Consider the following 84,943-nt stretch of genomic DNA (forward strand, 5'->3'; position numbering starts at 1 on the left):
CGCCGTAGTCGATCATCTCAATCACGCGCCGTTCGGCGATGCAGGCCGATCCCACTTCGCGGCTGGTGTTCGATACCGTGCCGGTGCCGATAATGGTGCCGGCCGACAGCCGGCGCGTGCGCGCCGCATGGGCGATCAAGTCGCCGAAGCCAAAGCTCATTTGGCCGCCATGCGGATGGCCGAAGTGCGCGCCATTCCATTCCACGTGCAGCTCAAGGTGTACACGGCCGTCGCGCCACGCATCGCCCAGTTCATCGGGCGTGACGGCGATAGGCGCGAAGCTGGTCGATGGCTTGGCTTGCAGGAAGCCGAAGCCGCTGCGCATTTCGCGCGGGCCCATCGCGCGCAGGCTCCAGTCGTTGAGCTGCACCAGCAGGCGCACTTGATTCAGTGCCTGCTGTGGCGTGCTGCCCATGGCGACGTGGTCGAGGATAACGCCAAATTCACCTTCGAAGTCGATGCCGTCGGCTTCACTTGGCAGCGGCACGTCGTCGTACGGGCCGAGGAAGTCGTCACTGGCGCCCTGGTACATCAACGGGATGCGTTCGAGGTCGGGAATTGGCGGCGTCTTGAAGGCTTGCTCCATCAAGTTGGCGTGATTGAGGAAGGCCGAACCATCGCACCACTGGGGGCTGCGCGGCAGTGGCGCGGTGCACAGGAAGGGATTGAACGGCTGGCCAGCGGTGACGCCGCTATTCAGCTTGTCGTACAGCTGGCGCAGTGGTTCTTCCACCTCGGCCCAGTGCTGGACCGCGTGGAGCAACGATGGTGCGATGCTGCTGGCGTCAACGCAGCGGGTCAGGTCGCGGCAGACGATCAGCAGGCGGCCGTCGAGGGTTTGGTCTTTCAGGGTAGCGAATTTCATGGTGTGCTTTCTATCCAGGTTATCAATTGCCGTCGCTGATGGTGGTGCCACCGTCAACCACCAGCGTCTGGCCGGTGATGAAGGCGCCAGCGGCGCTGGCCAGCATGACGGCCACGCCGGCGATTTCGTGCGGTTCGCCGGGACGGCGCAACGGTGTTTGCGCCATGCGGCGCGTCATGAAGGTTTGGTCGGCCAGCAGGCTGGCCGCCAACGGCGTCCGTATCAGACCGGGAGCGATGGCATTCACGCGGACATTGCGCGGCCCCCATTCAACGGCGAGGTTGCGTGCCAGCTGTGCCAGTGCAGCCTTGGACAGGCCATACAAGCCGATAGCCTTATTCCCGCGCAGGCCTGCGATGCTGGACATGAGGATTACGCTACCGCCGCCGCATTCGGCCATCGCCGGCATCAGCAAGGCGCTGAGGGTGGCGGCGCTGCGCAGGTTAATGTCCATGACGGTGTTCCACTGCTGCGGGCTGACTGCATCCAGCGGGCCGGCAGGGCCCTGAATGCCGGCGTTACAGACCAGGACATCGATCTGCCCGTGATGTTGCAGGGCGCTTGCAGCCAGCTGGCGGACGTCGTCCTGCTGCGACAGGTCGCAAGGCAGCGTGTCGGCGTGATGGCCGTGGGCGCGCAGCAGGCTTGCCAGCGCTTCGCAATCGGCGGCGTTGTGGTCGGACAGCAGCAGGGTGGCGCCATGGGCGGCCATGGCCTGCGCGATTGCGACGCCAAGGCCGCCGGTGGCGCCGGTCAGTAGTACCACACGGCCGCGCAGGTCGAACAAGGGCTGCATCATGCGCGCTGCTTCAATGCAGCGGCGACGGCCGGGTCGTAGGCGCCATCAATCAGTACGAACAGCATGCGGCATGGCGCGTTGGAGCGGTTGGCCCAGGCATGGTTGGTACCGCGTTGGACCACCACGCTGCCCGGTTTGAGCTGGACTTCCGAATCATCCAGCACCAGTGTCAGTTCACCTTCGATGACGATGCCGTAATCGATCGACTCGGTGCGGTGCATCAGCGGATGCGGCGAGTTGGCTTTGACGGTGGAGGCGGCGGCGTCGCCAATTTCGCTGAAGGCGTCCTGCATGCGGCTAGCGCCATGGGCCAGGTATTCTTCGGTGTCGGGCGGGATGTCGACAAAGCGAATGCGGGTGCCGTGCTTTGGCGGCGGCAGCACCAGCGGCCCGGTGCTCGGATCGGCTGCGTTGCTGACCACTGCCGGTGTGGCGGCGGTACTCCAAACTTCATGGAATACGGTGCCTGGAATCGCCGCCAGTTCGATCACGGTGGGCAGTGGGCCCTCGGCGGTGACGATGGCTTTGCCGTCGGCGTCATGGCCGGTGACGACGCGGTGGATGGAAGGGAAACTCATTGCAAACTCCTTAAGGTATATCGTTGGCCGGCGCGGGCGAAGCAGACCACGGCGATGGTGGCGATAATCATGGCGGCGGTGCCCAGCATGGCGTAGCCGGCGTGCTGCACCAGCGTGCCGCCTAGCACAGGCCCGATAGCAGCTCCCACCATCAGCATGGCCGGGGTGGCGCTCAGTGCGCGGCCGCCGGGATCCAGTTGCGCCACCAGGCCGAAGGCGAAGGTGTGGGTGAAGATCATGACGGCGGCGAAGACTGCGGCGGCGCCGGCATAGCTGGCGTAGGTGCTACCGTGGGAGATGGTCAGCGCGAGAAACGCCTGCGCCACCGGGCCGGCCAACACCACGTAGCGCGCTGGCCAGCGTTTTTCCAGCAGTGCTGCCAGCGGGGCGGGGAACAGGTTGACGATGCCAAGGGCGATCAGGACCCCGGTGACGGCACTGGCACTGTAGCCGCGATCCGCGCCGATGCGTTCCAGGAAGCTGAACATCATTGCCTGCACCAATCCCATGCAGCCGATGCCCAGCGCCGCGAACCACACCGCGCTGCTGATTGGCTGCGTGGCCGCAGCCCCGGCGCCGGCGCGTGGGTCAGCTGCGGCTTGTGGGCGTGCGCTGCGACGCGGGAACAGCAGGGCGCTGCTGACGGAAGCTGCCAGCATGATGATGGCCAACGCGATGAACAATGCCGGTCCGCCGTTGGCTGCGACGATCTCCGGCAGTGCGCCGAGGAAGATGATGGCAAACACGCCCAGCGCCATGCCGCACAGGGCGAACATGCGGTGTGGATTGGCGCTTTGGCCTACCGTGCCGTGCGTGACGCTCAAGGCGCTGCCCGCTGCCATGCCAGCCAGCAGATGCAGGCCGGCCATCGCCGCGTAGTCACTGGTGGCAGCCACGCCGCCAAACGCCAGCGCGGCCACCGCGAAACCTCCTGCGGCCACGGCCCGTGTTCGCAGTCGCTGGAAGCGCGGCGCGCAGAACAAGCTGCTGCCGACTGCGCCCATCAGGAACAGCGTCACCAGCGTGCCAGCCTGCTGTGGCGGCAGGCCATAGCGGGCGATCAGTGCACCCATCCATACCGGCAGTGCCACCAGGTCGACCATGCCGGCACAGTGGGCCACCATCAGCGCGATGCGTCCGCGCCAGTTCTCGCTACTGGAATCGTGATTGCGCATGACGTGCTCCCGGAATCAGATTGGCGCGGCCAGCGCGGCCAGGGTGTCGCGCATGATCTGCCCGTGTTCCGCCTTGTCGCCGCCGGTGATTTCGATCTCGCCAAGGCGGCCCGAGTTCTCCACCACCATGCGGCAGCGCTCCCAGCGCCGTGCGCCGAACTGCACCAGCGCCTGTTCCACATTGCTGGCATTTTCCAGTTCCTCGGCCAGTACCAGCGCATCCTCGATGCCGATGCAGGCACCGGACGCCAGGTGCGGGGTGGTGGCGTGTACCGTATCGCCGATCAGCACCACGCGGCCGCGATGCCACGGCTGCTGTACCAGCAGCGATTCCAGTGGACGGTAGACGATTTGCGCATGCTCGCTGATCTGCTCCCGGCACTGCTGCATCAGCGGCGCCGGGAAAGGCGCCAGCAGTGCGGACAGCATGGCAGGGAAGTCCTTCGGATCGATCATCACATTATCTTCGCGGTCCTCGGTGACGAACAAATACATCTCGTCCTTCGACACCGGATTGAGGCCGGTCTTGATCTTGGGGCCGAGCCACATGCTGGCGCGGTCCATTCCCGGCGTCCGTGGCAGCACTGCGCGCCATACGGCCTGGCCACAGTACTGTGGCTGCGGCGCATTCGGCATGATGGCGGCGCGGGTCTTGGAATACAAACCGTCCGCGCCGATCACCAAATCGTAGTTGACGGTGCTGCCGTCGGTGAAAGTCACTTCTACGCCGTCGCCATGCTGGCGCAGCGCGGTGAAGGTGCAGCCCAGCCGCACATTGGCGCCGCTGGCGATGGTGGCTTCAGACAGGATCTTGGCCAGCACCGGGCGCATGATGGCGCCACCGCCTGGCACGTCGGGACCGGCGATGCGCGGCGTCGGCAAGCTGGCGACCTTCGGGCCGTGCGGCAGGAAAATATCGACGCCGTCGTCGGCCGCGCCGCGCTCAAGGAATTGCGGCAGAATGCCCAGCGTTTTGAAAGCGCGCAGCGTGGCGCCGCCCAAGCTGATGCCTGCGCCGTACGAGCGCCAGCCCGGATCGATTTCAACCACATCGACGTCCAGCGCCTGTTTGCGCAACTGGATGGCGGCAGCCATGCCGGAAAAGCCGCCGCCGATGATGAGGATCTTTTTTACTGGTGAAGTCATGTTGGTCTCCTTGAATGATGTGTTATTTATACCGGCTTACCGGCGACCGCGAAGAACGCGGCCAGCGCTGCCTGTACGGCATGCGCCTGATTGTCTTGTGATTGTTCCGGCTGGCGCAGCAGCCGCTGCGTCGCATCGCCGAGCAGGCATGAGAGCAGGAAGTTAGTCAGTTGTTCCGGGCTGAGGCCAGGACGGAATTCGCCTTGCACTTGTGGGTGCGAGAACAGACCGGTGAGGCGGGCGCGTAGCGCACCGGGTCCGGCGTCGTAAAACACGCGGCCCAGTTGTGGATTCTGGACCGCTTCCGCAATCACCATGCGCTGGGTAGCGATGGCGCGCGGCGTATTCACCAGCGCCAGGTAGCGGGTGCAGAAGTCATCCAGCATCTCGGCCAGCGGACGCTTGCCCGGCAGCTGTTCGTCTAGCGTATCCATCATGCGGTCGCGTTCATGCGCGACCACGGCTTCGAACAAACCGAGCTTGCCGCCGAATTTGGCGTAGATGGTGCGCGCCGCTACCCGTGCCTCTGCCGCGATGGTGCGCAGGCTGACGTGGGCATAGCCCTGCGCCATGAACAGCTCTGCCGCCACCTGTATCAGGTCGCGCGTGCGCTGCTCCACGTCGTCCGCGCGCGGGCGGCCGCTGGTGCGCATCAGGTGAACTTCGCCGTCGCTGTTGATGGTGAGCGGCACTGGCGTCAGCGCCTGTCCGAGGCAGGGGCCTTGCACACATGTGCCGTCCTCCACCGCGAACAGGGCGCCGTGCGCGGCGCAGACAATGCGGCTGCCATCCGCGTTCAGGTAGGCATGCCGGCGCCACGCCATTGGGGTGTCGCCATAGTGCGGGCACTGGTCGCGGTAGCCGAACAGGCGGCCGCCTTGGCGCACCACGAACAGGCTATCCTGGCCGCTGTTGTCGGGATCAAAGCCGCGCGAATCGCCGTCGGGAAGTTCGGCCATGCGGCACAGATAGGTGGAAGCCGGCATCTCGCGTCCTTACTTCGGTGCGCCCGGTGGCGGGCCACCGGCCGGCGCCCACTTCTCGCGCGACTGGAACAGGAACAGCTGCGAAGCATCGGCGCTCATCGGTGCGGTGCGGGCATTCCAGTTGGCGTCGTGCAGGTCCATGTCGGCGTCGTATTCGACGTGGCAGCCCAGTGGGCTGTTGAAGTACCAGAACCAGTTGGAGCCGAATTTGTGGCGGCCCGGCCCCCAGAACGACTGGTAGCCTTTGTTGACAAAGCGGGTACCGGCCTGCATCAGTTCCGTCGGACCGCCAAGGTGGAAGGTGAAGTGCTCGCAGCCCTGCATGAAGGGCGGGGTCTGGATCATGAACATCGTGTGGTGGTCCAGCGTGCCGGCAGGCTGCAGGAACGGGCCGGCGCCGGCCAATCGGTCGGTACAGCGGAAGCCCAGGCGCTCGACGTAGAAGGCTTCTGCCTTGGCGCCATCCGGCACGAAGTAGACCACGTGCGACAAGGTGCGTGGCACGATCACCGCGTCTTCGCTGACCGCCACCGCGTTAGGCGCACGCTGCGCCGGTGCGCCGGGAGCATTGATGGTTTCGGCGGGCACGCTGATGGCGCGGCGCACCGTCACCTGGAAGCCCAGCACGAAGCCCATGTCGTCTGCAGCTTCGATCGAACCGTCCGGCAGGCGGCGCACTTCGCGGTCCTTGCCCAGTTCCTCGGCGATGGCGCTGAGGGTGGCGGCATCGGCCACGCCGTAAACGGTCTTGCGCAGCATGGTTTTGGTTGGCAGCGGCGCAGGCAGCGCAGCATCGTTCTGGTGGGCGATGATGATGGCGGTGCCGTCGAGTGCTTCGAAGCGGCCGCCGGCTGCGGTCACGCCGACCGGCGTCAGGCCGTAGTCGGTCAGGTATTGCGAGCAGGCGGCGACGTCGTCGACACCGAAGATCAGTGCATCTGGTCCAATGATGTTCATGTATTTTCCTTGTTGATTCACAGCGCGGTGCGGCCGCCCAGGGTTTCTGCTACCCAGTCGGCAATGTAGGCGCCGGCGTTGGCCGAGTTGTCGAAGCTGGAGTGCTGCACGCCGCCTTCGCGTTCGGTGAAGATTTTCAGCTCGCGTTGAGGGCTGTTGACCAGCTGGTCGTAGGTGCGCTGGGCCCAGTGCAGTGGAATCTGCGAATCCTTCTCGCCGTGCGTGACCAGGAACGGCACCTTGATTTTGTCGACCACGCCGTCGAGGTGCACGTTTTCGGCGATTTTCATGAAGTCGTCCATGTCCTTGGCGCCCCACACCCAGCGCACGTGCTCCCAGTAGTGCGGCACCGGGAAGCTGCCTTCTTTTTGCAGGCGCTTCTTCTGCACGTCGCGCCAGTCGTGATTCGCGCCCCACACCACGCCGCAGGCGAAGCGCGGTTCGAAGGCGACGGCGCGCGGGCAGTAGTAGCCGCCCAGCGACACGCCTTCCAGGCCGATGCGCTTGGCGTCGACGTCGTCGCGCTGTTCCAGCCAGTCGACCACTTTGCTGGCCCACAGTTCGCTGTTGTAGACGGCGGTGAGGCCTTGCAGGCGCAGGGCTTCGCCGGTACCCGGCTGGTCGATGATGAGCGAGGACACGCCGCGCTGCGCCAGCCAGCGTGGCAGGCCGACGCGGTATTTCATCTCCTTGGTCGAATCCAGGCCATTGACCTGCACCAGCAGCGGCGCGCGGCCAGTCACGCCTTCGGCGCGCACCAGCAGGCCGGAGATGTGGCTATCGCCGTAAGGGATTTCAATGCGCTCGCAGTTTTCGCCGGCCAGCTTGATGCCTTTGTTGAAGACTTCCTGGAAGCGCTGGTACAGCGCCATGCGGCCCTCCGAGCCGTGCGCTTGCAGGCGTTCTGCAGTCAGGTAGTAGGTGGCGGCGCGGCCGTATTTGTCGCCGGCCGAAATCAGGCGGCCCTTGGCTTCGTCTTCTGCGGCGAGTTCGCACAGCTTGTCGGCCATGCTTACCCAGGTTGCGCGGAAGGCTTTGGTGCCAGCGGCGTCGGGCTGCTTGGCCGCTTCTTGCAGCGGCGCGCACATCTCCTGGATCTCGCCCATTTTGGCGCCCATTTCGATGGCCAGGTTGACAGAGAGGTCCCAGACGTAGTTGGTAGGGAAGTAGCGAAACATGGATGCTCCTTGGTGGTTAATTGGTTTTCTTGAACAGGAAGTGGCCCAGCGCCGGTACCAGGATCAATGCGCCCAGCATGTTCCAGATGAACATGAAGGCCAGCAGCAGACCCATATCGGCCTGGAATTTGATCGGGCTGGCGACCCAGGTAATGACGCCGATGGCGAGCGTGACCCCGGTTAGCATCACGACCTTGCCGGTGAAGAGCAGGGCGCGATAGTAGGCGGCGGAGAGCGTGGCGCCAGCTCGCAGCTGCGCCAGCGTGATACTGAGGATGTACAGCGCGTAGTCCACACCGATGCCGACGCCGAGCGCGATCACCGGCAGTGTGGCGACCTTGACGCCCATGCCGAAGACCACCATCAGCGCTTCCGCCATAACTGAGGTCAGCATCAGCGGCAGCACGGCCACCACCACGGCGCGCCACGAGCGGAAGGTGACAAAGCACAGCAGGATCACTGCGCCATAGACCAGCAACAGCATGCTGCGCCACGCTTCGTGCACCACAATGTTGGTAGCGGCTTCGATGCCTGCGGTGCCGGCGGCTAGCAGGAATTGCGTGTCCTTGGTGTTGTTGGCTGCGGCGAAGGCTTCGATGTGGGTGGTCACGCGGGCCAGCGTATCGGCCTTGTGGTCGCGCAGATAGACGTAGACGGTGAGCAGGTTGCAGCTGTCGTTGTACAAGCCGCGCGGCGCGCCGGCGGTAACGGTGTTGAGCATGTCCTGGTTCGGCAGGAACTCATACCATTTAGGATTGCCTTCGTTGAGGCCAGCCAGCACGCGGCGATTCAGCAGCGACAGGCTGTTGGAGGTTTCCACGCCGTCGATCTGGCGTAGCTGCCATTCCAGTGCGTCGATCTTGTTCAGGGTGTCGTACTGAGAGCATTGGCCGTCCGGCGTCTTGACCATGATGGCCAGGACGTCGCTCGATGCGCCGTAAGCGGCGCTGAGCGCAGCCACATCGCGGTTGTAGCGGCTGTCGGCGCGCAGTTCCGGTGCGCCGGGATCAAGGTCGCCGATTTTCAACTGGGTGCTCAGGGCGTAAGCGCCTATCGCCAAAGCGATTGCGGCGGCAATCGCACCGGTGGCCCAGCGGCGTCCGGTGAAGCGGTCGAGGAAGGCCCAAGCTGCGTGGCGTTTTTTGCCCGCAGCGTCGGCGGCTTCCGCTTGCAAGCTGCGCGCAGCCGCTGCGGCGCTGACACCGGTGTAGCTGAGCATAATCGGCAGCAGAATCAGGTTGGTGAAGATCAGCATGGCCACGCCCAGCGAGGCGGCGATCGCCAGTTCGCGTATCACGGCGATGTCGATGGTGGACAGCACCGCGAAGCCGACGGCATCGGCCAGCAGTGCGGTCAGGCCGGCCAGGAATAGGCGGCGGAAGGTGAAGCGTGCAGCCACCAGTTTGTGCATGCCGCGTCCCACGTCCTGCATGATGCCGTTCATTTTCTGAGCACCGTGGCTCATGCCGATGGCGAAAACGAGGAACGGTACCAAGATGGAGTAAGGATCGAGTGCGTAGCCGAGCAGCGGCAGCACGCCGAGCTGCCACACCACGGCGATCAGCGAGGCCAATACCACAAGCGCGGTCGAACGCGTGCAGCGGGTGTACCAGTAGACCATTGCGGTGGCGATGGCGACGGCGATGGCAAAGAACAGCAGCACGGCGCGCACGCCTTCAATCAGGTCTCCTACCAGTTTGGCGAAGCCGGCGATGTGGATGCGAACACCTTGTTGTTCGTACTTGGCGCGTACGGCTTCGAGGCGCTGGGCGAACTGGCCGTAGTCGAGCAGTTGACCATTGCTGTCTTTAACCAGCAGCGGCACATAGATGGCGCTGGAGTTGCCGTTGAAGGCAACCAGCTGGCCAATTTCGCCGGAGCGGGCGATGTTGGCTTGGAGTTGCGCCAGGCTGGCGGCGCTGCCGTCGTAGCCATCCGGGATAACTGGGCCGCCTTCGAGGCCGTCCTCGGTGACGCCGACCCAGCGCGTGGCGGGCGTCCATAAGGACTTCATCTGGTTGCGTGCCACGCCGGGTATGAGGAAGACTTCTTCGCTCAGTTGGCGCAGGGTTTCAAGGTAGGCGGCGTCGTAGATGCTGCCTTTGGGATTATCGACCGCGATGCGGACGGCGTTGCCCAGTCCCGTCAACTCGTTCTGGTAGTGCAGGTAGTTGGCAATGTAGGGATGGTTGCTCGGGATGGTTTTTTCGAAGCTGGCGTTGATGGTCAGCTTGGTCGCTTGCCATCCGAGCAGGATGGTCAAGAGTGCGCAGGCAATGACGACCAGCAGGCGGTGGTTGAACAGCAGGCGTTCAATCAGGGAGCCGGAGTTGGTGTCGAAGGTTGACAGTTCGCCGGTGCTTACGTCGTGCAGGTTCATTGCTTGTCTCCTGCGGCCGGGAGGATGCCCTGGATGCTCAGTGCGAGCAGGCCGCCGTTGTTCAGGTCCAGTATTGCGTTCAGTGGCGGCATTGGCGCGGTGCTGATCGGGACCAGTGCTTGGTCGCGCAGAGCGAGCAGCATGCCGGCCTGGTTCGCCATGACGAGCGTGCCGTCGGCGCGGGTTGTTGACGCGGTGATGGTGACGGGAACTGGGCTGGCAATCTGTTGCCAGCTCTGGCCTGCGTCGGTGGAGCGCCATGCGTTGCCACGCAGGCCAGCCAGCAGCAGCGTTTTGCCATCGCTGATTTCGGCTGTGAAGAAGCTGCCTTGATATGGAACGCCAAGCACGCGGAAGCTGCGGCCAGCGTCAGTGGAGAACAGGGCGAGTCCGCGTTCGCCAGCGATCAAGATGGTGTCGCCGCTGGCGCGAACGGTATTCAGATGCAGGCCTTTGGGATTGCTGATGCGGCCCATCCACGAGGCCCAAGTGCGGCCGCCGTCTTCGCTGGCAAAGGCGAGGCCGTAGGCGCCGACTGCGAGAATGCGATTGTTTGGCAGGAGGCAGACATCCAGCAACGGCTTGTCCGCACCATCAGCGACCAGACGTTCAGCGTCGCGCAGTGCAGTGTCGCTGGCGGCGGCTTTGGCGGCTTGCACCGCCAGAGCGGCCAACTGCTGGCCGTCCAGTACCCGCTGCCAGTGTGCGCCTCCGTCGGCGGTGGTCAGCACCACGCCGGCATGGCCTACGGCGACGCCGTTGCGGGCGTCGGCGAAGCGCACGGCCGTCAGCGTGACGCTGACCGGCACGTCGGCTTGCTGCCAGTGCTTGCCATTGTCGTCGCTGAGCAGAATGATGCCGCGCTCACCGACCGTCACAATACGAGGGCCAGCATGCGCCGCGCCTAGCATCACCGACTGCGCCGCGTTGCGCGAAACCACGGCTGGCCGCAACTGCGCTGCAACAACGACGCCAGGCGCAAGGCTCTGCGCGTCGGCGGGCGAAAGCGCACCAGTGGCCGCAGCCGTCGCCGGGCCGGAAGTCGCCGCGTTGCCAACGGCGGGCAGCAGCGCGGCGGACAGCGTGGCGCACAGCAGGCTGCGGTGCAGCCCACGAGTTTTCATCGACTGCGACATCAACGTGCACCTTCCCCAGCCATTGCATCCGGAGTGAACACGCTGTCCTGATAGCGCGGTTTCAGCGGATATTGCGCGGCCTTGGCGTTATACAGGTTGCCGACAAAGCCAGTCCCCGAAATCAAATCCGCAAAACCGAACGCGCCAATCACAGTCCCCGGCAGATCCGGTGCGACGAAAGTCTGCGACCACAGCGTCTTCCACAACTGTCCATTGGCATCCCAGCGGTCACCCAGCACGCAGTTCCAGGTATCCTCATCGCAGTAGTAGCGGCTCTTAGGCGCCTGGTGACGCTGGCCCGAACGCAAACTCGCCTCCACCACCCAAACGCGGTGACGCTCCCAGCGCACATGATCCGGATTCAGATAAGCCTTGCCCAACACCTCCGCATCAGTCTTCGGTTGCAGCAGCTTGTTGCCGTTGTACGGAATCAGCATCTCCTGCTTGCCGACCAGCTTCCAGTCGAAACGGTCGGTACGCCCATTCCAGGTCTCGATTTCATCAAAACTCATCACGCCAGCCGTGGACGGCGTCGGCGTATCGCAGCATGGATTCGGCAGCTTGCGCACGCGGCGCTGGCCGGTCAGGTACACCCACGCCTGATCCTTGCTGGTGTCGATATTGGTACGCCCCACAATCGCCTCACCCGCGCGGATCGGCGGACCGGAATTAATCAGGCGCAGAAGCCAGAACTCATTCGACTTCGCAAACTGCTCCGGCGTGCCGTCCTGCAGGTAGTAAGGCATCTGCTGGTCGCCGGTGCCGGAGGTGGTCAGTACGGCCTTGCCATCCGCTGTCAACTGGTACTGATTGACCTGGAACTGCCACGACGTACCGCGCCAGCGCAGCATGTGATTCCACATCACCTCCGCGCCAGTCTTCGGCAGCGGGAATGGAATGCCGCCATATGCGCCAGCCGGAATATCGCCATTCAGCTTGGCGCGGGTGGCGTTCTTGAACGTGTTCTCATACACCCATGCTGGTGCGGCCGCAGTGCGGTGAGTCGGATACACATCGAGACGGAACTCTGGATATTTCTTCAGCAGCGCCTTGGTGCCGTCGGTCAGCAGCGCCGCATACTGGTCGGCGTTCTTGGCCGAGACCACATACAGCGGCTTCTCATCTTTGAACGGATCGCCACGACGGCCACCGGCCTTGTCGCCAGCGATGGCGGTGGTATAGCCGCCGGTCCAGGCAGGAATACTGCCATCTTTGTTACCGGCTTTCTCGCCACCCAGTGGCGTCAGTTCCGATTTCAGTTTCGCCGCTTCGTCAGCAGTGACGGCAGCGAAGGCAGGCAGTGCGGCCATCAGCGCGGCCAGTAAGGTAAAGCGTTTGTTCATGTCTTGTCTCCTCAGAAGGTGCGGCGCACGGTCAGTGCAACGTAGTCGCGGTCAGCTAGCGGATTGCCGCGTGTGTAGGTTGCGTGGCCACCTGTCAGCAGTGGACGGTAGTCGAGGAATGGCTCAGAGCCGCCCAGATATTTGTTGTAGTTGATGCTGAACTGCCAAACGCCTTGATAGACACCTTCCAGCCCCAGCGAGGCAGTACCGGTATGCTTGGCGCCCCAGGCCAGACCAGTAATCGACGAATAGCCGTCAACGATGTAGCGCAGGCCGACCGGCACATTGATGTCCAGTCCCGGCAGCACCTGGCGATAGGACGGCGAGTAAATCACTTGCAGCGCCGTGGCGTCACGCGTGCGCAGCTCGTCCAGCATGTGGTCCGGATCATTCTTGGACAGCGCGCGGTTCCACGCCAGTTCACCCACCAGTGTCGATTCGCGCGACAGGAAGTTGGGATCGAGATTGCTCAGCCACGAGAAGTTGACGTGCGCCGTGCGGCCGGTCGCATAGCGCGGCGTCGCCTGCACATTCGGATACACGATGTTTGCATTCGTCAGCGGCATGTTGTTGCGCACCGACGCTTCCACCGACAGATTAGTGCTGCCGATCGAATGGGTGGCGCTGACGCCAGCCGTGGTCACCGCATCCGGGAACACGTAGTACCAGCTGCCCGGCGCTGCGCTGGTCACATTCAGCTGCGAATACAGTACGCCGGATTTATCGTGATAGCGCGCCGCGTAGAAACCGAGGTCGGTGTCTTCCAACCGCCACTTGAGCTGCGCGCCGAACTGGCCGCTATTGGAGGCCTTGCGGTCGCCGCCTGGCAGCAGCACACTGGTGGTAATCACTTCCGGCAGTTGCGAGCCACCCCAGATGGCGTTGGCGTTACTGAAGTAGCTGCCGGCCGGCGCGATGCGGTCGGCCTCCCAGCGGAACTGATAGTACGCGCCCAGCATCACATCCTGGCTCAGTTGCAGTTGGCCGGAGAGCTGCGGCACGGGACGAATAATCTCCTTGAACTGCGCATTCGGCGACGATTGCAGCTTCCATACATCGATAGGACCTTGCGCGCGGGCGATGCCGTTATCGCCGAAGAACAGCGTTTCGCCATACACCAGCGCGTGCTGGCCGAGACGCGCCGTCAGCTTCTGGCCTTCGCCAATCTGCCAGCCGCCGAATACAAAGGCATCCAGCAGTTCAGCCTTGCGGCCGGCCAGTTTGCGCGTGGCGCTCGGGAAGGCGTTGTACGGCTGCTGGCCGTTGAGTGCATCGGTGGCGTCGGTGGAACCGTCGTAGGAGAAGTCATACCATGCGGCGCCGCTGACGCGCAGGCCGTAATCTTTGCGGAACACCGCATCGAACTCGCTCAGTAAGTCCACGCGCTTGGACACGATGCCCTTGTTGCGGAAGTTGTCGTTGCCGGCGTTGAAGTTCAGCGCTTGCGGGAATGCCGATGCGGCTACGCCAGGCACCAGCAGGCGCGTGCTGTTGACCAGCGATGCATCGGCGTCGTGCAGGCGATACAGGGTGCTGGCCTTGATGGTGTTATCGAAGCGCAGGCTCCAATCGGGATTGTCGAACTCCAGTTCCGTGGCCTGCGCGTAGCCTGCCGCCAGCATGGCGGCAGCCGCCCAGGTGAGGTGCAATACTCTCATTTGCGTCTCCATTAAATTTTTTGTAGTTGGAGATCGCAGTTTGCCGCCAGCGCTTATATGTGTAAAATTGATTGCATGCATTCGTAGTATCGATCCTGTCGATACATATAAAACAAAAGGAGACAGAATGCGCTTCAATAAGCTAGACCTCAATTTGCTGGTCGCGCTGGACGCCTTGTTCCGCCTGCGCAGCGTGAGCCGCGCAGCCGAACAGCTGCACATGAGCCAATCGGCGCTGAGCAGTTCCCTGGCGCGCCTGCGTGAATACTTCGACGACGAACTGCTGGTGCAGGTAGGCCGCCAGATGGAGCTGACGCCGCGCGCTGAACTGCTGCGAGAAGCGGTGCGCGATGTGCTGGTGCGGGTCGATACCACCATCACCGCCATGCCGAGTTTCGACGCCACGCAATCGGACCGTGAGTTCCGCATCTTCGTGTCCGACTTCACGATGGCGGTGCTGATGCCGCATTTCCTGGCGCTGGCGCAGGAGCAGGGCAGCACTGTGCGCTTCCACCTGATGCCGCAAACGCGCCAGCCGCAACGCACGCTGGAGCAGGGCGACGGCGACCTGCTGGTGGTGCCGCACGATTACTGCTCGCCCGATCATCCGGACGAAAAACTATTCGAGGAAGAGTTCTGCTGCGTGGTGTGGGACCAGAGCCGCATCGCCCGCAACGGGCTGACGATGGAGTCGTATGCGGAAGCCGGCCATGTGGTGATGCAACCACCGGGCATGGATCGCTCATTCGAACATCGCTTCATGCAGGAGACGGGCATTGCGCGCAAGGTGGAGGTCAACACCTACAGCTTCCTCGCGGCGGCCTATCTGGTGCTGGGCACGGAACGCATCGCCACCGTACACCGGCGACTTGCGCTGCAGGTGTCGCGCGGACTGCCGCTGAAAATCCTGCCGCTGCCGATGCCAATGACGCGCATGACCCAGTCCATGCAGTGGCACAAATACCGCACGCAGGACCCCGGCCTGCTGTGGCTACGCGGCTTGCTGAAACAGGCGGTGCAGCGGATGGATGCTGCTATCAACGCGGCCGATAGCATGCATCGATAAAAAGCATTGGTCGCAAACGGCAGCACACGCATAGCATGCGCGGATTCATACGAAGAAAGGAATCACCATGCCACGCCGTTTTGTTGACCTCTCGATTTATCTGGAAAACGAAGTCCTGTCCGACCCGCCTATCCTGGCGCCGAAGATCGAGTACCAGACCCACAAGGAGACGCTGGGTGAGTTCATGCACATGCTGCCCGGGACTACGGCCAACGACTTCCCGGACGGCGAAGCTGCCGCTGCCGAGTGGGTGCGCCTGACCACTCACAGCGGCACCCACCTGGACGCGCCGTATCACTTCCATTCGACCATGAACCGCAAACTGGGTGAGGCTGAGCGTTCGATCACCATCGATGAAGTGCCGCTTGAGTGGTGCTTCCAGCCTGGCGTGAAGCTGGACTTCCGCCATCTGCCGGACGGCCACGTGGTCAGCGCGGCGGAAGTGGAGGCGGAGTTGAAACGCATCGGCCACACCCTGAGTCCATTGGAAATCGTAGTGGTCAACACGCGTGCCGGTTCGCGCTACGGCCAGCCGGACTACGTCAACTGCGGCTGCGGCATGGGCTATGAAGCGACCATGTATCTGCTGGAGCGCGGCGTACGCCTGACTGGCACCGATGCGTGGAGCTGGGACGCGCCGTTCAGCTACACCGCAAAAAAAATCCAGGAAACCGGCGACGTTAGCCTTATCTGGGAAGGCCACAAGGCCGGCCGCGACATCGGCTACTGTCACCTCGAAAAAATGCACAACCTCGAAGCGCTGCCGCCAACCGGCTTCACCATCAGCTGCTTCCCACACAAGATCCGTGGCGCTTCCGCCGGCTGGACCCGCGCCGTCGCCATCTTCGAAGACGCCTGATCTATCGGTCCCGCCAATGGCGGGTATCCATCCTATCCATACCCTGGAAGTCCGATTTTCGTTGACTTCCTTTTTCAGGGTGAATAATATAATCAGAATTCGTATTCTGATTTATAACCACAACAAAGGGACACACCATGCGCTTCTCCGTCTTCCTCAATGCCCGCACCATGACTGCGGATGCCGACAAACAGCTGATCGTCGATCTGGAACAGCATGCGCTGTTGGCCGGTAAGCTGGGCTTTGACGCCATCTTCCTGCCGGACCACCACTTCAACGGTTACATGCCAGTGGCCAGCGACAGCTATATGTTCGCGTCCTACCTGGCGGCCAAGCTGCCGGACATGCACTTCGGTTTCTCGGTGACGTCGGTGCCGCTGCACCATCCGGTGCGTTTCGTTGAACGCATCAATATTCTGGATCACCTCACCAAGGGCAAGCTGCTGGTCGGTATCGGCTCGGGCACCACGCCGGAAGAGATGATCGGCTTTGGCGTGAACTACAAGGACGCGGGCCGCATCGCCGAAGAAAACCTGCAAGCTGCGGCGGCACTCTGGAACAAGAAGATCACCGACGAACCGATCGAGCTGCATGGCTTCCACCAAGGCCGCGTGTTGCAGCGCATTGCACCGTCGCCTTATGGCCAGAAGCAGGCGCGCTTGATGCCGGTGGCGATGAAAGAGAGCAGCGCGACGCGCGCGGCGGTGAATGGCTGGCCTGCCTTCATACCGGCCTTTACGCCGCCGCAGATTGGCGGCACCGATCCGCTGAGCCACGTGAAAAAATACTTCGGCAATTACCATACGCAGTTGCTGGCGGCTGGTCACTCGGACGAGGTGGTGACTGATGCGCTGTCGTGGACTACCCACAGCTACCAGTGTGTCCACCTGGCGGAGACCGACGAGCAGGCGCACAAGGAAGTGCTGGAAATTCTGGGCGCTTATCAGGAGGCGATTGACCGTGAGGCGGCCTTCAACGCCAAAGCGGAATCGGATGATGCCAACAAGAAGACTGACCGCACCGGCCACGCACTGACCGAGGATTGGATGGCGACGTGGTGCCTGTACGGCAGCCCGGAAACCGTCATCAAGAAGCTGCGTGCTTACCAGGAAGTTGGCATCGGCAATATCCTGTGCGGCACCACTACTGGTCCGCTGACCGAGAAGCGCCTGGCTTATGCCAATCAGACCTTGGAGCTGATGGCCAAGCGCGTGCTGCCTGCCTTTAAATAATCGCGAGATAAGCATGACACGAGAGTTAAGCACTGCGGAGATGGCGTTGTTGACCGCCGGCGCCACCATGTGGAGCACGGCGGCGATTCCCGATGCTGGCGTTCCGTCGCTGTCGATGGCGGATGGGCCGATGGGCGTTGCCGGGGCGAAGATCGATGAGCGTGATGTCTCCTTGCTGACGCCATCGCCAATGGCGCTGGGTGCTAGCTGGGACCCAGCGCTGGTGCAGCGCGTGGGCCGGCTGGTCGGCGGCGAGGCGATACGGCGCGGCGTGGACTTGATGCTGGCGCCGAACCTGAACATGGCACGCAGCCCGCTGGCTGGGCGGGCATTTGAATATTTTTCCGAAGACCCGCTATTGTGCGGGTCACTGGGCGCAGCGTGGATTCATGGCTGCCAGTCGGTGGGGACCGGAGCGATTGCCAAGCACTTGGTCTGCAATGACAGCGAGACAGAGCGCGACCGCATGAACGCGGTGGTCGATGAACGTACCTTGCGCGAGGTGTATCTGCTGCCGTTCGAGATGGCGGCGGAAGCTGGATGCGCGGGCATGCTCACGGCCTATAACAAAGTGAATGGCGACTGGTGCGCGGAGGCAGGGCCAGTCGTCCAGAAAGTCGTGAAAGATGAATGGCGCTTCCCGGGCATGTTCATGAGCGATTGGTTTGGCACGCATTCCACGGCAGGTTCGCTCAACGGCGGCCTCGATCTGGAGATGCCCGGCCCCGCGCGCCACCTCGGCGCCCGCAGCGCCGCCGCCGTCGCTGAAGGCCAGGTGGCACCGGAGCGCCTGCGCGACGCAGCCCACCGCGTAGCCACCGCCGCCCGCCGCTTCGGCCGTACCGGCGATGCGCAGCCGTTGGTTGCTGGCGCCGGCACCAACAAGGGACTGCCGCTGCCGGACGGCGAGGCGGCGGAACTGCTGATCGAGGCTGCGGCGGGTGGCTTCACGCTGGTGCGGAATGAGCGGGCGATGTTGCCGCTCGATCCGGCGCTCTCGCCGCGCATTGCGGTGATTGGGCCGAATGCGAGTGCGCCGTGCTTCCAGGGCGGCACCTTCGCCAAGATCGCGGTCAAGCCGGATGCGGTGCTGCCGATTGATGCGCTGCGTGCGCGGTTTGGCGACGCCATCGTGGCTTACGCGCCCGGCGTTGATCCGCAACCGAAGCTACCGCGCATGACCGCGCGTCCACGTCGTGATCTCGGCGACGGCTGCATCAAGGGCATGACGCTCGATTACTTCGATAACGCAGACCTCTCTGGCCAGCCGGTGTTAAGCGAAACGCGCGACACCAATTCGCTGACCTGGTTCTACGGCGTGCACGAAGCCGGCGCACTACAAGCCAACGCCGGCACGCGCGCCAGCGGCTGGTTCCGCGCCAGCGAAAGCGGCGAACATCAGTTCTACATCGGCGGCACCGGCGCCTTGCGCTTACTGGTCGACGGCAAAGAATACTTCCGCCGCGACGAGCAGCTCAAGCCGGGCGACGTCATGGGCCGTCTGAAAAGCGGCGATGCTGATTGCATCACCATCCCGCTGAAACAAGACATTGCAGTCGAAGTGGTAGTGGAACTGCGCTACACCGCCGCCCGCTGCCAAGGCCTGTGGTACGGCATCCGAGGTCCAGGCGGCGCGGAAGAAATGATGGTCGCCGCAGAACAAGCCGCACAGCAAGCTGACGCCGTGATCCTGATGGTCGGCGAAACCTCGGACGCCAGCGTCGAAAGCAAAGACCGCGCAGACACCTTGCTGCCACCCGAGCAGCTCGCGCTGATCGAACGCATTTGCGCGGTCAATCCGAATACCGTCATCGTCACCAACGTCGGCCACGCCTTCGACGTGCGCTGGGAGCAGCAGGCAAGGGCGGTGCTGCACTGCTGGTATCCCGGCCAGGAATTCGGCGCGGCATTGGCGCAGGTACTGGCCGGCGACCGCGAACCGGGCGGCCGCATGCCCGTCACCATTGCCCGCGAAGACCGCGACTATCCAGCCCTGTCGCTGCAACCGGATACCAATGGCGACCTGCATTACAGCGATGGCGTGCGCTTCGGCTATCGCGGCCTGGCCGCACGCGGCGTCTCGGCACGCCAACCATTCGGCGCAGGCTTTGGCTACACCAGTTTTGCGCTGAGTGACCCGCAAGTCCGCGCCACCGGCAACGGCGACTGGGAACTGACCGTCCAGCTGCGCAACACCGGCAGCCGCGCCGGCGCAGAAGTGGTGCAGGCGTATCGCGCCCAGCCCGAGCTCACGCTGGTCGGCTACACCAAAGCGTGGCTGGAGCCGGGCCAGCAACAGGAAGTCCGTATCGCCATCGCCGCGCGCCGCCTGCAAGTGTGGCAGGGCGCATGGACCGCACTGCAAGGAACCATCGACCTGCTGGTCGGCCGTTCCAGCGCAGAGCTGCCGCTGGCGGTGCAAATCAAGCAGTAGTCAATAAAGGAGACAGACATGAACCAATATTCCAATAACGCCCGCGCCAATGGACGCGCGCCTTTCATCGTCGGTATCGGCGGAACCACGCGCCCCGGCTCCAGCACCGAAAGCGCCTTGCGCGCCGCGCTGTGCCACGCCGAACAACTGGGCGCTGTAACCCAGTTGTTCGGCGGCGAAGCACTGGCCTCGCTGCCCGGCTACTCGCCCGAGGAAAAGGAACGTAGCGAAGGCCAGGCCGCGCTGGTGGAAGCCGTGCGCCGCGCGGACGCCGTCATCTTCGCTTCGCCCGGCTACCATGGCGGCGTCTCGGGCCTGGTGAAAAATGCCATCGACCTGCTGGAAGACCTGCGCGCGGACGATCGCGTCTACCTCGACGGCATGCCGGTCGGCTGCATCGTCACCGCCGCCGGCTGGCAGGGCTGCAACACCACGCTGGGCGCGATGCGCTCCATCGTGCACGCGCTGCGCGGCTGGCCAACGCCGCTCGGCGTCACGCTCAACACCGCTGGCGTCAAGCTGTTCGACGGCGACGGCCAGTGCCTGGACTCGCAAGTAAGCAGCAGCCTGCGCATGCTGGCGGAGCAGGTGGTGGGCGTGCGTAGTCCTTCTGCATCAAGCTGATAAAAAACTAGAATTCCAATTCTAATTTGTGTTATTCTCATTTGCACATGACGCCTGAACATAACAGGCGCGTGCGGACTACAAGAACATCGGAGACAAATGTGCTTAAGCAAACCGTGATCCAACAACGGTTGCGCGCCATGCTCGTTCGGCCGCAATCGACCCTCATCCTCGCCGGCCTCTGTGCCGCCACCGCCAACGCCGTCGCCCAGGAAGCTGGCGTCATTCCCGAAGTGATCGTCACCGCGCAGAAGACCGCGCAACCCGCATCGAAAACGCCGCTGGCCCTGTCGGTATTGGGCGGAGACGATTTGCGCCAGGCCGGCGCCACCAACGCGGTGGCCCTGACCGAGCTGGCGCCGAATGTGCAAATCTCGACCGACAACGGCAAGCTGCAAGTGGCGATCCGCGGTGTGGTGAGCCTGGACACCAGCGAGAAGGGCGACTCATCGACCGCCTTCAACGTCGACGGCGCCTACATCGGCCGCACTGAGGCGCAGCTGGGTGCCTTCCTCGATCTGGAACGGATCGAAGTGCTGCGTGGCCCGCAAGGTACGCTGTATGGCCGTAACGCCACTGCCGGCGCCATCAACCTGATTACCAACAAGCCGACCAACAAGCTGGAAGGCCGTGTTGATGTGGAACTGGGCGACTACAACGCGCGCCGGCTGGAAGGCGTGGTGAATATTCCGGTCAACAGCACGCTGGCGCTGCGCGCGGCTGCGGTGACGGTCAGCCATGACACTTATCAAAATCCGGGGCCGAACCAGGTCGGACTGGCAGACCAGGATGACAACGCCGGACGTCTGCACGCGCTGTTCACGTTCTCGCCGCAGACTTCATGGCTGCTGACGGCGGAACGCAGCAAGTCCGGCGGTAATGGCGCCAGTGTCGTACCGCTGACGAATTTCTTTACCGGCACGCCGATCGCGGGCGGGAACAACCTGGCCAATCCGCAGTATGTCGATCGCGGTGCAGAAGCCCAGCTGACAGCGGCCGCGCAATATGCCAACATCGGCTCGCACAAGGCCGACGTGGCGACCTCGCTGCGCTCCGAATTCAAGACCAGCCTTGGCGGCGTGGCCGATCTGACCTACCAGTTTGCCCGCTTGCGTGCGGAAGTCGATCAGCTGAATAACGGCACCTACTTCGGCTTCCCGATGTATAACTACGTCACCGGCGGCTCGACCCAGCGCACGCATGAAGTGCGCCTGAATTCCGCAGGCGATTCGGCCCTGAGCTGGGTGGCCGGCGTGTACCACTTCAACGAGGACATCTTCCGCGCATCGAGCTACAACACGGTGACGCCTGGACCGCTGATTGTGGTGCCGTTCGCGCCATCCATCGAGAGCCGTTCGAAAGCGGCGTTCGGGCAGCTGACCTACCGCTTCGACAAGAAGCTGCGCGTGACCTTCGGCGCCCGCACCACGCGCGACGAAAAATCTGGTCACGATGCGCTGAGCGGCAGCACCACCGGCCCTGGCTACACCGCGCACGTGGAAAGCTCCAAGTCCAACTTCCGCCTCGCTGCGGACTACGATGTGGCGCCGGCCATTATGGTGTACGGCAGCCTGTCCACCGGCTACAAGGCGGGCGGCTTCAATGACACCAGCGGCAAGGAATACCTGCCGGAGAATATCACCTCGGTGGAGGGCGGCATCAAGGGACGCTTCCTGAACAACAAACTGCGCCTGAGCGCCGCAATCTTCCACTACGATTACAAGGACATGCAGTTGACGTCCGTGGTCTGCACCGGCGCCGGCACGGCAGCCAATTGCGGCGCGCTGACCACCAATGCATCTAACGCCAAGATCAAGGGTGTGGAAGTGGAGGGCAGCTACGCTGTCACGGCAGATGACCGCATCAACTTCTCGGCGGCGACGTCGGATGGCAAGTTCCAGAAGTATCACCCCAACGATACCGCCGACTGGTCCGGCCAGCAGATCGACCGCGCACCGGCCTACAACGCAAGCCTGGGTTACACGCATACCTTCGCGCTGGATAGCGGCGCTACGATTGCGGCGCGCATCGGCACGCGTTTGAACGGCGCTTACTTCCTTAGCGATTCCTCGGCGGCCATCCGCTATCGCCAGCCGGTGTACCGCAAGAGCGATATTGGCGTGACTTACACCTCGCCGTCGCAGAGCTACTACGTGCAGCTGTTTGCACGCAACCTGGAAAACTCAGTCACTCTGGATAGCCTGCTGCCGGGCGGTTTCGGCATCGGCGCTCCGCGTACTTTCGGCCTGCGTGCAGGCACGCAGTTCTGACAGAAAGGTGAAGTATGAAGATCAGTAACATGGAATTTACCAAGACGGTAGGCTTCGCGTCCGGCGCTGCGCCAGTTGGCGTTTCGCGGCGCGACGTGCTGGCTGCATTGCTGGCAGGAGGTGCGTTGGCCGTTACGTGGAGTGCTCCCGCCGCAGCAGCGGCGTTGAAGAAAGCAGGCGCACCAGCCACGCTGCGTCCTGCCTTGAGTACCGATGAAATGGCGGTGCTGTCGGCCGCTGCGCAAGTCGTCGTCCCCACCACCGATACGCCGGGTGCGAAAGAGGCAGGCGTGCCGCAGTTTATCGGTGCGCTGTTCACCGGCTGGATGACCGACGACGAAGCAGCGCTGTTCCGCAAAGGCCTCTCCGGCCTCGATGACAGCGCGCGGCAGCTCTATCAGCGCGGCTTCGCTGCATGTACGGCGGAGCAGGGCGCGGAACTGCTGCAAGCCTTGCGCGTCGCCAGCCCATACGGCGGCCATACCTTCTCGCTGACCGACCGTATCCTCGATCCGAAAGCGCCGTTCTACCTGCGCCTGCGCGACTTGGTGGTGCTGGGCTACTTCACCTCCGAAGTGGGCAGCAACCAGGAACTGCGCTACATACCGGTGCCCGGCAAGTTCGAATCGAATGTGGACATCAAAACCTGGCCATACCAGGTCGTCATCTAAGGATCAAGCATGACAAAAACTACGCAATTTGACGCTATCGTGATCGGCTCGGGCATCACCGGCGGCTGGGCCGCCAAGGAGCTGACCGAAAAAGGCTTGAAGGTACTGATGCTGGAACGCGGCGCCAATCTCGAACACCAGAAAGGCTACATCCACGAATTCACGCCGCCATGGCAAGCGCCGAATCACGGCTTGCCGGAACGCGAGCTGTTCGCGCGCGAGTACGAAATCCAGAGCAAAATCGAACGCGGCGCCTTCAGCTGGGCCAACCGCCATTACTGGATTAACGACCGTGAAAATCCGTATGAGCAGATCAAGCCATTCCGCTGGCACCGAACCAATGTACTGGGCGGCCGTTCGCTGACCTGGGGCCGTCAGTCCTACCGCTGGGGCAACGACGACTTCCTCGCCAACGCCCGCGATGGTCATGGCAACGACTGGCCTATCCGTTACGCCGACCTGGAACCGTGGTACACCCACGTTGAAAAATTCATCGGCGTGAGCGGCCAGCCGGAAGGACTGGAGCATTTCCCGGACGGCCACTACCTGCCGGCGATGGAGATGACAGCGCTGGAATCGGCACTCAAGCAGCGCATCGAAGCCAAATGGACTGACCGCCGCGTCACCATCGGCCGCGTGGCCAACCTCACGGTGCCGCACAATGGCCGTGGCCAGTGCCAGAACCGTAATATCTGCAATCGTGGCTGCTCGTTCGGTGCGTATTTCAGCTCATTGAGTTCCACGCTGCCGGCGGCGCAGAAAACCGGCCGCCTCACCATTCGTACCGATAGCGTGGTGGAGGCCATCGACGTCGATCCGAAGACCAACAAGGCCAGCGGGGTGCGCGTAGTGGACGCCAAAACCGGCAAGCGCATGGCCTTCAAGGCGCGCGTAATCTTCCTGTGCGCTTCGACCTACGGCACGCTGCAAGTGCTGCTGCAATCGCGCAGTGCGGCGCACCCGAACGGTATCGGCAATCATAGCGATGTGCTGGGCCGCTATCTGATCGACCACCACGGCGTGGCCGCTTTCGGCGAGATCAAGGGCTTCGAGGACCGCAACTACAAGGGCCGCCGCGCCACCGGCATCCTGGTACCGCGCTTCCGTAACGTCGGCGGGCAGGATGCCGATGCGGACTTCACGCGTGGTTATGGCTTCCAGGGCGGCGCCATGCGCGATGACTGGACCAACACCGCCGCACTGACCGATGATTTCGGCGCTGGCATGAAGCACAATATCGCGCGACCCGGCAAGTGGGTGGCATTCCTTGGCGCGTTCGGGGAACAGCTGCCACAGGCACATAACCGCGTCACGCTCAGCGACAAGAAGCTTGGCAACTACGGCTTGCCGCAACTGAGCTTCGATGTGGCCTACGGCGAAAACGAGCGCAAGATGGCGGTCGATGCGGGCAAGCAGGCGGAGATGATGCTGAAGGCCGCCGGCGCGGAACGGGTGCAGCTGATTCCATCGCGGGCCTTGCCCGGCGTGTCGATCCACGAGATGGGCGGCGCGCGCATGGGCCACAATCCGGCGGAGTCGGTGCTGAATGCACACAACCAGGTGCACGGCGTGCCTAACTTGTTCGTCACTGATGGCGCGGCAATGGCCTCCAGTGGCACGGTCAATCCGTCGCTGACCTACATGGCGCTGACGGCGCGCGCGGTGGACTTTGCCGTGGCCGAGTTCAAAGCGGGTCGTCTATAATCCCATGTCACCATACAGCAAACAACCTATGCCAGCTATCACCGCTCATGCACGCGTGCCTAAACAGGGCCGCAGCCGTCAATCCTTCGAACGCATCATCGAAGGTACGATCGACTTGCTGCGCGAGCGTTCCTACGACCAGATTACGCTGGCGGAGATTTGTGAGCGGTCTGGCGTTTCGACAGGTTCGCTGTATGGCCGTGTGGCCGGCAAGGATGAATTGCTACGCGCAGTGCAGGTGCTGTTCCTGGAACGGATGGCCGGCCAGTTCAACACCGAAGCGGAACGCATCGCGCGTGAGGCGCACGGACTGGCGCAGGTGGTGCCGGCGGTGGTGGCCAGTCTCGGTAATATCTTGAAGGAGAACGCCAGCGTGCTGCGTTCCTTCATGCTGCGCAGTGCCAGCGATGAAGCTATTGAGGCAGCCGGCAAGAAGTCGTTTGTCGAAAACCACGGCAAGTTCATCGCCTTGCTGAAGGCCTGTGCCAAAGAGATCCGCCATCCGCAGCCGGACCGCGCGATTGATACATCAATGCTGCTGATTTATGCCACCCAGGCCCGCTTCCTCGGACTCGACTCCGTCGGCGGGCAGGGTGAAGCCAGTAAGTGGAACGAGTTGTTGCAAGACTTGAGTGACATGATGCTGGCATTCCTGTTGTTTACGCCTCCCAAGCGCTGACCAGGCGCGGGGCGCGGGTCCTCCGCGCTCCAGGTCACGCAAAAATCGATAACCAACATTCTGATTCCAGAAAGGGAAAGGCATGACTGCACCCGAAAATAAACTGCGCTGGGCCTACATGGACCATTGGCGCATCGACACGCCGCAAGGACAGCTGTCGCAATATACCTCCGTTAAACGCTTCGATGCTTTCCTCAAGCAGATCTCGGCCATCGGCTACGAGGCGATTGAGACGTTTGACTTCCACCTTGGCCCGCTGCGCGAGTTATTCGGCTCGCTGGAAAATGCGCGGGCCTTCATGCAGGAACGCGGCATCGACAAGGTGCTTAGCCTGTTCCATGCGGTGATGTACGACGAAAGGCAAAGCGCGCCGCATGTACGCTCGACGCATGACCACATCTTCAACTATGCGCAGCACATCATGCGTTCTAGCGCTGGTTTGGGCGTTGAGAACTTTATCGTCATGCCGGCCGGTTTGTACTACGACGTGGAGCCGGTCACCGACGATAAGTTGCGCGCCTGCGCGGAATTGTGGAACCGGGTCGGCAAGATGACGCTGGAATATGGCGTCAAGACTTGCTGCCACCATGAGTTCTTCTGCGGTATTCGCAGTGCGGAACAACTGCGCAAGTTCTATGAGTGGACCGATCCGCGCTACGTGTTCTTCTACTGCGATACGGCGCAGCATGTGATTGCGGGCGTTGATCCGGTCGACCTGTATCTGAAGCTGCAAGACCGCTGCGGCGGTTTCCATATGAAGGACACCAAGCACGTTGATTTGACCGGTGACTACCGCCGCAAGCCGGACGCCGAGGTAATGGCGCCAACCACGCCGCGCTGGTTCCACGAGATGGGTGTGCCCGGCGGCTTGGTGGACTTTCCGGCCATGATGCAAGCGATGAAGGAGTGCGGCTACCAGGGCTGGGTCGGCGTTGAGCATGACAAGGCAGACGTCGGCGGCGGCAACTACCCGCAAAGCACCGCGTTATCGGCCTGGTACATCCAGCACGTTCTGAAAAAAATCTACGCGTAAGGTGAAGACATGATGAAATGGGGATATGGCGTTAATCAATGGAAGGCTGGCTTCACCAGTTTCGCGCGGCTTGAAGAAATCGAGAGTGCGTTCAAGGTGACTGCGGCTTGCGGCTTTGATGCGGTGGAATTGAATGCGGGTAGCGGGCGCTGGGATCCGATCGGGCGGCCTGAAAATATCGCGATCAATTATGGCTCGGCGGCGCATTTCAAATTGAAGCTGAAGGAGTTGGGCATCAATCGCGTGGCCAGCACCTTCTTCGATCCGACGGTGATGAGTTTTGAAGAACTGCACTTTGGTTTGATGAGCACCCAGCCGGCAGACCATGAGCGCATTGTGGCGCAGGCGCGCATTCATGCCGAAATGCTGGCGGAGCTGGGCGGCGAGTTGCTGGTGGTGCGGCCGTTCCCGTCGTTCTGGAAGGAGGGCGCACTGAACGAAGAGCGCTTGCAGGCGGCGGCCGATTGCTGGAATGCGGTTGGCTTAATGGCGTCGTCGATGGGACTGAAGACGGCGTTGCATATCGATGCGCTGTCTGCGTTGCGCAGCGGCGATGAGCTGGAGCGCTTGCTGCAGCTGTGCTCCGCCGATGTGGGCCTGGCCATCGATACGGCGGAGCTGACTATCGCCGGGCATGATGTCGTGGCGCTGTACCGCCGCTTCCACGAGCGCGTGCTGCACTTCCACTTCAAAGATGCGCTGGCGGTGGATACGCTGGGAGAGTACAAACTGCCCAACGCGGAGCGCGCGCTGATTGCGGCTGGCGGCGAGCGGGAGATCCAGCGCTGGTTCGGCGAGATGGGCTCCGGGTTGGTGGACTTTCCAGCGCTGCTGGCGGCCATGCGTGAGCACCGTTACGCCGGCTGGATCATCGTCGAAAGCGACAAGGGCCCCGAGCCCATCGCCACCGGCATGATGCTCAATAGCTGGTACAGGCAGAACGTGCTGGAACGGCTGTCATGAATCCGCTGCCAACTTCCGCCGGTCCCGCTGCCGACGCGGACGTCGCGTCGGGCCAGCGCAGGGCTGGCGCAGCGCAGGGTATCGCGCTGATGGCGATTCTCGCCATGCCGACGCTGGCGCTGGCGGCGCTGGTTCCTAGCTTGCCGCAGCTGTTCCAGCAATTCTCCTCGGTGCCGAACTTCCAGTTGCTGGTGCCGATGATTATCACCGTGCCGTCGCTGTGCGTGGCGCTGTTCTCCGGCGTGATGGGCGCGATCGCGGATCGCTGGGGCCGGCGCAAGCTGCTGCTGGTGGCTTTGTTCGCGTTCGCGCTGCTTGGCCTCGCGCCGCTGATGTTCGACAGCCTGCTGCTGATCGTCGCCAGCCGCGTGGTGGTCGGGCTGGCGGAAGCGGCCATTCTTACCGTCGGCAATGCGCTGATGGGCGACTACTTCGAAGGCGAAGAACGGACCAAGTGGCTGGGCTACCAGAACATGTTCGCGCCGTTCATCGGTTCGGCCATCCTGCTGTCCGGCGGCTTCCTGGCTGGCGTGCATTGGCGCTATCCTTTCCTGCTGTACCTGAGCGGCTTTGCCGTTCTGCTGGTGGTGTGGCTGGTGTGCTGGGAACCGGGCCGACCAGCGCAGACGGCAGGCCGGCAGGTAGCCACCGCACCATTCCCGTGGCGTGTTTCGTTGCTGGTGTGCGGCGTGACTGTGCTGTTCTCGCTGGTGTTCTTCGTGCAGGCAGTGCAGCATGGGCGCATCTTTGGCGACATGGGTGTGGCATCGCCGGAGCGTATCAGCGTGCTGGCGACCGTGGCGAGCCTCGGCACCGTATTGGGCGGCTACCTGTTTAAGCGCTTCAGCAAACTGACCGTGCAGCAGTGGATGATGGCGATCCTGGCGCTCTACGGCACCAGCTACATCGGCATCGCATTGGCTCCCAGCCTTACCAGCGGACTGCCACTCGATGTACTAGGTCAGGTCGGAGGTGGACTCGTGGTACCGGTGCTGGTGACTTGGGCATTGCAACACTACGGCTTTGAACATCGAGGACGCGGCATGGGCTTGTGGGGCGGCGCGTTCTTCCTCGGCCAGTTCCTTAGCCCGCCGCTACTCACGCTGATCGGCAGTGCAGGCCTGAGCTTCCTCGGCAGCGTGGCTGTCATGGGCACGGCGTGCCTGGTTGTGTCCATTGTCATGGCACTCACTCATAAGAAAGAAAACGAATCATGAAAATCGCAGCATGTATTGAATGGATGTTTGCCGATGCTGGCGAAGACCTGCCTTCGCGCATCCGCGCCGCCAGTGCGGCTGGTGTAAAGGCCGTGGAGTTCCACCTGTGGCGCGAGAAACCGCTGGATGCCATCGAAGTGGCGTTGAAGGAAACCGGTTCGCAGCTGCTTAGCTTCTGCGTTGAGCCGCGTCGCAGCCTGGTTGACCCGGCCGATCACGAAGCCGTGCTGGCTGCCGTTGCGGATGCCATCCCGGTGGCGCAGCGCTTCAACAGCGCCATGATCCTGGCCTCCGGCTTTACCCGGCCGGAGGTGCCGGAGCAAGAGCAATTCGACGCTGCAGTCACTGTTCTCAAGCGCGCAGCTGAATTGGCGGGGCAAGCCGGCGTGGTGCTGTGGCTGGAGCCGGTCTATATGGTCATCAACGGCCAACGCATGTTCGTTGATACCGTCCGCCGAGGCCTGGATATTGTCGCGGCAGTAGACAGTCCTGCGCTGCGCCTCTTGGCCGACGCCTACCACTCTGCGCAAACGCAGGAAGACTTCGTCGCCGCCATCGGCTACCGCATGCCGCTGATCGGCCACGTGCAAGTGGCCGACACCAACGGCCGCCACGAACCCGGCACCGGCGATATCGACTGGACGAGCATCATGAAAGCGCTGCGACAGAAGGGCTATGAAGGCGCCATAGGTCTGGAATACTTCCCTACAGTGCCGGACAGCGCATCGCTGGCCATGTCGCGTGATGCGCTCGGGCTTTGACCGTCGTCGCTTCCTGGCGGCGGTAGCCTTCGGCGCGACGTATGCCGTTAGTCGCGGCGTATCGGCGCGCGGGCGCCTGCGCCAGGGACTGACGCCCCATTTGTTCAACCAGGATATCGATGATACCTGCCGCATGGCGCAGGCGCTGGGCATACAGGGCCTGGATTTCGTCAGCAATCCTGCCGACTGGCCGACGTTGAAGAAGTACGGCCTGGCCATGACCGTGCTGCGTGTCGACTACGGCGGTGGTATTTCGACGCTGGCCCGGGCGCCTGCGGGGCCGGCTGGCTGGAACGCCATCGGCACGCCGGACCTGGATGGCCAGTTCGAAGCCGCGCTGCGCGAGCGGATTGATGCCGCCGCAATCCACGGCATCCCCAACATCCTTGTGACCTGCGGTGTGCGTGGCAACCTCAGTTACGATGAAGGAAAGCGCAACGCGATCGGCTTTTTACAGCGGGTGCGCGCGCATGCTGAAGCCCGTGGCGTCACGCTGGTGATGGAGAACATCAATTCGGGCCACAGCGGCGGTCCACCGGCGCCACCGGGCAGCATGTTCGATCATCTGCCGTGGGGGCTGGATGTGGTTGTCCAAGTCAATTCGCCACGCGTGAAGTTGCTGGTCGATCTATATCATGCTCAGCTCATGGATGGCAACATCACCAATTTTTTGCGCCAAAATATCCAGTGGATAGGGCACTTTCATACGGGTGGAGTGCCTGGGCGGCATGAGATCGACGAGACCCAGGAACTGAATTACAGGCACGTCGCCAACGTCCTAGCAGATCTGGACTATCGTGGTTTCATCAGTCATGAGTGGACGCCATCAGCTGGCCAGGACAAGCTGGCCATGCTGCGGAAGAGTATCGCCATCATCGATGTTTGAGGCGCTTTTTATCCTCCATTCCTTATCGCCGGTTTTTATCCATGACTTTCGCCAGTTGGTGGGCGCAGACCAGGGCGACCAATATCAGCACGCCAAACAGTGGCAGCACCTTTAGGTAGGCTTGGGCATATTGCGAGACCTGGCTGTGGAAAAATACCAGCCCGGCCAGCGCCACCCCCAATGCTGCGGCGATCTGCTGTACCGCCGTCAGCAAGCCTGCTGCCACGCCAGCCTCCGACATCGGCACATCCTGCAAAGTGGCGTTGGATAGCTGCGGACCGCACAAGCCCATGCCCAGCCCCATGCCGAATTGCGCGGCCAGCAGCGGCCAGTATTGCAGCACACCGCCGTGTACCGACCATCCAGCCAAACAAAGGCTGATGGTGGTCACGCTCAATCCCACCATTATCACGCGCACGCCCAACAGCTTGAATAGCCTTGGCCCCATCATAGTGATGGCGGCCATTGCACCGAAGGCGATGGGCGCGCAAGCGTAAGCCATCTGCGATGCACTCAGGCCTATGCCCGTTTGTAGCACGAAGGTCATCACCAGCAGGTAGCCTGGCAGCAGCGGGTTGATGGTCAGTGTACACGCGAGACCCAGCGCAACCTTCTTCCGGGTGAACAGCGACAGCGGCACCAGGGCGTCGCTGCGCGCGGCCTGTCGCCACGCGAGATAGCGGACCGTGGCCCAGGCCAGCGGAATGCTGGCGGCCAGTGCGACGATCAGCGCCGGCGGCCATCCGCGCGCCGGGCCTTCGATCAATGGCGCCAGCAGCATGAAGAGCAGCAGCACCGACAATGCTGCGCCGGGAACGTCTACCTTTACTGCATTGACGCCGCGCCCCGGCGGCAGCAGGCGCAGGCCGGCGAACAGGCTGAATAGGCCGATCGGCAGGTTAATCAAGAAGGTCAGGCGCCAGCCAAGGCCGAACCAGTTGGCGTCGATCAGCAGACCGCCGACAATAGGGCCCAGCGCCGCCGAGAAGCCGCCGAGGAAGCCAAACACGGTGTACACCTTGTAGCGCTGCTCGGGCGGATACATGACCTGCACCAGCGCCATCACCTGCGGCACCATCAGCGCTGCGCTGGCGCCCTGCAGCACGCGCGCTATTTGCAGCGTGAGCGCATCCGGCGCCAGGCCGCATGCCATCGAGGTGATTGTGAACAGCGCAATCCCGAGCAGGAACATGCGGCGATAACCCTGGCTGTCGCCCAGTCGTCCACCGACGATGAGCAGTACCGCAAACGCCATGGCATAGCCAGCGATGATCCACTCCAGCGCCGCGCGGCCGGCGCCCAGCGTGGAGCCGATGGACGGTATGGCGACATTGACGATGGTGGTATCCAGTAAATCCATGACAAACGCCAGCGCGACGGCGACTAACGCCAACAGGCGGCGGCGTGGCGTAAATGAGGCTGCGGCAGCGTAAGCGCTGCCCTCCGCTCCGGGAACGGCTTGGTGCATATTTTTCCTTTAATTGAAATTAGACGCCGGCGGCGGTCTTGATGATTTTTTCGCGGATCCAGCTCAGGGCCGGATCGTTGCTGCGGTGCTTATGCCATTGCAGCATCTGCACCAGACGCGGTATGCGTGGCGGCGGTTCCCACACCTTGACTGGCAAGGTCTCCAACGCCCGCAGCGCAATCCGCCGATGCACGGTGGCGATGCGGTCGGTGCCGATCACCAGCGCGGGCAGGGCGCTCATGGTGGGCGCGGTTACTTCCACCCGGCGCTTGACGTCGAAGCTTTCCATGAACCAGCCGTCAAATGTGGGCAGCGACGACGTGCTGTGATTGGCGAACGTGGCGATGACATGGCCGCAAGCCAGATAGTCGTCAAACGTCAGCCGTTCGTGCACGCGCGTGTTGCCTTCCCAAGTGACGCACAGATAGTCCTCTTCAAATAGTGCTGCGGATGGGTGATCCTTGGCGGTGTACTGCGAGGGAATCACCAGGAAATCTGCTTCACCCTGTTCCAGCACTTCGCCGGGCCGGTCGGATTGGTCGCGCAGGTGGATGCGCAGGTTGGGCGCTTCGCGATACAGCTCCGCCAACAGCGGCGGGATCAGCACCGCCGTGGTGTAGTCGGAGACCAGCAGCGTGAACACGCGCGTCTCGGCGGCCGGATCGAACTGCGGCTGTGCGGCGATGGTCGTGCCAATCCGCATCAGCACTTCGCGCACCGGCTCCACCAGCTCCTTGGCACGTGGCGTCAGCAGCAGCTGGCGTCCCGATGGTATCAGTAGCTCGTCCTCGAAGTAGGCCCGCAAGCGGGAAAGGGCGCCGCTGGTGGCGGGCTGGCTCAGGTAAAGCTTTTCAGCCGCGCGGCTGATATTGCGTTCGGCCAGCAGCGCATTGAGCGCCACCAGCAAATTCAAATCGAGTTTGTTGAAACGCATGGCTGCTCCGCAAGCGTTATGCCGACTGGCGCACGATCAGTGCATGATCCAGCGTGCGCGATTCGGCCGTGCCGCCGGCCAGGCGCTTGAGCAGCAGTTCTGCTGCTGCTGCACCCAGTTCGCGCACCGGCTGCGCAATGGTGGTCAGCGCCGGTTCGAACACCTGCGCCACCGGGATATCGTCAAAACCCAGCACCGCTACATCTTCCGGCACGCGGCGACCGACGCGGCGGAAGGCCTTGATGGCGCCGATGGCCAGCGTGTCGGCCACCGCAAAGACGGCGGTCGGCGGATGCTCCATCGCCAGCAGCGTGCCGGCGGCTTCCATGCCGTGGATGTAATCGGTGCCGCGCGCTACCCGCACCAGTTGCGGCTCGATCGCAATGCCAGCTCGCTGCAGCGCGTATTCATAACCTTCGTGGCGTTGCCGCGCCCAGCGATAGTCTTCACTGGCGCTCAACAGTGCGATGCGTTTATGGCCGCGATTGAGCAGGTACTGGACTGCGTCGATGGCGGCCTGGCGATGGTCGATGCTGACGCTTGGTACATCGCTGTCTTCCACGAACTCCGAGCACGCCACCCACGGCAAATCGGGAATCTCCTGCAGCAGCGGCTTGAGATCGGCGAAGCGCGCCAGGCTGATAACGCCATCGGCCAGCCGGTTGTATAGCGAATCCAGCGCCGCGCTGTCGCGCGACAGCGTCTGCGAGGCTTCTGCAATCACCAGTCCATAGCCGTTGGTGCGCGTGACCGACTCCACGCCTTTGACGATTTCGGCGAAGTAGGGGTTGGCGAAGTCGGGTACCAGCACTAATAACAGGCGCGTTTCCCCGCGCATCAGGCTACGTGCCAGCGCGTTGGCGCGGTAGCCCAGCGCATCGACCGCGCTTTCCACACGCTCGCGCGTGTCGGCGTTGACCGCTTTGGTACCGTTCAGCACCCGCGACACGGTGGCGATGGACACGCCCGCGCGTTCGGCCACGGCGGAAATTGAGGCAGTGGTGGCGGGTTTGCTGCGAATTTTGGTGGTTTTAGATGGCATTGATGGAAAGTTGGGAAAAGTTTTTCCTAATATACCGTAAATAGTGTGCCGCCGAGGTATTCAAGATATGGATACGACATATCGATAAAAAGCCTTGTACAAGGAGATTTATCGGTGGAGCGCAAGCCGGGAAAGCGTTATCATTTTTCCGTGTACTGATTTTCCTGCGAGAGACAGGCAAACGACAATAAAAGAGACAAGTAATGCATAGTTCCGAATTTCCGGCACGCCGGAAGGCAGACTGGCGCCAGGGCTGGATTCTGGTATTTTCCGGCTTCTTGCCGGTGATGGCGATCATCGCGCTGGCACCAACCTTGCCCACGCTGCTGGCCCACTTCCACGATGTACCTAACGCCAAGCTGATGGTGCCGCTGTTAATTACTGCACCTAGCGCCTGTATCGCCTTGTTCGCGCCGGCCGCCGGCGTGATTGCCGACCGCTTCGGCCGTCGCCGACTGCTGTTATGGGCGATGGCGTTTTATGGTGGTGGTGGTTTGATGCCCTTCTTGATCGATAACTTCTGGGCCGTGGTGGCGGGGCGCGTGGTGATCGGCATCGGCGAGGCTGGCGTGCTGACCGTGGTGAACACCCTGCTGGCTGACTACTTCGAAGAGCAGGAGCGCCATCGCTGGCTGATGATACAGGGCGTGGTCGGCTCGGTGCTGGGTACTGTGACCATCGCCAGTTCCGGCTTCCTGGCTGCGCAGGGCTGGCAATATCCCTTCCTTGTCTATGCGGTGGCGATCCCGATCCTGCTGGCCAGCCTGGCCTTCCTGTTCGAGCCTGAGTCGCGCAGCAAGCGCAATGCCGCAGCGGGCAGCGCGCCGGCGCAGTCCACGCCATTTCCTTACATGGCTGCCCTGGTGGTGTGCGGCGTGACCGTAATCCTGTCGACCATCTATTACGTCCAGGTGATTAACTTCTCGCTGCTGCTGAAAGAGCTGGGCGTGGGTGATCCGAAATCGATAGGTCTGAGCATGGCCATCCCCAGCATCGGCGTACCTATCGGCGCGGTGCTGTTCAAATTCACCACGCGCTTTGGCTCCGGCACGCAAATTTTCCTGGTGTTCCTCGGCTACGCGATTGGCTTGGGCGGCATCGGCATGGCGCCGGACTACAAAGTGGCGCTGGCCTTCGCCTTCGTGCAGCAGCTGGCCAATGGCCTGATCGTGCCGGCTTTGATCGCCTGGGCGCAGAGCAAATTCTCGTTCGAACATCGCGGCCGCGGCATGGGCTGGTGGGCCAGCTCCTTCTTCGTGGCGCAGTTCCTGTCGCCGGCCGTGGTCAACCTGATGCGCGGCGCGGTCGGCAACCTGCAAGGCGCGTTTGTCGCCTTCGGTGTGATCGCCGCCGTCTGCGCGTTGCTGGCATGCCTGCTGCGCTGGCGTGCTCCCGCGTCGCCTTCCAGCGTCGCACTCTAATTACTCAACCTGAGGTTTAAAGCATGAATAAACAGCACAGCATCAAGCGCGGTGTCTCCCTGTACAGCTATCAGTACGAGACTTTCCTGCGCAAGATGACCCTAGACGACTGTATCGCCCACGCTGCCGGCCTTGGCGCGCGCGGTATCGAAGTGGTCAGCGAACAATCGTTCACCGGCTTCCCCAACGTGCCGCAGGCGCAGATCGACGGCTGGTTCGCGTCGCTCGAACGCCACGGTGCTTACGCCCAATGCCACGACATGTTCCTGGACGTGAAGCTGTACAAGGACCGCAAGCTGAATTTCGAGGAGATGGTGGCATCGCTCAAGCGCGACCTGCACTTCGCCAAGAAGCTCGGTTGCCGCAATGTGCGCGTCATCGTCAACACGCCGCCGGAAGTGGTGGTGGCCTGCGTGCCGCTGGCAGAACAGCTGGATGTGCGCATGGGGATCGAGGTCCACTCGCCATTTCACTTCGACCACCCGTGGATCCTGCGCTACACCGAACTGACGCGCGCCACCGGTTCCGATCACGTAGGCTACGTGCCGGATATGGGCATGTACACCAAAAACTATCCCCCCGTATTCCGCGACCGCTTCCTGCGCAACGGCGCTACGCCGAAGATCGTTGAATTCATCCTCGAAGCGCATGCTGCACGCGTGCTGGCCGACTACGTGCTGATGGACGTGCGCAAGATGGGCGGCAACGCGGTTGACCTGCAAATGGCCGAAACCCTGCGCCACAACATCTGGAGCAATCCGCGCCGCATGCTGGAGTTCATGCCATGGATCTTCAACATCCATGCCAAGTTTTACGAGATTGACGACAGCGGCAAGGAGCCAGCGATTCCGTACGAGGAAATCATTCCGGTGCTGATCGAAGGCGGCTACGACGGCCACCTGTCGAGCGAGTACGAAGGCCAGCGCCATATCGAAGACGCCTTTGAAGTGGATGGCGCCGAGCCGGTACGCCGCCAGCAAGAGATGTTCAAGCGCCTGTTGGGCGAAGTATAAAAGGAGCCATAGCATGTACGACAAACACATTATTTATCCAGGCAGCGTGGAAAACATCGAGGGCGGTTGGCGCCTGGGCGCACGCCTGCCTTACTATCGCGGCCAGATCCTGTCGGCAGTGGAAGACGTGGCGCTGACCTTGGACGGCGAAAAAGTACCGCGCGAGAACGTGCGCTTCACGGTGCGCGGCGTTACCCGCACGCTGGACGAAGTGGAAACCACCTATGACGAACGCTGGGAGTTCGGCGAAGTGGCCGAGATCTCAGTGCTGCAAGCGGGCGGCCTGCCGGCTGGCGAGCACACAGTAACGGCGTCGGTGCAACTGCGCATATCCTATCTGCCGTGGAGCCCCGTCACCAGCTGCACCGTTACTGCCAACATCGCAGGCTGAGGATCAATATGACGACCACCATCAAGGGGCCTGCAATCTTCCTTGCGCAGTTTGCGGGCGATACCGCACCGTTCAACAGCTGGGATGCCATCACGCGCTGGGCCGGGGATCTCGGTTATCGCGGCGTGCAGGTGCCTTCCAACGACGAGCGTCTGTTCGACCTGGCGCTGGCGGCGGAGAGCAAGACCTATTGCGAGGAGCTGCAAGGCGTGGCGCGCCAGAACGGCGTTGAGATCACGGAACTGAGTACGCACCTGCAAGGGCAGTTGGTGGCCGTCCATCCAGCTTACGATGAAGCCTTCGACGGCTTCGCGCCGGTGGCGCTGCGCGGTAAGCCTGCGGCGCGCCAGCAGTGGGCAGTGCAGCAGATGCTGTTGGCGGCCAAGGCTTCGGCCAACCTCGGGCTGGATGCCTCCATCAGCTTTCCCGGTGCGCTGGCCTGGCCCTTCGTTTATCCGTGGCCGCAGCGGCCTGCGGGCCTGATTGAATCGGCCTTCGACGAACTGGCGCGCCGCTGGCGCCCCATCCTCGACGCTTACGACGAGGCGGGCGTGGACCTGGCCTTTGAGCTGCATCCTGGCGAAGACTTGTTCGACGGCGCCACCTTCGAGATGCTGCTGGAACGGGTGGACCATCATCCACGCTTGTCGATTGCCTACGACCCATCGCACTTCCTGTTGCAGCAACTGGATTACCTTGGCTTCATCGACCGTTATCATGACCGCATCAAGGTCATGCACGTCAAGGACGCCGAGTTCCGTCCCGATGCGCGCCAGGGCGTGTACTCCGGCTACCAGTCATGGGTGGACCGCGCCGGCCGTTTCCGTTCGCTCGGCGACGGGCAGGTCGACTTCAAGGCCATCTTCTCCAAGTTCGCGCAGTATGGCTTCAAAGGCTGGGCGGTGCTGGAATGGGAGTGCTGCCTGAAGCATCCGGAGCAGGGCGCGGCCGAAGGCGTGGCCTTTATCCGTGACCACATCATCCGCGTTACCGACAAAGCCTTCGACGACTTTGCCGGCAGCGGCGCAGACCCGCAGCGCAACCTGCGCATGCTGGGCATCGCTTAGGAGAACAGATGGAACAAGCGACGATTTTCCCCGGCCGCATCCGGCTGGGCATGGTGGGTGGCGGCGAGGGCGCCTTTATCGGCGCCGTGCACCGCCACGCCGCGCGCTTCGACGACCGGTATGAACTGCTGGCCGGCGCGCTGTCGTCCAGCGCTGAAGCGTCGCAGCGTTCAGGGCGCGCGCTAGGCCTGGACCCGGAACGCATCTACGACAATTACAAGCAGATGGCGCAAGCCGAAGCGGCGCGCGAGGACGGCATAGAAGCTGTCGTCATCGTCACGCCAAACCATATGCACGCACCGGTGGCGCGCGTCTTCCTGGAAGCGGGCATTCACGTTATTTGCGATAAGCCGGTGACTACCACCAGCGCCGATGCGCTGATGTTGCAAGCGCTGGCCAAGGAGCGCGGCCTGCTGTTCGCCGTCACCCATAACTATTCCGCCTATCCGCTGGTGCGCCATGCGCAGCAGATGGTGCGCGAAGGAGCGCTCGGCACCATTCGCGTGGTGCAAGTGCAGTACGCGCAAGACTGGCTGGCGGCGCCGCTGGAGCAGGGCGGTCACAAACAGGCCGCATGGCGTACCGATCCCGCCAAGGCTGGCGGTGGCGCGATTGGTGATATCGGTTCGCACGCGTGGCAGCTAGCGGACTTCATCACCGGCTTGAAGCTTGATTCGCTGGCGGCGCAACTAAGCTCCTTTGTGCCGGGCCGCGCTATCGACGATGATGTGCAGGTGTTGCTGCGTTACGAAGGCGGTGCGCGTGGCTTGTTGTGGGCCAGCCAGGTCGCCGTCGGCTGCACCAACGACCTACGTATCCGCGTGGTCGGCAGCGCAGGCGGCATCGAGTGGGTGCAGGAGCAGCCCAATGAATTGAAATGGACGCCGCTGGGCGAGCCGACTCGCATCATCACACGCGGCAGCGCTGCCATGAACGCAGCCGGTGCGCGCACCAGCCGCGTACCGGCCGGGCATCCGGAAGGTTATGTCGATGCATTCGGCGCGCTGTATAGCGAAATCGCCAGTCATTTGTTGGCGCGGCGCGACGGTGGTGATCCCGGCGCAGCGCAATTCCCTACCATTGCCGATGGCGTGCGCGGGGTGCAATTCATTGAAACCGTACAAGCTTCATCTCTCTCCGGCGGCGCCTGGGTCAGTCTCCCCTGATTGTAAAAGCGTCCGCCGTTAGCCCCGCCTGTCCCGCAGGCGGGGCTTTTTTATTCGTCAAACCGTTTTCCAAGCGGCCTGCTATTCGGCGCGCGAATGCTAGCTATCCAAATAACAAGCTTCAGGAAAAAACGGGAAAGCGCCTATCATTTTCCTACAAACTAAAAATCTTTAGGAGACCATGATGAACAATCCAAAACTGACTTCCATCGCCCAAGCCCTTATTGCCATTGGCTCGCTTTCGATTGCCACGGTGGCCGTTGCCGCCGAAGGCGATGCACAGAAGGACGGCGGCCTGACTGAAGTGATCATCACCGCGCAGAAGATCGCGCAACCAGCCAGCAAGACCCCGCTGGCGCTGTCGGTGATCACCGGCGAGGATTTGAAAAACGCCGGCACCGTCGATCCGCGCGCGTTGGCAGCCACTTTGCCCAACGTTGAAATCGGCCAGGAAAGCGGCATGCTGCAAGTATCGATCCGCGGCGTTACCAGCCTCGATATGACCGAGAAGGGCGATCCATCGGCTGCCTTCCACGTCGACGGCGCCTACGTGCCGCGTTACGAAGCGCAGGCGGTGGCGTTCTACGACCTGGATCGGATTGAAGTGCTGCGCGGCCCACAGGGCACGCTGTACGGCCGTAACGCCACCGCCGGCGCGATCAACCTGATTACCAACAAGCCGACCCGCAAGCTGGAAGGCAAGGTAGGCATCGAGCTGGGTAACTTCAACACGCGCCGCTACGACGCTGTGCTGAATATCCCGCTGGGTGATGTGTGGGCCTTCCGCGCTGCCGTCAACGGCAACAAGCACGACACCTTCCTCAATCCGGGTCCTAACCACATTCCGTTGGAAAGCCAGGACGACAAATCGGCGCGCCTGCACTTGCTGGGCAACTTCACGCCCGACACCAGCCTGTTGCTGACGGTCGAACACAATGACATCGGCGGCGCGGGCGTGTCGCCGGTCCCGCTGACCAACTTCTTCTCAGGTACGCCGACCGGCACCTTGCCGTTCACCGCGCCGGGCCGCGGCAACGACCTGCTGAATCCTGTGTACGTGGATCGCGGCAGCGACGCCCAACGCACCGCCGCCTGGGAATTCAAGCAGGATCTCAACCAGCACCGCGACAACTACGCCAACTCGCTGCGCGCGGAATTCAAGACCAAGCTGGGTGAGACCGAGCTGACTTACCAGCTGGCGCAAATGCGCATGCACACCGACCAGTTGAACAACGGCGTCTACTTCGGCTTCCCGTTCGCTAATTTCATCAATGGCGACAGCAAGGCAGTGTCGAACGAATTGCGTTTTAACTCCACCGGGACCGGCCCGTTACGCTGGGTCGCCGGCGTGTACCACTTCGATGAAGACAACTTCCGGCATTCCGAATACAACACCTACATCACGGCGCCATTCGGCTCCTTCGTGGTGAACCTGCCGTTCCTGGCGTCGATCAACAACAAATCGAAAGCGGCATTCGGCCAGGCCACTTATTCGCTGCGCGACGACACCCGTGTGACTGCCGGCCTGCGTTACACCCAGGACCGCAAGTCCGGCTACGATCCGTTGAGTGGCGAAGCTGCCGTGCCGCCGGCTACCACCAGCAGCAAGGCGTATGCGCAGGACGTCAGCTTCAACAACACCAGCTGGAAGGTCGGTATTGACCATGACCTGATGCGCAACGTGATGCTGTATGCCAGCGTATCGACCGGCTACAAGTCCGGCGGCTTCAATGCGGAAGCCGATACCGGCGTGTACCAGCCGGAGACGCTGAAGTCCTTCGAGGCAGGCGTCAAGGGCCGCTTCTTCGAGAATCACCTGCAAGTGTCGGCCAACGTCTTCCACTACGATTACAAAAACCAGCAGCTGACCATCACCACCTGCCGCACCAACGATCCGGCAACCTGCCACTCGTTCACCAGCAATGCTGCCAACTCGGTGGTGAACGGCCTGGAAATCGAGAGCAAGCTGAAAGTGGGCACAGGCGGCGAGTTCCGCGCGACCGCCGCCTTCACCGATGCGCACTTCAAGGATTACCACCCAAGCACCACCATCGACTATTCGGGCCGCAAGCTGGACCGCGCACCTAGCACCACCATCGGCCTTGGCTACACCCATCGCTTCCTGCTGGAGAATGGCGCCGAGATCGCGGCCACGCTGTCGACCCGCCACTCGACTTCCTACTACCTGAGCGATCCGACGCTGGATGTCCGTTATCGCCAGCCTTCCTTCCGCAAGTCCGATGCATCGATCGGCTATGACAGTTCGGATGGCAAATGGAACGTGCAGCTGTTCGTCAAGAACATCGAGGATGAAATCACGCTGCAAAGCCGTGTGCCTGGCGCTTTCTTTATCAGCGATCCACGGACCTTCGGCCTCCGCGCCGGCTACAACTTCTAAGGACCCGCGCATGAATATCATTGGACCTGACGCGCTCATTTTCGGCGTCGATGATGTCGGCTCCTGCGCGCAGTACCTGACCGACTACGGCCTGACGCCTGTTGGCGTGACGGCCGACGGCGGCCGCTTCGAAGCGCTGGACGGCACCGCCATCATCATCGCCCACAAGGACAGCGCCGGCCTGCCGCCGTCGCTGGGCACCGCCAGCATGCTGCGCAAGACCGTCTACGGCGTGGCTGACCAGCGCGCGCTGGACGCGATTGCGGCGGAGTTGCGACGCGACCGCGAAGTGCGCAAACTGGACGACGGCAGCATCGAAGCGCTGGATGATATGGGCTTTGTACTGGGCTTCCAGATCACCGTGCGCAAGGCGCTCGACCTGCGCGCCGAAGCAGTCAATGCGCCGGGCGCCAGCTTGCGTCGCCCACTGAACGTGCCGGCGGTGGATGAAGTGGTGGAAGCGAAACCGCGTTCGCTGTCGCATGTGGTGTACTTCGTGCCGGATGCGGCCAAGGCTGAGGCGTTCTACAATGAACGCCTGGGCTTCCGCTGCACCGACCGGCTGCTGGGCGCCGGCCCGTTCCTCAAACCGGCCGGCACCGACGACCACCACACGTTATTCCTGATCCAGACGCCACCGTTCATGAAAGGCTGCGAGCACTTTACCTTCCACATGGGCGGGCCGACTGAAGTGCTGCTGGCCGGCACGCGTTTCGTCAACAAGGGCTATCAGTCGTTCTGGGGGCCGGGCCGTCACAAGTTCGGTTCCAACTGGTTCTGGTACTTCAACAGTCCGCTCGGCTGCCACGTCGAGTACGATGCCGACATGGACCTGCACGATGAGGCCTGGGTGGCGCGACAGGCGCCGATGAGCGCAGATGCTTCGCAGCTATTCCTGTTCCAGTCGCGGGAAAAATGGGCGCCGGGCGGCCCGCCACCTGGCGCGGCGGCGTAGCTTCATGCTGTTTGCGCGCGCCCAAGGTCAAACACGGAAGAGCCGTTCCGGGGCGCGCGTCAAGCCTGGATGAAGCCGCTTAGCCTGCCTTGAAAGCCCGGCCCAGCGCCCATTGCTGCTCCAGCACGCCGGGGCCAAATTCTTTCGAGCCGCCGATGGTTTCTGCCAGCGCGGTGAAATAAGCCGCTTCTTCGAATAGCAGAATGTTTTTTGCGACTTCCGTCACGCTGGCGCCCCAGAAGGTCGAGCCGCCGTTGGCTTCGAGGATGGCGAAGTGGCTGGCGTCTTCGGCCAGCCGGTCGAGGATGAAGCTCGCTTCGGTCGGACGACGGTCGATGTAGTTGGGCACGGAGCGGATCTGGGTGAAGCGCTGCGCCGGGGCGTAGCGGATTGGCAGTTCGCGGTGGGTGCCGGCCCAAGCGCCGAGGTAGGGCGTGTGGACGTGAATCACGGCGCCCACTTCCGGGCGGTGCTTGAATACTTCGATATAGCGTCCGCCGCCGGCTGCGGCGCGCGGCGGTCCTTGCACCACGCTGCCGTCAAAGGCCAGCACGCCGGCTTTCACCTGCTGCTCGTGGCTGAACGGATCGGCGCCCGACAGCACCACCAGCAGTTCTTGCCCCGGCACGCGGACGATGGCCTGGAAGGTGTTGGTGGCGGACAGGGTGCGCGTTTCTTTCAGCACGCGGTTGGCGTGGGCGAATTCGGCGCTGATGGCGTCGACAGTGGCTTGCAGCGCTTCGGCTGCGGGAATGGCGAGGTCGGTCATGATGCTCCTTCAATAAAAAATGTCAGGCGGCGTGCGCCAGGTCGTCGTGAAAATCAGCCAGCAGGCGGTCGTGCAGCAGGCCGAAGGCGGGGTCGCTGCGGCGTCGCGGATGCGGCAGGTCGATTGGCTGCAGACGCTTGACATGCTGGTCCAGCACCACCACGCGTTGCGCCAGCAGCGCCGCTTCCTCGATGTCGTGGGTGACGATGACTACCGTCAGGCCCTCATCGCGCCACAGGGCCAGCAATTCTTGTTGCAGGCGACCGCGCGTGATGGCGTCCAGTGCGCTGAACGGTTCGTCCAGCAGCAGCACGGGCGGCCGGTTCACCAGCGCGCGCGCAATCGCCACGCGCTGCGCCATGCCGCCGGAGATAGCCTTGGGATAGGCATCGATGTAGTCTTGCAGGCCCAGCTTCGCCAGACGCTCGATCACGCGGGCGCGCTTCTCAGCGGCGCTGATCGGCAGTTCGGCCAGCGCCAGGCCGACGTTGTCGGCCACGGTCAGCCATGGGTACAGGCGGTGATCCTGGAACACAACGCCGCGCCGCAGATCGGTGCCGTCGACAGGTACGCCGTCGTGCAGCAGCGTACCGGTGTAGTCGCGGTCGAGGCCTGCCAGAATCCGCAGCAGCGTGGATTTGCCACAACCACTTTTGCCGACGATGGCGACGAATTCGCCGTCGTGGATGTCGAGGTTGATGTTGTCCAGCACCCTGCGCGGGCCGAATGTCTTGCTCAATTTTTGGATCGTCAGGCTCATATTGTTCCTTGATTTAAACGCTGTCGCGCCAGCGCAGCAGGTAAGCGCCGGCGCGGCTGGCGGCGTAGTTCATGGCGTAGCCCAGCACGCCGATCAGGGCGACGCAGACCAGTACCAGGTCCATGCGTGCACCGGCTTCGGCCATGAGCATGCTGTTGCCCAGGCCCGGTCCGGTGGCGAACAGCAGTTCGCTGGCGACAGCGGCTATCCACGCCACCGCCAGCGCTTGCGATACGCCGGACAAAATCGAAGGCATCGCTGCCGGCAACGCCAGTTTGAGAATGCGTGTGCGTGCCGACAGTTTCAGTACCTGTGCGACGTCGAGGTAGCGCCGCTCGACCTTGGCCGCGCCTTCGTAGGCGTGCAGCAGGCAAGGGTAGAATGCAGCGAGCTGCACCATGAACAGCCGCGCCGTTTCATCGCGCCCCAGCCACAGGCCGACCAGCGGAATCCACGCGAACAGCGGCACTTGCCGCAGCGCGTTGAACAGCGGTCCAAACAGCCAGTCTACCGGCCGGCACAGCGCCAGCAGCAAGCCAACGGCGATGCCGGCCAGCGCACCGCTGCTCCAGCCCAGCACCGCGCGGCGCAGGCTGGAGTGGACGGCGCCGGCCAGTTCGCCGCTATTCCACAGTTCGGCTGCGCCGGCGGCGATTTGCTGCAGTGACGGGAAGATGCTGGCATACAGCTCGCCACGTTGTGCCTGCCACTGCCACAGCACCAGCAGGGCGATCGGCAATACCCATCCTTTCCAACGTGCGCTCATCACGCTCTCCATCGCAGCAAGCGCTGCTCAATCAGTTGCAATAGCCGGTCCAGCGCGTAGCCGATGGTGGCGGTCAGGACGATGCACAGCAGGACCTGGTCCATGCGGAACATTTGCCGGCCAAACTCCATCAGTTGGCCGATGCCTTGCTCGGCGGCCAACTGCTCGGTTAGCACCAGCAGCATCCACGAGCGTGCCAGGCCGGTGCGCAGGCCGGTCAGCATGGCTGGTGTGGCAGCCGGCAGCACCAGGCTGCGCAGCAGTCGTAGCGGTGACAGTTTGTACAGCGTGCCAACCTCGAACCAGGCACGCGGCACGTCCTGCACGCCATCACGCACCGCCACCGCCACGGTGAAGAACACGCCCTTGGCGACGATCAGGATTTTCAGCGTTTCATCGACGCCGAACAGCAGGATGAAGGCAGGCACCAGCGCCACCGTCGGCAGGTGACGCAGTAGCTCGAACAGCGGCTGGCAGAAATCGCGCACATTGCGTGACAGCGCCAGTGCGATGCCGAAAGCGATGCCACCCGCTGCACCCGTGCCAAAGCCGATGGCGAGGCGCGACAGGCTCAGTTGCAGATGCTCTTGCAGCTCGCCGTTCTGCCACAGCTCGACGCCCGCTTGCAGCACGGCTTGCGGCGTCGGCAGCATTTGCACGGGAATCCAGCCAGATTGCGCCAGCGCTTCCCACGTGGCTAGCAATAGCAGTACCGGCAGTAGGCTGCGGCCCAGCGTCAACAGGCGGCGCAGCAGTTTGGCGGCCGTGCCTTGATGCCGCGCCCAGCAAAATAGCGTCACCAGCAGCAGCACCGGTATCCATGCTAAAAACACTTGCTGCAAACCGATCCACGCGCTGAGCGCGCTGCCCAGCATGGCGCCGCCGAAGGAACCGGCCATTGAGGCGGTGTTGAACAGGCTGGAAATTTTGCTTTTGGCGGCTGGATGGCGGCTCAATTGCTCCATGTTGACCAGGTGGATCAATGAGGCGCCAATGCCGAGCAGCACATCGCCTAGTGCGAATGAGGCAAAGCCATCCGCATAGGCCAGCACGGTCAGCCCAGTGATGGACAGCACCACACTGGCCGCATACTGGCGCGACACCGGCACGCCGTGCACCAGATAGCCGAGGCCCAGCAGCGCCGCCACGGCGGCCACGCCATCGATCATCAGCAGTTGCACGGCCTGCGCCTGGCTCAGATGAAGCACTTGCAGCGCAATCACCACAGTGAAGGCAGCATACGATGCGCGTGCGGCCGAGGCGACAAACTCAACGAGGCAGCTTTCCGCAATAGTCACGCTGGACAGCATGGCGCGGATTTCGCGCAGCGCGCCCGGCCCGGCGCCGCCAGAACCACCGGCCGCTTCATCTGGCAAAAACGTTTGCGCGAACAGCGCCATGCCGCCGAAGCTGACGGCGACCAGCACAAAGCTCCAGCCATAGCCCAGCGTACCGGACAGCGCATTGGCGACAAACGGTCCGCACAAGCCCATGCCGACCAGCAGCGCGGCGCGATACCAGCCCGCCTTGGCGACGCCGATGCGCTGCAATTCACCGAGGAAGGCGCTGTTCATCGACACCACGCGGAACGGGATGCACAAGCCGATCAGCAACTGGGTGAGGGCGATCCAGTACCACGCGCTGGTCAGCGGGATCAGCAGGTTCAGCAACAGCGGCCCAATACTGGCCAGCCCGTACACCGTACGCGCGCCAAAGCGGGCAATGAGGAAACCGGCCGGCAGCGTCAGCAGCGCCATGCCGAGCGACTCCATCGCCGAAATGACGCCGACCTGCGCCGCCGTGGCGCCTTGCTCCAGCGCGTACAGCGTAGTAACCAGCTTGGCCGTGCCGATGGTGGCGCCGCTGACGATGGCCAGCAGCACGAAGCGCACAATAAAGCGCGTGCTGTCGTTATTGAGGCGATGTTGCAGCACAGCGGTATTCACTTGGTCGCACCCGTCCAATAGCCTTCAAGCTTGAAGCGCTGCAGCGCCGATTGCACGAAGCGCGGCTCAAACGTGGAGACGATGTCCACCTCTGCCGGAATCAGGCGCGACTGCTTGGCATAGGCCGCAAGGTCGCGGTAATGGTCGGCCAGCGCCGGCGTGAACAGCGGTGAGGAGCGCTCCTTCCAGTCATTTGCTGTGGCGTCGTAGTCGCGGCGGATGGCGCTTTCCGGCAGGCCGGCGTTGGCGCCGAGACGGATCACTTCCTCCTTGTTGGTCGGATCCGACGACCAGCGCGCGTTTTTGACGAAGGCATCCACCACCAGCTGCGCCAATTCCGGATTGGCCTGCACGAAGGCCTGGTCGCCCCACAGTTCGGCGCGCATTTGCCAGCTACGCGGCGCAGCCTTGCTGTCCCAGACGATTTTGGCCAGGCCTTTATCGACCAGCAGCCACGCATCAGACAGTGTGAAGAACGCATCTACGCTGCCGGCACTGACGGCCGCCGCTCCGGCTTGCGGATTCAGGTTCACCACGCGCACGTCCGATAGCTGCATGCCGTTTGCCTGCAACAGTTTCACGAACGGGTATTCCCACGGCCGGCCACGCATCAAGGCCACGCGCTTGCCTTTCAGGTCCTTGATGCTGGTGACGGTCGATTTAGCCGGCACCACCAGATAGGTGTTGGAACTGGCCGACGGCACCAGCAATTTGGTCGGCACCTTGGCGGCATTGACGATTACCGAGGGCAGGTCGCCATACGCCGCAAAGTCAATGCTGCGGTTGGAGAATGCCTCATTGATTTGCGGGCCGACCGCAGCGGTCGACACCGGCACCCACGTCAGCTTGACGCCGCGCTTGGCCAGCTCGCGCTCCAGTTCCCCTTCGCGGTTGATGATGCCGACGCTGCCGGCGAAATTCCGCTTGCCGGCAGCGGTGTAGGACACCACGGCAATCCGCACTTCCTGCGGCGCGGCGCAGGCATAGGTGGCGGCAGTCAGCAGCAGGGCGGCAAACAGGCGTTGAATCAGGGACATGCTGGTTTCCTTCTTAGTTACTTTTCAAATACCGTGTAGTCGATCCAGTCCGGCACCGAGAAATCATGCGGCAGGAAGCCCCAGGCCAGCAGGAAGTCCTTGAACTGCGACAGCGCGCTGATGGCTTCCGGCGCCAGGCCGGTGTCCAGCCGCCGATGGACGTCATCGCGGTAGGCCAGGTGCAGCCAGGCGTGGGTGGAGCCGGTTTCCTGGCCGAGGAAGTCGAGCACTTCCAGTGGACGCTCGCGGCCCCAGTCGCCTACCGCACTGACGCGCTGCGTAAAACGCCGCACCAGGTCCGGACGGGCTTGCAGGAAGGCCGTATCCACGGTCAGCGGGCGCGGCGAGCCATTGTTGACGCGCACCTGCGGATCCGGATGGAAGCCGATATCGATCACCACACGAGCGCCGATCAGGTGCGCCGTCTCCAGCCCCAGCGAGCCTTTGGCGTAGATGGCATCGACCTCGCCGCGCAGCAGCGCGCCCACTTCTGCCGCATACAGCGAGCGGCTGGTCACGCTGGATGGGTTGGCAAAGTGCTCGCCCAGCGCGGCGCTGGCGGTGCGGCCTACATCGATGGCTGGCACCAGCACGGTTTCCACGTCGGCCGCGCCCAGTCCTTCGGTGGACAGCGCGCCGAGGAAGCCACGCAGCGCGGCAGCCCGGAAAATGTCAATGCGCTGGCCGGACCGGCTCGGCAAGCCGATGCGGCGGTCGCGCAGGTCGCGCACGGTGCGGATGCCGGATTGCGGCAGTGTCAGGATCAGCTGCGCTTCATCCAGCCAGGTCAGTCCGATCACGCTGGTTGCCGCACCTTGCGACTTGGCCCACAGCGCGGGAATGCTGCCGCCCTGACGGAACGAGTGGCGCAGGGTATGGTCGATATGCGACTCGCGCACGGCGGCGTTGCGGTCATCTTGTAGCGACGCCACCGGGATGCCGTCGGCGCCAAATTCCTGGTCCAGCCAGCCCAGATGGGCGGCGATGCCGAGCGGCGTCGGCACCGGGCAGCGGGTGTACCAGATGGCTTCGGGATTGTTGTTGGTGCTCATATCAGGTTCCCGTGCGTTGATGTTGTGCGGCGAGGGCGGCCAGCGGCGCCGGGTCGATCCAGTCATCCACGCTGAAATCCGCGTCGAGGAAGCCATGTCGCAGCAGGAAGTCCTTGAACGATTTCAGACCGGCGATGGCGCTGTCATCCAGATTGGTTTGCAGGCGCTGGTGCACGTTCTGGCCGTAGCCGTAGCGCACCCATTCGCTCGACGCGTCGGTCTCGCGGCCGATGTAGGCCACCGCTTCACGTGGATGTGCGGCAGCCCAGTGGCCGGCGGCCACCACCTGGCCGAGGAAGCGGGTCACCAGATCCGGGCGCTGCTCGATGAATGACGCGTCCACAGTCAGCGTGCGCGGCGTGCCGTTGCCGTTGCGGACCAGCGGTTCGGGATGCACGCCGAGATCGATCACCAACTGCGCCGCCAGCATGTGCAGCACCTGCGTCCCCAGCACGCCCTTGACGAAAATGGCGTCGACGTCGCCGCGCAGCAGCGCCGCCACTTCGCTTTCGTAATGATGGCGACGCTCGCCGCCAAACGGGCTTGGGTAATCTGGTGAAGTATCGAGGCGCGGTGCATCCTGCACGTCCACCAGCTCCACTTGCGACAGGCTGATGCCTTCCAGATCCAGCGCAGTCTCGAACGCCTTCAGCGCGGCGGCGCGCTTGAAGTCGATGCTGACCGCGTGGCGCGTCAGGCCGAGACGTCGACCGAGCAAATCGCGCGGCGTGCGGATGCCGCTGCCGGGCAGGGCGATAATGCCCTGGAATTCATCAGTCCACGATAGGCCGATCACGCGCGTATCTCGGCCTTTGGCGCGGGCCCAAATGGCGGGAATATTGCCGCCCTGGCGGAACGAGTGCGCGAGGTGGTGGTCGAAATGCGACTCGCGCACTTCCGCTTCCACGTTATCCTGCAGCGACTTGAGCGTGATGCCATCAGCAGCGAATTCGCGCGCCAGCCAGCCTTCCTGCACGGCGATGCCGAGCGGTGTCGGCACCGGGCAGCGGGTGTACCAGATCGTATCCATGTTCATGCTGCCTGTTTGGTGACGGCGCGGCGCGCGGCCTGCGGCACGAGCGGCAACACTTCTTCGCCGACGCGGTAGGCTTCTTCGAGGTGGCCGTTGCTGGCCAGGATAAAGCTGGAGACGCCGATGTCCACATACTCGGCCAGCCGTTCGGCTACCTGTTCATGGCTGCCGACCAGCACGCAGCCAGGGCCGCCGCGTATCGCTGACATGCCGGCCCACACATTCTGTCCGACCACCAGTTCGTCAAAGTTGGTGGCGCCGCCGCTGAGTTTTTGCTGACGCTGGGCGCCAACCGAATCGCTGGAAGGCGCACCCTTGGCGCTGCGGCGCGAGGCGAAGCCGAATTCACGGGTCGATTCGTCGACGGTGTCGTGCATGCGGCGCAGGTCGGCCCAGGCTTGCTCCTCGGTCTCGCGCGCCAGGATATCGATGCGCATGCCGAAGCGGATTTCGCGCTCCACGCCCTTGGCGTCAAAAGCGCGGCGGGTGGCTTCGATGACTTCGCGCTGCTTGGCCAGCGGTTCGCCCCAGGTCAGGTGAATGTCGGCGTGGCGGGAAGCCACCTGCATCGACGCATCGCTGGCGCCGGCCAGCCAGATGCGCGGTACGGCTTGCTGTACCAGCGGTTCCAACAGGCCGCCGCCTTGGACCTGATAGTGCTTGCCTTCATAATCGAACGGCGCACCGGCGTTGACGCCGCGTACCACATCGAGGAATTCGGAGGTGCGCGCGTAGCGTTCATCGTGGGCGCTGAAATCGCCGTAGCCACGCTGCGCCGATGGATCGCCGCCGGAAATCACGTTCCACTCAACCCGGCCGCGCGAAATGCGCTGCAGGCTGGCGGCCATCTGCGCCGCGTAGGCTGGCTGGATGAAGTGCGGTTGCAGCGCGATAAGCAGGCGCAGGCGGCGGGTTTCGCGCGCCAAGGCAGCGGCCACCATCCACGGTTCGTCGGTGAAACGGAAGATCGGAATCAGCGCGCCGTGGAAGCCGCTGATCTCGGCTGCGCGCGCCACTTGCGACAGGTAGTCGATGTAGCCGAAAGTATCGTCGTCGATGCGCGGAGCAACGCGCGTGCCGGTGGAATTGTTCCATTCGCCACGGGTGTGTTTGTCGTGGGCTTTGCGGCCATCGCCGTGCATGGGCAGGCGCCAGAAGAAATCGATGCTCATAGGTGTTCCTTGATAGTGTTGATCTTGTTAGTGCAGGTTTCGTGCCACGCTGGCAGCGCCGGCAGATGGCTGTCCGCCAGCGGCCGCTGGTGCTGTGGCACCAGCCTGTTGCCGGGGTGGTGCTCCAGCACCACTTGCAACGTCGAACTGGTGGCTAACCAGCAGGTGCAGCAAGGCGCGCGCGCCGACCGGCAAGGCGGCGTCATCCACCTTGAATTGCGGCGAATGGTTAGATCCGCCGGGCCCGGTGCCGAGGCCGAAGAAGAACGACGGCACGCTGCGCGAGTAGTAGGCAAAATCGTCCGCTGCATAGCTGCCGCTCGACATGGCGACCGGGCCAACTTGCTCCAGCACTGGCAATAGCTTCGCCACCAGCGTGGCGTTGTTGGCGCCGGCTGGATAGCCTTCTTCCCATTTGAATTCGGCCTTGGCGCCGGCGCTTTGCGCGATGGCGGTGGCGCTGCGCTCCATGCGGGCGATGGTGTCGGCGCGCTGTTCGGCGGCCGGCGTGCGCAGTGTGCCTTCCAGTAAAACGCTGTCCGGCAGGATGTTGGTGCGTACGCCGCCATTGATTTTTCCGATGGTGATGACCGGGGCCGGATTGCGGCCAAGGTCGGACTGGCGGCTCGGTATGGTCTGCCAGGCCAGCGCGATTTGCGCCGCCACGATCACCGGATCGACGCCATACCACGGCATGGCCGCGTGCGACTGTTTTCCTTGCACGGTGACGCGGAAGGTGTCGCTGGCGGCGGTGACGCGGTCGCGGCTGAGTGACAGCCCACCCACCGGACCGGGCCCCACGTGCAGGCCGAAGAATGCATCGGGCTTAGTCTTCAATAAGCCCTGTTTGAGCAGCAGGGCTGCACCGCCTTCCTCGCCATCAGGCGCGCCTTCCTCGGCTGGCTGGAACACGAAAGTCACCGTACCGGGCAGACTGGCGCGCGATTGCGCCAGCAATTTCGCCACGCCCAGTACGATGGCGACGTGGGCGTCATGGCCGCAAGCGTGCATGACGCCGACCTGCTTGCCCTCGTAGACTGCGGTGGCTGTGGAGGCGTACGGCAGGCCGGCGGGTTCGGTGACCGGTAACGCGTCCATTTCCGCGCGCAGCGCCACGTGCGGACCGGGCAGGCCGCCGCGCAGCGTGCCGATCACTGCCGTGTGGGCCAGCCCGGTCTGTACCTCCAGCCCGAATTCGCGCAAGGCTTGCGCCACCAGCGCGCTGGTGCGGAATTCGCGGTTGCCCAGTTCGGGATGCTGGTGGATGTCGTGCCGCCAGGCCGTCATTTCGGCGGCTTCTGACGGCAGGGCGGCGTCCAGCCGGGCCAGTAGGGCGTTGGCGTCCTGGCCGTGGGCGTTGGCCGCAGCCCATGCAGTCAACATGGTTGTCAGCAGCAGCTTGCGCATCGCTTAGAACTTCACCGAGGCAGTCACGCCGTAGCTGCGGCCGTCGCCGTACAGCTGCGGCGTGTTGCCGTAGGACGGGATCAGCGCCAGCTTCAGGTAGCTCTTGTCGCCGGCGTTGTGCACGAAGGCGGTGACATCGACCTTGCCGCCAGCCGGCGAGTAGGTAGCGTTGAAGTTCAGCAGCGAGTAGCCGTTTTGCCACAGCAGCGGATTAGTCTGGCGGGTGGCGCTGAAGTACTCGCGGCTGCGGTAGCTGACATCGCCGCGCAGCGTCAGCTGGTCTGCGCCCAGCGCCAGTTTGTAGTCGACGCCGGCGTTGGCAGTACGGCGCGGTGCGCGGGCAAACGAGTTGCCGACGGCAGTCGGCACGTTGGCAAATTGGTCGAAGCGGGTACGCAGCAGGCCGATGTTGGTGTAGAAACCGAATTGCTCGGTCGGCTGCACTTTCAGCTCCAGCTCCAGGCCTTGCGACTTGCCTTGGCCGGCGTTGGACAGCGTGGACACGGTGCCGCTGCCGGTCGAGGACGGCGCCAGCGCAAACACCTGGATATCCTTGTAATCGTAATGGAAGGCGGTAGCGTTGAAGATCACCGAACGGCGCAGCCATTCGCTCTTGTAGCCGGCTTCGTAGGAAGTCAGGTATTCCGGCGTGACGGTGCGGAAGGCCGCATTGCTCAGCGCCGCCGTGTTGTAGCCGCCGGAGCGGAAGCCGCGCGCCACGCGGCCGAACACACGTTGCGTCGGGCTGATGCGGTAGACCGGCGACAAGTCCCAGGTCGGCGCGCTCCAGGTGTCGGAGCGGTTCTGCGCGAGGTCATGCGAAAAGCCGCTGGTGCTTTGGTTCCACCATTGCGCCAGGTTGCTGAAAGCGACATTGCTGCCGGAGTAGCCGTCCAGCACCAGGTTTTTTTTCTCTTGCGTCCAGCGCAGGCCGGCCGTCAGGTCGAAGGCGTCCGAAACTTGATAGGTGGCGCTGCCGAACAGCGCGGCGCTGGTGGTGCGCTGCTGGAAGGTGTTGAGCTGGAACGCCGTGGCGGTGGTGCCGGGCAGGGTGCCGTCGGCTGCCGCCGAGCCCAGGTTTTCGCGGAACAAGTGCAGACCGGCGATCCAGCTCAGCTGCTGTTGCGGCGACGAGGTCAGGCGCAACTCTTGCGACCACTGGCCGCTGGCCAGCGTGCTGCGGCCGCGGTCCAGCTCCGCCGCCGTGTAGTCGCCGTCGCCAAACAGCGTGCGCTCGACGTGCTCGTAGGCCGTAATCGAGGTCAGGCCGACGCCGTTGCCGAGCTGCCAGTTGGCGGTGAGGTTGGCGCCCGCCGTTGCAATCTCATCCGAGTTGCGGGCGTTGAGGGCCACGCTGTGGTGGTCAACGCCGGCCACGGCCCATGGGTTGCCGCCGCCGTGGTACTGGCGGCCGTGCAAGTTCAGCAGCACTTCGTTGCCGGGCGCGGTCTGTAACAGCAACTGGGCGCGCACGGCGTCATCTTCGAAACCACCGAAGCGGCGGCCAGTGGCGCGGTTATTGATCTCGCTGTCGCCCTGTTCGTGATACAGCGAGATGCGGCCGGCCAGTTGCTCCGGCACGAGGGCGCCACCGCCTGCGGCTTCCACGATGTTGCTGTTGTTATTGCCGAAGCCGATCTTGGCGTAGCCGCCCGGCGTGAATTCAGGACGCTTGGACAGGATGTTGATCGCGCCGCCTATGGTGTTCTTGCCCCACAGCGTGCCTTGCGGACCGCGCAGCACTTCGATGCGGCCGACGTCGAACAGCGGCGTGCCTTGACCGAACACGCTGTTGATATAGACATCGTCGGCATAGAAGCCCACTGGCGACAGCGAGGTGGTGGATGGGTCGTTGCTGCCGACGCCGCGCAGGAACCAGCGCGGGCGCTCGCGGCCTTCGGTCGACTGGCCGGTGAAGTTGGGCACGTAGCGCGTGACGTCGTTGATGACGCGTAGCTCATCGTCCTTGATGGTGTCGGCGCTGAGGGCGGTCACTGCGACCGGCGCGGCCTGGATGCCTTGCGCGCGGCGCGTTGCGGTCACGGTGACCTGCTGCACTTCCGGTGCTTCGCCCGGTTCGGCTTCTGCAGCCTCTGCCTGGATCAGGCTCAAAGCCAACGCTACACTCAGTACGATTTTCTTTTTCTGTAAAGCCATTGTGCATCACTCCCAAAGTTTAGTCTGCCGTCGACGACGGTTCCACCTATCTTTTGCAATTGCTGTGCCAAAGATTTTTCTGATTAAAATCAATGGCTTGAAGATTGGCCGGTGATGGCGCACCACGCGGTTGGTGATGGACTGGTGCCATGCCACCAGTGCGATGTGCTGCTGCGGCTTTTTCGATGGCCCAAAACTTGCACAGATACCGCCATCTTTAATTTGAGAGCCGTCATGACGCACACGATTTCCTTCGCCCGTTCACCCGTTCCAACGCCGTTGGGCATAGCCGTTCATCTTGGCTGGCTCAGCGGCGAAAACTCGTCGGATGGGGTGGCGATCAAATCACTGCACGAGCTGCGGCCCGGCGAGCGCACGCACAGCGAATACACGCTGCGCAATTCGCTGCGCCAGGGCGGCAGCGTGCCAGCGATCTGGGCGCGCGCTGCAGGCGCGCCGACGCGGGTGATCGGTTTATCGTGGGTGGATGAGTCGCAGCTGCTGATTACGCGCCACGATTCCGGGATTAACAGCGTGCGCGACTTGCGCGGACGGCGCATCGGCCTGCCATCGCGGCCTTATGAGTTGATCGATATCTTCCGCGCCACCGCGCTGCGCGGGGTGCTGAATGTGCTGAAGTCGGAAGGCTTGCCGCTGGAGGCGGTGGAACTGGTCGACATCGAAGCGGCGCGCGTGCCGGTGGCCGATCCCGACCATTCGCCGGGAGCCGATGCGCGCGCGCTGGCGCCCATGCTGTGGAACGATTACGCGGCCGAATGCGCGGCGCTGTTGCGCGGCGAGGTCGACGCCGTCTACGTCAAAGGCGCGCAGGGACTGGAGGCGGCGCACCTGATCCGTGCCCGTACCATTATCGATATCGGCTTCCATCCCGATCCACTGCTGCGCAATAACAATGGCACGCCGCGCCCGTTGACCGTCAACGCTAACGTGCTCGACCAGCATCCGGAGCTGGTGGCGGGATTTCTGCACCTGGTAGCGCAAGCTGGTGACTGGGCGCGCACGCATCCGGAGGAAACGGTGAGCTACGTCAGCCAGGAAACTGCCTCGCCGGAAGCGTGGGTGCGGCTGGCGTATGGCGACCGCTTGCACCAGCATTTGGGGATCGACCTCAATCCGCAGTCGATCAATGCGCTGGCGATTTTCAAGGACTTCTTGCTGGAATGGGGTTTCCTGCAGCAGGACTTCGACGTGTGGGACTGGATCGACGCCACCCCCTACAAGCAGGTGACTTCGCGCATGCGTTAAAAGGTGCGCTGCGCAGTCTGGTGAATGCCGAACTGCGCGGTGCGGGCGCGCACGATGTTGCGGCTGAGATCGAGCAAGCGCGAGGTTTGCACCTGGTTGCCTTCGCAATACTCATAGGCCGTGCGGAACACGGTTTCTTCGATGTGTTGCCACAGGCCGGGCGGCGCTTGCTGGAATAATTCGAGCAGCGCCTGTTCCAGCGATGGCGCCGTGCCAGCGGGCGCAGTCGCCGCCACATGAGCCGCTGCGGCCGGCGCATCGGCTTCAGGCCGGCGCAAGGCGAGGGCGGAGAACTGCAGATCAGCCGCTTCCACGCGGCCGTTGCGGCACACCAGCATCGCATAGTGGATGACATTTTCCAGCTCGCGGATATTACCGGGCCAGGCGTGCGCCAGCATGCGCTGCTGAGCTGTCGGCGTCAGTTCCGGCGCTGCGATGCGTAGCCGTTTGGCGTACTGTTCGAGAAAATGGCGTGCCAGCGGCAGGATGTCGCCGGTCCGTTCGCGCAGCGGCGGCAAGGCCAGCCGGGCGACGTTGAGCCGGTAGTACAAATCTTCGCGGAAGCGTCCGGCTTGCACCGCCGCTTCCAGATTGACATTGGTAGCGGCCACCAGCCGCAGGTCGACCTTGCGCGGCTGGCGCGAGCCGACCCGTACCACTTCACGTTCCTGCAGTACGCGCAGCAGCTTGACCTGCGCCGATGGCGGCAAATCGCCCACCTCGTCCAGGAACAAGGTGCCGCCGTCGGCCGCCTCGAACCAGCCCGGTTTGCTGGTGGCGGCGCCGGTGAACGCGCCTTTCTCGTGGCCGAACAATTCGCTTTCGATCAGGGATTCGGACAAGGCGCCGCAATTGACGGCCACGAAGGGCTGCTGGCCGCGTCCGCTCAAGGTATGCAGCAGGCGCGCCACCAGCTCCTTGCCGGTGCCGCTCTCGCCGATGATCAGGGCAGTGGCGTCGCTCGGCGCCACCAGCCTTACCCGCTCCAGCAGCAGACGCGAACGGGGATCTTCGAACGTCAGCGCCTTGGCGCGGATCGAAATTGCGTGTTCGGCCGCCTCGGGCAGGGTGATCAGGGAATCGGTCATGGCAACGAGTCTAGCAGCGCTGTCATGCTTGGCGAACGACTAATTCTGCATATCCATATAGATTGCGGGACGGACGGCCACGACATACAATTGCGGCCGTTGGGTTTTTTATGCCCGTTTTCGAACAAGGAAAATAATGAGTCTGCCGCAATACGTTACGATCAATGGAACCGCGTATGCCTCGGAGAAGCTGAGCGCAGCCGCAAAAGAGCAAGCAGCAAACATTCAGGCGGTAGATGCCGAATTGGCGCGCCTGCAGCTGCAAATTGCCATCGCCCAGACTGCACGCAATGCTTACGGCGCCGCGCTGATCGAAGCAGTCAAAGGCAAGGGCGAAACCACTGCCGCTGCCGCCGAAAAGCCAAAGAAGCCACGTGCACCGCGCAAGCCTAAGGCTGCCGCCGAGGCCCAGTAGTCGCTGTACCCGGCCTGCGCAGCGGTGCGCAGGCTAGCCCGCCTTCTGCAATGCCGATATCTGCCGCGCTTGTTCGAATACGCTGCGCGCTGTCAGGTTGAAACCGGAAATCGGCATTTCGGCCGCCCGCAGCGCACCGACTACCCACGAATTACAGTTGTTGAACAGGCTGTAGTTGCCGGTGGCCTGATAGAAACGGTCGGGATTGTTCTCCTGCTTGCCCAGGTAAATAGGCTTCCCTCCGGCATCGGCAGCGATGCTGCGGTCGATATACTCCACCAGCTGTTGAAAGCCGCGCTCCGTAACGGCCAGCGCAACCACGTCATCGGCCTGTGCGCCCAGCGGCGGATTGGTGCTGCGGCCGCCCACCTGCAGCGCCGGGTAATCCGACGCCAACAAGGCCTTGACTGCCTTCGACCATGGCGGATGCTCGGTCACAAAATACTCGCCATCGCCCCATCCCACCAGCACATATTGGTGGTCGTGAAAGTCTGCCCCCAGCTTGGCGCTGCGGGCAAGGATGGCCGGGCCGTCAAACAACAGTGCCGTATGCCAGCCGTATTGCACCAGGTAGATGGTGTGAGGCTTGCTGCCCGACGGCAGGTCGGAGCGGGCTGGAACGCCGGCGCAGCCTGCCTGCAGGAGGACCAGCAGGAAAATGGTGATGCGTAGGAAGATCGATTTCATTCCGGCATTTTAACAAGCCTGGCTTGCATTTCGTAAGTAAAATAACATGTAAATATTACATCGAAAGTGTGCCAGAATAGGCGGCTGTAGCTTACCCAGCTGAGTGTGCCATGAACTCTTACAGTAACTTGCTGCTTGAAATGTATCGCTCCGCGCGGTCGTTTTCGACAGGTGAATTCCCCGATGTGGCGATGCAGCTGGTGCGCAGCGCGTTCGATTTTGATTCGGGCCGGCTGTTGAGCGCCAACATGGCCACCGGCGCGGCCGTGGTGCAGGATTGTGTGATGTACAACATTCCCGATTACAACGCGCTCGACTGGGAAAGCATCCAGCGCAAGGACCTGGCGGCGCACCGGGTGCTGGCCTGTCCGGGGACGCCGGTGTCGTTCAATTCGCCGACCTTGTTCTCCGGACCGGATAACTCCGTCGTGCGCGACTACGCCAACCGCTACGACCACCAGAACGGACTGGTAATGGTGCTGCACGACAGCGAGACCGGCTTCACCGATGGCTATTCCTTCTACCGGCGCGATCCCGACGCCCATTTCAGCCGCTACGACCAGCTGATGCTGAAAGCCGTGATGCCACACCTGCAGGATGCGATCAAGCTCAACCGCCAGCTGGACGTGCCAACAGCCGACACTTCGGCCCGTGGTGCGCTGCTGATCGCCCACATCGGCGGCATGGTGCAGCACTGCGGCGCGCAGGCGCGTCAGCTGATGGAGTCGGAATGGTCGCCGTGGCAGCAGGGATGCTTGCCGAGCTCGCTGCTGGAGGCGCTGCGTTCGCCGGGCTCGGCCGGTTACGCCGGCCGTCACATCACCATCCGCTACAGCCGCGTCAACGAGTTGCTGTTTTTGCGTATTGCACCGCGCTCGCCATTGGCCCGCCTCACCGCGCGCGAACTGGAGGTGGCCAGCCTGTACAGCCGTGGCGTGCCGATCAAGCTGCTGGCGACCCAGCTCTTCATCGCACCGTCCACGGCGCGCAACACCCTGCAGAAGATTTATCAAAAGCTCGGCCTGCACGACAAGGCGGCCCTGGCCAATCTGCTCAGCCAGTAAAGCCCCAGTTTTGTTTGTTGCTTTTTAACTACGACTGCTGCTATTGTAAAGGCTGACCTGTGCCGGGGTGCTGCCTATGTTTCGTTTCATGGAAGTCGTCGCGCGTTATCGCCGCTGGAGTGGTACGGCTGCGCTGCTGTGCGCCTTGGTAGCGGGCGCGCTGGCAGTGGCGCGGACCCGTGACGTGGCCGAGCGCGAACAGCAGCAGTTGCTGGAGATCGCTCTGCAGCGCCATGCTGTGGCCGCCATGTCGCTGACGCTGGACGGCAACCTGATGGGCGCGATTTCCCTGCTGGGTTTGATCTCGCCCGGCATCAAGCAGGAAAGCACCGGTCGCGCGCCGCCCAACACTGCCGCCGTGCAGGAGCTGCTCGGCAGCGTCGCCCGCGCCCACCAGGCGCAAGCCGTGTTCGTGGTTGACCGCGACGGCATGGTGACATCTTCCTGGGACGACAGCGGCAAACCCTCCACCGGCTTGTCGGTCCCGTTCCGCCCTTACTTCCAGATGGCCATGCGCGGCAGCGACAATGTGTATGCCGCCATCAGCCTGTCGCGCGGCGAGCGCACCCTGTATTTCTCGGCGCCGGTGTATGCCGGCCTGTCACGCGTGGGCGCGCCGGTCGGTGCGGTGGTGGCGCGTACCGGCATGGACAAGGTCAACCGCCTGCTGGGTTCGGTGCGCGGCACGGCGCTGCTGCTGTCGCCGCAGGGCGTGGTGTTTGCCAGCAACGACAAGCAATGGCTGGGACAGCTTGCCGGCCCGGTGACGCCGGAGCGCATCGCCGCCATCCGCGCCTTGCGCCAGTTCGGCGAACTGTTTGAAACGCGCGTGCCGCGCGGTCTGCCGTTCGACATCGGCGCCGGCCGCATACGCATCAACGGCCGGCGTTACGCCACGGCCGCCGCCGCCGTCAACTGGAACGATCCGGCCGGGCAATGGCAACTGGTGCTGCTGGATGATTTGAGCACAGTGGTGGCGCCGCTGCGGCTGGTGCGCAACGGCGTGCTGGCCGGCGGCGTGACGCTGCTGCTCTGCCTGCTGCTATTGCGCTTGTTGCGCATGCGGCTGGCGCAGCGTGAGGCTACCTGCAAGCTGGAACAGATGGTGCGCGAGCAGGCGCTGCAAGCCGAACGCCAGATGCAGCTGGCGCGTGCTGCGCTGCGCATGCAGCAGACCGAGGGAGCCGCTGCCGTGGTGGCCGTCTTTCTCGACGAATGCCATGGCCTGTTTGGCGCTTTGCAAGGCGTGGTCTACACGGCCGATAGCGAGGACGGCCCGTTGCGGCTGGCCGGTTCCTACGCCGCCGTCGAGCCGCCGGCCGTGATCGCATTCGGCGAGGGCTTGCTGGGCCAGTGCGCCCGCGAGCGGCTGCCGCGCCGGGTCGATAGCGGCGGCGCGCCGTGGATTATCCAGTCCGGCCTGGGGCAGTCGGCGCCGGCAACTTTGCTGTTGGTGCCGGTGCTGTTGCAGGCGCGCTTACTGGGCGTGGCCGAACTGGCCTTGCCGGAACCGGCGCCGCCGCAGGTGCAGGCGCATTGCATGGAACTGGCCGGGCTGCTGGCGATTAACCTGGGCTTCCGGCGCCGCAGCGCCGCGAATGAGGAGACAGCGTGCGACGTTTGCTGAGAAAACTGGAAACCCTGCATCTCGGGCTCAAGCTGGCGCTGGGCTTTGGCGGCAGTTTGCTGATCAGTCTGGGCTTCGGCCTGCACTACATCAACACCCATGCACGGGTCAGCACCGAGATACTGGACAGCTACCGCAACGATTTGCTCGGCATTTCGGACGCCAAGGATACCCTGATCCATTTCTCCCAGCGCGGCCGCGCGCTGCGCCAGGCCATCATCGCCAAGGACCAGACGGGCCGCGAGCGGGCGCTGGGCCTGGTGGCCGATGCGCACAGCAAGCTCAACACCGCACTGCAAGAGCTGCGCCCGCGCATCGTGCGCGAAGAAAACCGCAAGAACCTGGCCGACTTTGAAGCCGCCTACGCGCTTTACCTCGAACGCATGAACGAGGTGCTGGCCCTGCTGCGCGCCGGCAAGGTGGAGGCGGCGCGCGCCGTGGTGTCGGAGGAGGAGTTCCAGAACTATGGCATCCGCGCCAACGATGCGCTGAACCGCATCGCCGAACTAAAGGAAATCAGCGCCGGCAAGCAGATCGACGCCATGCAGGCGCTGGCGCGCGATGAAACGCGGCTGACCTATCTGGTGCTGGTATTGAGCTTGAGCCTGGGCATATTTTTCAGCACGCTGGTGGCGCGCTCGGTGCGCATGCCGTCCAGCCGCTTGCGCAAGGCGGTGGAAAATCTCGCCGACGGCAACCTTGGACACCAGCTGCCGCTGACCGACTATCCCAACGAGATCGGCCAGCTGGCGCGCGCGGTGCAGGTGCTGCAAACGGAAGCGATGAAGGTGGAGGCGCAGCGCTGGATCAAGGCCAATGTGGCGGCGCTGTCGAACGAGCTGCAATCGGCCGCCGGCGCGGTGGAACTGGCGGAGCGTGTGCTGGCGGTACTGGCGCCGCTGCTGCAAGTGGGGCATGGTGCGGTTTATTTGTGCCGCGATGATGGACTCGATTTCCTCGCCGGTTACGCTTTCCGCAGCGGCGCCGAGGGCAAGCGGCGCTTCGCGTTTGGCGAGGGACTGGTGGGACAGTGCGCGCGCGATGGTCAGCCGATTGTGTTTCGCCAGCCGCCGGCCGACTACCTGCGCATCGGCTCCGCGCTGGGCGAGCGCACCCCGGCCGCCATTGTTATCGTGCCGGTGCAGCGTAATGAGCGCATGCTGGCGGTGATCGAGCTGGCGACGCTGGCGCCGTACGACGAGCGCGCGCAGGCGCTACTGGAGGGCGCCTTGCCGGTAATCGCCATGAATCTGGAAATCTGCGAGCGTAACCTGCACACCGCCGCGCTGCTGGAGGAAGTCCGGCGCGCCAACTACCTGACCGACGTGGCGCTGGAGCTGACCGACAGCGGCTACTGGGTGGTCGACTACAGCGATCCCGATTACTACTTCCAGTCCGAACGGGCGGCGCGCTTGCTGGGGGAAGCGGTCAAGCCGGATGGCCGTTACCACTTGCAGGACGAATGGTTTGCGCGCCTGCTGGACGCCGATGGCGAAATGGCGCAGCAGACCGCCGAGCGCTATGAGGGCGCCATCGATGGACGCTACGATATGTACGACGCTGTGTATGCCTACCGGCGTCCGCTCGACGGCCGCGTGATCTGGCTGCACGCGCTGGGCAAGGTGGAGCGCGATGCTGACAGCGGCGCGGTGCGCTTCATGTACGGCGTGTACCAGGACATCACGGCGCAGAAGGCTGCCGCGGACGAGCTGCGCGTGACGCGCGAGCAGGCGCTGGCCGCGACCCGCGCCAAGAGCGACTTCCTGGCCAATATGAGCCACGAAATCCGCACGCCGATGAATGCCATCATCGGCATGTCGCACCTCGCGCTGCAGACCGGTCTCGATAACCGGCAGCGCAACTATATCGAGAAGGTGCATCGCGCTGGCGAGAACCTGCTGGGTGTCATCAACGATATCCTCGACTTCTCCAAGATCGAAGCGGGCAAGATGACGGTGGAGCGGGTCGACTTCGATCTGGGCGACGTGATGGACAACCTGGCCAACCTGATCGCCATGAAGGCCGAGGACAAGGGACTGGAACTGCTGTTCCAGATCGATCCGGCGGCGCCGACCGGTTTGATCGGCGATTCGCTGCGCATCGGCCAGGTGCTGGTCAACCTGGGTAACAACGCGGTCAAGTTCACCGAACGTGGCGAGATTGTGGTGGGGGTGGAGCAGGGCGCGGTGGACGAAAATGGCGTGCAGCTGCACTTCTGGATACGCGACACCGGCATCGGCTTGAGCGAGGAGCAGTTGGGCAAACTATTCCAATCCTTCAGCCAGGCCGACGAATCGACCACGCGCAAATACGGCGGCACCGGCCTTGGGCTGGTGATCTGCAAAAACCTGGTGGCGCTGATGGACGGCGACATCTGGGTGGAGAGCACGCCGGGAGTTGGCACCACCTTCCACTTCACTGCACGTTTCGGCCTGCAGCAGGAGGCCAGGCCGCGCCGCATGTTCCGGGCCGACGAGCTGGCGGGCGTGCGCGTGCTGGTGGTGGACGACAATGCCTCGGCGCGCGAGATCCTGTCGACCATGGCCCGCACCTTCGGGCTGGAAGTGGACGTGGCCTCCAACGGCCAGCAGGCGCTGGACATGGTGGCGCAAGCGGGCGTGCGCCAACTGTCTTACGATGCGATCCTGATGGACTGGAAGATGCCGGGACTGGACGGCATTGAAACCGTCTGCCGCCTGCGCGATGCCGGGCTGGCGCGTTTGCCGGCGGTGATCATGGTTACCGCCTACGGCCGTGAGGAAGCCATGAGCAGCGCCGCCGGACGCGGGGTGGACATGCATTCGGTGCTGACCAAGCCGGTAACGCCGTCCACGCTGCTGGAAGCGGTGGGCGTGGCACTGGGGCGTGGCGTAATCGTGGAAACGCGCGCGGTCGGCAAACAGCAGCAGCATAGCGAGGCGATGGCGCAGCTGAACGGCGCGCGCCTGCTGCTGGTGGAGGACAATGAGATGAACCAGGAACTGGCGACGGACTTGCTCAGCAGAGCAGGCATTGAGGTGGTGCTGGCCAATCACGGCCAGGAGGCGCTCGACGTGCTAGCGCGCGATCGCAATTTCGACGGGGTGCTGATGGACTGCCAGATGCCGGTGATGGACGGCTATGAAGCTTCACGCGCGCTGCGCGCCCAGCCGATATGGGACGGATTGCCCATCATCGCCATGACCGCCAATGCGATGGCGGGCGACCGCGAGAAGGTGCTGGCGGCCGGTATGCAGGACCATATCGCCAAGCCGATTAACGTTGGTGAAATGTTCGGCACACTGGCGCGCTGGATCAAGCCTCAGCATGGCACGCGCAGCGAGCCCGCGGCGGCATCCCCAGCGCCGGCCGCCGCCGGCGCTGGCGCTGGCGGAGTGCCGACAGTGCCACCATTGTCGCCGTTGCCATCATTGCCCGGCATCGACATCGAGGCCGGTATGGCGACTGCCATGCACAACGATGCGCTGTACCGCCGCCTGCTGCTCAAGTTCCTGCACGGGCAATCGAACTTCGCGGCCGATTTCCACGCGGCGCAGCTGGATCCCGACCGCACCGCAGCCACGCGCACCGTGCACACGCTGAAAGGCATGGCCGGTAATATCGGCGCCAAGCGCGTGCAGGCAGCGGCGCAACGGCTGGAAACGGCGAGTGCAGGATCGGCCGCCGGCGATCAGCTGGAACTGCTGCTGCAAGAGGTGCTGGATGAATTGCGGCCAGTGATCGCGGCCCTGCAAACGCTGGAGGGCGGCACTCCGGTCGCGCAGGCTACATCAGCGGTACCAGCTGCACCGGTGCCGGCATTCGACCAGCAATCCTTGCAAGCGCAGGCTGCGCGTTTGCGCGAGCTGCTGGCGGGCAGCGACACCGAGGCATTGGAACTGTGGGACCGGCATGCCGACTTGTTCAAGGCCGCATGGCCGCATCATCACCGCCGCATCGGCAATGGACTGGCCGAGATGGACCTGGACGCCGCGCTGGCCACGCTTGACGAAGCGCTGGACGCTACTGCGCTTTCAACTCGCTCCAGTTGAAGCGCACGCCGTCGCTGCCGTCCGGGATAGGTCCCGGACTGTCGGCGATCAGCGCACCGGTTTGCGGGTGAATGCGCAGGTAGAAATTGGTCTGCAATGACATCAGCAGCAGTTCACCAGTCGGCGTCTCCGTCCACTGGAAGCTTTGCGCAATCCCGGGCCGTGCGGCTTGCAGTGCTGCGCTGCCATCCGGCCCCACGCTCAGGTAGCTGCCACCCGCTTGCAGCGCCACGCGGCCCAAGCCCATATCACGCACCGTAAAATTGAGTGGCTGCGCTGGCGCGCGTCCCACGGCGGCTTTCAGCTGGATCGACTGCTCGTACGGAATGGGCCGCATCAGCCCACGCGGGTAAGGCTGGTCGACGGCAAAGCTATTGAAGTCCGCCGCGCCGCCATTCTGCTGGCCGGTGTTGTAGTTGAACAGTGCATACCGCACGCCCTGGAAGGTGGTCAGCTGGAAGATCATGGTGAACTCTTGTCCGATGGGGCGGAAGGTCTCGCCGTCGGTGGAGTAACTGAAGCGTGCTTTCTCGGTCAGGAAATCGCACTCAGCGCGCAGCCATAATTTGGTTGCGGTGATCGGCACGCGCGTGGCCTGGTTGCGCGCCTGATCGAATAGCGCCAATGCCAGCTTGCCGTCCTTGCGTTCCACGCCGAGCGTCGCATAGGGCAGGTTAAGCAGGGCCAGGCCGGCAACGTCGTTTTCCAGCAAGCCCACCACGTCCAAGGACACTGTCGGCGACGAGATCGGACCGATGGCGCGCTGCGTCAGCGTATTGCGCGCCTCCCAGAACGAGGCGGCAGGCATGGAGCGCAGGCGCAGGAAGCCGGGGCGCTCGCTAAGCGACCAGCGATCCTCCACCGGCACGTGGTTCCATTGCCAGATCGGCTTGAGCACCGGCTCGGAAAAATCATCATTGCGCTCAAACGGCGTCTTGATTTGCTGCCGCTCCGCCGTGCGCGGCTTGACCCATGTGCGTGGATTGCGGCCCGGATTGCCGGGCAGGCCAAAATACGGCCAGCCGTCCTTCCACGTAATCGGCGCGAGGCTGAGCAGACGGCCGACCGAGTTATAGTCCATCATCGAAAAGCCCCACCATTCGCCGGCCTCGGTCAGCACAATACCGCCTTGATGCATGGCGGTGGCGTCGCGCGAGGCTGGATTGGGCGGCGTCACTTCAAACGGATACTGGTTGTTCTTCAAGCGGTAGCCGCCCACCATGCCGAAACCTTCATCCTTGCTGATGGCCTGATTGACTTCATACGGGCCGTAGACGTTATCCGAACGCGCTGCCGGCATGCGGAAGCCGCCAGCATAGTTCGCGCTCAGGATGTAATACCGGCCGCCGATTTTATAGAAGTGCGCGCCTTCACCGATGCCGTCGGTTTTCGCGAACAGCACTTTCTCGGTACTGGGCACGATGTCCAGCAGGTCATCGGTCAGCTGTGCGATGTGCAGGTCCTGATGGCCCCAGACGGCATACGCCTTGTTGTCGTCATCGAACAGCACCGACAAATCGTGCAAGCTGCGCTTCATCTCCCAATGCACCCACGGCCCACGCGGATTGATGGCGGAGTAAATCTGCGTGCCGCGCCCATTCACATTGGTGAAGATGTAGAACACGCCGTTGCGGTAGCGCAGGCTGGGCGCCCAGATGCCTTGGCCGTAAATGTTCTTGCCGCCTTCCAGCCGGTACGCTGGTCCAAAATCCAGCCGCTCGGCGGCGTAGCTGAGGAGCTCCCAGTTGACCAGGTCCCGGGAGCGCAGCACCGGCAGGCCAGGCATGGCATGCATGGTGGTACCGGTGAGGTAGAACCAGTCATTCACCCGGATCAGATCCGGATCGGAGAATTCATCGTAGAACAGCGGATTGGTGAAAGTGCCGTTGCCGTTATCGGGCGTCCAGGTGCGCGAGGGCTGCGCGTGCGCCGGTGCGGCCAGCAGCGCAGCGGTCAGTATCAACAGGGATGCTTTGAACATCATCTCTCTCCGTTATTCGGCGCGCAGCGTGAGCGTGGCTGGTTGCAGTCCTTCCGCTGCGGCGCGCACCGTAATGCTACCGCGCTTGCCCGGCAAGGCGCGCACGATCGCCAGGCACAGGCCATTGAAGGCCGCGCGTTCGGGTGATTTGAATGATTCCAGATTGGTTGGATCGCCGTTGTCGGTGGCCACCAGTTCACCGGGACCTTCAACCGTGAAGCGTATGCGCGGCTCGGCGCGCGGCGCTGTCACGTTGTTGGCGTCGGCCACGCGCACGGTGATGAAGGACAAGTCGCGGCCATCGGCGGCGATGGTGCTGCGGTCGGCCGTGGCGTGCAGCGCGGCGGCAGCTTGCGCAGTCCTGACCGAGGAGCGCGCCCATTCCTTGCCGTTTTTGTAGGCCACCACGCTGATTTCACCCGGCTCGTAGACTACGTAATCCCAGCGCAGGCGATACTCGTAAGGGCCTTTCTTCAGGCGTCCCTGCGATTTTCCGTTGACGAACAGCTCCGCCTCATCACCGGAGGTGAACAAGTGCACCGGCGTGACCTGGCCCACGCGCTCCGGCCAGGTCCAATGCGGCAGCAGGTGCGCCAGCGGCAGGTCGGGGCGCCAGCGCGCCTGGTACAGGTAGTAGCGGTCTTTCGGGAAGCCTGCCAGATCGATGATGCCGGAATAGGAACTGCGCGCGCCGTAGTAGGGCGCTGTTCACGCCCGGCACCGGGAACTGGTACTCGCCACGGCTGCTTAGCGCGGAGGCGCTTTCGGTCGAGACGATCATCTTGTCCCGGAACTTGCGGTGGAAGGCCGGGAATTGGCCGGGCAGGCTGCGGATGCCCGCGCCCTGGTAGTTCAAGCCGATAACGTCCACCGTGGCCGGCAAAGGCATATCCGGCTTGGCGTAGTTCATGGCAAGCGTGATCGGACGCGTGCTGTCCTCCTGTTTTGCGATGCCAACCAATCGGGTGCCGATCGCTGCGCCGGCCTCGCCGGTGTACTGTTCGCCCACTTCGTTCCCTACGCTCCACATGATGATGGAAGGGTGGTTGCGGTCGCGCCGCAGCATGGCGCGCAGGTCGCGTTCATGCCATTCGCCGAAAACTTCGTGGAAGTCGTGCGGCGTTTTTTCGCGTTCCCACGAATCGAAAACTTCGTCCAGCACCAGGATGCCCATGCGGTCGGCGAGGTCCAGCAATTCCGGCGCGGGCGGGTTGTGGCTCATGCGGACGGCGTTGGCGCCCATCTCCTGCAGGATTTGCAACTGGCGTTCAGCGGCACGCACATTGAAGGCCGCGCCCAGCGCGCCAAGATCATGATGGTTATTGACGCCGTTGATCATGATCTTCTCGCCGTTGACGAACAGGCCCAGATCCGGATCGAAGCGTAGCGTGCGGATGCCGAACGGCGTGTCGTAGGTGTCCACCGTTTTGCCATCGCGGCGGATGGTGGTGACAGCGAGGTACCGGTGCGGATGCTGCTGCGGCAGCGGTCCCCACAAGCGCGGTTGCGCAATGCGTACGGACGCGTTGACGGTAGCGCTGCCGTGTGCAGCCACGCTCGCGCGTTGCGCCGGCAGTGTGGCGACGGCGGCGCCGGTGCGCTTGCCATTGTCATCCAATGCGTAAATCTGCGTGGTGACTTCCAGCGCAGCGGCATCCTTGCCGTCGTTGTCGATGGTGACGGCCAGCGCCACTTGCGCTGATTCATGCGTAACCTGCGGCGTGCGCACTACCGTACCCCAATGCGCCACATGTACCGGATCGTTCACCGACAGCCACACATTGCGGTACAAGCCCGCACCCGGATACCAGCGCGCCGAATCGGGTGGATTATCCAGCCGTATCGCCAGCCGGTTAGGGCCGCCCGGTTTGACGTAGGGCGTCAGGTTGAGCCGGAATGAGTTGTAGCCATAAGGCCAGCCGCCTACCAGCCGGTCGTTGAGCCACACTTGTGCATGCGACATGGCGCCATCAATATCGAGGAAGATGGACTTGCCGCTGTCGCGCGCCGCGATGTCCAGCTGCTTGCGGTACCAAACCTCGCCCCAGGTGACCAGCCGGCCCATGCCACCGTGCGGTCCATCCTTCAGGAACGGGCCGTCGATGGCCCAGTCGTGCGGCAGCGTGACGGTCTGCGGGGCCGCTGCGCCGCGCTGGAACTGCCAGCCGTCGTTGATGGCGTAACGCTCCGCGAACGCGGGAAGATGGAGCAGGGCGAGGCCGAGCAAGCCGGCGCGAAGGTGGCGGTGCGTGTTCACAGGTCTCCTTTTTGAAGCGATGATAGCGCAATCATGAGGGAATGTCAGTTAGAATGATTACGCTATCAACGTCACGAAAGAAAAAATGCCAGCACCTCCCGTCACACTGATTGATGTCGCCAAGGCGGCTGGCGTTTCACCGATTACCGTGTCGCGCGCTCTGAATGAACCGCAGCTGGTGCGCCCGGTCACGCTGGCCAAAGTGCAGGAAGCGGTCAAGCGCACCGGCTACGTCAAGAACATGCTGGCGGGTGGACTGGCGTCGAGCCGCAGCAAACTGGTGGCGCTGGTGCTGCCCACCATCTCCACCCAAACCTTCGCCGACATGGTGCAGGGCGCGACCGATCGCCTTACTGCGGCCGGCTACCAGCTGCTGCTTGGTATCGTCGGCTATGAAACGTGGCGCGAGGAGATCCTGGTCGAGACCATCTTGAGCCGCCGTCCGGACGGCGTGATTCTTACCGGTTCGCTGCACACCGACAGCACCCGCCAGCGCCTGCTGCAAATCGGCACGCCGGTGGTGGAAACGTGGGACATGACGCCGCATCCGATCGACATGGTAATCGGCTTCTCGCACGAAGAAGTCGGCCACGCCTGCGCCAAGCATTTGCTGGATCAGGGCTATCGCCGTTTCGGCATGCTGACTGCGAACGATCCGCGCGCCGGTCAGCGTACGCAGGGCTTCCAGGTGGCGCTGGCCAAGCAGGGCGTCAACGTGGTGGTTGCGCGGCAGGTGCCGGCGCCAGGCGCGCTGCCGCAAGGCCGGATCGGCGCGGTCAAGCTGCTGGACGAGCATCCGGACCTGGATGCGATTTTCTGCAGTTCGGATACGCTGGCGCACGGTGTGCTGATTGAGGCGCAAAGCCGCGGCTTGCGGGTGCCGGAAGACCTGGCCATCATGGGCTTCGGCGATTTGAATTTTTCGGGCTACACCAACCCGCCGTTATCGACAGTGAAGGTGGACGGCGCCAAGATCGGCGCCATGTCCGCTCAAGCCTTGCTGAACCGGTTGGACGGTGACGATACGGCTGAGCGCATTGTCAACACCGGCTTTGAACTGATCCAGCGCGGCAGTACTTAACGCGCCAGCGGTGCGCTAACCCCATCTACGCCCACTAGCCCGAGGATGGTCAACAGAACGTTTTGCGGCGCGGCGTGGGCGTTCTGCGGCGACCACCACTCCAGCTTCTCCGAGTGATAGCCACCCGAGCTACCGCCGCCTGACATGGTGATGGCCGGTACGCCAAGGCTCATCGGCAGGTTCGCGTCGGTTGAATGCGCACTGTCCAGCAGCGCCGGGCGGCCTTGTACCGTGGCCGCCGCCAGCGCGGTCTTGACGATGAAGGAATCCCTGCCCATCTGACCCGCAGGACGATCGCCGATCAGTGCCACCTCGGCGGTGATGGCGCTGCTGTTCCAGCGCTGGTTGGTGTCGGCCACAGCTTGCTGGACGGCGGCCTTGATTTGTTGTTCCACCTTGGCCAGCAAGGACGCGTCGGCCGAGCGGATGTCGATCAGCATCGAGGCTTCGGCCGAAATGCTGTTCACCGATTGCCCGCCTTGCACCACGCCGACGTTGAACGTCACCTTCGGATCGGACGGCACGCGGATGTCGTCGATGCGCGCGATCACGCGGCCGGCCGCATGAATCGCCGACGGCAGGCCGAAACCTTCGTAGCTATGGCCGCCCGGCCCGTGGATGGTGACTTTGAAACGGCGGCTGCCGGTGCCGATGTAGGTGACCGGATCGCCGTCCGTGCCGAGCGCCGGTTCCAGGCCGACGAAGGCCTTGATGTCCTTGCGCTGGCTGAACAAATACTTCACGCCTTTCAAATCGCCCAGTCCCTCCTCGCCGACGTTGGCGACGAACAGCACATCGCCCACGGTCTGGATTTTTGCGTCGCGCAGCGCCGTGGCGATGGTCAGCATGGCGGCCAGCGAACGCGCGTTGTCGGCGATGCCAGGCGCGTAGTAGCGGCCATCTTTTTCATGCAAGGTGAGGTCGGTGGCGGCGGGATACACGGTGTCGAGGTGCGCCGCCAGCACTACGGCCGGTCCTTTGCCGCTGCCGTGATAGGTGGCCAGCACGTTACCTGCCTCGTCCAGGTGTACGTCTTGCAGGCCAGCGGCTTTCATGCGTTCCGCAAAGTCGCGCGCACGGGCCACCTCGGCAAACGTCGGCGCCGGAATCGCGTTGATCGCCAGCGTGTTGGCGGTGGTGGTGGCCTCGTTCTTCTCGATGTAGGCCAATGCCTGTTTTACGGCAGGCTGCGCGGCGATGCGCGCCAGTTCCTGTTGTTGTGCGTGCGCCAGCAGGGCGGCGGCGATGGCGAGGCTGAGTAGCAGGTGCTTCATGATGCTCCGGAGTGTGGGGGGAGTCCGGCGATCAGCGTCAACAGCGCGTCCACATCCACCGGTTTGACAAAGTAATGATCGAAGCCCGCAGCGCGGGCCAGGTCGCGGTCTTCACGGCGGCCGTAGCCGGTGACCGCCACCAGCGTCGCCTGCGCGGTTTGCGGCAGCGCGCGCAGGCCGCGCGCCAGGTCGTTGCCGCTGATGTCGGGCAGGCCGATATCGAGCAGGCACAGTTGCGGCGCCTTGGCCTGCGCCACTTCCAGCGCTTCCATGGCGTTGTGGGCCAGCACCACGCGATGTCCGGCTGCCTCCAGCAGCAGCTGCAGGGTATGCGCCGCATCGACGTTATCGTCCACCACCAGCACGCGAAGCTGGTGCGCTGGCCGAGCGGCGTTGACGGGCGGCGCCGGCGGCGCCATTTGCTGCGCGGCGGGCAGGGTGATGGTGAAGGTGCTGCCTTGCTGCTCACCGGCGCTGTCCACTGCCACGCTGCCGCCATGCAGTTCCACCAGCGACTTGACCAGCGCCAGTCCCAGCCCCAGGCCGCCCTGCGAGCGGTCCGCATTACGGTGGGCCTGCGCGAACAAATCGAACACGTGGCTGCGCAACTCGGCCGACATGCCGATGCCGTTGTCGCTGATGACCAGCCGCACCTTGTCGCCGTAAGCGCCCGCGGACAGCTGGATGGTGCCGCCCACCGGCGTGTACTTGGCGGCGTTGTTCAGTACATTGACAACCACCTGTACCAGCCGTTTGTGATCGCCCGCGACCATCAGCGGTAGCGGCGGCAGCGTCGTCTCGAAGCGATGCTGGCGTGCTTCCAGCAGGGGCTGCGCCTGTTCCACCGCATCCGCCACGATGCCGCGCACATCGAGAGGCGCACGCGTCAGCGTGACCAACCCGCGCGTGACGCGTGAGACGTCGAGTAAATCGTCAACGAGGCGCGTCATGTGATGTACCTGCCGCACGATGATGCTGGCCGTGCGTTGCACCGCCAGTTCGCTGGCATGGCCGCTTTGCAGCAACTGCGCGCCGGCGCTGATCGGCGCCAGCGGGTTGCGCAGCTCGTGCGCCAGCATGGCGAGGAATTCGTCCTTGCGCCGGTCCGCCTCGCGCAGCTGGTTTTCCGCATGCAGGTGTTGCAGTTCCTTTTCCTGCAGTGCTTCGGCCATCGCATCGAGCGAGCGCGCCAGCTCGCTGATTTCTTCCTTGCCGTAGGCGATGCCGCTACGCGCGCCGAGCGCGCCGGAGGCGATGCTGTTGGCGGTGGTGGCCAGGCGCTTCACGCGCCGCAGCACCAGCACGTCGCCGACGAACCATGCGGCCAGCAATGCCAGCATGATGGTGACGGCCAGTGCCAGCCAGTCCAGCAACTGGTCATGGCGCGCATTGGCGGTGATGGCGTCGACCGGGATGCCGATGGTCAGGGTGTAGTCCGACAAGCCATTGCTGCCGACGCGCGAGAAGCGATGCAGCCGCTCAACGCCGTCCGGCCCCACCAGCAGCACCGGCTTGCCCGGTTCGGCCGCCATCGCATTGCGCATCTCGGGCGACACCTGCTTGCCGAACCACTCTTCGGGATTCGGCTTGCGCGCGATGATTTTTCCCTCGGAATCGGTGGTCAGCAGCAGCGAGCCTGGTGGTAGCTGGACGTCTGACACGAAGCGATCGAGCCGGTTCAGGTCCAGCGAGGCGAATACCACGGCCTGTACGCGCTGGTCTTGATCCAGTACTGGGTAAGTCAGGTTGACGGTGTGCTTGTGGATCACGCGTCCGAACACGTAGCCGCCCGCCACAAAGCGGCGCAGGTGTACGGCACGGCGAAAGTGGGCGCGGTCGGACAGATTGACTGCTGCCGTAGATGGCACGGCGCTGCAACTGACGTCGCCGTTCAGCTGTATCAGTCCCAGATTGGCATAGTCGGGATTCTCGCGCAGCAGATTGGCCAGCAGCCGGCTGCAGCGCGCGCCGTCACCGGTGAGGTCGGGAATGCTGGCCATATCGCGCAGCATCTGGCGCGCGCCGGAAACCAGTTGCGCCTCGTTGGCGGCGGCCAGGTTGGTCAGGCGCTGCAGGTTTTCTTCCGCCGTTTCCACCGCATGGACTCGTTCGCGCTGACCGTTGATGAAGGTCATCACGGTGATCGGGGCAATTGCCAATAGCACCAACAGCACCAAGCGGCTGCGCAGGCTGTTGAGCTGGAAAAGCAGGAAGGCCATGCGTCTTTGATTCATTCTGTGAAAGATTAATTCTACTTCAATCAGCCCCCTGTGCAAGCATCTGCTGCAAGCGTCTGGTATTCTATTGGTGTTAACTAACGAGGATTTTATGCAGTTCACAACAAAAACAGTTTGCCGCGCGCTTGCGCTGGCCTTTATCGGCGCTGCGGGCGCCGCCGCTCATGCGGAAGACATCATCAAGATCGGCCACGTGGCCGCTACCTCCGGCCCGATCGCTCACTTGGGCAAGGACAACGAAAACGGCGCGCGCATGGCCGTGGAAGAGTTGAACGCCAAGGGCGTCGTCATCGGGGGCAGGAAATACAAGGTAGTGCTGCTGGCGGAAGACGATGCCGGCGATCCGAAACAGGCCACGTCGGCCGCGCAAAAACTGGTCGACGCCAAAGTGCAGGGCGTGATCGGCCACGAGACGTCGGGCACCACCATCCCGGCCTCGCGCATCTATTACGATGCCGGCATTCCGCAGATTACGCCGTCGGCCAGCTCGCCGCAGTACACACGCCAGCGCTACAACACCACCTTCCGCAACATCGCCAACGACGAACAGCTCGGCCCTGCGCTGGCCCGTTACGCCATGCAGAACATGCAGGCCAAGCGCATCGCCGTGGTGGATGATCGCACCGCCTACGGCAAGGGCCTGGCCGATGAATTCAGCAAAACCGTCAAGCGCACCGGCGCGGCCACCGGTTCGACCATCGTCTCGACCCAGTTCACCAACGACAAAGCCACCGACCTGACGGCCATCCTGACCGCGATCAAGGCTACCAAGCCGGATATGATTTTCTTCGGCGGCATGGACGCCGTGGCCGCACCGATGCTGCGCCAGATGAAGCAACTGGGCTTCCCGATCAAATTCATGGGCGGCGACGGCATGTGCTCGGACTCGGTGCCGCGCTTGGCCGGCGACGGCATGAGCGACGGCCAGGTGATCTGCGCGGAAGCGGGCGGCGTTGAGCCGTCGCAGGAAAAAGGCATGACCGATTTCCGCGCCGCGTACAAGAAAAAGTACGGCATTGAAGTGCAGACTTACGCGCCGTACACCTACGACGCGCTGATGACGATGGTCGAAGCGATGCAGAAAGCCGGTTCGCCTGATCCGGCCAAATACCTGCCGGTGCTGGCCAAGATCAAGCACAAAGGCGTGACCGGCAATATCGCTTTCGATGCGCGCGGCGACGTGCAGGACGGCGTGCTGACCATCTTCACCTTCAAGGACGGCAAGCGCCAGAAGCTGACTGTGATGAAATAAGCAAGCCTGCGGCAGGTTGGCACCTGCCGCAGTTTATGGCACAATGGGAATGATTCTCATTCTTTATTGATCCATAGTGACCCTTCCTGCGCCTACTGTCGACACGCTGTACCGCAGCCATCACGGCTGGCTGCACCAGTGGCTATGGCGCAAAGTCGGCTGCCGCGATGGCGCCGCCGATATCGCCCAGGATACCTTTGTGCGCGTACTCGATGCGGGCACCGTCGCTACCTTGCGCGAACCGCGCGCTTATCTCAGTACGATCGCCAACGGCCTGCTGGTCAACCACTGGCGCCGCCTGACGCTGGAACGCGCTTACCTCGACGCGCTGGTGATGCAGGATGCGGCGCTGGAGCCTTCGCCGGAAGAACGTGCGCTCACCATCGAAGCCCTGATGCAGGTCGACGCCATGCTGGCCAAGCTGCCGCCCAAGGCGCGCGAGGCTTTCCTGCTGTCGCAGATCGATGGCTGGACTTATGCGGCAATCGCCGGGCATCTGCAAGTCTCCGAACGCATGGTGAAGAAATACATGGCGCAAGCCATGCTGCAATGCCTGCTGATTGCGAGCGATGCCTGATACAACTTCGCAGGAATTCAGCGTACTGGAACAAGCGGCCGAATGGTTCGCCATTCTCAGCGCATCCGATGCCACGCCTGCCGAACGCACGGCCTGGCAGCGCTGGCTGGACGCCGCGCCCGAGCACCGCGCCGCATGGCAGCGTGTTGAACGCATCCACAGCCAACTTCAATCCTTGCCCGGTGCGCCCGCGCGCGCAGCGCTGGTGGCCGGGCCGCGCCGTCGCCGTGCGATCAAGTCGCTGCTGCTGTTGTGCGCTGGCGTGGGCATGGGCACGGTGGTGGCGCGGCACGAGGAAAGCCGTCGTTATGTCGCGGCCTTGAATGCGCAGCATCGCACCGCCGTCGGCGTGGTGGCTGCGTTACCGCTGCCAGACCGCACGCAGGCTTGGCTGAATACCGATAGCGCCGCTGATCTGGCCTACGACGATAACCAGCGTTTGATTGTGCTGCGCCGTGGCGAGGTGCTGCTGCACAGCGGGCCGGATATGGTGACGCCATCGCGTCCGCTGGTGGTGGAGGCGCGCGGTGTGCGCCTGCGCGCGCTGGGTACGCGCTTCTCGGTGCGCCTGACCGTGCAGGGAACACGCCTTGCCGTGTATGACGGCGCAGTGGAAGTGGGCGCCGGTAGCGTGGTGCCTGCGGGCTCGCAGGTCGATATCATCGACGGCCGTCCCGGTGCGCTGCGGCCGGTGCTTGAGGAAACTTCGGCGTGGTCGCGCAAGCTGCTGGTCGCCACGCAGATGCGGCTGGGTGATTTCCTGCAGGAGCTGGGACGCTACCGCAACGGCTATCTTGCCTGCGATCCGGCACTGGCCGATTTGCGGCTGGTTGGCAGTTATCCGCTGGGCGATACCGACCGTGCGCTGGACATGCTGCAGGCCACGCTGCCGGTGCGCGTGAAACGCACTTTGTCGTGGTGGGTGACGGTGACGCCGCGCGGATGATGAAGAAGCTGTTTGTACTTGCCTTGCTGCCGTCGCTGGCGGCCGCAGCGCCTGTCATTCCGGCCGGTTCGCTGGACCAGGTGCTGCGCGCCTACATGCTGTCGAGTGGCGTGCTGCTGAGCGCCGACGGCCGGTTGACGCAAGGCGTCGTTAGCGCCGGCCTGGCTGACCTCAGCGCGCCGGAACACGACCTGCCGCGCATCCTGGACGGCACCGGGCTCGGCGCCGTGCGCCAGCCGGACGGCAGCTACCTGCTGCAAGCGGCTGTGGCGTCCGCGCCGGTGGCGCGCGAACCAGAGCGCTTGCCGGAAGTAGTGGCGCGGGCGGACGCGATTACGCCGCACGATACCGTCAGCAGTTTTACGGTCAAGGGCGGCGCTGCGTTGCGCGATACGCCGCAGTCCATCAGCATCTTGGCGGCGGACCAGATCCGCGACCGTCGTTTGCTCAGCATAGACGACCTGCTGGTCTACGTGCCGGGTGTGCAGCCCAGCCTCGGCGAAGGCAATCGCGATAACGCCGTCTTTCGCGGTTATAACTCCAGCGCTGATTTCTACCTGAACGGCATGCGCGACGACGTCCAGTACTTCCGCGACTTCTACAACATCGAAACGGTCGAAGTGCTGAAAGGCCCGAACGCCATGGCGCTGGGACGCGGCGGTTCCGGCGGCGCGATCAATCGCGTCAGCAAACAGGCGCAGTGGCGCGATATCGGCGACGCCGACGTGCTGCTGGGCGAATGGCGGCAACGGCGCGCCAGCGTGGACGTGGGCGCGGCCCTCAACCCACAATGGGCGTGGCGCCTGAACGCAGTGGACGAACATTCCAACTCGTTCCGTAACGGCGTCTGGCTGGCGCGCTACGGCATCAATCCCGCGCTGGCGTGGCGCGATGGCGATGGCACGCTGGTGCAAGCCAGCTACGAGCATTTCCGCGACCATCGCACCACTGATCGCGGCGTGCCCTCGTACGGTGGCCGGCCGGTGGCCAGCGATACCTCGACATTCTTTGGCGACCCAGTCAACAGTCATAACGGCGTTGATATCGACAGCATGACGCTGCGCCTGGAGCAGCGGCTAGCGCCCACGCTGCAGTTCACCAGCCAGCTGCATTACGCGGTCTACGACAAGTACTACCAGAACGTCTTCCCCGGCGGGATGGACGATGGCGGCGCGACCGTGCGCATGCTGGGCTATGCCAGCGCAACCCGCCGCAGCAACCTGTTTTATCAAGCCTCGCTGGATGCCACGGTGGGACAGCATCGCCTCAGCGCCGGACTGGAACTGGGCCGCCAGCGCTCCGACAACGCCCGCACCACCGGCTATTTCGATACGCTGGGCACGGACGTGCGCTTTGTGTCGGTGCCGCTCGGGCAGCCGACCTTCACGCTGCCGGTGAGCTTCCGCGCCTCGCCGACCGACACGGGTAATGCCAGCACGGCGCGCAACCTGTCGTTGTACGTGCAGGATCAATGGACGCTGTCGCCGCAATGGCAGATGGTAGCCGGGCTGCGGGCCGAGAAGCTGGACGTGGATCTGCGCGATATCCGCAACGGCGTGCAACTGGCTAGCCATGACCGTCCGCTGTCGCCGCGATTGGGCGTGATCTATCGTCCGGCCGCTCAGTTGTCGCTATACGCCAGTTTCAGCCAGGCTTACGCGGCGCGGGTGGGTGAGCAAATGGCGTCGCTCACCGCCGGCAACCAGGACCTCGCGCCGGAGGTGGTGCGCAACCAGGAGCTTGGCGCGCGCTGGGATGACGGCGATGCGTTGTCGGCCAGCGTGGCCGTGTACCAGCTGCGGCGCGCGAATGTGCTGGTGGCTGACCCGGTCAACACCGGCGATGAAGAACTGGTGGATGGCCAGCGCGGGCAGGGCATGGAGCTGGAATTATCCAGCCGCGTGAACCGTGACTGGACGCTGAGCGCAGGCTACGCGTGGCAGCGATCACGCCTGACGGCGACCCAGAACGCGTCCTCGCAAGCGGGCGCGCAGATGCCACACGTGCCGCGCCAGTCGCTGTCGCTGTGGAGCCGCCATACGCTGGCGCCGGGACTGGAGGGCGCGCTGGGCCTCATCGCGCGCAGCAGCATGTTCAGCTCCACCAGTAACCGCGTGGTACTGCCTGGTTTTGCGCGGCTGGACGCCTCTGTCTACTATCAGATTGACCAGCGCAATCGCTTGCAATTCAGCCTGGAGAACCTGCTGGACCGCGCCTACTACGCCTCGTCTTATAACGACAATAACATCTCGGTCGGCTCGCCGCGCGCAATACGAATCGGCTTGTCCACCCGCTTTTAAAAATAATTCTCATTCCGGTTCCCTTTTTTCGATCTCGCTTGGCAAGGTAAGTACAGGGCCACAGCAATCGAGGGACACCCATGCAGCAAGCACACGAATCCGCGCAGCAGCGCGTCCAGGAATGGATGCGCAAATCGCCGCTGCGCATCACCCGCGCGCGCCTCAGCGTCGCGGAGGTGCTGCTGCGCCATACGGATCCAGTCGGCGCCGAGGTGGTGTTCCGTAAGTTGCTCGACACCGGCGAAGACGTCAGCCTCGGCTCCATCTACCGCATCTTGAAAGAGATGGAGGACGATGGGCTGGTACTGCGTGACCGCCATGTCAGCTCGGGCGGCGTGAAAGCCGTGTATGCGATTGCCAGTGATATGCCGGCCAGCCGCGCCTACGTGTTCCGTTGCGACGTTTGTCATCGTCAGCAGCGCATCGCGGACGCGGGCCTGGCTGCGCAATTAGCCAACGTGGCGGCGCTGGAAGGCTACCAGCTGCCCGCCGATATCGTGATACCTGCGCGTTGCCCCAACTGCGTTCCTGCACAGTCAATCAACAATTCAAACTGAGATACGGAAGATGATGAAACCAAGCTTCAAAAATGCGGGTATCAAGAGCCGCAAACACGCCACTACTTTGAATCTGGCGGCACTGGCCTCACTGGCCGTGCCCTTTGCGCTGCACGCGGAAACCGCACCGGAGCAGCCGCAAAAGCTGCCGGAAGTGGTGGTCGACGGCGCCCGCACCAGCGATTTCCAGGTCAGCAAATCGGCGAACGACAAATTCACTGCACCATTGCTGGATACGCCGAAGTCGGTCACGGTCATTACTTCCGAAGTGATCTCGCAAACTGGCGCGGTGTCGCTGACCGACGCGCTGCGTACGGTGCCGGGCATTACCATCGGCGCGGGCGAGGGTGGCAACCCGGTAGGTGATAACCTGTTCATTCGCGGCTACAACGCGCAGACTGACACCTACATCGACGGCATCCGCGACAGCGGTTCGCAGTCGCGTGAGATTTTCTCGCTGGAGCAGATCGAAGTGGTGAAGGGCCCTAACTCGGCCTACGGCGGCCGTTCGTCGGCTGGCGGCGGCATCAACCTGGTGAGCAAGACGCCGAAAGCGGAAAACTTCACCAACGCCAGCGTGGGCCTGGGATCGGCGCAGTATCGCCGTGGCACGGTCGACATCAACCGTGTGGTCAATGACGACGTGGCAGTGCGCCTGAACGTGATGGGTCACGATGCGCACGTCGCTGGCCGCAATGAAATCAAGGGCAACCGCTGGGGCATCGCGCCGAGCGTCAGCTTCGGCATGAACTCGGCCACCAAAGTAAACCTGAGCTATTACCACATGCAGTCGGACGAACTGCCGGATACCGGCATCCCGTTCAACAACCCGTTCACCACTGGCGCTAACGTCAGCAAGAACGGCGACGGCACGCCGATCAGCGTACCGCGCGATACCTTCTATGGCCTGGTGAACCGCGACTTCCGCAAAACCCAGACCGACATCGGCACCATCGACGTGCGTCATGAATTTGCCGGTGGCCTGGTGTTCCGTAACGTGACCCGCTACGGCAAATCGGACAACGACTACATCTGGACCCAGCCGGATGACTCCAAGGGCAACACCATGTTGTACGGTACCGTATGGCGCCGCGCCAACACCCGCGTGGCAAGCACCGATTCGCTGGCCAACGCCACCAGCCTGACTGGCAGCTTCGTCGCCGCAGGCATCAAGCATAGCTACACCGGCGGCCTGGAAATCAGCCGCGAAAATACGGACCGCAGCAGCTATCTGTTCGCGCCGGGCACCAACAATCCACTGACCGGCACCACCACTTGCCCAACCTCGGGCGCGGCCACGCTGTACAACTGCACCACTATCATCAATCCGAATCCGAACGATCCGTGGGTGTACACCCGCAGCGTATCGCCGGCGCGTAACACCATCCTGACCAACACCCGTTCGGCCTACGTGTTCGACACCGTGGAATTCACGCCGCAATGGCTGTTGAATGTGGGCGTGCGCTGGGATGACTACCGCAGCACGCTGGACGTGCCGACCTATACGTTGAACGGTGTAACCACTGCGGCCGCACACGCTGAGGTAAATGCGAACTTCGCCAACTACCAGGGGGGCTTGGTGTACAAGCCGTCGGCCAATAGCAGCATCTACGTTTCGTACGGCACCTCGTCCACGCCACCTGGCAATGACGCTGGCGATGGTCTGGATGGTCTGACCGCTGCAGTACAAAACCTGGCGCCGCAGGACAGCAAGAACTATGAACTGGGCACCAAGTGGGAAGTGCTGCCGGGTGGGCGCTTGTCGGTCAGCGCGGCCCTGTTCCGCAGCGAGATGAATAACGCCCGCGTGACGGCGCCGGATGGCACCACGCAAAACGTCGGCAAGAAAACCATGAAAGGTGTGGAGCTGGGCGTGAGCGGCAACATCACCAAAGAGTGGCAAGTGTTCGGCGGCTACACCTATCTGGATGGCCGCGTGGCGGACAATGGTTTCGTGAACACCGGTACCACGGCCAAGCCGGTGTACACGGCGTCGCCATACAACGGTAACGTGTTCCCGACCACGCCGAAGAACAGCGCTTCGCTGTGGACCTCATATGCAGTGCTGCCGGGAGTGATGGTGGGCGGTGGTGTGAACTACGTCGCCAAGGTATACGCCAACATCAACAACACCAAGTACGCGCAGGGCTACAGCCGCTTCGACGCAATGGCCAGCTATGAAATCAACAAGCATATCTCGCTGCAGTTGAACATCCAGAACCTGACCGACAAATTCTACTTCGACAAAGTCTCGTCGCCGCACTACGCCGGCGTAGGCCCTGGCCGCAGCGCAACGCTGACAGCCAACTTCAAGTACTAAGCAACACCGGCCCGCGCAATGCGGGCGTTTTTTGGGGTCAGCTCTGTCATTTGGACATGTGGCTCGCACATTTGATATTTCTCAAGCTGTTCCTATGCTGAGGATGATAGAGATTTTTCGGTAGGGGCCTAGCAGGGATTAAATGAAACGTATTGATATTACTCAGCTTTTGCGATCGTGTGTCCAAATGACAGAGCTGACCCTGAATAGAAAACGCCTGATGAAGACATCGGGCGTTTTGCTTTAATCAGGCGCCTGGTGGTGGGCCGCCGGGGCCGGGACCGCCGGGGCCGCCTGGGCCGCCCGGACGTTGACCGCCCCAGCCGCTTTCTTCTTTATCCGACGACGAACTCGGGCCGCCAAAGCGGTACGACAGGCCGACGTAGACCACGCGGCCGTCGAAGCGGCGGGTGCTGGTTTCACGCAAGGTGGCGCTGTTGATGATGGTTTCCATTTTGTTGGTATTGAAGATGTCTGTGACGTTGGCCACCAGGGTCAGCGCCGGCGTCACGGTGTGGCGCACGCTCAGGTTGACCGAATGGTTAGGCGAGCGATAGCCCTGGCCCGACAAGGTTTTACCCATCATCTGCAACGCCAGCTGGATCTGGTTGGCGGCATCGTACTGGTAGTTCAGGCGCGCACGGCCGCTCAGCGAGTTGGCGGTGCGCGTTACCAGCACGCCAGTGTCGTCGTAGAAGCTTTGCTGGGCGCGCATCAGGTTGCCACTGGTGTTCAAGGTCAGCGACGGCGTCAGCTTGCCGCTCACGGTGAATTCCAGACCGCTCGAATGGCTGCCTTCGCCATTGGCCTTGGTGGTCAACAGCACGTTCGGCGCCACGAAGTAGCGGTAGTCGACGATGGCGTCGGTGTCCTTGCGGTAGTAGCCGCGCAGGTTGGTTTCCAGTGCGCCGAACTTGGTTTCGTAGCCGACTTCGAACGAATCGGTCTTGGTCGGCTTCAGGTTCGGGTTACCCGACGAGACGTTGAATTCGTCGCGGTAAGTCACGTACGGATTCAGATCGTTGGCGTTGGGACGGCGAATCCGGCGCGCATAGGCGAAGCGGATGTTGGCGCTGTCGGTCGCCTTGTAGGTGGCGAAGAAACTAGGTATATAGTTTATATAGTTATTCTTGGCCTTGACGCCGCCGGTGATCTGGTCGATGTCCATGTCGGTGTATTCGGCACGCAGGCCGGCCAGGGCGCCCCAGCGCTCGTTCAGGCGCATCTGGTAGCTGCCGTACAGTGCGTACACGGTTTCATCCAGTTCGTAGGCGTTGGTGCGGCCGGCGTTGATCTTGGCCACTCCAGTCACCGGATCGATATCGGTGTACAGCGTGTTGAAGCTGCTGTCGTTGGTGGCGACTTTGTAGCCGGCTTTCATGGTGCCGCCCCACAGCGGACGTTCGTAGTCGCCGGTGAAGTCGGCGATGTGCGTGCTGAAGTTGTTGTGCTGATTGGCGCGGGTGTCGATCATGCCAGGCGTGGCGTAATCGTTGTTGTAGTTGTTGATGTTGTCGTTCTCGGAGGCCGAGACGCGCAGATCGATCTTCAGGGTTTCGCCCGGCAGTTCGCCCTTGTGGTCGTAGCGGCCGCCCCAGCCATAGTTCTTGCTGTCGCCGGTGCGGACGGTGCTACGCACGTAATCGCTGGCCGGGATCAAGCTGGTCGCGCCGTTGATGTAGTGGTCGCTTGAGTGCTGGTCGTTGGTGCGGTTGTTGTAGTTGACGCTGCCGGTCAGGGTGTCGGTCTGGCTCAGGTTGTAGCTGACTTGGCCGTTCAGGCCTGCCATATCGTTGAGGCCTTTGCCGACCGATTCCTGGCTGCTGTGCACGAACGCGCCGCTGCCGGCGTCGTAGCGGTCGCGGGTGACTTCGGCCACCGAGTTGCGGCCGTCGTGACGCACGTTGGCACTGCCCTGGAAGCCCCACGCACCTTCGTTGTAGGTGGCATTGACGGCACTGTTGTAGCGGCCGGCGGTGCCGGTATTGGCGTTGACGGTGGTGAAGCCGCCCGGCTTGCGGTTGCGGCGCATCACCAGGTTCAGGATAGGACCGCCACCGGCCTCATTGCCGAACTGCGCTCCGGGATTGTTGATGACTTCGATCGATTCGATATCGTCGGCGGCCATGGCCTGCAGCGCCGGGCCGCGGTTGTCTCCCTGCAGCATGGCCGACGGCTTGCCGTCCACCATGATCTGCACGTTCGGACTGCCGCGCAGGGTAACGCTGCCGTCCGGATCCACGTTCACGGAGGGCACGTTGTTGAGCGCATCGGCGGCGGTGCCATTGGTGCTGGAGACGTCGGACTTGACGTCGTAGACCTGGCGGTCGATGCGGTTGGTTGGACGTTCAGCGGCTACGGTTACCTCCGGAACGACAGCCTCTTTTGGCTTGGCGGTCGTAGCGGGCTTGATGGCTGGCTTTTCGGGAGTGGTGGTTTGAGCGTAAGCTGGCAGAATAGCGCTGCCGGTCAGGCAGCAGGTAAGCAGTATCTTTTGCATGGTTTTGACGGCACACCGTCACTGTACGGTAGAGTTGCCATTATACCAGCGGCATATTTGGTAAAAAACGCCATTTACGCTTCTTTACCTTAGATTTACAAACGAGATTTCAAACCACAGGAACACAGCATGGCACGCGGCACAGCGCACATTGGCAGCGACACTTACACCACCCAAATCGAGGTCAGTGGACACGCGCTGCTGGGCGACGAACCGGCCCGTAACGGCGGCCAGAATGCCGGTCCGGCGCCTTACGATTATCTGCTGGCCGGACTGGGCGCCTGCACCGCCATCACGCTGCGCATGTACGCTGACCGCAAGCAGTGGCCGGTAGACACCATCGACATCGAACTGCACCTGACCCACGGCGACGATGATGCGATGCTGGTCCGACGCACGCTCCGTATCAGCGGTGCGGTGGACGCGGCACAAAAAGCCCGCCTGGCGGAAATCGCCGAAAAGACGCCGGTCACGCTCACCCTGAAAGCCGGCCTGCGCATCGATACCGTGCTCGCCTGATATTTTTCATCCCGCGACGGAACCCGCTCAGTAATTGCTGGGTCTAACAGCAAGTTGAGCTGTGTGACGCTACCGTGGGGGATGATATGGACTGGATCAAATATCTGGCGGGACTGCTTGCTGTTGCTGCCAGTTGCACTGTTGTGGCTACGCCGTTGTTGTCGGAAGGCTTTGATGATGTGGCGGCATTGCCTGCCAAGGGCTGGTTGTTTGTGAACGATTCCTCGCCGCCGGGTGGCACCGGCTGGTTTCAGGGTAATCCGGCTTTCTTCACCGCAGCGGCGGGGGGTGTCCCTATGTACTTCGTCAAGCAGTTGCGAGAGGTGCAGGGCAATAAAGTGTCCCGTCTCGCATCATGGCGTACATCACGTCGCAGCGCCGCCTTGCGAGAGCGATCAGTGCTTGGTTGT

General features: G+C 63.2%; 68 protein-coding genes and 1 pseudogene (1 of these 69 running past the window's edge). 35 read left to right on the top strand and 34 right to left on the bottom strand.

Annotated elements, in window-relative coordinates; all coding sequences use genetic code 11:
- The 12 genes in view from GTP46_RS08425 to GTP46_RS08480 are tightly spaced (at most 26 nt apart) and all read right to left on the bottom strand, a layout consistent with a single transcriptional unit that may run on beyond the window.
- Positions 1-865: the 5' portion of a fumarylacetoacetate hydrolase family protein gene (locus GTP46_RS08425; RefSeq protein WP_161006166.1), read on the bottom strand. Its footprint begins 113 nt before the window's first position; the window shows 865 of its 978 coding nt (coding positions 1-865); the start codon lies at positions 863-865; the stop codon falls past the left edge of the window.
- 22 nt (positions 866-887) lie between these two features.
- Positions 888-1,664, bottom strand: coding sequence for an SDR family NAD(P)-dependent oxidoreductase (locus GTP46_RS08430; protein WP_161006167.1), 777 nt, complete (start codon positions 1,662-1,664; stop codon positions 888-890).
- The gene (locus GTP46_RS08435; protein ID WP_161006168.1) at positions 1,661-2,242 is read right to left on the bottom strand and encodes a cupin domain-containing protein; all 582 of its coding nucleotides are present in this window, start codon (positions 2,240-2,242) and stop codon (positions 1,661-1,663) included. Before GTP46_RS08435 ends, GTP46_RS08430 begins: the two co-directional genes overlap by 4 nt.
- Entirely contained in the window at positions 2,239-3,417 is a 1,179-nt protein-coding gene (locus GTP46_RS08440; RefSeq protein ID WP_161006169.1) for an MFS transporter, read from the bottom strand. Before GTP46_RS08440 ends, GTP46_RS08435 begins: the two co-directional genes overlap by 4 nt.
- Positions 3,418-3,432: 15 nt before the next feature.
- Positions 3,433-4,563, bottom strand: a complete 1,131-nt coding sequence (locus tag GTP46_RS08445) for an FAD-dependent oxidoreductase (RefSeq protein ID WP_161006170.1) — start codon at positions 4,561-4,563, stop codon at positions 3,433-3,435.
- A 26-nt stretch (positions 4,564-4,589) separates the two neighbouring features.
- The gene (locus GTP46_RS29705; protein ID WP_161006171.1) at positions 4,590-5,549 is read right to left on the bottom strand and encodes a TetR/AcrR family transcriptional regulator C-terminal domain-containing protein; all 960 of its coding nucleotides are present in this window, start codon (positions 5,547-5,549) and stop codon (positions 4,590-4,592) included.
- A gap of 9 nt (positions 5,550-5,558) precedes the next feature.
- Positions 5,559-6,506, bottom strand: coding sequence for a VOC family protein (locus tag GTP46_RS08455; RefSeq protein ID WP_161006172.1), 948 nt, complete (start codon positions 6,504-6,506; stop codon positions 5,559-5,561).
- A 17-nt stretch (positions 6,507-6,523) separates the two neighbouring features.
- A complete protein-coding gene (locus GTP46_RS08460) occupies positions 6,524-7,684 on the bottom strand; it encodes an alpha/beta hydrolase family protein (RefSeq protein ID WP_161006173.1) in 1,161 nt (386 codons plus the stop codon).
- A gap of 16 nt (positions 7,685-7,700) precedes the next feature.
- Positions 7,701-10,064: an efflux RND transporter permease subunit gene (locus GTP46_RS08465; protein ID WP_161006174.1), complete on the bottom strand. Its 2,364-nt coding sequence runs from the start codon at positions 10,062-10,064 to the stop codon at positions 7,701-7,703.
- Positions 10,061-11,188 (bottom strand): YCF48-related protein, encoded by a 1,128-nt coding sequence (locus tag GTP46_RS08470; RefSeq protein ID WP_161006175.1) that lies wholly within the window; start codon positions 11,186-11,188, stop codon positions 10,061-10,063. Before GTP46_RS08470 ends, GTP46_RS08465 begins: the two co-directional genes overlap by 4 nt.
- Before the next feature lie 11 nt (positions 11,189-11,199).
- Positions 11,200-12,543: a DUF1329 domain-containing protein gene (locus tag GTP46_RS08475; RefSeq protein WP_161006176.1), complete on the bottom strand. Its 1,344-nt coding sequence runs from the start codon at positions 12,541-12,543 to the stop codon at positions 11,200-11,202.
- Positions 12,544-12,554: 11 nt separating this feature from the next.
- Positions 12,555-14,201: a DUF1302 domain-containing protein gene (locus tag GTP46_RS08480; RefSeq protein WP_161006177.1), complete on the bottom strand. Its 1,647-nt coding sequence runs from the start codon at positions 14,199-14,201 to the stop codon at positions 12,555-12,557.
- A gap of 127 nt (positions 14,202-14,328) precedes the next feature.
- Between GTP46_RS08480 and GTP46_RS08485 the strand changes: the two genes are divergently transcribed.
- From GTP46_RS08485 to GTP46_RS08550, 14 genes are all read left to right on the top strand, one after another.
- The gene (locus tag GTP46_RS08485; RefSeq protein ID WP_161006178.1) at positions 14,329-15,267 is read left to right on the top strand and encodes a LysR family transcriptional regulator; all 939 of its coding nucleotides are present in this window, start codon (positions 14,329-14,331) and stop codon (positions 15,265-15,267) included.
- A gap of 67 nt (positions 15,268-15,334) precedes the next feature.
- Complete coding sequence (locus tag GTP46_RS08490; protein ID WP_202414188.1) at positions 15,335-16,126, top strand: cyclase family protein; 792 nt, start codon at positions 15,335-15,337, stop codon at positions 16,124-16,126.
- A gap of 137 nt (positions 16,127-16,263) precedes the next feature.
- Complete coding sequence (locus GTP46_RS08495; protein WP_161006179.1) at positions 16,264-17,358, top strand: LLM class flavin-dependent oxidoreductase; 1,095 nt, start codon at positions 16,264-16,266, stop codon at positions 17,356-17,358.
- A gap of 13 nt (positions 17,359-17,371) precedes the next feature.
- Complete coding sequence (locus GTP46_RS08500; RefSeq protein WP_161006180.1) at positions 17,372-19,792, top strand: beta-glucosidase; 2,421 nt, start codon at positions 17,372-17,374, stop codon at positions 19,790-19,792.
- An 18-nt stretch (positions 19,793-19,810) separates the two neighbouring features.
- A complete protein-coding gene (locus GTP46_RS08505; protein WP_161006181.1) occupies positions 19,811-20,416 on the top strand; it encodes an NADPH-dependent FMN reductase in 606 nt (201 codons plus the stop codon).
- A gap of 101 nt (positions 20,417-20,517) precedes the next feature.
- The gene (locus GTP46_RS08510) at positions 20,518-22,686 is read left to right on the top strand and encodes a TonB-dependent receptor (protein ID WP_371869596.1); all 2,169 of its coding nucleotides are present in this window, start codon (positions 20,518-20,520) and stop codon (positions 22,684-22,686) included.
- Positions 22,687-22,700: 14 nt separating this feature from the next.
- Positions 22,701-23,357 carry a gluconate 2-dehydrogenase subunit 3 family protein gene (locus tag GTP46_RS08515; protein ID WP_161006182.1) on the top strand — a complete coding sequence of 219 codons (657 nt, stop codon included), beginning with the start codon at positions 22,701-22,703 and terminating at the stop codon, positions 23,355-23,357.
- A gap of 9 nt (positions 23,358-23,366) precedes the next feature.
- The gene (locus GTP46_RS08520) at positions 23,367-25,061 is read left to right on the top strand and encodes a GMC oxidoreductase (RefSeq protein WP_161006183.1); all 1,695 of its coding nucleotides are present in this window, start codon (positions 23,367-23,369) and stop codon (positions 25,059-25,061) included.
- Between the two features lie 28 nt (positions 25,062-25,089).
- Positions 25,090-25,740, top strand: coding sequence for a TetR/AcrR family transcriptional regulator (locus tag GTP46_RS08525; RefSeq protein ID WP_161006184.1), 651 nt, complete (start codon positions 25,090-25,092; stop codon positions 25,738-25,740).
- An 82-nt stretch (positions 25,741-25,822) separates the two neighbouring features.
- On the top strand, positions 25,823-26,773 hold the full coding sequence (locus tag GTP46_RS08530) for a sugar phosphate isomerase/epimerase family protein (protein WP_229258847.1): 951 nt from the start codon (positions 25,823-25,825) through the stop codon (positions 26,771-26,773).
- Between the two features lie 9 nt (positions 26,774-26,782).
- The gene (locus tag GTP46_RS08535) at positions 26,783-27,736 is read left to right on the top strand and encodes a sugar phosphate isomerase/epimerase family protein (RefSeq protein WP_161006185.1); all 954 of its coding nucleotides are present in this window, start codon (positions 26,783-26,785) and stop codon (positions 27,734-27,736) included.
- Positions 27,733-28,953 (top strand): MFS transporter, encoded by a 1,221-nt coding sequence (locus GTP46_RS08540; RefSeq protein WP_161006186.1) that lies wholly within the window; start codon positions 27,733-27,735, stop codon positions 28,951-28,953. The genes GTP46_RS08535 and GTP46_RS08540 overlap by 4 nt, the downstream gene beginning before the upstream one ends.
- Positions 28,950-29,714: a TIM barrel protein gene (locus GTP46_RS08545; protein ID WP_161006187.1), complete on the top strand. Its 765-nt coding sequence runs from the start codon at positions 28,950-28,952 to the stop codon at positions 29,712-29,714. The genes GTP46_RS08540 and GTP46_RS08545 overlap by 4 nt, the downstream gene beginning before the upstream one ends.
- Positions 29,698-30,600 (top strand): TIM barrel protein, encoded by a 903-nt coding sequence (locus GTP46_RS08550; protein ID WP_229258862.1) that lies wholly within the window; start codon positions 29,698-29,700, stop codon positions 30,598-30,600. The genes GTP46_RS08545 and GTP46_RS08550 overlap by 17 nt, the downstream gene beginning before the upstream one ends.
- A 22-nt stretch (positions 30,601-30,622) precedes the next feature.
- Here the strand turns inward: GTP46_RS08550 and GTP46_RS08555 are convergent, their stop codons facing one another.
- The 3 genes from GTP46_RS08555 to GTP46_RS08565 are packed head-to-tail and all read right to left on the bottom strand — an operon-like array spanning position 30,623 to position 34,044.
- On the bottom strand, positions 30,623-32,068 hold the full coding sequence (locus GTP46_RS08555) for an MFS transporter (protein ID WP_161006189.1): 1,446 nt from the start codon (positions 32,066-32,068) through the stop codon (positions 30,623-30,625).
- Positions 32,069-32,087: 19 nt separating this feature from the next.
- Positions 32,088-33,002 carry a LysR family transcriptional regulator gene (locus GTP46_RS08560; protein ID WP_161006190.1) on the bottom strand — a complete coding sequence of 305 codons (915 nt, stop codon included), beginning with the start codon at positions 33,000-33,002 and terminating at the stop codon, positions 32,088-32,090.
- Between the two features lie 16 nt (positions 33,003-33,018).
- Positions 33,019-34,044 (bottom strand): LacI family DNA-binding transcriptional regulator, encoded by a 1,026-nt coding sequence (locus tag GTP46_RS08565; protein ID WP_202414189.1) that lies wholly within the window; start codon positions 34,042-34,044, stop codon positions 33,019-33,021.
- A 203-nt stretch (positions 34,045-34,247) separates the two neighbouring features.
- On the opposite strand from GTP46_RS08565, the gene GTP46_RS08570 reads away from it, so the two are divergent.
- From GTP46_RS08570 to GTP46_RS08600, 7 genes are all read left to right on the top strand, one after another.
- On the top strand, positions 34,248-35,465 hold the full coding sequence (locus GTP46_RS08570; RefSeq protein WP_161006191.1) for an MFS transporter: 1,218 nt from the start codon (positions 34,248-34,250) through the stop codon (positions 35,463-35,465).
- 23 nt (positions 35,466-35,488) lie between these two features.
- Entirely contained in the window at positions 35,489-36,478 is a 990-nt protein-coding gene (locus tag GTP46_RS08575; protein WP_161006192.1) for a sugar phosphate isomerase/epimerase family protein, read from the top strand.
- A 13-nt stretch (positions 36,479-36,491) separates the two neighbouring features.
- Positions 36,492-36,869 carry a C-glycoside deglycosidase beta subunit domain-containing protein gene (locus tag GTP46_RS08580; protein WP_161006193.1) on the top strand — a complete coding sequence of 126 codons (378 nt, stop codon included), beginning with the start codon at positions 36,492-36,494 and terminating at the stop codon, positions 36,867-36,869.
- A gap of 8 nt (positions 36,870-36,877) precedes the next feature.
- Positions 36,878-37,936 (top strand): sugar phosphate isomerase/epimerase family protein, encoded by a 1,059-nt coding sequence (locus GTP46_RS08585; protein WP_161006194.1) that lies wholly within the window; start codon positions 36,878-36,880, stop codon positions 37,934-37,936.
- 8 nt (positions 37,937-37,944) lie between these two features.
- A complete protein-coding gene (locus tag GTP46_RS08590; protein ID WP_161006195.1) occupies positions 37,945-39,102 on the top strand; it encodes a Gfo/Idh/MocA family protein in 1,158 nt (385 codons plus the stop codon).
- A gap of 181 nt (positions 39,103-39,283) precedes the next feature.
- Positions 39,284-41,500, top strand: coding sequence for a TonB-dependent receptor (locus tag GTP46_RS08595; protein ID WP_229258848.1), 2,217 nt, complete (start codon positions 39,284-39,286; stop codon positions 41,498-41,500).
- Between the two features lie 10 nt (positions 41,501-41,510).
- On the top strand, positions 41,511-42,455 hold the full coding sequence (locus GTP46_RS08600; protein ID WP_161006196.1) for a VOC family protein: 945 nt from the start codon (positions 41,511-41,513) through the stop codon (positions 42,453-42,455).
- Between the two features lie 79 nt (positions 42,456-42,534).
- On the opposite strand, the gene GTP46_RS08605 is transcribed toward GTP46_RS08600, so the two are convergent.
- The 11 genes from GTP46_RS08605 to GTP46_RS08660 are packed head-to-tail and all read right to left on the bottom strand — an operon-like array spanning position 42,535 to position 54,797.
- Positions 42,535-43,224: a class II aldolase/adducin family protein gene (locus GTP46_RS08605; RefSeq protein ID WP_161006197.1), complete on the bottom strand. Its 690-nt coding sequence runs from the start codon at positions 43,222-43,224 to the stop codon at positions 42,535-42,537.
- A gap of 22 nt (positions 43,225-43,246) precedes the next feature.
- On the bottom strand, positions 43,247-43,984 hold the full coding sequence (locus GTP46_RS08610) for an ABC transporter ATP-binding protein (RefSeq protein ID WP_161006198.1): 738 nt from the start codon (positions 43,982-43,984) through the stop codon (positions 43,247-43,249).
- 13 nt (positions 43,985-43,997) lie between these two features.
- The gene (locus GTP46_RS08615; protein WP_161006199.1) at positions 43,998-44,750 is read right to left on the bottom strand and encodes an ABC transporter permease; all 753 of its coding nucleotides are present in this window, start codon (positions 44,748-44,750) and stop codon (positions 43,998-44,000) included.
- The gene (locus GTP46_RS29425; protein ID WP_202414190.1) at positions 44,750-46,696 is read right to left on the bottom strand and encodes an MFS transporter; all 1,947 of its coding nucleotides are present in this window, start codon (positions 46,694-46,696) and stop codon (positions 44,750-44,752) included. The genes GTP46_RS08615 and GTP46_RS29425 overlap by 1 nt, the downstream gene beginning before the upstream one ends.
- On the bottom strand, positions 46,693-47,733 hold the full coding sequence (locus GTP46_RS08630; protein ID WP_161006200.1) for an ABC transporter substrate-binding protein: 1,041 nt from the start codon (positions 47,731-47,733) through the stop codon (positions 46,693-46,695). Before GTP46_RS08630 ends, GTP46_RS29425 begins: the two co-directional genes overlap by 4 nt.
- A gap of 17 nt (positions 47,734-47,750) precedes the next feature.
- A complete protein-coding gene (locus GTP46_RS08635; protein WP_161006201.1) occupies positions 47,751-48,785 on the bottom strand; it encodes an ABC transporter substrate-binding protein in 1,035 nt (344 codons plus the stop codon).
- Between the two features lies 1 nt (position 48,786).
- Positions 48,787-49,815, bottom strand: a complete 1,029-nt coding sequence (locus GTP46_RS08640; RefSeq protein WP_229258850.1) for an ABC transporter substrate-binding protein — start codon at positions 49,813-49,815, stop codon at positions 48,787-48,789.
- Positions 49,816-49,817: 2 nt separating this feature from the next.
- Complete coding sequence (locus GTP46_RS08645) at positions 49,818-50,990, bottom strand: LLM class flavin-dependent oxidoreductase (protein WP_161006203.1); 1,173 nt, start codon at positions 50,988-50,990, stop codon at positions 49,818-49,820.
- A gap of 27 nt (positions 50,991-51,017) precedes the next feature.
- Positions 51,018-52,397 carry an amidohydrolase gene (locus tag GTP46_RS08650; RefSeq protein WP_161006204.1) on the bottom strand — a complete coding sequence of 460 codons (1,380 nt, stop codon included), beginning with the start codon at positions 52,395-52,397 and terminating at the stop codon, positions 51,018-51,020.
- A gap of 3 nt (positions 52,398-52,400) precedes the next feature.
- Positions 52,401-54,554, bottom strand: a complete 2,154-nt coding sequence (locus tag GTP46_RS08655; RefSeq protein ID WP_161006205.1) for a TonB-dependent receptor — start codon at positions 54,552-54,554, stop codon at positions 52,401-52,403.
- 6 nt (positions 54,555-54,560) lie between these two features.
- Positions 54,561-54,797 (bottom strand): hypothetical protein, encoded by a 237-nt coding sequence (locus tag GTP46_RS08660; protein WP_161006206.1) that lies wholly within the window; start codon positions 54,795-54,797, stop codon positions 54,561-54,563.
- Between GTP46_RS08660 and GTP46_RS08665 the strand changes: the two genes are divergently transcribed.
- Entirely contained in the window at positions 54,789-55,820 is a 1,032-nt protein-coding gene (locus tag GTP46_RS08665; protein WP_161006207.1) for an ABC transporter substrate-binding protein, read from the top strand. The two genes, GTP46_RS08660 and GTP46_RS08665, sit on opposite strands and share 9 nt — an antisense overlap.
- On the opposite strand, the gene GTP46_RS08670 is transcribed toward GTP46_RS08665, so the two are convergent.
- Positions 55,817-56,908, bottom strand: coding sequence for a sigma-54 interaction domain-containing protein (locus GTP46_RS08670; protein WP_161006208.1), 1,092 nt, complete (start codon positions 56,906-56,908; stop codon positions 55,817-55,819). The two genes, GTP46_RS08665 and GTP46_RS08670, sit on opposite strands and share 4 nt — an antisense overlap.
- A 136-nt stretch (positions 56,909-57,044) precedes the next feature.
- Here GTP46_RS08670 and GTP46_RS08675 point away from each other — a divergent pair, with 136 nt between their 5' ends.
- A complete protein-coding gene (locus tag GTP46_RS08675) occupies positions 57,045-57,323 on the top strand; it encodes a DUF6447 family protein (RefSeq protein WP_202414191.1) in 279 nt (92 codons plus the stop codon).
- Between the two features lie 33 nt (positions 57,324-57,356).
- On the opposite strand, the gene GTP46_RS08680 is transcribed toward GTP46_RS08675, so the two are convergent.
- A complete protein-coding gene (locus GTP46_RS08680; RefSeq protein ID WP_161006209.1) occupies positions 57,357-58,010 on the bottom strand; it encodes a DUF2459 domain-containing protein in 654 nt (217 codons plus the stop codon).
- Between the two features lie 110 nt (positions 58,011-58,120).
- Here GTP46_RS08680 and GTP46_RS08685 point away from each other — a divergent pair, with 110 nt between their 5' ends.
- From GTP46_RS08685 to GTP46_RS08695, 3 genes are all read left to right on the top strand, one after another.
- On the top strand, positions 58,121-59,074 hold the full coding sequence (locus tag GTP46_RS08685) for a helix-turn-helix transcriptional regulator (RefSeq protein WP_161006210.1): 954 nt from the start codon (positions 58,121-58,123) through the stop codon (positions 59,072-59,074).
- A gap of 76 nt (positions 59,075-59,150) precedes the next feature.
- A complete protein-coding gene (locus GTP46_RS08690; protein WP_161006211.1) occupies positions 59,151-60,701 on the top strand; it encodes a cache domain-containing protein in 1,551 nt (516 codons plus the stop codon).
- Positions 60,686-64,732 carry a response regulator gene (locus tag GTP46_RS08695; protein ID WP_161006212.1) on the top strand — a complete coding sequence of 1,349 codons (4,047 nt, stop codon included), beginning with the start codon at positions 60,686-60,688 and terminating at the stop codon, positions 64,730-64,732. Before GTP46_RS08690 ends, GTP46_RS08695 begins: the two co-directional genes overlap by 16 nt.
- Here GTP46_RS08695 and GTP46_RS08700 read toward each other — a convergent pair.
- The 3 genes from GTP46_RS08700 to GTP46_RS08705 are packed head-to-tail and all read right to left on the bottom strand — an operon-like array spanning position 64,704 to position 68,970.
- A complete protein-coding gene (locus tag GTP46_RS08700) occupies positions 64,704-66,716 on the bottom strand; it encodes a glycoside hydrolase family 43 protein (RefSeq protein WP_161006213.1) in 2,013 nt (670 codons plus the stop codon). The two genes, GTP46_RS08695 and GTP46_RS08700, sit on opposite strands and share 29 nt — an antisense overlap.
- A 9-nt stretch (positions 66,717-66,725) precedes the next feature.
- On the bottom strand, positions 66,726-67,271 hold the full coding sequence (locus GTP46_RS29430) for a DUF4982 domain-containing protein (RefSeq protein ID WP_202414192.1): 546 nt from the start codon (positions 67,269-67,271) through the stop codon (positions 66,726-66,728).
- The gene (locus GTP46_RS08705; RefSeq protein WP_202414193.1) at positions 67,231-68,970 is read right to left on the bottom strand and encodes a glycoside hydrolase family 2 TIM barrel-domain containing protein; all 1,740 of its coding nucleotides are present in this window, start codon (positions 68,968-68,970) and stop codon (positions 67,231-67,233) included. Before GTP46_RS08705 ends, GTP46_RS29430 begins: the two co-directional genes overlap by 41 nt.
- An 85-nt stretch (positions 68,971-69,055) precedes the next feature.
- Between GTP46_RS08705 and GTP46_RS08710 the strand changes: the two genes are divergently transcribed.
- Positions 69,056-70,051, top strand: a complete 996-nt coding sequence (locus GTP46_RS08710; protein WP_161006214.1) for a LacI family DNA-binding transcriptional regulator — start codon at positions 69,056-69,058, stop codon at positions 70,049-70,051.
- On the opposite strand, the gene GTP46_RS08715 is transcribed toward GTP46_RS08710, so the two are convergent.
- The gene (locus GTP46_RS08715) at positions 70,048-71,325 is read right to left on the bottom strand and encodes a M20/M25/M40 family metallo-hydrolase (protein ID WP_161006215.1); all 1,278 of its coding nucleotides are present in this window, start codon (positions 71,323-71,325) and stop codon (positions 70,048-70,050) included. The genes GTP46_RS08710 and GTP46_RS08715 overlap by 4 nt on opposite strands.
- Positions 71,322-73,544, bottom strand: coding sequence for a hybrid sensor histidine kinase/response regulator (locus GTP46_RS08720; RefSeq protein WP_161006216.1), 2,223 nt, complete (start codon positions 73,542-73,544; stop codon positions 71,322-71,324). The genes GTP46_RS08715 and GTP46_RS08720 overlap by 4 nt, the downstream gene beginning before the upstream one ends.
- A 109-nt stretch (positions 73,545-73,653) precedes the next feature.
- Here GTP46_RS08720 and GTP46_RS08725 point away from each other — a divergent pair, with 109 nt between their 5' ends.
- The 6 genes from GTP46_RS08725 to GTP46_RS08750 all read left to right on the top strand — a co-directional run bounded on the left by GTP46_RS08725 (position 73,654) and on the right by GTP46_RS08750 (position 81,514).
- Complete coding sequence (locus GTP46_RS08725; protein WP_161006217.1) at positions 73,654-74,814, top strand: branched-chain amino acid ABC transporter substrate-binding protein; 1,161 nt, start codon at positions 73,654-73,656, stop codon at positions 74,812-74,814.
- A gap of 76 nt (positions 74,815-74,890) precedes the next feature.
- Complete coding sequence (locus GTP46_RS08730) at positions 74,891-75,391, top strand: sigma-70 family RNA polymerase sigma factor (protein WP_371869597.1); 501 nt, start codon at positions 74,891-74,893, stop codon at positions 75,389-75,391.
- Positions 75,384-76,337 (top strand): DUF4880 domain-containing protein, encoded by a 954-nt coding sequence (locus GTP46_RS08735; RefSeq protein ID WP_161006218.1) that lies wholly within the window; start codon positions 75,384-75,386, stop codon positions 76,335-76,337. The genes GTP46_RS08730 and GTP46_RS08735 overlap by 8 nt, the downstream gene beginning before the upstream one ends.
- Positions 76,334-78,637, top strand: a complete 2,304-nt coding sequence (locus GTP46_RS08740) for a TonB-dependent siderophore receptor (RefSeq protein WP_161006219.1) — start codon at positions 76,334-76,336, stop codon at positions 78,635-78,637. The genes GTP46_RS08735 and GTP46_RS08740 overlap by 4 nt, the downstream gene beginning before the upstream one ends.
- An 80-nt stretch (positions 78,638-78,717) precedes the next feature.
- The gene (locus tag GTP46_RS08745) at positions 78,718-79,194 is read left to right on the top strand and encodes a Fur family transcriptional regulator (RefSeq protein ID WP_161006220.1); all 477 of its coding nucleotides are present in this window, start codon (positions 78,718-78,720) and stop codon (positions 79,192-79,194) included.
- 10 nt (positions 79,195-79,204) lie between these two features.
- Positions 79,205-81,514, top strand: coding sequence for a TonB-dependent receptor (locus GTP46_RS08750; RefSeq protein WP_229258851.1), 2,310 nt, complete (start codon positions 79,205-79,207; stop codon positions 81,512-81,514).
- 247 nt (positions 81,515-81,761) lie between these two features.
- Here the strand turns inward: GTP46_RS08750 and GTP46_RS08755 are convergent, their stop codons facing one another.
- On the bottom strand, positions 81,762-84,014 hold the full coding sequence (locus GTP46_RS08755) for a TonB-dependent receptor domain-containing protein (protein ID WP_161006221.1): 2,253 nt from the start codon (positions 84,012-84,014) through the stop codon (positions 81,762-81,764).
- Between the two features lie 129 nt (positions 84,015-84,143).
- On the opposite strand from GTP46_RS08755, the gene GTP46_RS08760 reads away from it, so the two are divergent.
- Positions 84,144-84,533 (top strand): OsmC family protein, encoded by a 390-nt coding sequence (locus tag GTP46_RS08760; protein WP_161006222.1) that lies wholly within the window; start codon positions 84,144-84,146, stop codon positions 84,531-84,533.
- 86 nt (positions 84,534-84,619) lie between these two features.
- Positions 84,620-84,805: pseudogene (locus GTP46_RS29715) on the top strand (choice-of-anchor J domain-containing protein); the annotation flags it as partial.
- Between the last annotated feature and the right edge of the window lie 138 nt (positions 84,806-84,943).

The sequence above is a fragment of the Duganella flavida genome (genome assembly GCF_009857445.1).
Classification (GTDB): Bacteria; Pseudomonadota; Gammaproteobacteria; order Burkholderiales; family Burkholderiaceae_D; genus Rugamonas; species Rugamonas flavida.

What these genes read in the sequence shown, in the direction of transcription:
- GTP46_RS08490 (WP_202414188.1), top strand. Translation starts at nt 15,335, where the DNA reads ATGCCACGCCGTTTTGTTGACCTCTCGATTTATCTGGAAAACGAAGTC.
- GTP46_RS08480 (WP_161006177.1), bottom strand. Translation starts at nt 14,201, where the DNA reads ATGAGAGTATTGCACCTCACCTGGGCGGCTGCCGCCATGCTGGCGGCA.
- GTP46_RS08750 (WP_229258851.1), top strand. Translation starts at nt 79,205, where the DNA reads ATGATGAAACCAAGCTTCAAAAATGCGGGTATCAAGAGCCGCAAACAC.
- GTP46_RS08690 (WP_161006211.1), top strand. Translation starts at nt 59,151, where the DNA reads ATGTTTCGTTTCATGGAAGTCGTCGCGCGTTATCGCCGCTGGAGTGGT.
- GTP46_RS08720 (WP_161006216.1), bottom strand. Translation starts at nt 73,544, where the DNA reads ATGGCCTTCCTGCTTTTCCAGCTCAACAGCCTGCGCAGCCGCTTGGTG.
- GTP46_RS08445 (WP_161006170.1), bottom strand. Translation starts at nt 4,563, where the DNA reads ATGACTTCACCAGTAAAAAAGATCCTCATCATCGGCGGCGGCTTTTCC.
- GTP46_RS08595 (WP_229258848.1), top strand. Translation starts at nt 39,284, where the DNA reads ATGATGAACAATCCAAAACTGACTTCCATCGCCCAAGCCCTTATTGCC.
- GTP46_RS08545 (WP_161006187.1), top strand. Translation starts at nt 28,950, where the DNA reads ATGAAAATCGCAGCATGTATTGAATGGATGTTTGCCGATGCTGGCGAA.
- GTP46_RS08600 (WP_161006196.1), top strand. Translation starts at nt 41,511, where the DNA reads ATGAATATCATTGGACCTGACGCGCTCATTTTCGGCGTCGATGATGTC.
- GTP46_RS08475 (WP_161006176.1), bottom strand. Translation starts at nt 12,543, where the DNA reads ATGAACAAACGCTTTACCTTACTGGCCGCGCTGATGGCCGCACTGCCT.
- GTP46_RS08680 (WP_161006209.1), bottom strand. Translation starts at nt 58,010, where the DNA reads ATGAAATCGATCTTCCTACGCATCACCATTTTCCTGCTGGTCCTCCTG.
- GTP46_RS08580 (WP_161006193.1), top strand. Translation starts at nt 36,492, where the DNA reads ATGTACGACAAACACATTATTTATCCAGGCAGCGTGGAAAACATCGAG.
- GTP46_RS08485 (WP_161006178.1), top strand. Translation starts at nt 14,329, where the DNA reads ATGCGCTTCAATAAGCTAGACCTCAATTTGCTGGTCGCGCTGGACGCC.
- GTP46_RS08610 (WP_161006198.1), bottom strand. Translation starts at nt 43,984, where the DNA reads ATGAGCCTGACGATCCAAAAATTGAGCAAGACATTCGGCCCGCGCAGG.
- GTP46_RS08565 (WP_202414189.1), bottom strand. Translation starts at nt 34,044, where the DNA reads ATGCCATCTAAAACCACCAAAATTCGCAGCAAACCCGCCACCACTGCC.
- GTP46_RS08740 (WP_161006219.1), top strand. Translation starts at nt 76,334, where the DNA reads ATGATGAAGAAGCTGTTTGTACTTGCCTTGCTGCCGTCGCTGGCGGCC.
- GTP46_RS08435 (WP_161006168.1), bottom strand. Translation starts at nt 2,242, where the DNA reads ATGAGTTTCCCTTCCATCCACCGCGTCGTCACCGGCCATGACGCCGAC.
- GTP46_RS08735 (WP_161006218.1), top strand. Translation starts at nt 75,384, where the DNA reads ATGCCTGATACAACTTCGCAGGAATTCAGCGTACTGGAACAAGCGGCC.
- GTP46_RS08570 (WP_161006191.1), top strand. Translation starts at nt 34,248, where the DNA reads ATGCATAGTTCCGAATTTCCGGCACGCCGGAAGGCAGACTGGCGCCAG.
- GTP46_RS08745 (WP_161006220.1), top strand. Translation starts at nt 78,718, where the DNA reads ATGCAGCAAGCACACGAATCCGCGCAGCAGCGCGTCCAGGAATGGATG.
- GTP46_RS08650 (WP_161006204.1), bottom strand. Translation starts at nt 52,397, where the DNA reads ATGCGCAAGCTGCTGCTGACAACCATGTTGACTGCATGGGCTGCGGCC.
- GTP46_RS08560 (WP_161006190.1), bottom strand. Translation starts at nt 33,002, where the DNA reads ATGCGTTTCAACAAACTCGATTTGAATTTGCTGGTGGCGCTCAATGCG.
- GTP46_RS29705 (WP_161006171.1), bottom strand. Translation starts at nt 5,549, where the DNA reads ATGCCGGCTTCCACCTATCTGTGCCGCATGGCCGAACTTCCCGACGGC.
- GTP46_RS08455 (WP_161006172.1), bottom strand. Translation starts at nt 6,506, where the DNA reads ATGAACATCATTGGACCAGATGCACTGATCTTCGGTGTCGACGACGTC.
- GTP46_RS08655 (WP_161006205.1), bottom strand. Translation starts at nt 54,554, where the DNA reads ATGGCTTTACAGAAAAAGAAAATCGTACTGAGTGTAGCGTTGGCTTTG.
- GTP46_RS08710 (WP_161006214.1), top strand. Translation starts at nt 69,056, where the DNA reads ATGCCAGCACCTCCCGTCACACTGATTGATGTCGCCAAGGCGGCTGGC.
- GTP46_RS08665 (WP_161006207.1), top strand. Translation starts at nt 54,789, where the DNA reads ATGACGCACACGATTTCCTTCGCCCGTTCACCCGTTCCAACGCCGTTG.
- GTP46_RS08640 (WP_229258850.1), bottom strand. Translation starts at nt 49,815, where the DNA reads ATGGATACGATCTGGTACACCCGCTGCCCGGTGCCGACACCGCTCGGC.
- GTP46_RS08635 (WP_161006201.1), bottom strand. Translation starts at nt 48,785, where the DNA reads ATGAGCACCAACAACAATCCCGAAGCCATCTGGTACACCCGCTGCCCG.
- GTP46_RS08495 (WP_161006179.1), top strand. Translation starts at nt 16,264, where the DNA reads ATGCGCTTCTCCGTCTTCCTCAATGCCCGCACCATGACTGCGGATGCC.
- GTP46_RS08460 (WP_161006173.1), bottom strand. Translation starts at nt 7,684, where the DNA reads ATGTTTCGCTACTTCCCTACCAACTACGTCTGGGACCTCTCTGTCAAC.
- GTP46_RS08535 (WP_161006185.1), top strand. Translation starts at nt 26,783, where the DNA reads ATGATGAAATGGGGATATGGCGTTAATCAATGGAAGGCTGGCTTCACC.
- GTP46_RS08440 (WP_161006169.1), bottom strand. Translation starts at nt 3,417, where the DNA reads ATGCGCAATCACGATTCCAGTAGCGAGAACTGGCGCGGACGCATCGCG.
- GTP46_RS08645 (WP_161006203.1), bottom strand. Translation starts at nt 50,990, where the DNA reads ATGAGCATCGATTTCTTCTGGCGCCTGCCCATGCACGGCGATGGCCGC.
- GTP46_RS08670 (WP_161006208.1), bottom strand. Translation starts at nt 56,908, where the DNA reads ATGACCGATTCCCTGATCACCCTGCCCGAGGCGGCCGAACACGCAATT.
- GTP46_RS08630 (WP_161006200.1), bottom strand. Translation starts at nt 47,733, where the DNA reads ATGTCCCTGATTCAACGCCTGTTTGCCGCCCTGCTGCTGACTGCCGCC.
- GTP46_RS08430 (WP_161006167.1), bottom strand. Translation starts at nt 1,664, where the DNA reads ATGATGCAGCCCTTGTTCGACCTGCGCGGCCGTGTGGTACTACTGACC.
- GTP46_RS08760 (WP_161006222.1), top strand. Translation starts at nt 84,144, where the DNA reads ATGGCACGCGGCACAGCGCACATTGGCAGCGACACTTACACCACCCAA.
- GTP46_RS08525 (WP_161006184.1), top strand. Translation starts at nt 25,090, where the DNA reads ATGCCAGCTATCACCGCTCATGCACGCGTGCCTAAACAGGGCCGCAGC.
- GTP46_RS08725 (WP_161006217.1), top strand. Translation starts at nt 73,654, where the DNA reads ATGCAGTTCACAACAAAAACAGTTTGCCGCGCGCTTGCGCTGGCCTTT.
- GTP46_RS08465 (WP_161006174.1), bottom strand. Translation starts at nt 10,064, where the DNA reads ATGAACCTGCACGACGTAAGCACCGGCGAACTGTCAACCTTCGACACC.
- GTP46_RS08700 (WP_161006213.1), bottom strand. Translation starts at nt 66,716, where the DNA reads ATGATGTTCAAAGCATCCCTGTTGATACTGACCGCTGCGCTGCTGGCC.
- GTP46_RS08685 (WP_161006210.1), top strand. Translation starts at nt 58,121, where the DNA reads ATGAACTCTTACAGTAACTTGCTGCTTGAAATGTATCGCTCCGCGCGG.
- GTP46_RS08520 (WP_161006183.1), top strand. Translation starts at nt 23,367, where the DNA reads ATGACAAAAACTACGCAATTTGACGCTATCGTGATCGGCTCGGGCATC.
- GTP46_RS08530 (WP_229258847.1), top strand. Translation starts at nt 25,823, where the DNA reads ATGACTGCACCCGAAAATAAACTGCGCTGGGCCTACATGGACCATTGG.
- GTP46_RS08515 (WP_161006182.1), top strand. Translation starts at nt 22,701, where the DNA reads ATGAAGATCAGTAACATGGAATTTACCAAGACGGTAGGCTTCGCGTCC.
- GTP46_RS08500 (WP_161006180.1), top strand. Translation starts at nt 17,372, where the DNA reads ATGACACGAGAGTTAAGCACTGCGGAGATGGCGTTGTTGACCGCCGGC.
- GTP46_RS08615 (WP_161006199.1), bottom strand. Translation starts at nt 44,750, where the DNA reads ATGAGCGCACGTTGGAAAGGATGGGTATTGCCGATCGCCCTGCTGGTG.
- GTP46_RS08575 (WP_161006192.1), top strand. Translation starts at nt 35,489, where the DNA reads ATGAATAAACAGCACAGCATCAAGCGCGGTGTCTCCCTGTACAGCTAT.
- GTP46_RS08505 (WP_161006181.1), top strand. Translation starts at nt 19,811, where the DNA reads ATGAACCAATATTCCAATAACGCCCGCGCCAATGGACGCGCGCCTTTC.
- GTP46_RS08715 (WP_161006215.1), bottom strand. Translation starts at nt 71,325, where the DNA reads ATGAAGCACCTGCTACTCAGCCTCGCCATCGCCGCCGCCCTGCTGGCG.
- GTP46_RS08755 (WP_161006221.1), bottom strand. Translation starts at nt 84,014, where the DNA reads ATGCAAAAGATACTGCTTACCTGCTGCCTGACCGGCAGCGCTATTCTG.
- GTP46_RS08605 (WP_161006197.1), bottom strand. Translation starts at nt 43,224, where the DNA reads ATGACCGACCTCGCCATTCCCGCAGCCGAAGCGCTGCAAGCCACTGTC.
- GTP46_RS08540 (WP_161006186.1), top strand. Translation starts at nt 27,733, where the DNA reads ATGAATCCGCTGCCAACTTCCGCCGGTCCCGCTGCCGACGCGGACGTC.
- GTP46_RS08555 (WP_161006189.1), bottom strand. Translation starts at nt 32,068, where the DNA reads ATGCACCAAGCCGTTCCCGGAGCGGAGGGCAGCGCTTACGCTGCCGCA.
- GTP46_RS08675 (WP_202414191.1), top strand. Translation starts at nt 57,045, where the DNA reads ATGAGTCTGCCGCAATACGTTACGATCAATGGAACCGCGTATGCCTCG.
- GTP46_RS08585 (WP_161006194.1), top strand. Translation starts at nt 36,878, where the DNA reads ATGACGACCACCATCAAGGGGCCTGCAATCTTCCTTGCGCAGTTTGCG.
- GTP46_RS08470 (WP_161006175.1), bottom strand. Translation starts at nt 11,188, where the DNA reads ATGAAAACTCGTGGGCTGCACCGCAGCCTGCTGTGCGCCACGCTGTCC.
- GTP46_RS08550 (WP_229258862.1), top strand. Translation starts at nt 29,698, where the DNA reads ATGCGCTCGGGCTTTGACCGTCGTCGCTTCCTGGCGGCGGTAGCCTTC.
- GTP46_RS08590 (WP_161006195.1), top strand. Translation starts at nt 37,945, where the DNA reads ATGGAACAAGCGACGATTTTCCCCGGCCGCATCCGGCTGGGCATGGTG.